This window comes from Halomonas korlensis, assembly GCF_900116705.1.
Classification (GTDB): domain Bacteria; phylum Pseudomonadota; class Gammaproteobacteria; order Pseudomonadales; family Halomonadaceae; genus Halomonas; species Halomonas korlensis.
On the sequence record NZ_FPBP01000002.1, the window covers coordinates 63385 to 178727 of the forward strand.

Consider the following 115343-nt stretch of genomic DNA (forward strand, 5'->3'; position numbering starts at 1 on the left):
CTCGAGCGTATCGAGCGCTTCAATAGCGCGGTCAACGCCTATACCTATGTCGATGCGGAGGGCGCCGAGGCGGCCGCCCGGGCATCAACCCGCCGTTGGCGCCAGGGCGCTCCCTTGAGCCCGATCGATGGCGTACCGGTATCGCTCAAGGATCTGACAGAGGTCGCCGGCATGCCGGCACGCGAAGGCTCGCGCATGAGCCCGGCGACCAAACGCCAACAGGACGCCCCACCGGCGCGAATGCTGCGGGAGGCCGGCGCCATCCTGCTCGGCAAGACCAATACGCCGGAGTTCGGCTGGAAGGCCGTCACCGACAATCTCGTCCATGGCACGACGTACAATCCCTGGGACACGCGCCTGACGCCGGGCGGTTCGTCAGGCGGGGCCGCGGTTGCCGCCGCCCTCAACATGGGCGTACTGCATCAGGGCGGCGACTCCGGCGGCTCAATCCGTATCCCCGCAGCCTTCACTGGCGTCTTCGGCTTCAAACCGTCCTTCGGCTGGACGCCGCAATGGCCGCCTTCAAAAGAGCCATCGCTTTCGCACATCGGCCCCTTGACGCGCAACGTGCGTGACGCGGCGCACATGCTGAACGTGATCGGGCGTTATGATTTTCGCGATCCCTATGCGATCCGCGGCCAACCCGACGACTGGGGCAGCAACCTCGCCAACCGCCTCGATGGCCTGCGCATCGCCTATTCGCCGGACCTGGGTTATGCCAGGGTCGATGAGCAAGTGACACGGCGCGTCCGCCAGGCCGCGGAAACGCTTCAATCCCTGGGTGCGGTGGTGGAGGAAGTCAATCCTGGCTTTGCCTCACCCGTCGAAACCTTCAAGACGATGTGGTTCACGGCATCACTGGAGCTGTGGTTGCAGTGCAGTGAACGCGAGCGCGAGCTCCTCGACCCCGGCCTGGTTGCCAATGCCAAGCGCGCGGAAGCGCTGAGCGCTGTGGACTACTTCCGTGCCCTGGCCGACCGCGCCCGGCTCACCGAACGACTGGAACACTTCAATCAGGATTACCATCTGCTGATGACGCCAACGGTGCCGATCGAACCCTTCGCGGCGCATCATGAAGTGCCGCCGGAAAGCGACATGCAGGATTGGGAAGAATGGGCGCCCTTCTCCTACCCTTTCAACCTCAGCCAGCAACCTGCCGCCTCGGTGCCTTGCGGCTTTACCGATACCGGCTTACCCGTTGGTTTCCAGCTGGCCGGCGGCAAGTTCGATGACGTTCGCATATTGCACGCTTCTCATGCTTATCTGGAGGTCTGTCCACCCCGCTTCCCATCCGAGCCCAATCCCGCCCAGGTTTCCTGAAACGACTCGCCCGGCAGATAACCGGGCGAATCGTCAGCGCAGGGTCGAGCATGTCGCGTCAGCCACTCTTGACCTTCGAGATTACCCACAACAGTAATACCGCCCCCGCAATGGCGGTGACCAGCGAGCCGACAAAGCCCCCCGCCTGCAGGCCCAGCAGGCTGAACAGCATGCCGCCGATCACTGCACCGACGATGCCCACGCCGATATTACCGAGGATGCCGAAACCACCGCCACGCATGATATGACCGGCAATCCAGCCCGCCAGACCGCCAATGATTAGCCAAGCAATCAGTCCCATGATCGTCTCTCCTTTTTACGTCAATTCAAGGCCGAGCCGTGATGGTGCCTCAGGTGGGCGGCCGAAGAAAGAGCGGTCTCGGAAAGAGGGCTCAGAATGAGGAGCCCGGCTCATCGAGAAAGGCCAGCTCCTCGGGACTGGACTCGCGCCCCAGGATGGCGTTGCGATGGGGATAGCGTCCGAAACGCTGGAGGATCTCGCGATGGCGATGCTCGACGCGAAGATTCTCCTCCAGGCCCGGCTGATCGAACAGGCGAAGTGCCTCTTCATGAATGGCGAGCGACTCGCTGTGCATGTACGGCATGTAGAGAAAGGGTCGCCACGCCACATCGAGATGACGGTCCGCCGCCTGGGCCACGGCTTCCTGGGCCAACGCCAGCGCCATCGTATCGTTGGCGAAGGCCTCGGGCGTATCGCGATACATGTGGCGTGAGAACTGATCCAGCACGACCACCTCAGCCAGCCGGCCGAGCGCCGAGCGCCGCCAGAGCCAGAGTTCCGCACGACTCGCCGAGGCCTGCAAGGTCCCGAAGCGCTCGACAATGGTGGCATCCAGTGTGGTGTCCTTGCGAAACCACTGGGCAGGCGTGAGCTCCTTGAACCAGAAATCGAGCACGACATCGGGACGCCCTTCTAGCATGGCAGGAACCTCTCTTGACGGTGTGTCGCCGTGACGGTGGGTCGGAATGATAGTCTTCCCAGATTAGCAGTCTTTACCGCCCCCCCTCCATCGACCGAAGAGCCACCATGACCGCTTATGACCTGCTACAGATGCTCACCTATGGGTTCCACCTGGTCGGCCTGCTGGTCTGTCTGGCCGGGCTGAGCCTGGCCCGGCGCCCCGAACGACGGCTGACGGGACGCGCCGTGGCAGTGTTCGGCTTTCTGATCGCGGTGGCGCCAGTACTGATGCAGCTTTTCGGTGTCATCGAGCCGGCGCCGATGCCGTCGCTGCCTCCCCGGTAAGTTCTTGGATGGCGGTGCCGTCGACCTGACGCCCTGGAAAGGCGCCATCCCCACCGGGATCGTGGTGATCGTTCTGGTGACCGCCATGAAGCCTCGCCACCGGCGGGTCTTTGTGGCGATCGCGTTTCGACCTTGCCAGCCGGTGATGACACCCGCACATTAAGGGCTGTGACTTATCGGGACGGATACCCCTTTCATGCGTCAACCGCTGGTTCGAGACATACACGACCTGCTGGAACGCGGCCGTGACCGCCAGCTTCGCCTGGCGGTCACCGGCCTGTCGCGTTCGGGCAAGACCGCTTTTCTCACTTCGCTGGTCAACCAGCTGCGCCACGCAGGGCTCGAGGCTCGGCTGGACTTGTTGCCCGCCGCCCGGGAGGGCCGCTTGCTCGGCGCGCGCCGGGTCAATCAACACGATCTTGGCGTGCCCCGCTTCCCCTACGACCAGGCCATGGCCTCGCTGGATGCCAACCCACCGCACTGGCCCGAGCCGACCCGGGGCATCAGCGAGCTGCGCCTGGTGATTCGCTATCGTCCGGGCAAGCGAGGGCTCCTGGGCAGCGAGATTCGCCAGTTGAGCCTGGATCTGTTCGATTATCCGGGCGAGTGGCTGCTCGACTTGCCGCTGCTGGGACACGACTACCCGAGCTGGAGCCTCGCTCAGCAACCGTCACGGGGCCAGGCTCGTGCCCGCCTGTTTGCCGATTGGCTCGACGCGGTGGCCGACCTGGACCCGGCCGCCGAGGCCGACGAAGCGAGACTCGCCGAGATCGCCGAATGCTATGCCATGGGGTTACGGGCAGCTCGAGAGGCCGGATTCGCCGACCTCCAGCCCGGACGCTTCCTGTTGCCCGGTGAGCTCGCCGGCGCTCCGGTGCTGCAGTTCTTTCCGCTCCCGGCCATCGAGACGCACGACACGGCCGAGCTGGCCCGACTGCCCTCGGAGAGCAACTACGCAACGCTCAACCGGCGCTTTCGCCATTATCAACAGCGGGTGGTCAAGCCCTTCTATCGTGAGCACTTTCGCCGCTTCGACCGCCAGATTGTGCTGGTGGACCTGCTGGGAGCCCTCAACGCCGGTCCGGAGCGCTTCGAGGACCTGTCCCGGGCGCTCGCCAACCTGATGCAGAGTTTTGACTACGGCCAGCGCAGCCTGCTCTCGCGCCTCTTCGCGCCGCGCATCGACCGCCTGGCGATTGCCGCGACCAAGAGCGATCATGTGACCCCCGACCAGCACCCACGCCTCGTCGCGCTGCTCGAGGCGCTGCTCGCCGAGCCGCTCAAGGACCTGCGCTTTGCTAACATTCCGGTCAAGGCGCTCTCGCTGGCGGCCATTCGCGCCACCGAGAGCCGCGAGGTGAGCCTGGAGGGGCATCGCTCGCCGGCCTTGCGCGGCAAGAGCCTGACGGGCGAAGAACTGTTGATGTACCCCGGCGAAGTGCCCGACAACCTGCCGGATCATGACTTCTGGACACGCCAGGGGTTCGATTTTCCGGCATTTCGCCCCATGCCCCGCGAAGGCGGCGCTCTTCCCCACATTCGCATGGATGCCACCCTGGATTGGCTCATCGGAGACAAGCTGCAATGAGCGATACCCGTCGACCTGACCCGCGTCCGCGGCAGGGCTTCGCGCTTGACGACCCCGAGCTCGCCCCGCCAATGGGCGACGACCCACGGCCGGGGGCGCGTTTCGCCGCCGACCTGCCCAGCCAACCCCTGGAAGAACCGCAGCCGGCTGAACAGGTATTGGAGACAAGCCTGGCCAAGCCCCGCAAGCGCCGCTGGGGACTGCTCGCGCTGCTCGGCGGCGCGCTGGGACTGGGCACGCTGGAAGCCGGCCAAACGCTTTATGCGGCGAGTCTCGGCGGCGACTGGCTGGCCGGTGCCTGGAGCCTGTTCGGGCTCTTGGCGCTGGGCCTGGGCGGCTCGGCGCTGCTCCGGGAACTGTTCCGGCTGCGGCGGCTGAAACGGCACGGCTCGCTTCGCGAAAGCCTCGACACGCTTCCCGAGGCGACCCCGAAACAGGCCCAGGCGCTGGCCGAACGCCTCAGGCGAGACCTGGGACTCGATGACGATCATCCGCACTGGCAGGGCTACCTCGCCGCCCGCGAGCCCCATCATGACGGGCGTGACATCCGGTTGCTGCTCTCGCATCACCTGCTCGCGCCCCGCGACCGGGAAGCTCGGCGGTTGATCTCGAGAATGTCGGGAGAGACCGCCGTCATGGTGGCCATCAGCCCCCTGACGCTGGTCGACATGCTGTTGGTGGCATGGCGCAACCTGGCGATGGTCGATCGCCTGTGCCGGCTGTACGGTCTGGAACTCGGTTATGCCAGTCGACTGCGCCTGATGAGAAGCGTGCTTTACAACATGGCCTTCGCCGGGGCCAGCGAGATGGCCAGCGACGCCGGCATGCAGATGCTGTCGCTGAATCTCGCCGGGCGCCTCTCGGCCCAGGCAGGCCAGGGTCTGGGCGTTGGCCTGCTCAGTGCGCGTCTTGGCCTGCGAACCCAGCGCCTCACGCGCCCGCTGGGCTTCGCCGACAATGAAGCGCCTCGGCTGAGCGACCTTCGCGGCGAGCTCTGGCAGCACCTGCGGCGTCTGGAGTCCGGCGAGGAGAAGGCGAAGGCGAAGGCGAAGGCGCGCCATCCTTGACTCCGATCATGACAGTGTCTGCCCGGATAGCTAGGCTCGATAGATAGCCATACCCTATCAACGAGAAGGATGCCCATCATGTTCTCTTCCATCCTGGTGCCCATCGACGGCTCCGAGCACGCCAAGAAAGCGCTGTCCGTGGCCTGCCAGCTGGCCCGGCAGGAGGGCGCCACCCTGCACTTGCTGCACATTCCAGAGGAACTCGCTCATGAGACCACCCTGGTCTGGGGCATCGGCGCCATCGCTGTCGAGGCCTCGCGGGAGGAACGCGAGGCGGCAAGCCGCCAAGTCGTGGACCGGGCCGCCAAGGCGGCTCGTGAGCTCGGCGCCACTAACATCGAGACGTTCATCACCGGGGGCGACCCGGCGCGGACTATCATCAGCGAGGCCCGACAGCGGGGTGTCGAGGCTATCGTCATGGGCAGCCGGGGCCTGAGCGACTTCAAGGGGCTGGTGGTCGGCAGCGTCTCCCACAAGGTCAGTCACGCCGCCGAGTGCACCGTGATCACCGTCCATTGAGGCGCCCCGCCACACCGTACAAACCACCACGCCACGGCGCTCCGACGGCGTGGTACGTTCAGCTCAGCTTGAAGCGCTCATGCAGCCACTTGGCCACGGCGCCGTTGGTGTGATGGCCGATGAGCCGTGCCTTCGGCACCCTACCGCGTAGCTCGGGATGCGCATTGGCCATGACATGCGCCTCGCCGGCCAGGGTAAGCATCTCGACATCGTTAAGGTTATCGCCGAACGCCAGGCACGCCTCGGCCTCCAATCCGAGCGCGTCGAGCAGTGAGGCCAGCGCCGTACCTTTATTGACCCCACCGGCCATGATCTCGAGCGAGGTTTCCATGGAGTACGTCAGATGCAGACGCTCGCCATGGCGGCGGCGGATCTCCGTTTCCAGCGCGGCCACATGCTGGGGCTCGCCGATGTAGAGCACCTTGCCGACACGCTCGCCATCGAGCTCGTCCGGTTCGGCTACCCGATACCCGAACCCGGTATGCGCATGCAGTGCCAGCAAGTGTGGCGCCTCGGCATCGATCAGCCATTCGTCGTCGTGATACAGGTTCAACCGCACTCCGGCCTGGCGAGGCAACGCGATCAGGTCGCGAACCAACTCGCGATCCACATGACGCGCGGCCACCAGGCCGTCGTCGTGATCGTGCAAGTAGGCGCCGTTGGTGCTGATGACGTGCACCGGCACGCCCAGGCGCTCGCGAAACACCAGCATGTCGCGAAAGTGGCGTCCCGAGGCAAAGGCGAGATGATGCCCTTGCTCGGAGAGCTTACGCAGGGTCGCGATGGTGTCCGCGGTCAGGTCATGGTCGGCATCGAGCAGCGTGCCGTCGAGGTCGGTAACGATCAATCGAGGGGTCATGGGCCTTCCAGGCAGCGAAGATGCGGCCAGGCTACCGAAGCGGCTGGCCGCTGTCTTCAATCACCCACCGGATATCCAGCGAAGGGGCTTTCGAGTACCGGAAAGCGCAAACGTAGCGCCTCGATTGCTCGTTGGGTTTGGCCCCGCGAAGGGGAATCCGTATAGTAGTTTGCTTCCCCGCCAACCGATCGTGACCATGCTGCAGAATAACTCGGCGCTTGCTCAGCTCAAGCAACAGATGCGCAACAATACGCCTCGCGTAGAAGGCGTGATCAAGGCCACCGACAGGGGCTTTGGCTTTCTCGAGACCGATGACGGCGAATCGTATTTTGTGCCACCGCCCGCCATGAAGCAGGTACTGCACGGCGACCGCGTCGGCGCCATCCTCCACGAGGAGGGCGACAAGCAGTCCGTGGAGCCGGACACCCTGATCGAGAGCGGCATGAACCGCTTCATCGCCCGCGTGCAGAAGCGCGAGGGTCGGCTGGCGGTGGTGCCCGATCATCCCTCGATGAAGAATGCCCTCAAGGCGCGCATCAAGCGCAGCCTCGACGAGGACAGCATCGGCGATGGCGACTGGGTGGTCGCGCGGCTGGTTCGCCATCCCCTCAAGCCCGATGACCGTGCCTTCTTCACGCAGATCGACGAGTTGGTGGCCAAGACCGACGACCCCGCCGTGCCGTGGCGGGTCACCCTGGCGCGTCATGCACTCGAGCAGGAGTGTCCGGATGCCGGCGACGACTGGCCGTTGCTCGATGAGGGCCTGACGCGTGAGGACCTGACCGGCGAGCCCTTCTTCACCATCGACGGTGAGAAGACCCGCGACATGGACGATGCCCTGCGCATCGAGGCCGACGAGGACGGCGGCTGGAAACTGACCGTGGCCATCGCCGACCCCACCGCCTATATCGCGGAAGGACACGCCGCCGACTTGGAGGCGCGCACCCGCGCCTTCACCGTTTACCTGCCGGGACAGAACGTCACCATGCTGCCCGAGCAGCTCGCCGACGACCTCTGCTCGCTGTGGGAAAACCAGGAGCGCCCGGTGCTGGCCTGTACGCTCAAGATCGCCGCCGACGGCAGCCTGGGCGACTATCGCTTCTTCGCCGCCACCGTGCGCTCTCAGGCCAAGCTGGCCTACGACTGGATCTCCGACTGGCTGGAAGACCAAGGTGAATGGCATCCGTCCGAGGCGATCGGTGAACAGCTCAAGGCCCTGGAAGCCATGACCCAGGCCCGCAGCACCTGGCGTGCCGAACATGCGCTGGTGTTCAAGGACCGCCCGGACTTCGTCTTCGACCTCGACGCGGCCGGCAACGTGCTGGCGATTCGCACCGAAGAGCGGCGCATCGCCAACCGCATGATCGAGGAATCGATGATCGCCGCCAACGCCTGCTGCGCTGACCTGCTGGCCAAGCATGTGGGCCACGGCATCTTCAACGTGCATCGTGCCTTCGAACCCGAAAAGGCCGAGGCCGCGCAGGAATTCCTGTCCGGCCAGGATATCCAGGTCGAGCGCGAGGCGCTGACCGAGCTGCCCCGCTACCGCGACCTCAAGCGGGTGCTCGAGGGGCGCGACGATGCCTGGCTGGATGCCCGTCTGCGCCGCTTCCAGGGCTTCACCAGCATGTCGGCCCAGCCCGGCCCGCACTTCGGCCTGGGGCTGGCCGCCTACGCCACGTGGACCTCACCGATCCGCAAGTATGGCGACATGGTCAACCATCGCTTGATCAAGCGGGTGCTCAAGGGCGAACAGGCCCCGGCCGAGGCCAGCCAGCAGCTCACCGAGCAGCTCACCGAGCGGCGTCGCCTCAATCGCATGGCCGAGCGCGACGTCAAAGACTGGCTCTATGTCCGCTACCTGACGCCGGCCGCCGAGGCGCAGGAGACCTTCGAGGCCGAGATCATCAACGTCAATCGCGGCGGCATGCGGGTACGCCTGACAGCCAATGGCGCCACTGCCTTCATTCCGGCGCCCCTGATGCACAGCGACCGCACCAAGGTGGTCATCGATGACAAGGAAGGCCGTATCCAGATCGAGGAGACGGAACGCTTCAAGCTTGGTGACGTGATCCGCGTCGTGCTGACCGAGGCGCGCGAGGAAACCCGCTCGCTGGTCGGCCGTCCGGTCGACTGAGGCCCTGCCCTGCCTTCGACACCTCACGGGGCCTTCGGCACCCTTATGGTGTCGAAGGCTCCACTTTCTGTAAGTAACCTCATGGCTTGAGCCGTGTGGAACGCTCACGCCTTACCGGCGGTTGAAGCGACGCTGCTTCTCCGCCGTCCAGTCGATTGCCGGGGGGCGCATGCCGTGACCGCCCCGGTAAGGTGCGTACCCGGGTGACTTCCAGCCCGTCAGCAGCGCCGGCGCAAGCCGAAACACCTCGACCCCGATGGGGTGACAAGTTTCCAGAGGGTCGCGGGCATCGGGGCCCCACAGGTCGACCGACAGGTCGCCTCCGGGGCAGCACGATAGGGCACACAACAGGTCGACTTCGGCGAACAACTCGATATAGTCGCCCTCTCGGGCCGGACAGGCCTTCATGAAGTACTGGTCATCATCGTTGAGTCCGGTGCACTGGAAGACGTTGAGCACGTCGTGCACATCGAACTCGGTGAGCCCGAAGGGGGCCACCGCACGCACCAGATTGGAGTGACAGTGATGGTCGAAGTCCTCGCCGGTCAGCAGCTTGTTGACGTAGGGGTCGCAGCGCGTACCCAGCAGGTCATGGACCCGGCCACCGTCAGGGTCCATGCCACTCCCGTTCACGCCATAGCCGGCCAGGGTATCGTCGATGATGGTCGCCATGGGCCGCAGATAGGGTAGCGTCGACCACAAGCGATCGAACGTCGACACATGAGCCCGCTGCAGTTGGCGAGTCCGCGAGGCCCAGAAGCGCTCCCGCGGATTGTGACGGTGCCAGAGGTTGAGATCGCCGACCTGGGGTCCATCCAGCGTCGAAAGGCGCAGCACATGGCCGGCCGGCACTTCCCAGGCCAGGCCCTCGCGAATCGGCACGACCCGCTGGTCGACAAGCTTTCTCGCCTCTAGCGCCGTCAGTCGGGCATAGAAATCGCGGTCCACGTCCAGAAGGGAGCCTTGCGTGGCGCGATAGGCGGCGGGCACCTTTGCCATTGTCTTGTCTCCTTGGATTTTGAGCGATACCCGACATGCTAGCGGATTGTCCCCTGACGCTCTCAACGCCCGCCACGTGACGCCTCAGCTCGCGCTGCGCTCGCCCTGCTGATGGTAATAGAAGAAGCGCAGCATTTCTTTCGCGGCGTCGGGACCCTTGGGATCGGTATAGCTTCCCTGCGCGCTGCCACCCGACCAGGCGTGACCCGCCCCCTGGACCCGCCACTGCTCCAGGCGTGGCTCGCCCTTCGCATTAAGATGCGTGGTACGCGTATAGGCATGGCCATTGGCCGCCTGCCCCTGTTCCACCGTGACCCTGGCGTTGCCCTTGCCGCGACTTGCCGTCTCGTCCTTGCTTCGCGTGACGGCGTACTGGGCGGCCACGCGCTCCGCATTGCTGGGGTGCACGGTGGTGTCGCGGTCGCCATGAAAGATGATGGCTGGCACCTCCGATGTCCACCTGGATTCTTGCGTGGAGGTACCGCCGCCCAAGGGCCCCGTGCCGCCCTGCATCGCCCCCAGGGCATCGGGGAGGCTCTGCGCCACCCCGTGGGGCAGCCCCGAATGCACGCCCACCGCCGCAAAGAGATCTGGATAGGTCATTGCCAATGTCGTTGCCATGGCCCCGCCAGCCGACAGCCCCGCGACATAGACCCGGCTCGCATCGAGCCCGTGCGTGTCGATGACCTGACGGGTCATGCCGGCAAGAATTGCCGGCTCACCGCCCTCGCGCTGCTGGTCTTCGGCCTTGAACCAGTTCCAGCACTTCGAGCTGTTGGCGGTCATCGGCTGGGCCGGATAGAGCACGCAGCACAGCTGCTCTTCGGCCAGTCGATTCATGTTGGTCCCGGCCGCAAAGTCATCGGGATTCTGCGTGCAGCCATGCAGCATGACCACCAACGGTAGTGCCTGCCCGTCATAGCCGCTGGGAATGTACAGCTTGTAGTCGCGCGTGCCGACATGGTTGGTAAAACGACCGGCCGTGAATGCGCCGGGCCGTGCCTCCTCGGTGGTACCTCCTGCCTGCTCGGGCTGCGCTCTCTCGGGCTGCGCTATGGCGCCGCGAAACTTGAGCCACTTGCCGCGCCATGCAGCTGGCACGCCAATGTCGTCACTAGGGTATGCCCCCGTTGTTGCCTGACTTGCACGACCAAACGCGGAAAAAGGTGCCTTTTGAGTGGCAGGTTCATCTGTCTGGTCCGACGCCGGCTCATCCGGCTCAGCAGACGCTGGCCTTGACGCCGCGACCGCCTCGTCGACGACCTGCCAGCTCCCCTCAAAGGTATTCCCCTCGAAGGTATTGCCTCGCCGATACGGTTCATTGGGCGTTTCGCCATCCTTCGCCCCGGGCATTGCGCCCTGGAGGATGGCCATGGCCTCGTGCAGTTTCCCGGCGCGCGTGAGCCGCGTCGCCTCTTCCATTCGCTTCGTCATCGTGGTGTCGATCATCGTTGAATTTCCTATTCAGTGAATTCGGTCTGCCAGGGCGGCCTTGACCGCCGCGCTGGCATGCAGGGCGCCCAGCACGACCACCGATTCGATGGTGGCGCGCGCAAGCTCCGGTGATACGTCGTCGGCAATGCGGGCCAGCCCCAGCACCTGGATCTGCAGCGCCTCTCCGGCGGCCTGAAGCGCCTCTAGATCACTGCGGCTGTAGTCTTGCAAGCCCAGCACGAAGGCCTTGCGGGTCACGGTTTCTCTGACCACCTCGGCATGGGCCGCCAACTGGTTACGGATGGCCGTGCGGATCAGGTCGGTGCGATTGGAATAGAACCCTTCCTGGACCAGCAGATCGATCTGCCCCAGGTCGACGACCCCCAGGTTGATGGTGATCTTCTCGCTGGCGTCGCCGGTCTTGCGGCGCAGTTCATGCACGCTCATGGGTTATGCCTCGTTGGTCGATAGTGGGACGCCCTCTCGGCGCCCAATTACATCTATACGGCATCCAGGTACCATCCATATGGATGGTATAATAGGCCAGTCGCGGCAATAGTCAAGTTGTGGGCATACGAAAAACGACCCACCGATAGGCGGGCCGTGAATAAGTGTGTGAAGCGGGGTAGCGGAAAATCAAACGCCACAAACAACAAGGGCACCCAGAGGGTGCCCTTGAATACGTCATGCCCGTGAGGCAGCGTTACTTATTACTTACCGGCCTTACCAGCCGGTTGCCTGCTTCAGTGCATCGCCGATCTCGGCCAAGGAACGCACGGTCTTCACGCCTGCGGCTTCCAGTGCGGCGAATTTCTCGTCCGCCGTGCCCTTGCCGCCGGCAATGATGGCGCCGGCGTGGCCCATGCGCTTGCCGGGAGGCGCGGTAACGCCGGCAATGTAGGACACCACCGGCTTGGAAACGTTGGCCTTGATGTAGGCCGCCGCCTCTTCCTCGGCTGTGCCGCCGATCTCGCCGATCATCACGATGGCCTCGGTGGCCGGGTCCTTCTCGAACAGCTCCAGGATGTCGATGAAGTTGGAGCCGGGAATCGGATCGCCGCCGATGCCCACACAGGTCGACTGGCCGAAGCCATGGTCGGTGGTCTGCTTGACCGCTTCATAGGTCAGGGTGCCGGAGCGCGAGACGATGCCGACACGACCCGGCTTGTGAATATGGCCCGGCATGATGCCGATCTTGGACTCGCCCGGCGTGATGACGCCCGGGCAGTTGGGACCGATCAAGCGCACACCCAGTTCGTCGCACTTCACCTTGACGTCGAGCATGTCCAGCGTCGGGATGCCCTCGGTGATGCAGACGATCAGCTTGATGCCGGCGTTGGCGGCTTCCAGGATCGAATCCTTGCAGAACGGCGCCGGCACGTAGATCACGCTGGCCTCGGCACCGGTCTCGGCCACGGCTTCCTTGACGGTATTGAACACCGGCAGACCCAGGTGCTTCTGGCCGCCCTTGCCCGGGGTCACCCCGCCGACCATCTGGGTGCCGTAGGCGATCGCCTGTTCGGAGTGAAAGGTCCCCTGCCCGCCAGTGAAGCCCTGGCAGATGACCTTGGTGTTCTTGTCGATCAGGATGCTCATTACTTGCCCTCCGCTGCCTTGACAACCTGCTGAGCCGCATCGGTCAGACTGGTAGCAGCGATGATGTTCAGACCGCTGGAGGCCAGTTTCTCGGCACCCAGCTCGGCGTTGTTGCCCTCCAGACGCACCACGACCGGCACGTTGACACCGACCTGCTCGACGGCACCAATGATGCCCTCGGCGATCATGTCACAACGCACGATGCCGCCGAAGATATTGACCAGCACGGCCTTCACGGAATCGTCGGAGAGGATGAGCTTGAAGGCCTCGGCCACGCGCTCCTTGGTGGCACCGCCGCCCACGTCCAGGAAGTTGGCGGGTTGGCCACCGTTGAGCTTGATGATGTCCATCGTGCCCATTGCCAGGCCGGCGCCGTTGACCATGCAGCCGATGTTGCCTTCCAGGGCCACGTAGTTCAGCTCCCAGGCCGCGGCTTCGGCTTCACGCTCGTCTTCCTGGGACGGATCGCGCATCGCCTGCAGGTCCGGATGGCGGTAGAGCGCATTGCCGTCCAGATTGATCTTGGCGTCGAGGCAGTGAAGATTGCCTTCGTCGGTGATCACCAGCGGATTGATCTCGAGCAAGGCCAGATCCTTGTCATGGAACAGCTTAGACAGGCCCAGGAAAATCTTGGTGAACTGCTTGATCTGGTCTCCCTTGAGCCCCAGGGCAAAGGCGAGCTCACGCGCCTGGTAGGGCTGTGCGCCGACCAGCGGATCGATCTCGGCCTTGAGAATCTTCTCAGGCGTTTCTTCTGCCACCTTCTCGATCTCGACACCACCCTCGGTGGAGGCCATGAAGACCACGCGACGCGTGCCACGATCGACCACGGCGCCGAGGTAGAGCTCGTTGGCGATATCGGTGCAGGTCTCGACCAGGATCTTGGCGACCGGCTGACCCTTCTCATCGGTCTGGAAGGTCACCAGATTCTTGCCCAGCCAGGACTCGGCGAAAGACTTGGCCTCCTCGGGGCTCTTGATCAGCTTGACGCCCCCGGCCTTGCCACGGCCACCGGCGTGGACCTGGGCCTTGACGACCCACTTGTCACCGCCGATCTTCTTGCAGGCCTCGAGGGCCTCTTCCGGGGTATCCACGGCGAAGCCCTTGGACACCGGCAGGCCATAATCGGCAAACAGCTGTTTGCCTTGGTATTCGTGAAGGTTCATCGATTCATGCCATTGGTTGCATGTGACTCGAACGATGACCGCAAGTAACGCTCGTCGGCATCACACTTGGGCCACCCCCGTCCGTTTCCGATACTTGGCCGGAAACGAGACGCCACCCGCAGGTGGCGCTTGTTGTCTTTACTTTTTCTTCTTGCGATTGGCCATGTGGATCGCATGACCTTCCACGGCGAGTGCCGCCTCGTGTACCGCTTCCGACATCGTCGGGTGGGCATAGCAGGTCAGGGCCAAGTCCTCGGCGCTGGAACCGAACTCCAGCGCGATGACGCCCTGGGCGATCATCTCGCCGGCATGCTGGCCAACGATATGCATGCCCAACACGCGATCGGTTTCGGCATCGGCGATGATCTTGGCCTGCCCGTCGGTGGCGTTGTTGGCCATCGCACGGCCGCTGGCGGCGAAGGGGAACGCACCCGTCTTGACCTTTATGCCGGCCGCCTTGGCCTCTTCCTCGTTCATCCCGACCCAGGCCACCTCGGGGAAGGTGTAGATGACGCTGGGGATGGCGTCGTAGTTCATTTCCGCCTTATGGCCGGCGATGATGTCGGCGACCATGATCCCTTCTTCGGACGCCTTGTGAGCCAGCATCTGGCCGCGCACGCAGTCGCCAATGGCATAGACACCCGGCACGCTGGTAAGGCAATGGTCGTCGACGTGGATGAAGCCGCGCTCGTCCAGGTTGACGCCCACGCCGTCATCTACCACCCCCTTGGTGTAGGGACGACGACCGACGCAGACGATCAGCTTGTCGAAGGTTTTCTCCTGGTCGCCCTTGCCGTCGGTGTACTTGACGACCACTTCCTCGCCCTTGACTTCGGAGCCGGTGACCCGCGCACCGAGTTGGATGTCCAGGCCCTGTTTCTTGAGCAGTTTCTGGGTCTCCTTGGCGATCGCACCGTCGACCATCGGCAGGAAGCTGTCCATGGCCTCGAGAACGGTGACTTCACTGCCCAGGCGGTTCCAGACGCTGCCGAGTTCCAGGCCGATAATGCCGGCCCCGATAACGCCCAGGCGCTTGGGGGTTTCCTGGAATTCCAGGGCGCCGGTGGAGTCTACGACCATCCCCTCGACCAGCGGGGTCGGGGGAATCTCCACCGGCACGGAACCCGCGGCGACCACGATGTTATCGGCCTCATAGGTCGTCGCCTTGCCGTCCTTGTCGGTTACCTCGACCTGCTTGCTGCCAATCACCTTGCCGGTGCCCTGGATCGGCGTCACGCCGTTGGCCTTGAACAAGCCAGCGATACCACCGGTCAAGTTACTGACGATCTTGTCCTTACGAGCCATCATCTTCTTGACGTCCATCGTCACGTCGCCGGCCTGAATACCCAGGTCGTCGAAGTCGTGCTTGGCCTCGACAAACTTGTGGGAGGCCTCGAGCAGCGCCTTGGACGGGATGCAACCCACATTCAAGCAGGTACCACCATAGACGGGTTTGCTGCCGTCCTTGCTGATCCACTTCTCGACGCAGGCGGTCTTCAGGCCCAGCTGGGCGGCGCGAATCGCACCGACGTAGCCGCCGGGGCCTGAACCGATAAAGATCACATCAAATTTGTCGGCCATGTGGTTTTCCTGTTGGTCGGTTCGCGTTGAATTCCGTGGGGTGAAGCGATTAGACGTCAAGCAGCAAACGCGCCGGGTCCTCGAGCAGTTCCTTGATGGTCACCAGGAACTGCACGGCGTCCTTGCCATCGATCATACGATGATCATATGACACGGCGAGGTACATCATCGGACGTATCTCGACCTTGCCGTTCACCGCCATGGGACGCTCCTGGATCTTGTGCATGCCCAGAATGGCAGTCTGCGGCGGATTAATGATCGGCGTGGACATCAGCGAGCCGAAGATACCGCCATTGGTGATGGTGAAGGTACCGCCCTGCATCTCGTCGATGCCGAGCTTGCCGTCACGGGCGCGCTTGCCGAAATCGACAATGCCCTTCTCGACGTCGGCGATCTTCATGCTGTCGGTGTCGCGCAACACCGGGACCACCAACCCGCGGTCGGTGGAGACCGCCACGCCGATATCCTGGTAGCCGTGATAGACGATGTCGGTGCCGTCGATGGAGGCGTTGACGTCGGGAAAGCGCTTGAGCGCCTCGGACGCCGCCTTGACGAAGAACCCCATGAAACCCAGCTTGGTGTCGTGGGCCTTGAGGAAGGTGTCCTTGTACTGCGCGCGCAGGTCCATCACCGCGCCCATGTCGACCTCGTTATACGTGGTCAGCATGGCGGCGGTCTGCTGGGCCTGTACCAGGCGCTTGGCGATGGTCTGGCGCAGGCGGCTCATCGGCACCCGCTTCTCGGGACGCTCACCTTCCACGGCCGGTGCTGCCGCCGCGGCCTGCTTGACCGCGCCGCCTGGCTTGCTCGGCTGGGACGTCTTCGTTGCCGTGCCCGCCTTGACGGCCTTCTGGACGTCTTCCTTGAGGATACGCCCGCCCTTGCCGGTGCCCTCGATCTTGCTCACGTCGAGATCGTTCTCGGCCACCATCTTGCGCGCCGCCGGCGCCAGAATCTTCTCGCCGACGGTCTCATCAGCGCTGTCATCGGTATCATCGCCACTCGCGGACGGTTCCGGCTGCGCGGCATCGCCACCGGCGCCTTCGGCGAACATCGCAAGAACCGCCTCGGATTCGACCTGACTGCCCTCTTCGGCCTTGATCTCGGTCAGCGCGCCATCGGCGGGCGCGACGACCTCCAGCACCACCTTGTCGGTTTCGATCTCGGCCAGTACCTCGTCGCGCTTGACCGCTTCGCCAACCTGCTTCTGCCAACTGGCCACGGTGCCTTCCTGGATCGACTCGGGAAAGCTGGGCGCCTTGACCTCGTGCTGCTTTCCGCCACCGGTGGAGCCTGAGGCCGGCTTTTCCTTGTCGGATTTGGCCTCGCCGGACTTGGTCTGGTCGGGCTTGGTCTGGTCGGTCTTTTCATCATTGTCGGACTTGGCGTCGGGCTTCTTGTCGTCCCCTCCCTGGGCGCCCGCTTCACCGAGCCGGCCCAGCACCTGCTCGGATTGCACGCTTTCGCCCTCCTCGGCAAGCACCTCGGCGAGAGTGCCGGCTTCCGGCGCCACCACCTCGAGCACCACCTTGTCGGTCTCGATCTCGACGATCAGCTCGTCTCGCTCGACGCTGTCGCCCGGCTTTTTATGCCAGGTGGCAACGGTGCCTTCGGCAACGGATTCCGGGAAGGAAGGTGCCTTGATGTCGGTAGCCATGTCGTTTCCTTGTGTATTCTCTCGTTCCGGTGAAGCGCCTCAGAGATTGAAAGCGTCTTCCACCAGCTGGCGCTGCTGTTCGGTATGCACGGACATGTAGCCCGCCGCGGGTGCCGCCGAAGCCGGGCGACCGGCAAACTTGAGGTCGCGCCCCAGGCCCTCGCGCAGCTCGTCGATGACCGCCCTCATATGATGCTGGCTGGAATACCAGGCGCCCTGGTTCTGCGGTTCTTCCTGGCACCACACCACAGTGTCGACGCTGCTGAAATCCTTGATGGCCTCAAAGAGCGTTTCCTTGGGGAATGGATAAAGCTGTTCGATACGCAGGATCGCCACATCGTCCCGGGCATTCTCCTCGCGCCAATTCGCCAGATCATAATAGACCTTGCCGGCACAGAGGATGATGCGTTCGACCTTGGCGGCATCTCGCTCACCCTGGTCGGGAAGCACCATGTCGAACTTGCCGTGAGCCAAGTCTTCCAGTGACGAGGTGGCGTCCTTGTGGCGCAGCAGGCTCTTGGGCGACATGACGATAAGGGGCTTGCGCAGCGGACGGATGACCTGACGGCGCAGCAGATGGAAGATCTGCGCGGGCGTGGTCGGCACGCAGACCTGCATGTTCTGTTCGGCGCACATTTGCAGGAAACGCTCGAGGCGCGCAGACGAATGCTCGGGGCCCTGCCCTTCGTAGCCATGGGGCAATAGCATGGTCAGCCCGCACAAGCGGCCCCACTTGGTCTCGCCGGACGAAATGAACTGATCGACCACGACCTGGGCCCCGTTGACGAAATCGCCGAACTGGGCCTCCCAGATGATCAGGGCACTGGGCATGGTGGTGGCATAGCCGTATTCAAAGGCCAGCACCGCCTCTTCCGACAGGAAGGAGTCGTGGATGGTGAAGCGCGGCTGTCCGTCGGCCATGTGCTGCAGCGGCACGTACACGTCGCCATTCTTCTGGTTATGCACCACCGCGTGGCGGTGGGAGAAGGTACCGCGGCCAACATCCTGGCCGGTGACACGAATCGGATGTCCTTGGTCGAGCAGCGTCGCGTAGGCCAAAGTCTCGGCGAAGCCCCAGTTGAGGGCCAGGCCACCAGCCTGCATCTTGCGACGATCCTCGTAGATCTTGGCGACTTGACGCTGGACCTCGACACCATCGGGCACCTCACACATCCTCGCCGCCAGCTGCTGCAGACGCTTCATGTCGAAGCTGGTGTCGACGTCGCCACTCCATTCATGACCCAGATAGGGGGTCCAGTCGACGAAAAGCGAGGTGTTGGGCTCCTGCACCAATGCATTGGCCACGTGGTTGCCAGCGGTGAGGTCGTGGCGGTAGGTCTCGACCAGGCCTTTGGCCGCTTCCTCGGAGAGTACCCCCTGCTCCACCAGACGCTGCGCATATAGCGAACGAGCCGACGGATGATCCTTGATCTTGCGATACATCATCGGCTGCGTGCCGGACGGCTCGTCGGCTTCGTTGTGCCCACGACGGCGGTAGCAAACCAGGTCGATGACCACATCACGCTTGAACTGGTGCCGGTAATCCAGCGCCACCTGGGTCGCGTGCAGCACCGCATCGGGGTCATCGCCGTTGACGTGAAAGATCGGCGCCTGAACCATCTTGGCAATATCGGTGCAGTACTCGGTCGAGCGCGTATCTTTTGGATGCGAGGTGGTGAAACCGACCTGGTTGTTGATGACGATGTGCACCGTGCCGCCCGTCTGATAGGCCCGGGTCTGCGACATCTGAAAGGTTTCCATTACCACGCCCTGGCCGGCGAATGCGGCGTCGCCATGGACGTTGACCGGTAATACCTTGTCACCCGTAAGATCGTCGCGCCGGTCCTGGCGGGCACGCACCGAGCCCTCCACCACCGGCGCCACGATCTCCAGATGCGAGGGGTTGAACGACATCGCCAGGTGGACTTCGCCACCCGGGGTCATGACGTTGGAGCTGAAGCCCTGGTGATACTTGACGTCGCCGGAACCACGCTCGATGACCTTCTTGCCATCGAATTCGTCGATCAACTCGGACGGGTTCTTGCCAAGGATATTGACCAACAGGTTGAGGCGGCCGCGGTGTGCCATACCGATGACGACTTCCTTGGTCCCATACCCGCCGCTACGCTGGATCAGCTCATCCATCATCGGAATGAAGCTCTCGCCGCCCTCGAGACCGAATCGCTTGGTGCCCGGATACTTGGACGCGAGATAGGTTTCCAGACCCTCGGCCGCGGACAGACGCTCCAGCACATGCTTGCGCACCTCGCTACTAAACTTAGGTGCCGAGCGTACCGACTCGAAACGCTGCTGCAGCCAGCGCTTCTCCTCGGTATCGACAATGTGCATGATCTCGCAGCCGATCGAGCGGCAATAGGTCTGCTCCAGTGCCTCGACAATCTCCTTCAACGGCGCCTTGTCCAGACCCATGAAGAAGGAGCCTGTCTGGAACTCACTATCCAGGTCGGCTTTCGACAATTGATGAAAGGAAAGATCGAGGTCGGGTACGGGGGTCGGGCTGCGCAGACCGAGCGGGTCGATGTCGGCCTTCTGATGCCCGCGGAAGCGATACGCGTTGATCAGCTGCAGGACCTTGACCTGCTTCTTGTTCTCGCCGCTGTCAACCGAAGCCGTGGTGGCTTGGGCGGTACGTCGCTGGCGTCCCAGCTGGTAGAACTCGTCGCGGATCGGGGCTAGCGGGACGTCGTGGGCGGGGCTGCCCTCCGGACGCGGCATCTGATCGAAATAGTGTCGCCATTCTTGGGGGACAGTATCGGGGTCTTCAAGATACTGCTCAAAAAGCGCTTCCACATAGTGAGCATTGCCACCGCTCATGTGTGAAGTACGCCACATCAACTCCATTATGCCTTGTTGCATGTCTCGGTCACCCTGCACTGATGGGGTGGTATCGGCGTCGCCGCCATTCGGCAGCGGCGATCTCAGTGATGCCCTACCGGCGGCGGACACCTTGAATCCTATGGTCGAAAGCCGGTGCCCTGGGCACCGGCTCACATTGTCGTTGACCAGATCACTCACTGTCGGCTCTCTGGCCTATCGACTACCGGTCCGGCTCACTGTTGCGACCCGTTGTCGCAGCGCGATGCCGACCACCATCATAACAAGCCACGCACCTCGATTTAAGTGGCATTGGCCAGCAGCATCTCGCGAATCTTGCCGATGGCGCGGGTCGGGTTGAGCCCCTTGGGACACACCGCCACACAGTTCATGATGCCGCGGCAGCGGAACACGGAGAACGGGTCCTCGAGTTCGGCCAGGCGTTCGGCGGTGGCGGTATCTCGTGAGTCCGCCAGGAAACGATATGCCTGAAGCAGCCCGGCCGGCCCCACGAACTTGTCCGGATTCCACCAGAACGACGGGCAGGACGTGGAACAGCAAGCGCACAGGATGCACTCGTAGAGTCCGTCGAGCTTGTCGCGATCTTCCGGTGACTGGAGGCGCTCAATGGCCGGCGCCGGGTTGCTGTTCTGCAGATAAGGCTGAATGCGCTCGTACTGCTTGTAGAACAGTCCCATGTCGACCACCAGATCGCGGATCACCGGCAAACCCGGCAACGGACGCAGCACCAGCTTGTTGCCCTTGACCACCTCGGAAAGTGGCGTAATACAACCCAGACCATTCTTGCCGTTCATGTTCATGCCATCGGAACCGCACACACCTTCGCGGCAGCTGCGACGAAATGCCAGTCCGCTATCCTGCTCCTTCATCAGATGCAGGACATCAAGCACCATGAGGTCACGCCCCTGAGTGTCGACCTGGAACTCCTGCATATAGGGCGCAGAGTCGGTTTCCGGATTGTAGCGGTAAATGGACACCTGAAGTGTGGACATCGTGACTCCTTCTCGTCTCTACGGCGTTAGTAGGTGCGGATTTTCGGCTCGAAAGTATCGACCGTCTTGGGCGTGAAGTTGACATCACGCTTGCCGACTCGCTTCTCGAGCGGAAAGTAGAGCGAGTGCTTGAGCCAGTTGACGTCGTCACGATCCGGGTAATCGTAGCGGGAGTGTGCGCCACGGCTCTCCTTGCGATCGAGTGCCGCGATGGCGGTGGCTTCCGCCACTTCCATCAGGTTATCGAGCTCCAGCGCCTCGACCCGTGCCGTGTTGAAAGCGTTGGACTTGTCCGGCAGGTAGGCATTGCCAATACGCGCCCGCAGTTCTTCCAACTGCTTCACGCCCTTCTGCATGTTCTCTTCCTCGCGGAAGACGCCGAAGGAGTTCTGCATGATGGCCTGCAGCTCGCGCTTGAGCGCGGGCACCGACTCGCCGTCGCCGGACTCGTTCCAACGACTGATGCGTTTCATGGCAGTGGCGATATCGGACTCGTTGGCGTCGAGGTAGTCGATGCCCTCGTTGAGCGCACCCTCGATGAACATGCCGGCGGCACGCCCGAAGACCACCAGATCGAGCAGCGAGTTACCGCCCAGACGGTTGGCGCCATGCACCGATACGCAGGCCGCCTCGCCGCAGGCAAAGAGACCATTGACGATCCGGTCCTTGCCATCGCCTTCCTGCATGATCGCCTGCCCATGCACGTTGGTGGGGATACCGCCCATCATGTAGTGACAGGTCGGCACCACCGGGATCGGCTCGTTGGCCGGGTCGACATGCGCGAAGGTCTTGGACAGCTCGACGATGCCCGGGAGGCGCTTGCCCAGCACGTCATCGCCCAGATGATCGAGCTTGAGGAAGACGTGATCGCCGTGTTCACCGCAGCCACGGCCCTCAAGGATCTCCATGACCATGGAGCGTGCCACCACGTCGCGGCCGGCGAGGTCCTTGGCATTGGGCGCATAACGCTCCATGAAGCGCTCGCCGTCCTTGTTGATCAGATAGCCGCCCTCACCGCGACAGCCTTCGGTCACCAGGGTGCCGGCACCGTAGATGCCGGTGGGGTGGAACTGCCACATCTCCATGTCCTGCATGGGGAAGCCGGCGCGCAACGCCATGCCGATACCATCGCCGGTATTGATCAGTGCGTTGGTGGTGGAGGCATAGATACGGCCGGCCCCGCCGGTCGCCAGCACCGTGGCCTTGGACTTCACATGCACCACTTCGCCGGTCTCGATGTCCATGGCGATGCAGCCGACTACATCCCCGTTGGCATTCTTCACCAGATCGACGGCGTACCACTCGTTGAGAAAGGTAGTGTTGTTCTTCAGGTTGTTCTGATAGAGCGTATGCAGCAGTGCGTGACCGGTCCGGTCCGCGGCCGCGCAGGTACGGGCCGCCTGGCCACCCTCGCCGAAGTTCTTGGACTGCCCACCGAAGGGGCGCTGGTAAATGCGGCCGTTGTCGAAACGCGAGAACGGCAGCCCCATGTGCTCGAGTTCGAAGACCGCTTTTGGACCCTCTGAACACATGTACTCGGCCGCATCCTGATCGGCGATATAGTCGCCACCCTTGACGGTGTCATACATGTGCCAGCGCCAATCATCGTCAGGGTCGGACGAGGCGATGGCGCAGGTGATGCCACCCTGAGCGGACACGGTATGCGAGCGGGTCGGGAACACCTTGGACAGCACGGCAGTCTTCTTGCCGGACTTGGCGAGTTCGAGAGCGGCACGCATGCCGGCGCCACCACCACCGATGATGATGGCATCGAAGGATAGGCTACGCAGATTGGACATGAATCAGGCTCCCCACAGAACTTGGATGCCCCAGACCAGGAACACGAAGATGGCCAGGATGATGAAGGTCTGGACGCCGACACGAATTGCCGTCGCCTTGAGATAGTCGGTGGTCACGGTCCACAGCCCGATCCAGGCGTGGGCCGCCAACGACACGAAGGCCAGCAGTGAGAAGATGCGCATCCACGTCTGGGCAAAGAGCCCGTGCCAGGTCGCATAATCGAGATCAGGGTTGAACAACAGATAAGCAACGATGAAGAGCGTATAGAGCGCCAGGATGATGGCCGAGGCGCGCTGGATAAGCCAGTCGGATAGGCCGCTGCGCCCAAAACTCGTGATATTGGTTACCATACCCAGACTCCCGCCAGAATGATCAGTACGGCACTCACGATCACGGTGATCTGTGCCTTCTGTACGCCGCCTTCAAGCGTCACCCCGATATCGGCATCCATCAACAGGTGCTTGACGCCGGCCACGAAATGAAACGCCAGGGCCGAGAGCAGCCCCCAAGCCACCAGCTTGGCGAGAATATTGTGAGCCAGCGCGTCACTCACCGCCTCGAAACCCATCGGCGATGACAGGGATTTGTCGAGTGCCCAGAAGGCAAAGATGAGACCGACGAAGAGGATGACACCGGTAATGCGGTGGGCAATCGACGTCAGGGCGGGAAGGGGAAACTGTATCGTGGAGAGATCGAGGTTTACGGGTCGTTTACTATTCACGGCTCTATACACACTCTCTTGACCCGCTCCGGGTCCGGTCGAAAATCGCCCGAGCGGGGGGGTGGTTTCGGGAAGGGGATCGGCCTATCGACTGCGGCAAGGCCGCCATTTCCTGCCAGTCACGCGGATAAAGATTATAAGGACATGGCTGTCTCCTGACAAATGAGCTGAAGGAAAACTAGACTTTAATGCTAGCAGTAAAGAGCGGCTTGGCGCATTTTCCCATCGACAGGTACAGTCAAAGTGCGGCACCATGGTGCAAAGCACCATTTCTTATCCCGAACCTTTACATAGGCTTGTCTGACGTACAATAGATAGCTCGCGATGGGCTAATTGACAATCGCTGGGACGCTTCTATAGTGGGCAAACCTTTTTTCCGGCTTGTGAAGTAATGAGACGATTCCTCGCCCCATCTTGAACTCGACAGGAGGCCACTCATGGCTGACAGGAAAGCGACGCTGACGGTAGACGGACTGGACACGCCGATTGAGCTGCCCATCTACTCAGGCACCCTGGGCCCCGACGTTATCGACGTTCGCAGCTTGGGGGCAGAGGGCCTCTTCACCTACGATCCTGGCTTCATGGCGACCTCCTCTTGCCAATCTGCCATCACCTATATCGATGGCGGCAAAGGCATACTCTTGCACCGCGGCTACCCTATCGACCAGCTCGCCAAGGAATCCAACTTCGTCGAGTTGTGTTACCTGCTGATGTTTGGCGAGCTGCCCGACGATGCGCAATATGCTGATTTCGAGAGTCGCATCAGCAACCACACCATGGTTCACGACCAGATCAACAACTTCTTCAAGGGCTTCCGCCGCGACGCCCATCCGATGTCGATCCTTTGTGGTGTGGTCGGCGGCCTGGCGGCTTTCTACCATGACCACCTGGATATTACCGTGCAGGAGGACCGCGAGATCAGCGCGATCCGCCTGATCGCCAAGATGCCCACCATCGCGGCGATGTCCTACAAGTACAACATCGGCCAACCGTTCAACTATCCTCGCAATAACTTGAGCTATGCCGAGAACTTCCTTTACATGATGTTCAGCAACCCCTGCGAGGAGTACAAGATCAACCCGGTCTACGCCAAGGCGATGGATCGCATCTTCATGCTTCACGCCGACCACGAGCAGAACGCCTCCACCTCCACGGTGCGGCTGGCGGGCTCTACCGGCGCCAATCCTTTCGCCTGCATCAGCGCCGGGATCGCGGCACTGTGGGGTCCGGCTCACGGCGGCGCCAACGAAGCCGTGCTGAACATGCTCGACGAGATCGGTGACGATTCCGAGGAGAACATCCAGCGCTTCGTCGACAAGGCCAAGGACAAGGACGATAACTTCAAGCTGATGGGCTTCGGCCATCGGGTCTACCGCAATTTCGACCCGCGCGCCAAGGTGATGAAAGAAACCTGCGACGAAGTATTGGCCGAACTGGGCATGGCCGACGACCCGCAGCTCAAGATTGCCAAGCGCCTGGAGCAGATCGCCCTTGAGGATGAATACTTCATCGAGCGCAAGCTCTACCCGAACGTGGATTTCTATTCCGGCATCATCCTCAAGGCCATGGGCATCCCGAAAAACATGTTCACGGTGATCTTTGCCGTATCTCGCACCATCGGCTGGATTTCCCACTGGCACGAGATGATCAGCGACAGCTACAAGATCGGTCGACCACGCCAGCTGTACATCGGGCACGATCAGCGCGACTATCCTACCCGATAAGCCGCCTGTGCATGCCAGGCCCGGCAGGGTCATTGTGAAAGGCCGCCCTCGGGCGGCCTTTCACGTTTCTGTCATGATGGTCAAGCAGCGGCATATCCCATCACCCTGTAACTCAGGAGCACCACGATGAGCCAATCGATCTCGACGGTGGCCTTTATCGGCCTTGGCGTCATGGGCTATCCCATGGCGGGTCATCTGGCCAGGCAAGGGCTGAATGTGCGCGTCTACAACCGCACGGTTGCCAAGGCCCAGGCATGGAGCCAGGAGCATGGAGGCAGCCACCACCCCACCCCCCGCGAGGCCTCCGAGGGTGCCGACCTGGCACTCATCTGCGTGGGCAATGACGATGATGTCCGGGAAGTCACCATCGGCCCGGAAGGAGCCCTGGCCGGCATGGCTGCTGGCAGCCTGCTGGTGGACCATACTACCGCCTCTGCCGGGCTTGCCGAGGCACTCGACGTAGCGTGTCGTGAACGAAACATCGGATTTGTCGATGCCCCCGTGTCCGGCGGCCAGCAGGGCGCCGAGAACGGAGCCCTGACTATCATGTGCGGTGGCAGCGACGCCGACTTCGCCCGCGTGAAGCCGCTACTCACTCATTACGGCAAGGCCGTGACATTGATGGGGGTTGCCGGCAGCGGCCAGCTGACCAAGATGGTCAACCAGATCTGCATCGCCGGGCTGGTGCAGGGATTGGCCGAAGGGCTGCATTTTGCCGAGCAGGCGGGCCTCGACCAACAGAGGGTAATTGAGGTGATTTCCAAGGGCGCGGCCGGCTCATGGCAAATGGAAAATCGCCACAAGACCATGATTGCCGACGAATACGAGCACGGTTTCGCCGTCGACTGGATGCGCAAGGATCTGGGCATCTGCCTGGATCAAGCCCGCCAACTGCAAGCCAGGCTGCCAGTGACGGCGCTGGTCGACCAGTTCTATGCCGATGTGCAGACCATGGGGGGCGGCCGTTGGGATACCTCCTCATTGCTACGCCGTTTACGCGCTGTCGGCAAGACGTGATGGACTCAAAGGCCGTCGCTTGCCGCGACAGCCTTGGGTGCAGCCCCTTGGCTCTTCACCCACTCTCCGGCTCATAATTGCGCATTATTCACAAGAACGAATTTAGACATCAAGCAGAAGGATATGGCTCATTACTAACGACATCAGGCGTTTTCCACACATTCTGTGGATAACCCTGTTCACAACCACTCGAAAAGGTCCTCGAATCGCCATGAACAGCGGGGGTCGCTTAGATTGGTCAAAATTTGACCTAGAATAACTTATTGATTTACAAAGTATTTTTACAAAACCCAGCAACCACGCGGAGTTGCGCGCGACATGTGCGTAGTGAACGAACCAGGCCGGGACAAGTGGACAAGTCTGGGAGATGTCAAGCCAAAATTGGCGAAAAACAGCCGGGAGATCCACATCGGCAGCCAGCAAATTAGGGCATCGGTAAAGCGCACAAACGCAGAAATCGCCTAGTCGGCGCCATCGTGCGTGATCGCGAAGAAAAGCGGGGCAGTGAAGTGAAAGTGGCGTCCCATAGGGGGTTCGAACCCCTGTTACCGCCGTGAAAGGGCGGTGTCCTGGACCACTAGACGAATGGGACGCAGTCGTAACGAAAGCGAGGCTTGGTGGAGCCTAGCGGGATCGAACCGCTGACCTCAACACTGCCAGTGTTGCGCTCTCCCAGCTGAGCTAAGGCCCCAAACATTTCATACGCTTCCTGAAGACGAGGCGTAGGTTACTGATAACCCCCGTCTTCGTCAACCTCTCTAGAGTTCCCGGTATTCTTTCTCGAAGCGCTTGGCCTGCTTCTTGGAGACACCACCCAGCACCTCGATGGCGTGTCGCAGACGCGCACGAGTCATGTCAGAACCCAGGATAGCCATGGCGTCCATGACCGAGGTGCTCGATGAAGCACCGGTAATCGCGACGAAGACCGGGGCCAGGAACGCCTTCATCTTGAGGTCGAAATGAGCCGCCAGCAGTTTGACTTCAGTCAGCAGTGTCTCCTTGTCCCAGGATGGCAGGATTTCGAAACGCCACACCAGAAACTGTAACAGCTTGAGCAATGTTTCAGGATCCAACTGGATATCTGAAAAGCTGTCTTTATCGATATCCGGCAGCCCGGCAAAGAAGTGGCCGGCCAGCGGCAACACGTCCGACAGAGTTTCGACTCGGGGACGCACCTCGGGAAGTATCCTGCTCACATACTCTTTATTGAATGCCCATTCCATCAGGGCCTTGAGCAAGTCATGATCGTCGAGATCCTCACGAATATACACACCGTTTAGCCAGGTAAGCTTTTCCAGATCGAATACTGGCCCACCAAGCGACACCCGCTGAATATCAAAATCAGCCATCATCTCATCGAGACTGAATTTCTCACGCTCATCGGGCATCGACCAGCCCATGCGCCCCAGGTAGTTGATCACCGCCTGGGGCAAGTAACCCATGCGCCGGTAATAATTGATGGAGGTCGGATTCTTGCGCTTTGAGAGCTTCGATTTATCGGGGTTGCGAAGCAGCGGCATATGGCAAAGCACCGGCATCTGCCAGCCGAAATAGTCGTAGAGCAACTGGTGCTTTGGCGCCGAGTTGATCCATTCCTCTCCACGCAGCACATGGGTAATACCCATGAGATGGTCATCGATTACGTTCGCCAGGTGATAGGTCGGCATGCCATCCGATTTGAGCAATATCTGGGCATCGACCTGGCCCCACTCCACCTCGATCGGGCCGCGCAACATGTCATCGATGACACAGGTCCCGTCGCTGGGCACCTTCATGCGTACTACAAAAGGCCAGCCCTGCTGTTCGCGGCGAGCGGCCTCGTCGGTGGGCAGCGCCAGGTCAGCAGGCTTGAGCGCCAGATGCATGCCGGCCGATTTGCGCGCTTCGCGCAGCTCATCGAGTTCTTCCGCGGTTCGATAACACTTGAAGGCATGCCCCGAGTCGATCAACTGCTGGGCATATTTTGCATAGATATCGCCCCGCTCGCTCTGACGATAAGGGCCATGAGGGCCGCCCACATCAGGCCCCTCATCCCATTCCAGGCCTAACCAGCGCAGCGAATCGAAAATCATCTGCTCGGACTCGGGTGTCGAACGCACCCGATCAGTATCCTCGATTCGCAGGATGAACTGACCGCCAAACTGGCGAGCGAAGCACAGATTGAACAAGGCGATATAGGCGGTCCCCACATGGGGGTCGCCGGTGGGTGACGGCGCGATACGCGTGCGTACTCTCATGTCGTTCTGATCCTGTCGGCAAGAAGGGTTTGGCAGCGATTATACGCACCTGGGAGGAACCAAGCAGCCGCACGGACAGGGAATCATTCGGCTGGTTCGTGGTCGATGCCTCGTGAAAGTTACTAATTTCTCCAAGGAATCTCATGCTGACCCGACTTCCCGATGGCTTTTCCGCCTTGGTTCTTGGTGCCTCCGGCGGTATCGGCCGAGCCGTGATTGATGCCTTGTTGGCAAGCGAGCGACCCGGCCGCGTCATGGTGTCAGCCGCCAGGAAACCTCACATCCCGATCCCCGCTTCGAATCGCTAGTGCTTGATATCAGCCAAACCGACGGGCTGACGACACTCCAGCAACACGTCCAAGATCGCCCTTTGCATTTTGTATTCAACGCTATCGGTATGCTCCACGATGCCGCGTCAGGCATTGCTCCCGAAAAAAAACTCACCGACCTCGACGCCGAGGCCATGACGCGCCTCTTCCACATCAACGCGATCACCCCTGCCCTGCTGCTCAAGTCGCTTGAAGGCAATTTCAAGGGCCGACATCAGGCCCTGTTCGCTAGCCTTTCCGCGCGAGTAGGGTCCATCGGCGATAACCGGCTCGGAGGCTGGTACGCCTACCGCGCCAGCAAGGCCGCTCATAACATGCTGATGAAGACCGCCGCTGTAGAACTGCGCCGCCTGAATCCCGAGATGGTGGTTGTCTGCTTGCATCCGGGCACTACGAATACTGCCCTTTCCCTGCCCTTCCAGGAACGAGTGCCCGAAGGAAAGCTGTTTACCCCAGCCTTCGTAGCGGAACGGCTATTGGCGGTGCTCGATGAGCTACCCCAGCGGGAGAGCGGGCTCTTTGTGGACTGGGCGGGAGAACCAGTGCCCTGGTGAAGAAACGCAACGGCCCTGGATGTTCAAGAGAAGGGAACCTGAGCTGGCCCCAAGGAAAAACAGCGTTTATGCGCGGTATTGCACAGTCATCGCTGATCGCTGATCATCATCACTCGCATTAAACATCGACAGGATGGAGAAATGGATTCTTTAGGCCCTCGTATCAAAGCGCTACGATTGGAGGCTAAGCTCAACAAGGCGGCTCTGGCACGCAGGGTTGGCGTATCCGATGTCACTATCTCCTATTGGGAATCGGGTGCCATCAGGCAAATCGGCCATGAGCGTCTGGTTGCACTGGCGCAGGCATTGGGATGCCCCTTGTCACGTCTGATAGAGGGCGATCAAAAGCATCTGGCGGCCCCGCTTTACTTGCGTCGGCGCCCGCCAGCACCCTGGCAGGACCCGGCTGCCAAGCCGATCGAGCTGCCCTTCGAGCTCGTACCCGCGCAGCGATGGGAGGGAAGTTGCTACCTGGTGACACCGGCGCCGGGCGAAAGCTTCGATTTTCTGCAAGAGGGTGATCTTGTCGCCGTCGCCCCCACGGAGGTGTTTCGGCAATCTGGTCTTTACCTCATCGAAATGGGCGGCAAGCATCTGGTTCGCCAGGTCAGAGAAGATAGCCGCGGGGAACTTGAGTTCGTGAGTGAGCACGAAGCCGAGGTCACGCCTTTTTCGCAGGACTGCCGCCTGCTGGGCAAGCTCGTGGCTCGCTGGCAAGCACGCCCGTTATGAAGGTTCGTCATTCCTCCATCTCTACCACATTCACCTGATCATGAGTGCGTCTCGGCTCATCGCCCACCATGAAGCGTTGCGCGTAGCTTGCCACCTTACCCAGACCATGCCGCGAGGTGCTGACCAGCGGTCCGCTCAAGTGTTCGCCCTGCTCGCCGATTCGTTCACGTACCGACCTGGGTTGTACGGCCGCTTCGCTTAGCTGCACGCTGATACGGTACTCCCCGTCGGCCAAGCCACTGCCCGGCCCAAAAGGCCCGGCAGAAAAGTTTCCCTCGCCCATGTCGGTACGAGAGCGCCAGCGTACTCCGCTGAGTTCGCGTTCTACGATGACCTCAAGCTGGGCGCTCGGGGGAAGGTTGCTCTCGCCTTCTACCATCAAGCGACGATCCTCGAGAAGCACCGCCGTGAAGTCGATTTCTACCGGCGACTGCATTGGCTCTAACTCTTCTGAATCAACTTCTGGGCTCTCGGCCATCGTCTCGCTGCTACGGGTGACTTGCGATGCCTCATCCGGCCCGGACGAGCGAGTCTCGCCATTATCTCCTCCACTGCAGGCGGTAACCAAGGTGGCCAGCAGCAGGATACCCATTCGTCGATACCATGCCGTCATACAGGCCCTCGCATTGGATAGATGAGGCATTAGCCTATCATCGCTTCGGGCGCGGCGTCCTGCACAGTCAACGGCTCAGCCTTCTGCACATTCCCGACAAAGCGTCGTATAGGGCAAGGCTTCCAGCCGTGCCGGGGCGATTGGCTCTTCGCATACCTCGCAGGTTTCGCCCTCCCCCGCATCGATGCGCTCAAGTGCATGCAGTACCTGGCGCAACTCGTCTTCCGCCTCTTTCTCCAGTGAATCAACCACATCATCATTCTGGATTTCGACGGCCTGCTCCTCCATATCCTTATCCAGTGGGCCACCCTTGCGTTGCTTATGCGCCCGATAACGATCAAGCCTTTCCATCAGGTCATATCGCATGTTTTCCAGTACCAACTTTCGATCCGCCATGACACCACCTCGTTGACATCCCATTATTGAAGGACCGGCATTGTCAGGCCAGCCTGTTAACACACCACAGCCGACGCGAAAACTTCTGCCCTCACGCTGGATTGATAAGCCCGGCGTCTTCATCGTTGCCTGGCCGATTGACCCGTATGCTCACTGGCCAACAGGTGATCAGCTTGGCATCCAGATGACGCACTATCTGGCGTAGCGCCTCGCGGTCGGTCAAGTGCGGATCGAGCCAGGGGCCAAGGCTCCCGGCGTCCAGCGCTAACGGCATGCGCGAGTGGATCTCCTTGGCCGCCCCGCGCGCAGGTTCGGTGATGATCGCGCAGCCTCGCGTACCATCCGCTCGCTCGGTCCATATACCCGCCAGCCAGACCGGTTCGCGATCCTCACGACACAAGAAATAAGGCTGTTTTTTCCCACCCACCGCCAGCCACTCATACCAGCCATCCGCCGGAATGAGGCAGCGATGATGGGCGAAGGCGCCACGGAAATAATTCGAGCTCGCCACTTTCTCGACCGTGGCGTTGATCGGCTGGGGCGCCTTCTCTCCCGCCCAGTAAGGCTTGAACCCCCACCACATCTCTTCCATGACCAACGAAGCATCACCCTCCGGTCGATGCACCACGGCAATGAAGGTGCCCGGCGCCACGTTGTAGCGCGGTTTCAACTGCCGCACCTGTAGCGGTAAGCCCAAGGCCTGAGAAAGCTGGGAGCCTGTACTAAAGAGGGCGAAACGACCGCACATGGCGCTGACCTCGAATGCATGAGATACAAGGCTCTCGATTCAGGAAGCGTGGTCGCTTTCGTCACCCGTGGCAAGGAACGCTGCCCATCGGCAACCTTCTCTCGTAGCCTTGTCTCACTACCGCCATCATGGGCACCGATAGCCGCCGGCTGCTAGAATACCGGCCTTTCACACAACCCCTGTGAGACTCATGCTCGTGCTCGACCGCACCTTTTCTGTAGCCCCCATGATGGACTGGACCACACGCGACTACCGCGCGCTCGCCAGGACCCTGACCCGGCGTGCGCTGCTGTATACCGAAATGGTAACGACGGGCGCCATCCTGCACGGGCGTCCTCGCGAGCGTTTTCTGGGATATAGCGACGTGGAACATCCCTTGGCATTGCAGTTGGGGGGGAGTGACCCCGGCGAACTCGCCGAGTGCGCGGCCATCGCCGAGACGTGGGGCTATGATGAGGTCAATCTCAACGTGGGCTGCCCTAGCGATCGGGTACAGAACAACCTGATCGGCGCCTGTCTGATGGCCCACCCGGACAAGGTCGCCGCTGCAGTGCGTGCCATGCGCGAGGCGGTCTCGATCCCGGTCACCGTGAAATGCCGTATCGGCATCGATGCCCAGGATGAGGATAAGGATCTCGAGCACTTCATTGCTACGGTGGCGGATGCCGGCTGCCAGGTCTTTATCTTGCATGCCCGCAAGGCCTGGCTCGAGGGGTTATCACCCAAGCAGAACCGCGACGTCCCCCCGCTCAACTATGGACGCGTGCACCGCTTGAAGGCGAACCGTCCCGAGTTGCATATCGGTATCAACGGCGGCATCACCACGCTGGAAACCTGTCGCGAACAACTCGATCATGTCGACAGTGTCATGGTCGGGCGAGAAGCCTACCAGAACCCATGGTTGCTGGCCGGCGTGGATGAGGCATTCTTCGGCGCACACGGTCCAGCAAGCAGTCGTCACGCCGCGGCGGTCGCCTTTCGGCCTTATATCGCGCGCCGCCTCGAGGAAGGCGCCAAGCTCAATCACGTCACCCGCCACCTGCTGGGTCTGTTTCAAGGCCAGCCCGGCGGGCGCCGCTTTCGCCGTCATCTTTCGGAGAATGCGCACCGAAGCGGGGCCGGACTTACGGTTTTCGACGATGCCCTGGCACTGGTCCCGCAGCGCGAGGCTGCGTTGGTCGATTGAATCGGATTCGCCGTCAGTAGAGCGAATCTGGCGGTGGCTCTAGGCTCGAGTGGAAGCTTTCCACCGCATTCTCCGCTTCCTCGATGGCATCGAAACGAGCGATATGAAACAACGCCTCGCCTTCATTAGCCAGTGGCAAGCGGCTCATGCCAATGACGATTCCATCGGCCATGGACCTGACTTCACCCTCGGCATTGCCGAAGGGATCGGCCACCCGGCCCAGCAGTTCATGCTTGGCGACACGCGCCCCGAGACGCACCTGAGGCCGCATGATGCCGTCGATGGGGGCGCGTGCCCAGCTTGAACCGTTGGCAATCTCCGCTGGTGACGGGGGCCGGCGACGCTGCTCCCCCGAGAGCATGCCGAGCCGGCGCATCACCCGCAGGACACCGCGCACGCCCGGCGCAATCGCCCATTCATCGAAGCGCAATGCCTCGCCCGCCTCGTAGGTGAGCACAGGAATGCCCCGGTTCTGGGCATAGTGGCGCAAGCTGCCCTCGCGGAGTTCGGCGTTGAGAATTACCGGCGCGCCGAAGGCATTGGCCATGCGCTCGGTTTCGCCACCGGGAGTCAGCTGGGCGCGTATCTGCGGCAGGTTGGTGCGGTGTATCGCCCCGGTATGCAGGTCGATAATATGGCTGGCCTGATCAACGATCTGCTCCCGGAACAGTGCCGCCACCCGACCACCCAGCGACCCCGACTCACTGCCGGGGAAGCAGCGATTGAGATCGCGCCTGTCAGGCAGGTAACGACTGTGCTGAACGAAGCCGAAAACATTGACGATCGGCGAAGCGATAAGCGTCCCGCGCAGGCCCTGTAGCTGGCGTGAGCGAAGCAGGCGGCGCACGATCTCGACGCTGTTGATTTCATCTCCGTGTATGCCACCGCAGACCAGCAGCAGCGGCCCGGCCTGACGGCCGTGTACCACTTCTACGGGGATATGGAGCGGGGCATGCGTATAAAGGCGCGCGACGGGCACATCGATCTGAATGCGACTACCGGGAGCCACCCGTACACCGGCGAGTTCAAACGACGATCGTGCCATGCAGGAGCATCCTGTAACGAAACGGTGTTTTCAGCTCATTTTATACGCGTTATGCCCCTGCATGACGACCCTGTTATCCATACATTCATGAATGTAAATTACCGACCAATGAGGTAGAATAGCCTGAATTCTTGACTGGAGACTGTGCCTTAATGGCCAGACGCACCAAGGCCGAGGCCGCCGCAACTCGCGAAGCCCTGCTGGACGCCGCCGAGGAAGTCTTTCTCGAGAAGGGCGTGGCCCGCACCTCCCTGGAACAGATCGCCCGCCACGCCGATATGACCCGCGGGGCCATTTACTGGCACTTCAAGAACAAGGCCGATCTCTTCCAGGCCATGCTTCAGCGCGTTCGTATGCCCTTTCAGGAGTTGGTCGAGGAGATTGGCGATCCAGGTCTTGCCGGGCGCCCCCTCGAGGCGATCCGCCTGGCTTGCCTGAAGGGCTTCGAACGCCTCGAGCAGCCCCGCTACCGGCGCGTACATGCCATTCTTATCCACCACTGCGAGGTCTTTGGCGACATCGACCCGCTGACTATGCAGAACGAAATGGCCGAGGAGGCGTGCGGAGCGCTGATTGACTATTGCGGCTGTGCGGCACGCCTGGGCCACCTGCGCCCGGGACTCGACCCCGGGGTGGCCGGCGAGCTGCTGCAGGCGATGCTCGGCGGGCTCTTCCACGACTGGCTGCGCAACCACGAGCGGTTCTCGATCCTCGAGCGTGGCACCCTGCTGCTGGACGCCCAGCTGGAACTGATGCGCGCCCCGGCGTCAGGATGAGGCCGCGGCGCCGCCCCGTCCCTGGCGCAAGCGCAGCCGGCTGAGGTGGACCCGCGCCTCGCGGTAGTCCCCCTCCGCCACGCTGCGGTAGGCATCCTCATCGGCCACATACTTGACCAATATTCGACGCTCGCCGGCATGCGGCAGATTGTCGGGTTTGCCATGCAGGCGTACCTGGCAGGCGGGGTCGCCGACCAGCATCGCCGTTGCCCAGCCATCAGTATCCGCTTCCGCCATCACCTTCACTTTCTCGCCGAGCAGACAGCGCCGCTGCTGCGGGGCATGGCGATGGAACCAGCCATGCAAGGCATGACATAGCGCCGCAGCCACGGGTGAGGCGACCACGAAGGCCACCCACAGTACCACCACCCCCACGGGGATACGGAACAGCCCCAGCGGCAGCCAACGCAGCACAGCGAGTTCCGCTATCAGGGTGATGGCCCCCGCCAGCACCAGCAGCACCGTCAGCGCGAAAGAGGCAGGCACCCCGGCGAAGCCCAGCGCCACCAGGGTGCTCGCCAGGTGATCGCCCTTGAGGCTGTCTTGCTCGAAGAGCTCCAGCGGTGCCAGACGCAACGCCACCAGCAACCAGTAGAGGGCAGCGAGAGAAAGCAGTGCACTGAACACCACGACGGGAAAACTCAGGGCGATCTGGCGGATGGTTTCCATGACGAGCACCTCCCGGCAATACTTAGCCGACGAATAAATATCCTTTTACAGCATAGACCATCAAGGCATCTGGTTGGGCGGCATATCGCTGACAGGGGCCATGACCGCGCCGCAACGTACCACAATGTGACAGGGACGCCCCCGAAGGAGGCGTCCCTGTCATCTAGCGCTCTGGCCAGCGCCTCACTTCATTTCTGCTCAACGCCTGCCGGCTGGTGCTGGTCGGTGTTACCGCCACGCAGCTTGTGTCGCAGCCAGTCGGAAATGGCCGCGATCATGGCGTAGAAGCTTGGTACGAAAAGGCTGCCCAGCACCGCCACCGTGGCCATGCCCACCGCCACGGTGGTACCGATGTGGTGGCTGCTGGTGTCGCTTGCCCCGGTGGCCAGCGCCAGCGGCAGGGTGCCGAAGATGAACGCCAGAGAGGTCATCACGATCGGTCGGAAGCGCAGCCGCGCCGCGGTAATCGCCGCCTCACGGATCGACTGGCCCTGCTCCTTGCGCTGCAGCTCGGCGAACTCGACGATCAGGATGGCATTCTTGGCCGCCAGCCCCACCACCACCAGCATGCCGATCTCCACGTAGACGCTGGTGTCGAGGCCTCGCAGCACGATGCCGCCGATGCCGCCGAGGAAGGCAAAGGGTGTGGCGGTGAGTACCGCCAGCGGCAGCGACCAGCTCTCGTACTGGGCGGCGAGTATCAGAAACACCATCAGCAGGCCGAAGACGATCGCCAGGGTCGCAGCACTGCCCATCTGGCTTTCCTGATAGGCGGTACCCGTCCAGCCCATGCCCCAGTCGTCGCCCAGGGTTTCCTGAACGATTTCCTCCATGGCTTGAATCGCCTGGCCGGAACTATACCCCGACGCCGGACCCCCCTGGAATTGAGCGCCCAGGTAGACGCCGAAGCGCGACACCACCGCCGGCTTGGCCTGGCGCTCCAGGGTCACGAACTCAGAAAGTGGGATCCGTTCGCCATTACCGCCCCGCACGTAGATATTGTTGATATCGTCCGGGGTCCTGCGGAACTCGTCCTCGTTCTGCAGGTAAACCTGGAAATTGCGGTTCTGGTAGCTGAAATAGTTGACGAAGCCGTTACCAAGAGTGTTGGACAGGGTGGCATTGAGATCCTGTAGTGCCACGCCGTAGCTGAGCGCCTTTTGCTGATCAATCTCGGCCCGGTAGCCCGGCACGTTGACATTGAAGGTGGTGAACACCTGCTCCAGGGCGGGATGCTCATTGGCCGCCTGCATCACCTGCACCGAGGCCTGGAAGAGCTCCTGGGGCGTGGCGCCCTCGAAAGACTGCAGGTAACCGGTAAAACCGCCGGTGGTGGAGAGGCCCATGATGGGCGGCACGTTGAAAGCCATTGCCGAGCCACCGGGGATCTGGGCACCCAGTTGCATGATCCTGCCGACCAGTTCGTCGGCGGTCAGTTCGCGCTCCTCCCAGGGATCCATGTTGATGAACATGATGCCGCGGGCGGTATTCACCGCGCTGGAGAGAATGTCGTAACCAGCCACTGCTGACGAATAACGCACCCCAGGAATCTCTCGCACCTGGCGGCTTAGCTCGTCCATGTAAGTCTCGGTGCGATCCAGCGATGCCGAGTCGGGCAGCTGCACGCTGGCCAGCACGATACCCTGGTCGGTCTCAGGCACCAGGGTCGAGGGCGTGATCTGGTAGAGCCACCAGGAGCCACCGATCACCAGCGCGGTGAGCAGCAGCGCCAGGCCCCAGAAGCGCACCAGCACCTTGACCACCCACATGTAGACGGCGGTGATGCCGGCAAAGAGACGATCGAAGAGGCGAAGCGGGGTATTGATGGCTCGCCGAAACTTCGTTTCGTTGCCGTTGACCGGCTTGTGCTTGATGAAGATCGCCGACAAGGCTGGCGTGAAGGTCAGCGCCATCAGCGCCGAGAACGCTACTGAAATCGCCACGGTCAAGGCGAACTGCTGGTAGATCTGACCGGTGAAACCGCCGAGGAAGGCGACCGGCACGAACACCGCGGCCATGATCAACGAGGTGGCGATAACTGGCCCGCCAACCTCCTTCATGGCGCGAATCGTCGCCTGGAACACCGTGATCTCCTCGTCCTCGCTGAGCACCCGCTCGACGTTCTCCACTACCAGGATGGCATCATCCACCACGATGCCGATGGAGAGCACCAAGGCAAATAGCGTTAAAAGATTGATCGAGAAGCCGAACATGAAGAAACCGGCGAAGGTGGCCAGCACCGAAACCGGCACCACCGACATGGCGATCACCGTGAAGCGCCAGTTCTGCAGGAAGATGAACAGGATCACGCCGACAATCAGGAAGGCCTCGATAAATACCTTGGTCACGGTGTTGACGGACGCATCGATGAACAGCGTGGTGTCGTAGGGCACGACATATTCCAGGCCAGGGGGGAAGCGTCCCTCAAGTTCCTCCATGGTGGCCTTGACCGCCTCGGCCGTCTCCAGGGCATTGGCACCGGGCTGCTGGTTGATGATGATCGGCGTCATGGTGGCGCCGTTGAGCTTGGCATTGACCCCATAGAAGGAGGCCCCCAGCTCGATGCGCGCCACGTCATCCAGGCGCAGCGAGGAACCGTCCGGATTGGTACGCAGGAAGATCTCGCGGAAGTCCTCGACGTCGTTGAGCCGTCCGCCGGCGGTAATCGTGTAGGTGAACGCACGCGGCTCGCTCTGCGGCGTGGCCGCCAGGCTACCCGCTGGCACTTCGGTGTTCTGGGCCCGGATGGCGTTGGCCACCTCGGTGGGGGTCAGGTCGTACTGGGCCAGCTTGTCCGGGTCCATCCAGATGCGCATGGCAAACTCGCCACCGCCCAGCACTTCGGCCTCGCCGACGCCCGGGACCTGGCGCAGCTCATCGAGGATGTTGAGGGTGGCGTAGTTCTGCATGAAGACGTTGTTATAGTCGCCATCCGGGGAGATCAATGCCACCAGCATCAGGATCGAGCTGGAGCGCAGCTCCACTTGCACACCCTGAGCCTGCACCGCCTCGGGCAACTGCGACAGCGCCCCTTGCACTCGGTTGTTGACATTGATGGTATTGATATCGCCATCAGTACCGATGTTGAAAGCCACATTAAGGCTCATGGAGCCGTTATCACCACTGGTCGAGGTCATGTAGAGCATATCCTCGACGCCGTTGATGGCCTCGGCCAGGGGGGCGGCGACTGTCTGGGCCACCGTCTCGGCATCGGCGCCGGGGAACTGGGCGCTTACTGAAACGGTGGGTGGCACCACGCTGGGGTACTGCTCGATGGGCAGCACGCGCATACTCATCACCCCGACCAGTGTCAGGATGATCGCCAGCACCGTGGCGAAGATGGGCCGCTTGATGAAAAAGTTGGAGAAGCTCATGAGGCGTCGTCCTCACCGCTCTCAGCGGGGGCGGCACTCCCGGCCTCGGCGGCTTCCTCCATGGCCGCTTGCTCGGTTTCCTGCTCATCCTGCTCGACCTCCTCGACAAGCGTCTCGGCGTCGCCCTCGAAGGGCAGCGGCTCGATGGACGTGCCGGGCTCGATACCGGAAGGATCACCCACGACCACCCGCTCGCCGGGTTCGACCCCACCACGCAAGATCTGCCAGGGACCGGCCACCTCGCCCAGCTCCACCGTGCGGGCACGGGCCGTCCCCTCCTCATCGAGCACGAATACCTGAGGTCCCATGAGACCCTGGCCGATGGCGATCTCGGGCACCGCCAGCACGTCGAAGCGCTTCAGCCCTTCCAGGCTGACCCGCACGAACTGGCCGGGCAGCACGCGAGCGTCGGGATTGGCGAAGGTCGCGCTGGCCTGGACGGTACTGGTGGCCTCGTCTACCCGAGAGCCGAGGAAATCGAGATGGCCTTCGAGGGTCGGGCCTTCGCCACCATCCGCCCCGGGCACCTGCAGCACCGCGGTGATCGCCTCGACGGACTGCTCTCCCATCTGGCGGCGCAGTTCGAAAGCATCACGCTGGGGAAGTTGAAAACGCACTTCCAGCGGATCCAGCGGCGTGATGGTGGCAAGCTCAGTGCCTGAGTTCACCAGATTTCCGACATTGATCTGGCTAAGCCCGATCATTCCCGAGACCGGGGCCTTGACCTCGGCATAGCCCAGGTCGATATTGGCGCTCTCCAGCGCTGCCTCGGCTTGAGCGACACGGGCCTGGGCGACACGCAGCTCGGCCTGCGCCTCGTCGACCTGCTGCTGGCTCACCGAGTTCTGGCTCAGCAGCCGCTGAAAACGCTGGGCATCGCGCTGCGCGCGGGCCATCTCGGCGCGAGCACTCTGCAAGTCCGCCTCACGCTGGTTGACCAGCGCCTGGTAGAGATCCGGCTCGATGTTGTAGAGGGTTTGTCCCTCTTCCACCAACTCGCCGGGCTCGAAGTGACGACCTTCTAGGAAACCCGTGACCCGCGCGACCAAGGTGACTTCATCATCACTGCGCAGCAATGACGGATATGATTTATCCAACGGGACGTCCTGGCGAGTCATCTCGGCCACTTCCACCGGCTGGGGGGGCCGTTCTTGCTCGCCTTGACTCTGCTGTGCCGCCTGCTCCTGCTGGCCGCAAGCGGACAACAGGAAACCCGCAGCAAGCGCCAGCAAGGCCGCTCGGCCGGATCGGATCTGGATTCTCATGACTTTTTGCAATCCCGTTGAATAGGTCGAAAAGTGGAGCGATTTTACATTCATCCATGTATGAATGTAAATGATAGCTGGCTAACCATTACTGCAGGCTGGGCGGCTCGCCGATCTCCATGGCCTCGTCATATCCTGCTGCGTCAGGCAATGTGAAGGTGACACTCTCGCCCTCAAGCAGCTCATTGACTTCCTCGATGGCGGGCACGTTCAGGGTCCCCGCCTGCTGTCGCAACGACAACAGGTTGACGACATAGTCGTAGCGGGCCTCGGCGTGGTCGGCAATCGCCGAGAAGAGGTTCTGCTCGGCATTGAGCACATCGACGATATTGCGCGTCCCCACCTCGTAGCCGGCCCGCGTCGCATCCAGCGCGCTCTGGTTGGAGACGATGGCCTGGGCGCGCGCTTCTACCGTGGAGACGTCATTGCTGACCTGAGTGAACAGCGAGCGCACCTGCTGGACGGTATCGCGGCGTTGAGCCTCGAATTCGTATTGACTCGACTCGAGCTGAAAGGTGCTTTGCCGTATCCCGGCCCTGGTACGCCCACCGGTATAGAGAGGCAAGCTGACGCCCAGGCCAACCTGGCTGGCGGATTCGTTGCCCGTCAGGCCATCAACGTCGGTATCGCTGTATTGGTAGTTGGCGAACGCCTCGAGCGTCGGCAGTCGGTCGGCCTGGGCGATATTCACTCCGCTACGCGACACTTCGACCCCGGCCTGCTGCGCCAGCACCTGGGGATTGTTCTGCATGGCCATCGCCACCCACTCATCGCGACTGTTTGGGGTGGGTGGCTCGACGGGCAGCTCTTCCTGTAACGACTCAATATTCTGATAACGTTGCCCGGTCAGCCGCTCCAGCGCCTCGAAATTGACCTGCAGGCTGCTTTCGGCGGCGATGCGCTCGGCACGTGACTGGTCGAAGCTGGCCTGGGCCTCCTCGACCTCGGTGATGGCAATCAGCCCGACTTCGAACTGTTCACGCGCTTGCTCGAGCTGTCGGCCGATGGCACGCTCCTGGGCGCGCCGTGCCTCCAGGATTTCGTAAGCACGCAGGATCTCGAAATAGGCCTCGGACACATCGATCAACACCTGCTGTTCGGTTGCGGCCAGGCGATACGTTTCCTGGTCGATCTCTCGCTCCGCTCGCTCCACTTCACGCCGGTTTCGAGCATCGAACAAGGCCTGCGACGCCTCAAGCGTCAAGCCAGCACTGTTGTAGCGATCGTCTATGGGGCCGGGCCCTCCGCTTGCGAAGTCTCCCCCTCCGTTCGACTGAGATTCGTACTGGCGGTTGTGCGTCACGTTGCCCGAAGCCCCGATCTGCGGCAGCAGGTCAGCCTGCTGGATCTCACGGCCCGCCCGCACAACGCCGAATGTCGAACGCGCCGCCGCCAATTCGGCATTGTTCTGCAATGCATCGCGGGCGATGGTGAGCAGATCGGCTGCCTGCAGCGGCATCGCAAAAGCCGACGTCACCAAGGCCGGCAGCAGCGCCCGATGGGCAAGGCGACGAACGGTTGGCTTGGTTCGGGAAGAGAGCATCGGGAAATCCTCGATTACAGGGTCTGGTTATTTACATACATTGTCGCATGTCCAGACGCTGAAGCCACCGTCTGGCTTATACATTCATGGGTTCTTCACGATCGATTGCCAACTGAGCTATGCTGCCATGCAGCACAGTGGCATCTTCACCAAAAGGACCGCGATCATGGATGAACTGGAAATGGTCAGATTTCGTGAGCTGGAAATCGCCGTGCGCATCTGGCATCCACAGGCCCCCCGCACCGTGATCGCCTGGCATGGCTTGGCGCGTCATGGTGGCGACTTCGCCGACTTCGCTCACACGCTGGGGCCGGAATGGCGAGTACTCGCACCGGATACCCCGGGGCGCGGCCTGTCGAGCTGGTCGCTGCATCCGGCTCATGACTATCTTTATGAGCATTACATGCAAGTGGCCGTGGCGGTCATGGATCACTTCAAGCTAGCGCAAGTGCCCTGGGTCGGCACCTCCATGGGCGGATTGCTCGGCATGCTGCTGGCCGCCGAACCGACCACCGCCAAGCGCGTCGAGCGGCTGGTACTCAACGACGTGGGCCCTGAGCTGGATCCCGAAGGCCTCACCGAGCTGGCCACTTACTTTGGCGTGCCGCACCGCTTCTGGCATTTCAGTGATCTACAAGCCGAGCTGCGCCGCCATTATGTCGGCTTTGGCATCGACGACGAGGCGGCTTGGCGGCGTCTGGCAGAAAGCAGCGCCAGGCGCTTGCCCGATGGCAGCTGGACCTACCATTTCGATCCTCGCATTGGTGAGCAATTCGTTCATGACACGCCGCGCGATACCTGGGCCGACTGGTCGGCGATCCGCTGCCCGCTGATGGTGGTGCGGGGAGCGCATTCCCCCTTGCTCAAGGCCGCGAGCGTCGAACGCATGGCCGAGGCCCACCAGCATCTGGTGACGCTCGAGGTGCCGGAGTGTGGTCATGCGCCAATGCTCGATCGGGCCAGCCAGGTCGATCCCATCGCCGAGTTCCTTGCCTGCCCGCGAGAGCGGCTGATACCCAGCGAGGCCGTCACGAAGCCACGCTGGTGGCAACGCACCTTGAACTGGATCACCCGCACAGATACTGCCTGAGGAATACCGAGCATCGACACATGCCCTCTGAGGCCTACTAGCCATAACAACACAACGTTCGCCCACCCGCGAAACAGGGCTAGAACCATAGCGAAAGCGAAAGCGAGCCGAATTGGTCGTGGCGCGCTTGCTCCTTGAACTCATCGGTGCGCCATGCATAGGTATAGGTAAGCTGCCACTGGTTCCAGGTGAACGCGGCTCCCACCAAGGCATCACCGACCCACTCCCGACGATTCACCGAATGGCTGTCCTCAAAGGTATTGCCGTCAAGCAGCAGGTTATGCGCCATATAACGACCTTCTACCGCGGCGAAGGCGTACCAGCCAACGCCTTGCCCGGGCAAGAAGGTGGAGCGTCCTCCCTGGCTCGGCGCAATGGACGGAATACCAAAGCTACGCTCGAGGTTCTCCCCGAAACGCACCCCCAGCCCCGTGGCGGCATAGGTATAAAGATTGCCCAGCGCGAATCCGGCGCTGGGACCGAGTTCGACCTCGTAACCGTTCAGCTCCCGTTGCGCTATCCAGGCGCTCCTGTACGCCAGGTTGAGTAGCGGTTCGTTGTCGAGCTGGTAGTCCCAACCCTCGGGTTTGTCTGAGCCGATCCACCGATGAAACTCGCGCTGCAGGAAATCGGCACCGGATGCCGGCCCCACGATGCCGGCGTCCAACGTCAGGCTGCGGGCCTTACGCCAACCCGTATGCCGCTCGCTGTCGAAGAGCGAGATACCGCCCATCAGCACGCCCGCATAGGGTCGGTCATTCTCGATAAGTCGTGCCACCTCGATATTATCCGGGGTGTACATCTGGTGAGTGAAGCGGTAGGCCACACCATCGAGCCCATTGGCAGACCAGCCGGGGGCCGTGTCCGCCAGGTCGCGCAACCAGTGCTGGTCAGGGGGGATAAAGGCCCAGCTTACCTCGACACCATTGGTGTAATGACCATCATCGCCCGCCGAATAGTTATCGTTCTCGGATTTGAAGGTCAAGAGCCCTTCCGCCGAGGCCGGCATGGACATACTGGCTACCCACATTGCCGCAAAAGCGGACGCAAAAGCACCACGAACGACAAAGCTGAACGCTTTCATGTAGACGTATCCGTGTCCTGATTTTTAACATACATACCTGCCTGTATGTATTAGGCCAAAAGCCTAGCATTCCCTAACGTAGGCGTCAATTGACGCCCCGTGAGCCTGCTTCGCTCAGGCCTGATAGGTCTCCAGCCTGGCGACCGTGCGCTCGACCCCGCTGCGATAGGCGCCACCGAACAGCAGCAAGTGGTTGAGCAGCGGATACAGCTGGAACAACGCTTCGCGCCTCGGCCAGTCGACCGGGGGGTTACCGTTCCAGTAGGCTTCGAAGAAAGCCGCCCCCGGTGCGCCGAAAAGCGTCAGCATAGCCAGGTCGACGTCTGGATAATGGCGATAGACCGCCGGGTCGATGATCGCCGGCCCCCGGCGAGTGAACAGCACATTGCCCGACCAGAGGTCGCCATGCACGAGGCTTGCGCGAGTACTAGGCAGCCATTCTTCCAGCGACCATGCGATGGCCTCGATGCGCCCGCAAAGCGCCTCGTCCAGGCGCCCTTGCTGCTGGCAGGCCGCAGCGAGTGGTAACAGACGCCGCTCACGTTGGAACGCCCGCCCATCATTGAGCGGCGCATTGGGCTGAGGCGTGAGGCCACAGGCGTTGTCTCTCGGCCAGCCGTGCGCGTCGTCGAAAGCGCCATGCACTTCACGCAGCCCCTCCCCCAGGCAGGCTTCTCCCATGGCGGTGCGCGGCGCTGCCTCCAGCGCTTCCATCACCAACCAGGTGTCGCGCTGCCCGATGACTTCGGGCACGATCAGCCGCGAGCCCACTTCGCGAAGCGTGCGCAACCCTTCGGCTTCACCTTCCAGACGCTCGGTATCGTCATGCTTGATGATGACCGCTCCCTGGCGGGTTTCCAAACGATAGACGACAGCAATATCTCCGCCGCTCAGCGGCTTGAGCGCCCCGTTCGGTATCAGGCCGAGCTCTTGCAGAAGGTGGTTGAGTTCATCATTCATCCTCGTTCCTCCTGCGCTTGCAGCGTTAAGCGCTTTCTCCAGCTTGCCAAGGCTTTTGGCTACAGTATGGCGCAAAAAAACCGTCCGGTAGGGACGGCAAAACGGGGTACTACAGCAACACCGACAACCAGAAGCTAGACTCCATTTAAAGATGGGGGACGCATCCACAGCGGAGAGGATGCATTTTACATGTACATGTAAGCACAACTGTACATGTATTGGTTAACTATTTTCCGCTCAAGTTTCCTACGTTTTACACTGATCGCCGCTTATTAAGGAGCCCCATGTACAAGCTTGCCTTCTTTGTTCCCAGCGAGGATGCCGAACGCGTCAAGGAAGCCGTTTTCGCCAGCGGTGCCGGTCGCATCGGTGACTACGAGGCCTGCTGCTTCCAGACGCTGGGCACCGGCCAGTTCCGCCCCCTGGCCGGCGCCGATCCGCATATCGGCCAAGTCGGAGAACTGGAAACCGTCGAGGAGCTCAAAGTAGAACTGGTATGCGAGGATGACCTGATCCATCAGGCAGTGGCTGCGCTTAAACTCGCGCATCCCTACGAGGAGCCGGCCTTTGATGCCTGGAAGCTGGAGCGCTTCTGAGCCGAGGCATCATCTCGTTTTCAGCTCGGGCGCTATGCAGACCCGAAATAGCGTTCGCGATCCTTGGCCGTAATGTCGCTGATGTGCAGCGGAAACTGTGCATTGCCGCGATCGGCGAAGAAATGGCGCAAGGTCCGCTCGATGGTAGGAAAGGCCAGCTCATCCCAGGGAATCTCGTGCTCCTCGAACAGGGCCACTTCCAGGCTTTCCGGGCCGGCAGCGTAACCGCCGGTAAGATCGGCGCGAAAGATCATATAGACCTGATTGATATGCGGCAGGCTGATCATGGTGTAGAGCCCATGGATCTCGACCTCGGCGCGCGCCTCCTCGCGGGTTTCACGGGCCGCCGCCTCCAGGGTGGTCTCGGCATTTTCCATATAGCCCGCCGGCAGGGTCCAGAACCCGTGACGTGGTGGAATGGCGCGGCGACACAGCAACACCCGGCTGCCCCTGACCGGCAGCGTTCCGGCAACGATACGTGGATTCTGGTAATGGATGGTGCCGCACTCATTGCAGAGATAACGTGGGCGGTCGTCACCCGACGGAATCTCGAAGCGAACGGTATGGCCACAGTGGCTGCAGAAATTCATGGGGCTCCCTGGCATGGATCGCGGTTGACCATCGCCAGACGCTTGACGCCGGGGACGACGGCCGGGTAGAAGAGATCAAACCCGACGGATGCCCCATGTTAGAGAAACTTCGTGAACGCCTGCAAGCACACCGGCCCCGCCGCAACACGCTTCGCCTGCGCGAAGCCGCGGTGCTGTTGCCCGTGGTCGACCGTCCCAACCCGACCCTGCTGTTTACCCGCCGCGCCAGTCATCTCAACACGCATCAGGGCCAAGTTGCCTTTCCCGGCGGCAAACGCGAACCCGAGGATGCCGATTTACTGGCCACCGCGCTGCGCGAATCGCGCGAGGAAATCAATCTGGCGCCAGACGAGGTGGAGCTGCTGGGACAATTGTCCGACGTGATATCGCTGCATGGTCTGCGGGTCACGCCTTATGTCGGCCTGATCCCCCCGGACCTGCCACTGACGCCCGACCTCAGCGAGCTCGACACCATCTTCGAGGTGCCGTTGTCGCACTTCCTCGACGACCAGCGTACCCATACCGACGTGATCCACGTCGACGGCCGCGACTACTATGTGCCCAGCTACCAATTCCCCGATACTCACGGCGAGGAACACATCATCTGGGGGCTCTCGGCGATGATGCTGGTGGAGCTGCTGGCCGAGGGTTTCGCCATGCCGATCAGCCTCTACGAGCGCCCCGCCGGCAAGCTCCTCTACCGCCCCGAACGTCGAATACCCACCTCATGACGCCAATCTCGCCGCTGTCGACAAGCGGGCTGCCACCGGCGCGCCTGACCGAACTGATCGACGCCTTGGTGGAACAGGGCTGGTTTGTCGGCGAGGACTTCATCGATATGGACTTGTGCGCCGAGCTTCACAGGGAACTGGCCGTCATGGCGGCGCGGGATGAGCTGGACGCCGCCGGCATCGGGCGTGGTCAGGCGCACACGCTGCGACGCGACATCCGGGGCGATGCCATCCGCTGGCTGGACCGCCAAAGCCAGGCGCAGCGGCGTTATCTCGACGTCATGCAGGGGTTACAGAAGGCGCTCAACCAGGCGCTGTTTCTGGGCTTGTTCGAATACGAGGCTCACTTTGCCCGCTATCCGCCCCAGGCCTTCTACCAGCGGCACCTGGACAGCTTCCGCGGTCGCTCTAACCGGGTGATTTCCACCGTCAGCTATCTCAACCCCGACTGGCCGAGCGATGCCGGCGGCGAGATGGTGATCTTCGCAGCGGACGACCCCGAGCGCGAAATGGCCCGCGTTCGCCCCACCGCCGGCACCTTTGCCTGCTTTCTCTCCGAGACCATTCCTCACGAGGTGCTGCCGACCCGCCTGCCGCGGGCCAGCATTGCCGGCTGGTTTCGCCGCAACGCCTCGCTGGGCGGCCTGGTCGACCCGGCTCACTGAGGCGACATCTCGCGCTGCCGCCCGCGGCTCAGGCGTCGACACCCTCCAGGAAACCATCCTTCAAGCCGATCATGTCATAGAGTCCCCGGTCTTCTTCGACCCGCTCGGGCTCTGGCTCAGGCGCTGGCTGAATCGCCACGACCCACCCTTGCGGTGACTCGATGACCTCGCGCAACTGCGCGTAGTTAAGCGAATGGTTGAGCGAGGCAGGTGCTTCGGCGCCGGACTGACCCAACAGCGTCAACGCCTCCAACAGCACCGCCATTCCCTCCTCCTGTTCCTCCAGAGAGGTATAGGCCTGAACGTAAGGCGTGCCATCCTGCCAACCGGCCTTGATCGGCTGGTTGATGATATTGACGCGTGTCCCATCCGGTACACGGTCGAAAACCGAGGCGATGTCCTCGGGAAACATGCGAATGCACCCACGGCTGGCACGCATGCCGATGCCATCGGGCTGGTTGGTGCCATGGATCAGGTAACCCGGGATATCGAGCAGGATCGCATGCTCACCCAGCGGGTTTTCCGGTCCGGGCGGCACGACCTCGGGAGGGGGATCGCCACGTTCGGCGGCCTCTCGGCGGATCGACTCGGGCGGATACCAGGCAGGATCCTTCAAGCGCATGGTGGTCTCGGTCACCCCGAGCGGCGTATTGTAGCCTTCGCGACCGATACCGATCGGGTAGGTTTCCACCCGTGGCGTTTCATTGGCTGCCACGGCGGGATAATAGTAGAGACGCAACTCGGCAATATTGATGACGATGCCTTCGCGCGCTACCGGCGGCAGGATGCGCTGGGCGGGAATTACCACCTCGGTCCCTTCGCCGGGCACCCAGAGGCTGACGTCGGGATTGGCTCGCCGGATCTCCTCGTAGCCCACATTATGTCGGCGTGCGACATCCAGCAGCGTCTCCTTGCCTTGCGTCTCGACGGTATAGACCTCGCCGATCACATCGCCTTCGGGCAAGGGATAGTGTCCCTTGGGCCACTCCGTCGCCTCCTCGGCCGACACCGACAAGGTCAGTGAGGTCATCGCGACAATCATCAAGCATTGCAGTCTGAATCGGAAAGAAACGGGCATGAGGATGGGTATCGTTGCGTGAAGAAGGGAGTCTATGAAGGCAAGCAGTGTTTCATGACCTCAGGGGACCTGCAAGCAGCTGACATCGCTCCCACTCCTGTGCTGCACCTGGCTTGCCGAACCGGCGCTGGGTTGATACAAGTCAAAGCCTATCCCGACGATGAAGTCCATGATTTCCTCAATCGGGGTTCCTTTACCAGATTTGATCGGCCACTCAAGGCTTGATCGACCATGGGAGGAACCGCAATGCTTGATGCTGACGTCTGGAAGTTGCGGCCTTTAACCATGACTTGCCACTTACCACTCGAACACTTTCTTCAAGGAGCAGCCTCTTGAACCGTCCTGTTACTTCGTTGTTATTAAGTGGTGCGCTGTTGTTCGGCGCTGCCACTGCCCACGCGGCACTGCCTGACGAAGCCATTCTCTACAAGAACCCCCAGTGTGGTTGCTGTGATGAATACGCTCGCCACCTGGAAGACATGGGAATTTCCGTCACCATTATCGATGATGCCAACATGGGAGAGGTCAAGGCCGATGCTGGCCTGCCGTTCGGTCTGGGGTCATGTCACACCATCGAGATGGGCGGCTATGTGATCGAAGGTCATGTGCCGCTCGCCGCGGTCGAGGCGTTGTTCGAGCAACGGCCGGATATCGACGGTATCGGCCTGGCCGGCATGCCCATCGGTACGCCTGGCATGCCCGGCCCCCAAAGCGAGCCCTATGAGGTCTATCAGTTCACCGCAGGGGAAGACGCTCCCTTCATGACCCTTTAACGGCATGATGCTCCCGGCCCATCATCCTGGGGCCGGGAGCATAGTCATTCGGCCTTGTCCGGAAATAGCCGATTCGGTACCAGCCACAGGAAGATAAGCATGCCGAACAGCTCGACCAAGGACTGAAAGACCACCACCATGACCGCCACTTCAAGGCCCGCGGGTAACGCCAACGCTAACGGCAGCACGACGAAGGAGTTGCGCGAGCCGAAGCTGAAGGCCAGCACCCGGCCTTGAACGACGCTGAGTCGAAAGCCCCATGCCATCAACCACGACAGCAATACCGCGGCCACCAGGAAGGCCACGAAAACGGGCAGCAGCCAGACGAGCAGCCCCAGCGAACCGGCCACTTCATTCACCTGACCTGCCGCGACCACGAACAGCACCAGCGCCAGCAACGGGATGGGCAAGTCGCCCAGCCGAGCGATCAGGGCGTTCCGGCGCGGCGCTCGACGGACCCAGATACCGGTAATGAGCGCGGCGGTGAGCGGCAGCAGGATCAGCCCGCCGAACGCCAGCAGCAATTCGCGCCGGAATAGACCGACCAGCGCCTCATGGCCCAGAAACGTCACGAGATAGGCTGGCAGCAACACGATCTGCAACAGCAGGCTGAGGGGCGTGAAAGCAACCGCCAAGGCTGCATCCCCCCGACCGAGATGCGTGAACGAAATGAACCAGTCGGTGCAAGGCAGCAGCAGCACCATCATGACGCCCAGGCGCAGCCCAGGATTGTCCGGCAGGGTCTGCACCAGGCCCCAGACGATCAACGGGATGATGACGAAGTTGCCCAGCACCGCTGCGACAAGAAAGCGTGGACTCACGAGTCGGGCGCGCAGCCTGGTCAGGGGAAGCTGGGTAAACGTCACATACAGCAAGACACCCAGCAGCGGCCATAACCAAGGCGCCAGCCTCTCGGCGATACCGGGGAGATACGCCCCTGCCATCAAACCGGCAAAAATCACGGTGAGATAGCACACGCCCTGATACTGCTCGAGCCGGTCACGCATCAACGAATCTCGTGGTGATGCGTTACCTTCAGGCCCGGGTCACGTAACGCAGGATCTCGACGACCTGTTCGGTGCTGGTAGTCCACGCCATCGCAGCCGCATCGACTTCCTTGAGCGGGTGGACGATGTCTTCGTCATGCAGCGTGACGTAGGGCTTGCTCAGAGCGGCGCAGTAACCGGCATCGAAGGCCGCGTTCCATTGCTTGTATTTGTCACCGAAGCGCACCACCACCAGATCGCTTTGCTCGATCAGCGAGCGCGTCCGGATCGCATTCACCTTGGACGACTTGTGATCGCGCCAGAATTGGCGGCTCTCTTCACCCAGATGATCACCCGCCGCATCGCTGGCGTCGTGGTCGGTAACCGCCGACGTGAACACGACATCAAGGCCGTGAGCCTCGGCACCCTGCTGGATTTCATCGCGCCAATCGGTGTGGATCTCGCCGGACAGGTAGACGTAAAAACTCATAAAAACACCAGAAAATGAAAGGAAGGCCGCATGATAGCCCAACAGTTAGCCACAATAAAAAGGCGGGAGACGCCAAGCGCATTATCTCCTCCCGCCCCTCCGCGGTCCCTACCGGACCTAGACCGACGCGGCAGTTTCGGGCATCAAGGCATCTCCGACGCGCAGCACCCCACCCTCGCCGGCCAGTAGTGTCGCATTCAGACCAAAAAAGCCGCCTTGCAGGTCGCTGCGCGTGTTCATCTCCACCAAGGTACGCAGCGGCTCGCCTGGCACGTGGATCTCGCCAGTCTGCTGGTCGATGGTTGTGATCTTGCAGCGCTTGCAGGGTTTGCGCAGCCCTAGCCGTATCGTCTCATCCAGGGAGGCCAGCGTCGCCCAGCCGTCTTCGGCGAAAGCAGCGGCGCCATCGACCACGATACTGGGTCGAAAGCGGCTCATCGGCACGGCGTCCAGTGCCTTCCCCGCCAGCATCCGGTTCAGCTCTGCCAACGAAGTCTCCGAGGCCACCAGGAAGGGGTAGCCATCGGCAAAGGCCGTATGGGCGGATTCACCATGCAGGAAATCCGGTTCGACGTCGCGACGTTCCGTCGACGGAAAGCGCACCAGTCGATACGCACCACCCAATACACGGGACAGCCAACGGGCGGCATCCTGGCCCTCATCCAGGGCCTGGCAGCGATCCTGCCAGACGGTTACCTCGAGCAGGGGCCGGTCTCGACCCTCAAGACTCACCGACAAGGGGTCGACAGAGGGATGCTCCAGCACCAGCGAATCGGCATCCAGGCCGACGGTAATGCGAGCCATTTCGACGATCTGGCGCTGGGTCACGAAACGATTGACGGCATCAATGACCATCCAATGGCGGTCGAGCGCGAGGCCGCGCGTTTGCAGCGTCGCTTGTTCGAGCGTGATACCTCGCAGCGACTTGACCGGATAGATAGCGAGTTGTGTGATCTTCAAGAGGTAACCCCAGCGTACCGAAAGGCCTCCTACCTTACAGGCGCTGGGTATCGATCAGGTAACCGATAATAGGATAACCCGCCTTCTTGGCCGCCTTCTCGGCTTCCATTCGCGCTTCGAGCCTGGAAATGCTGGCCGAGACGTACTCGAACACCGTGTCCATCTCAAGTTGCTTGGTCCGTACCGCCAGTTTCACGAGGTGGCCCGTCTTGTAGGCAGCGGAAGAGTCGGGCTTTGCGGTTGGCTTTATCTCGCGCGTCGGCTTTTCAGTCGCCTTGGCGGGTTTCATGAAGGCATCGAGTTCACGTCGCATGTTTTTCTCGAAATCGCTAAGTTCTGTTTCCATTTTTACTCCGTGGTGGAATGCCATGCCGAAGCATACCAATGCCTAACAGTGGCGTTAAAGGGTCTGAACGCTCATCGGCGCATAAGGACGGGTGTGTAATCTCAGCCCGCTTGTAAGGGTAAGCGCCAAGGTGTCGTAATACCGTTTTTACAATGTTTTAACGTCTTTGAGCTGGCGGGCATCAGACAATAACACTAATTAAGCTTAACAAGCACTCTGACTTGTGCGGGTTGACCTGGCAAAATGAAGTAACGAAATGTCCTGCGACTCTCTCCTCGCCACGTCAAGCGAAAAGGCCAACCAGTCTCTGGAGTCGCTCCTCGAAGCGACTGCGCCAGATGATTATACAATAAGGTGAATCGTTAGTTGGCATTCTTGTGGTCTTTTACCAAGGTTTTATCTTCGCCACTTATTTGTGCTGAGCCTCGAAAATGCGATCGGCAAGCTCACTGAGGCGACGAGCAGAAAAACGCCTGCTGCGCCTACCCCTCAAGCGGTCTGAATGGCCACCTTGAGTACCCCGTCACGCTGATGGGAGAAAAGCTCATAGGCCTGGACGATATCATCCAGAGCATAGCGATGGGTAACCATCGGCCCGAGGTCGAGTCGCCCCGCGGCAATGATCTGCATCAATCGGCGCATGCGCTCCTTTCCGCCGGGGCAGAGCGATGTGATGATCTTATGATCGCCCAGGCCGGCCGAGAAGGCATCCAGGGGAATCGTAAGATTCTCGGAATAGACGCCCAGGCTCGACAGGGTTCCCCCGGGCTTGAGCACCCGCAGCGCCGACTCGAAGGTCGACTGAAGGCCCAACGCCTCGATCGACGCATCGACACCACGCCCCCCGGTGAGCTTGAGAATTTCCGATACCACATCGACCTTGCGAAAATCCAAGGTCACGTCGGCACCGAGCGTCTTCGCCATGGCCAGGCGCTCATCGACCCCATCGACGGCGATGATCATGCCCGCGCCCCGCAGCCGAGCACCGGCCGTGGCACACAGGCCGATGGGGCCCTGAGCAAACACCGCCACGATATCGCCGATCTTGATTTGCGCCGACTCAGCACCGGCGAACCCGGTCGACATGATATCGGGACACATCAACACCTGTTCGTCGGTCAGACCATCGGGCACCGGCGACAGGTTGGCCTGGGCATCAGGTACCAGCAGGTATTCGGCCTGAGCACCGTCAATGGTGTTTCCGAACCGCCAGCCGCCCATCGGCTTGTAGCCGTGGCGATGATGTCCTCCATCCTGAGCCGAACAACCATCCTGACAGGCATAGGAGGTAAAACTCGGACAGATCGCCCCGGCGATGACGCGTTGGCCTTCCTGGTAGCCCTGTACGTTGGCGCCCAGCTTCTCGATCACCCCTACGGGTTCGTGACCAATGGTCAGCCCCTGGGCGACCGGGTATTCACCCTTGAGAATATGAACATCGGTACCACAGATGGTGGTCGTGGTGACGCGAATCAAGGCATCGTTAGGACCGATGTCGGGAATCGGCTTGTCATCGATCTCGATACGGCCAGGCTCAACGAAGATTGCGGCTTTCATCATGGCAGGCATGCTCAGCTCCTCAAGCGAATACAAGAATGGCGGTATACCATCAGATCACAGCCCTCTCGGGCAGCGCTTGCGCTAGGTCAAGAACCTCAAGAGAAGAGGAGATGGTAACCTTCCGCCTTTGCCTTACCGACAAGGACGTTGCATGTCACCGACCGACACCCTTCGCTTGATCTTGCTGTCCTCGTTGTGGGGCATGTCGTTCATCTTCATGCGCGTCGCCGTGCCCGAGTTCGGCCCAGTGCCGCTGGTATTGGTCAGAATGGGGGTGGGCGCGCTGCTGCTGTTGCCCTTGCTGCTGCAGTTGCGCTACCTGCGGCTGATGTGGGAGAACAAGGGCAAGTTATTGATGCTGGGACTGATCAATCACGTGCTGCCCTTCTCGTTACTGGCGCTGGCCACCACACGCCTGGAAGCCGGTTTCACCTCGTTGATCAACGCCACTACGCCGATATTCACCGCCCTGCTGGGCGCCCTGTTCTTCGCCACACCGGTGCAGCGACAGCAATATCTGGGGCTTGCCATGGCCTTCTTCGGCGTTTATGTGTTGTCGGCGAACCGCCTGGACTTTTCGCTGGGCGGCGATGGCTGGTTCATACTCGCCGTGCTGGGCGCCACCTTCTGCTATGGCGTGGCCAGCAACTACGCCAGGGTGCATCTCTCGCACCTGCCGGTGCGGGTGCTGGCCGCGGGCAGCTCCGCCATGTCGGCGCTGATCCTGATGATCCCGGGGTTGCTGCTGTGGCCCACGGAGCCGATCAGCAGCCTGGCCTGGGCCAACGGCCTGGCGTTGGCGGCGCTAAGCACCACGGTGGCTTTCCTGCTCTACTTCGGGCTGATCGCCAGCGCGGGAGCCACCGCCACCTCCACGGTCACTTTCCTGGTACCGGTCAGCGCCCTGCTGTGGGGCTATCTCCTGTTGGACGAGGTGCTCAGCCTGCAGATACTGATCGGCATGATCATCACGCTGGCCGGCACCGCCATCGCCACGCGGATGATCCGGTTACGCCGTGGCAAGGTAGCCTAGACTGACTGATGAAATGCCCTTGCGCGGGACACGCCATGGCCGATGCCAACGTCCGTTTCCATGACCGTTTGAATGACTTCCTACCCCCGGCACAGCACGGCAGAAACATCGTCCACGACGTATCGCGCCGCGCCGCCATCAAGGATGTCATCGAGTCGCTGGGGGTACCCCACACCGAAGTGGATGTCATCCTGGTCGACGGCACCTCGGCAGGATTCGAGCACATCCTCGCCGGCGGTGAGCGGGTGGAGGTCTACCCCTGGACAGTGGCCCCGCCGGCGGCACGGCACCTGCGTCCCCGCCCGCCGGCCAAACCAAGTTTCTTGCTGGATGCCCAACTGGGCCGACTCGCCCGCTATCTGCGCCTGCTCGGCTTCGACTGCCATTACCTCAATGACATTGGCGACGCCGAACTAGCCGCGCAAGCCGAGGCGGAGAAGCGCGTGGTACTGACCCGCGACCGCCAACTGCTCAAGCGCAAGCGTATCCGGCTCGCCCACTTCGTTCGCCACGAGGACCCCTGGCAGCAGGTCGAGGAAGTGTGCAGGGAGTTCGACCTGGTTCCGGCTTTCGCCCCTTTCACCCGCTGCACGCGTTGTAATGGTCGCCTCGTCGCAGTGGCCAAGGAGGATGTGATCGACCGGCTCGAGCCCCTGACGCAGCAACATGTAGAGCATTTCCTGCAGTGCGAGGCCTGTGGTCAGGTCTATTGGCACGGGAGCCATGTTTCACGCATGGAGGCATTGGTTGAAAGGCTGCGGCAAGGCTAGCGGGACGGACAGTGACGTCGCCGTCACTGCCGTTCAAGGTCCGAGCGATCTGCTAGATATTCGTATCAGAAGTTCGGCTTGCGCTTCTCGACGAAGGCGCTCATTCCCTCGGTCTGCTCCTCTCCGGCAAAGCAGAAGGCGAAAAGCGCGGTTTCCAGCGCCAGAGCGCTGTCGAGGTCCTGATCCAGGCCATCGTGCACCGCCTGCTTGGCACCTCGCACCGCCTCGGGGCCATTGCCGGAAAGCTGCTTGGTGAGTTCCTCGGCGTAGGCCTCGAGTTCGGCCTGTGGCATCACGCGATTGACCAGACCGATACGCAAGGCTTCGGCCGCATCGATCTTGCGACCGGTGGTCACCAGATCGATGGCCATGGCGGGACCGACACGACGCGGCAGTCGCTGGGTGCCGCCGAAGCCGGGAATTACCCCGAGCCCCACCTCCGGCTGGCCGAAAATAGCGTTATCGCTGGCCACGGCCCAGTCGCAGGCCAGCGCAAGCTCGCAGCCACCGCCGAGGCAGAAGCCGTTGACCAGCGCCACCACCGGCACGGGTAAGGTTTCCAGGCGCTTGAGGGTACGCAGCGCTTGTCCGGCGAAGGCGCGCGCCTGTTCCGGTGACTTGCCGCGCATCTCGGCGATATCGGCCCCGGCGACGAAGGACTTCTCGCCGTCCCCGGTGATCAGCACCGCCCGCAGATCATTGCGGCTCTCCAGATCGTCAAGCACTGTATCCAACTCGGCGATTACTGCACTGTTGAGGGCATTCAGCGCCTTGGGGCGGGTAATGGTCAACCGGACGACACCGGCGTTGTCGACCACATCTATCAGCTTGTCGCTCATGGAGGCTCCTGGCAATGGGTGTAAGAGAGGGGCGAACTACTGCTTTACCCTAGATAACGCCGGCCAGGCCGGCAATCCCCTCTTTTGTCGCGAACGGCTGGGTATGACGAAGCGGGCCGAGCCGTACGTTGCACAATGCGCTAGGCATAACTAGGCATAGTGATGAAAGCCGCGACCGCTTTTTCTTCCCAGGTACCCGGCGGCCACCATGCGCTTGAGCAGCGGGCACGGGCGGTATTTCGGGTCGCCGAAGCCCTCCTGCAGCACCTCCATGATCGCCAGGCACACGTCCAGACCGATCAGGTCTCCCAGCGCCAGCGGCCCCATGGGATGGGCGGCACCAAGCTTCATGGCCTCATCGACCGCCTCCGGCGTGGCCGCCCCTTCCTGAACCAGAAAAGCGGCCTCGTTGATCATGGGTACCAGCAGACGATTGACGGCGAATCCAGGAGAGTCTCCCACCGGCACGGCGGTCTTGCCGAGATCCTTCGCCAGCGCCTCGATACGCGCCACGGTGGCGTCACTGGTCTGCTCGGCACGAATCACTTCGACCAGCTTGAGTACCGGCACCGGATTGAAGAAGTGCATGCCCACCACTCGCTCGGGATGGTCGCACACCGCGGCGAGCCGCGTCAGCGACAGCGACGAGGTATTGGAAGCCAGTACCGTTTCCGAGCCCAGCGCCGAAAGATCCCGAAACAGTTTCTCCTTGAGCTCGGGCTTTTCGGGTGCAGCTTCGATGATCACCTCGCAGCCTTTCAGATCATCTAGCGCCGCGCTGGTGGCAAGCCGTGCCAGTGCCGACTCCTTGTCGGCATCGGAGAGTTTTTCCTTGGCCACCAGCTTGCCCAGCCCTTTTTCGATAGCGCCTTGGGCACGCATCAGCTGCGCCTCGGCCACATCGAAAAGCTTCACATTGAAGCCGCTGGTGACCAAGACCTGGGCGATGCCCTGACCCATGGTGCCGGCGCCGACCACGCCGATCGGTTGTTGGCTCATTGCATCTCTCCTGAAAATGAAACGTTATCCTAATGCTTCCTGGCTTCTTCGCGCAGCACGAACTTCTGGATCTTGCCGGTGGAAGTCTTGGGCAGTTCGCTGAAGATCACTGTCTTGGGTACCTTGAAACTGGCCAGGTGCTTGCGACAGTACTCGATGATGTCAGCCTCGGTGACTTCCCCATAGCCAACCTTGAGCTTGACGAAGGCACAGGGCGTCTCACCCCACTTCTCGTCGGGCTTGGCGACCACCGCGGTCTCTTCCACCGCCGGATGGGCGTAGATGGCATTTTCCACCTCGATGGTAGAGATGTTCTCGCCGCCGGAGATGATGATGTCCTTGGAGCGGTCCTTGATCTCGATGTAGCCGTCGGCATGCCAGACGGCGAGATCGCCGGTATGGTACCAGCCGCCCGCGAGGGCCTGCTCGGTGGCGGCCTCGTTCTTGAGATAGCCTTTCATCACGTTATTGCCGCGCATCAGTATCTCGCCGATGGTCTCGCCATCCTTGGGCACCGGCTCCAGGGTATCGGGGTCAGCGATGCACAACGCCTCAAGCATATGGTAGCGCACCCCCTGGCGCGCCTTGATCTTCGCCCGCTCCTCGATCGACAGCGCGTCCCATGCCTCGCGCCAGGCACACACCGTCACCGGCCCGTAGACCTCGGTCAAGCCATAGACGTGGGTCACCTCGATGCCCAACTGCTCAACCCCGGCGATCACCGAGGCGGGGGGTGCGGCGCCTGCAGTGGTGACCTTCACCGGATGATCGAATTCGCGCTTCTCCTCGGCGGGCAGGTTGACCAAGCCGTTGAGCACGATGGGCGCACCGCTGAAATGGGTCACCTTCTCATCGACAATCAGGGACATGATCTTGCGGGGGTCGACCTTGCGCAGGCAGACGCTGGTGCCGGCGTTGGCGGCAATGGTCCAGGGGAAACACCAGCCGTTACAGTGGAACATCGGCAAGGTCCACAGGTAGACCGGGTGGTGCGGCATGGCCCACTCAAGAATGTTGCTGACTGAATTGAGGTAGGCACCGCGATGGTGATAGACCACGCCCTTGGGCTTGCCGGTGGTGCCGGAGGTGTAATTGAGGGAGATTGCCTGCCACTCGTCCTCGGGCAGCCGGTAGGGGTAGTCCGGGTCGCCCTCGGCCAGCAGATCCTCGTATTCCAGTTCGCCGATGCGGCGAGCATCGCCCTCGAAGAGGGCATCATGCACGTCGATCAATACCGGCTTATGATCGAGTCTCGCTACCGCCTCTTCGATAACCTCGGCGAACTCGGGGTCGACCAGCACCGCCTTGGCCTCTCCATGCTCGAGCATGTAGGCAATCGCCTCGGCATCCAGACGGATGTTCAGGGTATTGAGCACGCAACCGGCCAGTGGCACACCGAAGTGAGCCTCGAACATGGCCGGCACGTTGGGCAGCATGACGGCCACGGTCTGACCCGGTTTCACGCCGTGTTTTCCCAGCGCCGAGGCAAGCCGACGGCAACGCTGCCAGGTCTCGGCCCAGTCGCGGCGAGTCTCGCCGTACACTACCGCCGGGTGGTCCGGGTAGATCGCGGCACTGCGCTCGATAAAGGTCAGCGGCGACAGCGCCACGAAGTTGGCCGGCGTCTGGGGCAGGCCCTGCGCGAAGATGCTCTGGGTCATGGTGGGCTCCACGGATATCCTGGAAGAGTCGCTGCCGACACGGGCCGGCAGCAGAAGATCATTACGCGCTGGGCTGGAAAGCGGCGAGACTCGCCGTACCCGACTCGATCACTGCCCGCTGGGCGCGGCCCACTGGCAGCCACTGGCGAATAGCATAGTCGGCGCTCTGCCGCTTGGCCGCATAGAAGGGGTCACTGCTGCCGGCCTGCTGGGCGGCGGTGGCCGCCAGCGCCGCGCGTCCCATCTGCCAGGCGCAGAGCACGTGACCGGCGAGGCTCAGAAAGGGCGTGGCGTAGGCCTGGACGGCATCAACCCCACGTTCCGGGTCGCTGCCCTGCTCCAGCAGGATGGCCAGGGCAGCGGTGAGATCGGCTGCACCGGCGGCGAGCCCTTCGCCGAGGGGCGCCAGCTCAGTGGTCGCCAAGAGCGCTCTTGCGGTTCCCTCCACCTCGTCGATCAGCGTGGCCAGGGCTGCCCCACCGTCTCTTTGCAGCTTGCGGCCAGCCAGGTCCAAGGCCTGGATACCGTTGGTGCCTTCGTAGATAGGGGCGATGCGGGCATCGCGCAGCAGCTGGGCGGCGCCAGTTTCCTCGATGTAGCCCATGCCGCCATGCACCTGAATGCCCAACGAAGCAATCTCCACGGCCTGGTCGGTAGAAAAGGCCTTGACCACCGGGATCAGCACATCGACCTTCGCCTGTGCCGTCTTGCGGTCGTCCTCGCTGGTCCCATGTCGGGCCACATCCAGTTGGGCAGCGCAATAAAGTGCCAGGGCACGCATAGCGTCGGTACGAGCGCGCATGGAAAGCAGCATGCGTCGCACGTCCAGGTGGTCGCTGATGGTGCAGTCGCTGCGGCCGGAGCGTGGGCTGCGGCCCTGTACCCGGTCCAAGGCGTAGGCGAAGGCATGCTGGCAGGCCCGCTCGGCCACGCCGATACCCTGGATTCCAACCTTGTGACGCGCCTCGTTCATCATGGTGAACATGTGATTGAGGCCACGACCCTCCTCGCCCACCAGGTAACCGATGGCGCCCTCACCTTCGCCGAAGCTCAAGGTACAGGTAGGCGAGCCGTGGATGCCGAGCTTATGCTCGAGGGAAGCGCAGATGACGTCGTTGCGCTCGCCCAGCGAGCCATCGGCGTTGACCAGGGGCTCATTCACTAAATACTTCGGCACCAGAAACAGCGAGATCCCCTTGTTGCCCTCGGGAGCATCGGGTGTTCGCGCCAATACCAGGTGGATAATGTTCTCGGCGGCGTCGTGCTCGCCCCAGGTGATGTAGATCTTCTGGCCGAAGAGCCGGTAAGTGCCGTCCTCGCCGGGCACGGCGCGGGTACGCACCTTGGAAAGGTCGGAGCCAGCCTGAGGCTCGGTGAGGTTCATGGTGCCCGTCCAGGTGCCCTCCACCAGCTTGGGCAGGTAGAGGGTCTTTTGCTCGTCACTCCCGTGGTGGGCCAGGGCCTCGATGGCACTGGCCGTCAACATCGGACACAGGCCCAGCGCCATGTTGGCACCATGCAGCATCTCCTGCACCGCGCTGGCCACCACCTCGGGCAGTCCCTGGCCGCCCAGCGCCTCGGAGACGCCGATGCCGTTCCAGCCGCCTTGGGCGTAGGCGCGGTAGGCCTCGACAAAGCCATCAGGGACCCGAACCTGCCCATCCTTCAGCTGGCAGCCCTGGCGGTCGCCGCTGGCGTTGAGCGGCGCCCACACCTCGCCAGCCAGCCTGGCGGCCTCCTCAAGCACGGCCTCAACCAGGTCGGGGCTGGTCTCCTCGAAACCAGGAAGGGCAAACGAGCCGTACTCGAGCATCTCCTCCAGCACGAAGCGGACGTCGCGGACGGGGGCGGCATAAGGGGACATGGAACACCTCAGGAGCAATGATAATAATCACTGTAAATTCATTGGTTTTTATTAACCATTAGTCCTAAGTAGACGCTCGAGAGCCTTCCTCATTCTCCTCTGGCACATCATGAAAGTAGCTGACATGTGACTCGTCTGCCGTGGGTGGCCCCACCAGCGGTTCGGCGACGGCCACTTCGGGCACGGCTGCGGAAAGATCCTCCATGTGCTCGTGTTCGCTTGCCCCTTGGATCAATGCTTCGGTGACAACCAACTCGGCACCCACCGACGACATCGGCGTGGACGGCGAGAAAGGCGCCACCGGGATCGGCGCCGGGCGCACGCTGCGGCGCCAGCTGAAGAAGACAAGGAGCGCAAACCCCAGCACACCAAATGCCCAGAGCAATCCGGTATCGCCGATGGCCGCCATCACCGGCGAGATCAGCGGTGGGCTCACCGTGGAACCGACGGCGTTGATCAGCAGCAGGCCTTGGCTCATCCGCACCAGCGCGCCCGCCGGGGCGCGGTCCGCTGCATGGCCGACAGCCACCGGGTAAAGCGAAAACACCCCGCCACCGAGCATGAACAGCAGCCCCGCGAGCCACCAGGGATTAAGCGGCAATGCCAGCAGGGCAACGGCAATCACCACACAGAAAGCACTGATGGCGATCAGTACCAGTTGCCGATCATGGCGATCAGACCAGCGGCCCACTGGATACTGCAACAGCATGGCACCGAGCACCACCACCGCCATCATCTGGCCGATCTGGCTGACGCTCAGGCCGATGCGCTGCAGATACAGGGGCAGCAGGGAATAGATAGCGGCGACCAGAAGCCCTGAACCGAAGCTACCCATGACCCCGGTCGGCGTGAGGATGATCAGACGCAGCGGTGAGAGCGGCTCGGCTTTCTCGATCAGCGGCGACACCCGGGGGATCATCGCCATCGGCAACACCGAGAGCGAGGCCAGCATGCCGATTACCATGAATGAGGCAGCGCCGCCCATGGCCTCGGTAACGCCCAGCAACAGCTGACCGAGCACGCCAGCGGCATACAGCGAAATCATGTAGAGCGCCAGTAACCGGCCTCGGGCCTTGGCCTCACCGGCAGTGAGTAGCCAGCTTTCGATGACCAGATAGACCCCCACCGTGGCCCAGCCGCCGATCAGGCGCAGCAGGAACCAGGCCCAGGGCTCCGACACCAGCCCCTGCAGTAGCACGGTGACTGCTACCAGCGATGCGAAGCTGCCATAGGCACGAATATGGCCGATGCGCAGTAGCAGCCGGTCGTTGAGCATCGCACCAAGCGCCAGGCCGATGAAATAGGCCGACGAGACCCAGCCGATGACTACCGGCGATTCGCCGGCGGCGTCCAGCCGCAGAGTGATGACGGTGGCCAGGAAGCCATTGCCGATGCCGAGAATGAAAAGCCCCAGCAAGGGAGCCAGGGCCATGGCGAGCAGTTGCCGCGACATGAGACGCCTCGAAACAGGAAGGTAAAAACCAAGGGTGGCAGAACAGGCACGATCCCGCCTGACTCGTCGGCCCGGCGCTGGAATTGCGCCAGAATCATACGCTTGGCAAGCGTCGCGTCAATCTGTTTGTGTACCGCGGAACGCGGACTTGTGCAACAGCGCCACGTCGGCGGCGGGCAGCGTCAGCGACAACTGCAGATGTTGCGCCAGCCAGACGAAGCTAGCCTCGCTGAAGAAGCTCACATGTGTCGGGTCGCGGATATAGTGCCAGCGAGCGAAAGCGTCCTTCGATGTCACCCGCTTGGTCATCAGTGCCAGCCAGCCGTCGGGATGGAGCATGCCGGCCAATCGCTCGAGTTCCCGGCCGGGTTCAAAGAGATGCTCTACCACTTCGCTTGCGGTAATGAAGTCGTAGCGACGCGTCAGCGCAAATGTTGCTGGCGCATAAAAGGGGTCATAGATCGCCATCGGATGGCCTACCTCTTCAAACATCACCGAGAGAGTCGGCCCGGGACCCGCGCCGAAGTCCAGACCGCGCGCGCCGGGGGCGAGACGCTGATGGAGCGGGTCGAACAGGCGGGAAAGAAAGCGGCGATACCCTGCATCGCCGGGCGTATTGTCATGTCGGTCGTAGATCGCCTTCTCGGCCTCGCGGGACAACCGTTGGGCAGGGGGCACGAACACCAGGTCACAACGCAGACACTGGCGATAATCACGTCGGGCATCCTGATGATAGAAAGCGGTATGACGAGATGTGCATAGCGGGCAGACCCTCATCATCGTATCCTTTCAACAGACTCATCGTTACAGGAGGTGTGAATGCTGTCAGGTCTGGACCATCTGGTCATTACCGTGACCGACATTTCCCGCGCCGTGGATTTCTACTCCCGGGTACTGGGGCTGGATGTACGTTACCGCGACCGTGAACGCGTCGACCTGATGCTCGGCGACATGGCGCTGCGCCTGCACTGGACCGATTCCGACGTATCGCCCACGGCGGCAACGCCAACGCCCGGCAGCCTGGACATCTGTCTGCGCAGTCAGCTTCCGCTAAGCGAGATACAGCGGCACCTGGAGGCGCTGGAGGTCGAGCTGGAACTCGGCCCGGTGACTCGCCAGGGCGCCATCGGTGAGATCGAGTCACTCTATCTGCGTGACCCCGATGGCAACCTGCTCGAGATCAGCCGGCCACTGAAACACGACGCCACCTCTGACCCATAATGCCCCGAACGGCATGGGCTCAAGCCTTCATCGCCCATGCCTCATGGCTGGCATTGTAATTACCGACAGGTATCATTGGCGCCATACAGTGACGTTGCCATTCATTTCCCTAACAGGATACGCCGTGAACGATTCCTCCAAGCACGACGCACTCAAGCATGGCGATGACGCCTCGGTCGTTCGCCAGGACGCCGCGCCCGACACTACCATGGCGATCGTGGTGTATGCCCTGCATCTGGCCGGCATCGTGACCGGCGGCGTGACGTCGCTGGTCGGCGTGGTGATCGCCTATGTCTATCGTGGCAAGGGGCCCGCCTGGCTCGATGAGCATTACCGCTACCAGATTCGCACCTTCTGGATGGCCTTGGTCTATTTCGCCGTCTCGGGGCTGCTCACGCTGATATTGATCGGCTTTCTCACCTGGCTGTTGGCCATCATCTGGCTGGTGATCCGCTGCGTCAAAGGCCTCAGGGCGCTCCACGAAAAGCGCGCCCCCAATAACGTGGACACTTGGCTGGTCTGATATATGCCACGTTCGGAGCCCAGTTTCAGCTCGCTCCAGGCCCGCGCCATTATCCTGATGTGGCGTATCCTCGCCGGTCGCAGCATGGCGACCCTCTGGCGCATGGCACGCCTTGGCGGTCCGCTGGTGCACCGGTTCAGCCGGCGGGAGCGCGAGGTTACCGACATCAATCTCGCCCAGGTGCACCCTCACCATAGTCGCGCCAAACGCCGCCATCTCGCGCGACAGAGCCTGACCCACTCGACCGCCACCATGCTGGAGCTGGGCTTTGCCTGGATGGCCGACCTCGACCGGGTCCATGCCGCTATTCTCGAGGTCCACGGCCGCGAATTACTCGACGAAGCCCGGGCCGATGGTCGCGGGGTGATCGTGCTGGCGCCCCACTTCGGCAACTGGGAACTGCTCAACATCTGGTTGACGGGGCACTTCCCCATGACCGTCATGTACGAACCCCCCAAGCTCGTTGAGCTGGACCCGGTGATCCAGTATGGGCGCGAGCGTACGGGGGCCAGCCTGGTACCGACCAATCCACGCGGGGTGGCGGCACTGCTGAAGGCACTTCGGCAACGTGAGGTGGTCGGTATCCTGCCCGACCAGGAACCCAGTTGGGGCAGCGGCGTCTTCGCCCCCTTCTTTGGCCGTCCAGCCTATACCGGCACGCTATTGCCCAAGCTGGTGGCTCGCACCCAAGCCCGTGTCGTTACCGGCGTGGCACGGCGCCTGCCCGGTCGTGGCTTTGCCATCCATTTCTTGGCGGCTGACGAGCGTGTCTATGCCAGCGATGAGGCCACGTCTGCCACCGGGGTCAATGCCTGTGTGGAAGCTGCCATCGCCCTGGACCCGACCCAGTATCAGTGGGAATACAAGCGTTACCGCAAGGTCATCCAGGAACAGGAAGGTCATCCGCAGCATCGCTCGTTTCGACTCTACTGACAGCGTCCAGCCTCGCCGAGGTGGGGTCGGCCTGTCGCTCGGCATCACTCTCGCCCATAGCGGTCGTCCAGGCGCACGATATCGTCTTCGCCCAGATAGCTGCCGGACTGCACTTCGATCAGGGCGAGCGGGATCAGCCCGGGGTTTTCCAGGCAATGCACCCGCCCGACAGGAATGAAGGTGGATTCATTCTCGCCGACCAGAAACTGCCTATCGTCGAGCGTGACACGCGCCGTGCCGCTGACCACTACCCAATGCTCCGCGCGGTGATGGTGAAGTTGACGCGACAGACGGGCCCCGGGTTCGACGATGATCCGCTTGACCTGATGACGCGGCCCGGCATCGACACTCTGATAATGGCCCCAGGGCCGGAACACGGTCGCATGCTCGACGACCTCGGGACGCCCAACCGACTCGAGATGCTCGACCAACTGCCGGACGTCCTGGGCCCGGCGACGGTCGGCGACCAGCACCGCATCCGCCGTCTCGACGACCACAAGATTCTCGACGCCAAGCGTGGCGACCAGGCGCGACTCGGCGTGAACCAGCATTCCCTCGCTTGCCTCGCAGCACACGTCGCCGTGCAGCGCGTTGCCGCGTTCGTCATGGGGCAGCACTTCCCAGAGCGCCTGCCAGGAGCCAATATCGCTCCAGCCGGCCGCCAGCGTCACCATCGCCGCATCGTCGGTGCGCTCCATCACCGCCACGTCAATGGAGCCACTCGGGCTCGCCCGGAAGGCGTCGGCCTGCGGGCGCAGGAAATCCAGATCGCTCGCCGCGCCTTCCATGGCCCGGCGGCAGGCCTCGAGCATGGCCGGCTCGAAGGTGCCCAGTGCCGCCAGATAATCCTCAGGCGGCAGGACGAACATACCGCTGTTCCAGTAATGTTCACCGCTGGCCTGAAACGCCTCGGCGGTCATGGCGTCGGGCTTTTCCACGAAGCGCGCCACGGCGTAGCCGTTATCGCCGAGGCGCTCACCGGCCTGCAGGTAGCCGTAACCGGTCTCGGCGCGCGTCGGCACGACCCCGAAGGTGACCAGCCGCCCCTGCCCCGCGAGCCGCAAGGCATGCAGGAGTGCCTGGCGAAATGCCGTCTCGTCGGCCAGATGATGATCCGAGGGCAACACCAGCAAGGGGCCGTCGCGGCCCTGCGTTTCGGCGACCCATGCCGCCAGGGCGATTGCCGGCGCGGTGCCACGCCCTTCGGGCTCGAGTAGCAGAATCGCGTCCTCGACCCCAGCCTGGCGCAGCTGCTCGGCCGCCAGGAAGCGGTGGTCCTCCTGGCAGATCACGATCGGCGACCCGGCGCCCAGCCCGTCGAGCCGGGCAAGCGTGCTGGCCAGCAGGCTCCGGTCATCGAGCAGCGATAGAAACTGCTTGGGCCGCTTGCGCCGCGACAACGGCCAGAGTCGCGACCCGCTGCCGCCAGCCAGAATCACGGGAGTGAACATTTCAACGTCTCCTTTCGCTGTCGACGGGATGCGCGAAGTCCTCATGCAACCAACGGCGCAATTGATCCATGCCCGGGGGAGACGCCTCTTTCACCGGCACGGTACCGGGGACGAAACCCCGCGCCAGAAAGGGGGCAACCAACGCGGCATCACCGCTGATCACATGAACCGGCACCCCGGCGCTGGCGTCTTCCCCGGTGATCAGTGGTGCCGACTGGTGGTCGCCCAGCAAAATCAGCAGGGTCTGCTCATCGACATAGCGCTCCGCCCAGCTGGCGCTGGTATGTAAAGCGTAGTCCAGCGCCAGCGCATACTGGTCTCGCACCCTTTCGACATCCTGCCAGAGCACCTCGGGCGCCTCGCCGGCGTTTTCCCAGCGCTGGAACACACTCCCATCGCCGACATCCTCCCAGGCGAGAACGGGAATCACCGGCGTCCAGGGCGCGTGGCTGCTCACCAGCGCCGCCTGGGCGAAGATCGGTGACTCGGCCGGTTCGAGGATGCGTTGCTGAAGAAAGTGCAGGGTGTACTGATCGGGCATGGTGACCCAGTTGAGCGCCGGCCCGGCATAGTCGAAGTCATCTGCCGCATGGATGTCTTCGAAGCCGTAGGCTTCGCCTTCCGGCCAGGCCAGCGTGATCGCGGGCATGACGGCATGGGTGCGATGCCCACTGGCGCGGAAGTCATCCACCAGGGTCGCACGCTCGCTGGCAAGCATCAGCCGATACCACAGCGAGTTATCGATCCACTGCCCGCTGAGCGCGGTGGCGTGAGCCAGCCACGACTGGCCGCCCCGAACCGGCGAGTCGAGCGTCCCCGAGGCCACCGACAGACCCGCCTGCTCGAAACGCTCGGCCATGGCGTCCAGTCGCGGCCGCACGACCCCCGCATAGCGCTCGTCGAACAGTGCCGACACCCCATAGGATTCGACGAAAACCAGCAACACGTTCTTGCCCACCAGGCCCGGCATTTCGCGCGCCGGTGCCGGCACACGCTCCATGCGCGCCGCGAACTCGCGGTGGGCACGACGCGTCTCGAGCCATTGATCCACCTGGAAATACCACGTATTGAGCAGCGGCGTGCGTGCCATCGTGAGCAGTCGCGAGTGAGTGAACTCGGCCACGGCGAGGCCACTGCCGACGATCAGCAGCACCGCGCCTAGGGCGACCGACACTCGGTTGCGCTCCATGCCCTGCAGGGTTCGCAGTGCCCAGGCCAGAAACCCGACCAGCAGGCCGATGACCACTACCCCTCCGAGGACCGCCAGCAGCGCCGGCAGTAATCCTAGATTGCCGGTCAGCAAGTCGAGCACCGAGCGCAGCAGCGGCGTATCCAGATAGAGATTCAACGAACGCCCAAAGGTCAGCTGCGTCGCGGCGTTCCCCAGGCCGAGCAGCAACCCCAACATAACGATGACGATTATCAGCCACCGCAGCCAGACGATACGGGCTACAGTCGGCAGCACGATCATGAGCCCCGCCAATACGAGTGCCTCCAGGGCGAGCCAATGGGCTGTGGGCTCACCGAAGCGTACCCACAGCGGCACCAGCAACACCAGGTTGAGGATCGCGAGGGCCATCAAGGCGCGGGCAAGATAACGAAAAGTCATGGAAGGATCTCGAGAAAATAGACGCCGAAAAGAATATTGTATAAGATTTGTATCAAAATATCCTGGCAACTTGACGAGCATTTTGCTGTCAACTCCATGGGAGAAAATGCTCAGGGAGGACAACCGCATGCATCCGGCACGAAAGCTGGCAGCTAGCCTGTCACTGATATGGCTAGCCTCTTCGGCGTGGGCTGAACCCGAGACGTCTCAGCCCAGCATATTCGATGAGGCCACCGAGCGGGCGCGTGCCTTGGCCGAAGCCCCTTACGAAGAACGCAATGGGGCATTACCCGAGGTCTTGCGAGATATCGATTATGATGTCTATCGCTCGATTCGCTTTCGCTCGGAACAGGCGCTTTGGGAAGACGAAGCACTTTTTTCGATCCAGCTTTTTCATGCCGGCTTTCTGTTCGGGCAGCCCGTCAAGATCAACCTCATCGAGGATGGCGAGATCCGCTCCCTCCCCTTCGATGCTGCCTTCTTTCGCTACGATGGCGATGCTGCCTCGCTCGCCAACCAAGACCTGAGTGGCAGCGGTTATTCGGGGTTTCGCCTGCATTATCCGCTGAACCGCGAGGATTACCGTGACGAGTTTCTGGTGTTCCAGGGAGCCAGCTACTTCCGGATGGTAGGCCGCGACCAGGGCTATGGACTCTCGGCGCGTGGCTTGGCCATCGATACCGCCTCATCCAGCGGGGAAGAGTTTCCCGCCTTCCGTGAATTCTGGCTGTTCCAGCCAGAACCCGACGCCACCAGCATCGAGATCGTGGCACTGCTCGACAGTCCTTCGCTTGCCGGCGCCTACCATTTCATCGTCCATACTGGCGCCGACATCAAGGTGGATATCGAGGCACGACTCTTTGCCCGTCATGATGTGAACAAGCTGGGACTCGCACCGCTGACCAGCATGTTTATGTTCGGCGATGTCAGCCCTTACCCGGAAGACGACTTCCGACCCCAGGTCCACGACTCCCAGGGGCTGTTAATGCACACCCATGCCGGCGAGTGGATTTGGCGGCCCTTGAGCAACCCGCAGGAGCTTCGTATCAGCCGGCTTCACGACGAGAATCCGCAAGGGTTCGGTCTCGTGCAGCGCGAACGCGACTTCGACGACTACCTGGACCTGGAATCGCGCTACGAGCGTCGTCCCAGCCACTGGATCACTCCACTCGACGACTGGGGGCCGGGCGACCTGGAACTGGTCGAAATCCCCAGTGACTCCGAAACCAACGACAATATCGTCAGTTATTGGGTTCCCAAGGAGCCGCTGCGCGCCGATGAAGAACGCACCTTCCGCTACCGGATCGCCACTTTCGACGCGAACCGGCCGGAAGAGCCCTTGGCGAGCGTCGTGCGCACCCGCCAAGGCTGGGGGGCCATTCCTGGCCAGAGCGACCCGCCGCCCCGCAGTCGGCGACAGTTCGTAATCGACTTTCGCGGCGAGGAATTGTCCACCCTGCACGACACACATCCCGTAGCGGCTACACTCGAGGTATCGAGCGGCCAGTCTCACGAGCTACAAGTGCATCGACTTCCCGACGGTGAAACCTGGCGGGCGACGTTCCGCCTTCAGCCCGATGGCGATAGCCCTACCGACATGCGCCTCAAGTTGACGCTTCGCGACCGTCCCCTGACCGAAACATGGAATTATGTCTGGAACCCCAATGAACTCCGCTAGCCTTCCGACGCGGGCCCCCTGGCTCGCCGCGAGACGCTGGATATTCGCGCTGCTGGTGCTCGCCAGTACGGCATTCGGTGGCTGGGCAATGTTCGAGATCCTGCGCGTCAACGGCATTACTCCCTTGCAGGCGGTGGTGCTGGGCCTGTTCGTGATCACCTTCGGCTGGATCACGATTGCCTTCTGGACGGCGATCATCGGGTTCGTGCTGCGACTGACACATCGTGATCCCTTGACCTTGTCGCGTGTCGCTCCCCCCGCCACGGCGCGGCACTTGGGGGAACACCGTACCGCGCTGGTGATGCCTATCTACAACGAGGACCCCATTCGAGTCGCCACCGGCCTGGAAAGCACCTGCCGTTCGCTGCTCGAGCAGCCCGGCGTGGAAGGCTTCGAGGCATTCGTACTCAGCGATACCCAGGACGCCACGATCGCCCGCCAGGAAGAAGCCGCCATCGCCGCTCTTCAGCAACGTCTCGCGCCGCACTTCACCGTTCACTATCGTCGACGCGAGAACAACCAGGGGCGCAAGGCCGGCAACCTGGCGGACTTCTGCCGCCACTGGGGCCGGCATTACGATTACATGATCGTGCTGGATGCCGACAGCATCATGGGGGGACAGACGCTGGTTTCGCTGGTCGCCTCCATGCAGGCGAATGCCAGGATCGGGCTGATACAGACCATCCCGATTCCCATCCGCTCGGACAGCGTGTTCGGTCGCTTCACGCAGTTCGCGGCGGCTCTGCACAGCCCGCTACTGGCGACCGGTCAGTGTTTCTGGCAGGGCGAGACCGTCAACTTCTGGGGGCATAACGCCATTATTCGTGTCCGGGCCTTCATGGAAAGCTGCGGGCTGCCCGAGCTTCCGGGCCGCCCCCCGCTGGGGGGCGAAATCCTCAGCCATGATTTCGTCGAGGCGGCACTGCTGCGTCGCACCGGCTGGGAAGTGCACCTGGATGTGCACGTCGGCGAAAGTTACGAAGAGGTGCCCAGCAACATTCTCGATTTTGCCAAGCGTGATCGGCGCTGGATCCAGGGCAACATGCAGCATCTTCGACTGCTCGGGGTTCCCGGCCTTCACCCCATGAGCCGTTTCCACTTCCTGTTCGGGGCCATGGCTTACCTGACCTCGCTGCTGTGGGGGTTGATGCTGGTGGTAAGCACGGTGGACGCCATCGGTCGCGCCCAGGGACGACACGATTTTTTCAGCGCCGGCTATCAACTCTTTCCCGACTGGCCAATCTCCACGCCCGGCCTGATCATCCCACTGATCGTCAGCACGGTGGTACTGCTGCTGCTGCCAAAGATGCTGGGGTTCCTGCTGTCCTTCATCCAGCAGCCCGAAGCCTATGGCGGAAGGTTCAAGCTTCTGTTGAGCACGCTGCTGGAGATCACCATTGCTATTCTGATCGCCCCGCTCATGATGGCCTTTCACAGCCTGTTCATCCTGAGCGTGCTGAGCGGCCATAAAGTCAGCTGGGATGCCCAGGTGCGCGAGGGACGCTCGGTCCCCTGGAAGGACGCCATTCGCCACACCTGGGTCGCGACCCTACTCGGGGCAGGTTGGGCTTACGTCACCTATGCCTTTGCGCCGGTGTTCTTCTGGTGGCTGTCGCCGGTATGGATCGGCCTGATGCTGTCGGCGCCGCTGGTCAAGCTCACCAGCAGCCTCACCCATGGCAAGCGGCTGCGGCGCCTCGGCCTGCTGTGCGTACCCACGGAAGTCATGCCATCGACGCTGGTGCAGAATGCCCAGTCGGCAGCCCCTGACGATCATGGTGCCCAACTCAGGTCGCCGCCCACGCCCCTGCCAGGCGACATGCCGTTGCAATCCTTTCATGCCAGGCCAAAGGCGTCGCCGCAGGTGGCTCGGCAAAGCGAGCCGAGCACGCCCACTTCAAGCAAGCCGGTGCGCAAGGTCGATGCCTCCAACGACCATCATCTCAACTGAGTTTTCCACTGAGCGGCCCACCCAAGCTCCATGAACCTCGATCCAGGAAGGCCATGACCCGTCTTTTCCCCTCGCTGCACCACCGACTCAGCCGTGGCCTGGGCGTGGCCCGTTCATTGGCTATCTACTGGCGCCCGGGGCGTCAACGCGGTCTGAAACGACTCTATGCCGAGTTCACCGGACCGGGCGACCTGGCCTTTGACGTGGGCGCCCACCTGGGAGACCGCACCGCGGCCTTTGCCGCCCTTGGTGCCCGCGTCGTAGCGCTGGAACCCCAACCGCACCTGTATCGCTGGCTGACCCGCCTGCTGGGCCGCCACCCGCAGGTCGCCCTGCTGCCCTGTGCCGCTGGCGCCCAGGTCGGCGAGGCGACCCTGGCGATGAGTCGCGCCACACCGACCGTCTCGACACTGGCAGTACGGTGGCGTGAGTCCATCGGCCAGCACAACCAGGGCTTTCGGACCGTGCGCTGGGAAGACGAGATTCGCGTACCGGTCACCTCACTGGATGCCCTGATCGCCGAGCATGGACTGCCGCGCTTCTGCAAGATCGATGTGGAAGGTTTCGAGGATGAAGTGCTGGCCGGGCTCAGCCAGCCGGTGGAAGCCGTCTCGGTGGAATTCGTGGCCGGCAGCCTCGAGGTAGCCAAGCGTTGCATCGTCCGCCTGTCGGCGCTGGGCGATTATCGCTTCAACGCCATTGCCGGCGAACAGCGTCGCTTCCTCTGGTCCGACTGGAAATCCGCCGAAAGCGCATCCCGCTGGCTATCCGAAGGAGCGAGCGATCTCGCCTCCGGCGATCTCTATGCACGCCTGGCCAGTACTTCTCCTCCTACCCCTTACTCCCAGGAGCCGACCCGATGAGCAGCGCTTCGACGCCTCCTAGGTTCCCGCGCTGGCAGGATCTCACCAGCCGGGAACTCTCGGCGCTGCCAAGCGAGAGCGTGGCGGTCATGGTACTCGGCGCCATCGAGCAACACGGCGCCCACCTGCCGCTCGCAACCGACCTGGTGATTGGCGAGGGACTGCTCGACGCGGCTCAAGGGCATCTGCCCGCAGACTTTCCGCTCGTCGTCCTGCCGGCCATGGCCATCGGCGCGAGCGACGAGCATCTGAGCTTTCCGGGCACCTTGAGCCTGTCGCCGGAGCTTGCCATCGCGACCCTGGAAGCCTATGGCGAGGCGGTGGCACGAGCCGGGTTCAAGCGCCTGCTGTGGATCAACAGTCACGGCGGCAACAAGGCGGTGATGGATCTGGCCGCACTGCGGCTTCGTCGTCGCCATGGCCTGCTGGTGGTCAAGCTGCACTACACGCGCCTGTCGTTGCCCGACACCCTGGCCCCCGACGCGCCTCCCGCCGAGGGGCTTCCGATCGAAGAGCTTCGCCATGGCTTGCATGGCGGCGCGGTGGAAACCGCCATGATGCGTTACCTCGCACCGACCCAGGTTCGGCTCGACCACCTGGCCGACGTGCCTTCGCGCGGTCGGACCATGGCCGCACAAGGCAAGCGGCTGGGGCCAGAGGGAGAAGCGAGCTTCGCCTGGCTGGCCGAGGACCTTAACCCGCTCGGGGTGGTGGGCAATGCGCAGCTGGGCACCCGCGAGTTGGGTGTGCAGTTGGTAGCACACTATGGCGAGCGGATCGCACGCCTGGTTGTCGAGACCGCCGAGACATCCCTCGACGACCCCGTTCGCTGACATTGTCTGTTGTTGAGAGGGTCTGTTGCCGGAGAGGACCGTCATCGGCCCCCATCGGCTGGGCTGTCGAGTACCCCATCCAGCAGGTGGCCAGCGCGCTCCGCCTTGGCATTGAGGTAACGCCGATTGTGGTCGTTGAGGCTGCCATAGAGCGCCTGACGTTCGACCACCTCGATTCCCCCTTCGGCGAGTGCCGCGATCTTGCCGGGATTGTTGGTCATCAGTTGAACGCGATGGATCCCGAGCGCACTCAGCATGTCGACTGCGACGCTATAGCGCCTTTCGTCATCGCCGAAGCCGAGCACCTGGTCGGCATCCACCGTGTCCAGCCCCGCGTCCTGCAGGGTGTAGGCGCGCAGCTTGTTGGCAAGCCCGATGCCGCGTCCCTCCTGAGCCAGATAGAGAAGCACCCCGCCGCCCAGGGCCTCGATCTCGGCCACCGCGTTGCGCAGCTGGTCGCCGCAATCGCAGCGCAGGCTGCCGAACAGATCGCCGGTCAGGCAGGCCGAATGCAGCCGTAGCGGCACCGCAGCCGCGGTCTTTCTCGGATCGCCGATGACCACCGCCACGTGCTCACGCATGCCGTCCGGCTCCCGAAACAGGATGAAGCGGCAGTCGAATGCCTCGACCAGGGGAATCTTCGCCTCGCTCACACGCTTGAGCATGCCGGTGGTGCCGTCCAGGCAACGCTCGGCCTGTTCGGCCGGCACCATGAGCAGCGAACCGGCGGCCACCTCGGCATCGATCGCGTCACGATGAGCATCCTCGACCTTGGCCACCAGTGCCGAGGGGATCAGCAGGGCCCGACGCATCAGCACCAGGGCGGCCCGGTCGGCCTGGCTTGCCGGTGTCAGCCGCGCCCGCCAGTCTGCCAGCGATTCGCGCCCCAGGCTCGCCTCGGGTGTGGCACCAAAAGCCAGAGCCATCATGCGCCGGCATTCCAGCCCCGCCGGCAGCGGCAGCCGTGCCGGCGCCTTGGTCTCGGTCACACCGAGAACGCTCAATCGATGCCGGCTCAACACCAGCGCCGGCTTGCCACCGGCCCGCTCGGCAAGCCGTGCCGCCACCGCTTCCGGGGCGCCCTCGACGGCCTGGACCAGCACGCGCGTCTCGCCGGCACCGATCACCACCGGTAGGCCGCGGCGCAGGTCGAAAATGGCTCGTTCCACCTGGTGCATCGTCTTCTCCCTGTCGTTGCGAGCGGTGCTCGACTTGTCCTTGTGAACCGAACTACGCATGATGTGGCCTCCTTCCCGGCCCGGAGCCCCTATGGCCGCCAATGATGTTCCCGCTGCCCTCGACGCGGCGTGGCAGACCCTGCTGCAGGCCGCGGCGAACCGCGCTGACGCAGCGCCGACGACCCGCACTATCGATCCTGGTTCGGCGGGCATCGGCGAAGCGGCCCGCGAGTTGCTCGACTGCCTTGCCCCGCTGGTCGACCGGCCGGGACGCATGGCCGTGGCCCAGCTCGGCCAGAGCCTCGACGGGCGCATCGCTACCGAAAGCGGCCATTCGCATTACATCAATGGGCTGGAAAGCCGCATCCATCTTCACCGGCTGCGCGCCTTGATGCAGGCGGTCGTGGTGGGCGCCGGCACCGCCTGCGAGGACGACCCGCAGCTCACCGTGCGCCACGTGACCGGCCCCCAGCCGGTGCGCGTCATCCTCGACCCGCGCGGACGGGTGCCGGGCAACCTCCAACTGCTTCAGGACGCTGCGGCGCCGACCCTGCATCTGCATGGCGAAGGCGTCGAGCCCGCCGGGCCAGTCGGTGGGCATGTCAGCCGTCAGGCCCTGCCCATGCGCGAGGGCGGCTTTTCCCCCGCCGCCGTGCTCGGCGCCCTCGCGCAGCGCGGCCTCGAGCGGGTGCTGATCGAAGGCGGCGGCATCACCGTGTCGCGCTTTCTCGAGGCCGGCGTGCTCGACCGCCTGCACCTGCTGGTCGCGCCGCTGCTGATCGGCTCCGGACGCCCCGGCCTGGTCATGACACCCATCACGACGCTCAACGAGGCGCTGCGCCCCGTAGCGCGCACGTTCCGTTGCGGCGACGACACCCTCTTCGATCTGGATCTCGCCCGTCCCCGCGGTCCCTGAGCTCTCGCCCCCGACAGGCCTGCTCCACTTCGCTTGCAGCAGGCACATCGCCCCCGGTAATGCAGCAATCAGCACCAGCAGGCCATAGGCCATCGAAACCGCTACGCCTTGGGCCGGTGGTAATCCGGCAAGCCCCCAGAAAAATGCCGCCGCCCCCTCGCGCACTCCCCAACCGGCCACCGAGACCGGAATCAGCATCGCCAGGAGTACCGGTGGCACCAGCGACAGCAGCGTGGTCGCCGGCAACGGTACGCCGATGGCACGCGCCGCACAGACGAACACCAGGGCGTAGCTGATCACCACCAGCAGCGAACCGAGCAGATGCTTCGGCCATACCGAGCTTGCCAGCAGGCTGCGATGCAGGTCCGCCCCCAGCCCTTCGAGAAAGGCCGGCGGTCGACGCACCAGGCGTCGCATGACCACGCCGAGGGCCAACGCCAGCGCTATCCCGCCGACGAACCAACTCGGGGAGAAGAGACGCGACAGCGCCTCGCCGAGCACGCCGTGCCAGAGCGGCGAGAGCCCCACCACCAGCAGCGTCAGCAACACCATCGCCAGCTGACCGGAGGCTCGCTCGATGATCACCGCACGCCAGGCGCTGCCCTGGCGACCGCTCGCCTTCGAATGGCGCCAGGCCCGGGCGGCGTCTCCGGCCACGCCGCCGGGCAGCAGCTGGTTGAGAAACAGCGCCAGGTAATACTCGCGAACCGCGCGGCGCCAGCCCAGCGACAGGTCGAGAAGCCGCGCCGTCAGCCGCCAGCGCCAGGCGCTCAGCAGCAACGGCGGCAGCGTCAACGCCAGCGCGAGCAGCGCCCAGCCCGTCGACAGCGACTGCACCTCGGCGAGAATGTCGGCGGGCTCCAGCCACCACCAGAGCGTAGCCAGCAACAACAGGCCCGTCACCGGACGCAGGCGGCGCCATCGCGAGCCGCCGTTGCTCATGGCCCCGCCCCGGTCAGCGGCGGCAACGCCAACAGATCGAGATGGCCGACGGTAATGCCCAGCTCGCCACGTTCCAGGCCGGCTAGACGACGCTCGCGCCAGTGCTGCAGCCGTTCTTCCTCGCCGGGCGCCTGATCGCGAGCGGCTGCAAACCAGCCGTCGACCAGCGCCCTGGCCAGCGGCAACATCTCCTCGTCACCGGCCGCCAGGTACCAGGGCGTAGCCGCGCATTCCACTCGATAGCCGGCCTCCCTCGCCAGCGTGGTGAGTATCGCGGGGGCTTCACCGCCCAGCGCCTGCCCCAGCCCCTTGTCACGTACCTGATGCGTCTGGAAGAGGGTGCGCACGGCGATGTCTTCGCCATCGTCGAGACGCTCGCCGGCGGCATTCAGGAAGCCCCAGTCGCCGTCCACGCTCAGGGTGAACAGCATCGCCTGGCGGCGTTCGCCGCAGGTGTTGACCAGAATCTCGGCCCAGGCGCGCGACACCAGGTCGAAGAGCGCCGAGGCCGTCACCAGGTCCACCTCGTCCAGCAGGGCGTGATCCACCGGCGCCAGGTCGCGGCAACAGGTAGCCACCGACAACCGCTCACCGCCGACGTCACGCAGCCGGGCCGCCTGATGACGCGCCAGCGCCAGCAAGCCGGAGTCGTGATCGACGAGCCGCCATTGCTGGGGACCGGGCAAGCGAGGGGCCAGGAAGCGCAGATTGCTGCCGGTGCCGCACCCCAGGTCGAGAATCCGCTGCGGACCGGCACGAGCGGCCAGCCAGTCGGCGGCCAACCCGGTCAGGGTGTGGCTTCGCGCACGAGCATCGAGTGCTTCCCGGCGTTCCAGCCAGTCGGGACTGAACACCGCCTGGGGCGTCAGGCCCAGCGCCTGGGTAGCGTCGAGCGCGAAGGGAGAATCGGGTTCTTGGCTGCTCATCGATGGGCCTCCTTGTACTCGACGTCGCGCGCGGCCTTCGCCCGCGACGCGTCGATATCATCAAGCGCGGCAATGAAACGCTCGCCGGCCTGTCGCCAGTCGGCCAACGCCTCGCGAGCCTGGCGGGCGCCTCGACGTAGCCGGCGTCGCAGCGCGGCATCATCAAGCCAGGCGGCCAGCGCCTCGCGCAGCGCCTGGGTGTCGCCGGGCGGCACCGCGATACCCGCGTGGGGCGGCAAGGTGTCTCCCAGCGCGCCTCCTGTAGTAGTGAGCACCGGTAGCCCGCGCGCCAGCGCTTCGGTGACTACCATGCCGTAGCCTTCGTAGTGAGACGGCAGAACGAAGAGCTCCGCACGGTGGTAGGCCTGCGCCAGACCCTTGGCGTCGCACTCGCCAAGCCAGGCCAGGCGTTCGTCCAGGCCCAGCCGCTGCGTCTGGGCAAGCAGCTTCGCGGCATGGGCGGGGTCACGGTCGAGACTGCCGACCATTGCGCCGGTCCAGTCGCGATCGACGAGCCCGGCCAATGCCTCGACCAGCAGGTCGAGACCCTTGCGTGGCGTCAGGGTGGCCACGCACAGCAGCCGCCGGGGGCCAGGCACTTCGAGATCCATGGCGCTGGCAGCGAGTGGTGCCGGGTCGACGCCGGGCTCGACGACGCGAATGCGCTCGCTGGGCACCCGATAGCGCGCCAGCCCACGCGCGGTATAGGGGCTGGTAACGATCACCCGACGGGCCAGGGCCAGCGCGTGCGACTCGCTTTCGAAGAGCTGCGCCTTGGCTGACGGCGCAAGGCCCGTCTCATCGGCGAGCGGGTGATGTACCAGTGCCACGATCACCAGCCGGTCGGCGTGAGGGGCAATGACGTCCGGCATGCCACCCATCGCCAGCCCGTCGATCACCACCCGGGCGCCGTCGGGCAAGGCCGCAAGGACCCGGCTCATGGCGTTGCGGGACACGCTATCGGGCTCGGGAAAGCGACCTTCCAGGCCCTGCACCGCCACCTGCCACCCCCGATTACGCAGCGCCGCGACGATTCGGGCGTCATACACGTAGCCACCGGTCAGCTGGTCGGGATCGCCGGCCACCAGCAGGGTCAGGTCGCATCGCTGTCGTCGGGGCATCACAGCGCTCCTTCGTAACTGGCCCAGGCGATATGGGACTCGTGCAGCGTCACGCACAGGGCTTCCAGCCCATTGGCCCCCTCGCCCAGCCGACCCAGCTGGATGGCGGTCGCCAGGCGCTCGAAGATGACCCGAGCCATGCATTCCGTCGTGGTGTTGCGGCCCTGGAACTCCTCCAGCTCGTCGAGATTCTGGAAATTGAACTCACCCAGCACGGACTTCACGGTGTCGCTCGCCAAGCCGATATCCACGACCAGGCCATCCTCGTCGAGCTCACGACGCTGGAAGGTGACATCGACGACATAGGTGGCACCATGGGTGCGCTGGGCGGGGCCAAAGATCTCGCCAACGAAGCTGTGGGCGATCATGAAGTGATCGCGAACGGTCAGGCGGTACATGGGGAAACGTCCTCGGGTCATGGGGTGGTCGGATACCGCAGGCGATGGCAGAGCACTTCGCCGGCGCCCTCGGCCAGCTGCGGCATCAGGTCGGGCAAGTCGGCGAAACGGCTCTCGCCGCTGATCAACACATCGAGCCGCGGGTCACGCAGGAGTTCCAGGGCGAGCGCCAAGCGACGACGGTAATCCCATCGGGGGGTACGCTCGGCGGGCAGGCGTCCCACCTGGCTCGCGCGAAGGGTCAGGCGGCGCGAATGGAAGGCCTCGCCCAGCGGCAGGCTCACCTCCCTCGTCCCGAACCAGCTCATTTCGATCACCCGCGCTTCAATGCCCGCCAGGGCCAGGGCCAGTCGCAACCCCTCGGGGTTACCGCTGGCATGAATCACGATGTCCCGCTCGTCGCGCAGGTCGTCGGCATCGGGGGTCGCGAAATCGAGGCCCAGCGAGGCCGCGAGCCCGGCGCGCTCAGCCGCCACGTCGACCAGTTGCACGCAGGTGCCGGGGATCGCCGCACACAGCCAGGCCACCAGGGAGCCCACCACGCCGGCGCCGATCACCGTGATGCGATCGCCAATCCCCGGCGCGGCGTCCCAGACCCCGTTGATGGCGGTTTCCATATTGGCGCCTAACACCGCCCGCGCCGCAGGAAGCCCCTCGGGAAGTAGGGTGACCGCCTCGGCCGGCACCACGTAGCGATCCTGATGGGGGTAGAGGCAAAACACCTCGTGGCCCCGCAAGTCGGGGGCGCCCGCCTCCACGACCCCCACGCTGACATAGCCGTACTTGACCGGCGTCGGAAACTCGCCGTCCTGGAACGGCGCGCGCATGCGTTGCCATTCGCTCTGCGGCACGCGCCCCTGGAACACCAGGGCTTCCGTACCACGACTGATACCGCTGTAGAGCGTCTTGACACGCACCTCCTCCGAGGTCGGTTCGGCCAGCCGCTCCGGCTGCAAGGCGCCCCGACCGGGCGCGAGCGTCCAGAAGGCGGTAGCGGTGTGATTCGACATGTCGACATCCCTGCTGACTGTGCGACGCCATGGCCTCGAATTGCCATGACATTCACCACTGAAAGACAATCACTGAAAGACGATGACTGCAAAATAGCTACCCATCAGGATGGCATACTTCTACAATAATGGTACAAGAATTAATATCTGCACAATACAAGACGCTTCTCGATAGCGCTAGGCTACTCATGAAATCATGAAACCACCTGGCTCTGACCACCCACCACAGGACGCTGGATCGATGGCCTCACGTTTGGCGGGACGCTACAACCCGGTGCTGCTGGAACTGATGACCGGCTTCATTGCGCTGACGATCGCCAGCCTGACGTTGTGGTTTTGGCTCGAAGCGAGCCCAGTGGTTCCCTTGGCAGCGATTGTGGCCTTCATGGTGCTGGCCGGACTGGTTCTCTACTACATACCGGATCGCTCGCGCTGGCTGGGCTGGGCCAACCGCATCACGCTTGCGCGCGGCATCCTGATCGCCATGCTCGCCGGCGCCCTCGCCGACCCGCGTCTCCTGGACTCCCACTCCCTTCCTCTCGTGAGCCTGGCGACCCTCGCGCTGCTGCTCGACGGGGTGGACGGCTGGATTGCGCGGCGCACCCGGACCGACAGCCTGTTCGGAGCGTATTTCGACATGGAACTGGACGCCTTTTTTATTCTGGTGCTGTGCCTGGCATTGATGGTGCTCGGCAAGGTAGGTCCCTGGGTCGTGTTGATCGGCGCCATGCGTTATGTCTTCGTCATGGTCGGCCTGCGCCTCACATGGTTACAACAGCCACTGCCGCCAAGCCAACGACGCAAGGCGGTATGTGTCTGGCAGGTCACGGCACTGATGCTCGCCCTGTTGCCGATGATCGACGCCACCACCGCGGCCTGGCTGGCGGCAACGGCGCTGGCTGGGCTCGCCGGGTCCTTCGGTCGGGATGTCGGCTGGCTATACCGCCATGCCAGGGCTTGCCCCTTCGACTAGGCTTAGCGTATTGGCAGCAGGAGGAGAGTAATGTCATGCCCTCACTCAGCCCCCAAGCACTCGCCGTCGTCGACGAACTCGCCGAACGTCACGCCTTCAGTCGTGAGGCCGTTGCGCACATGATGTCGGCCGTGGCCGACGGCAATGGTCAAATGGCGATGTTTTCGCACCCCGAGTTCGGCGGCCCCGGCCAATGGATGCAGGGCGGCTTGCTGATGCTGAGCGACCCCGTCAACCATCTCTTGAAAGCTCGGGTGGATGCGCTATGCCATGAGATCGGTGAGATACTTGCCCACCAGCCGGGTCGGCTCGTCACACACGAAACTACCGCGTGGTGGCCGGCGGAGCTCGGCACGCCCAACGCAACCGGCGAACAGAACGGTCTGCGCTACGCCTACTTCGCGCAGGCACGCCGCCTCGTGGTGCAGACAGAAGATACCCTGCAGGTCTATGACACCCTTGATCATCGCATCAGTAGTCTTGCTCAACAGCAAGGCGGCCGCAGTCGATTTACGCTGACCAGCCAGCATGGAGAGATTGACCTTGCGAGCCTGCCGGTCATTTCCACCGGCAGGCTGTCGCCGGGCTAGACCACGAAAGGGTCTACCGGTGTGCAGGGGCCGAAGGCGGCCTCGATGGTTTCGGCCGCCTCCAGTACCAGGTCGTCGCGAAAGCGGTCGGCATACAGCTGAACGGTCATCGGGGCGTTGTTGATCGGCTGGGTCGGCACCACCGCGGCGGGAATGCCGAGCAGGTTGCCCGGGGTCACGAACCACTGCATGCTCAGCATCAGGTCACCGCCGACGGGCGTTGCGACATCGGCGTCATGCGCGAACGGCGCCGACGGCCAGACGGGACCCAGAACGATCGGATAATGAGCAAAGAACGCCGACCAGGCACGTCCGAGGCGCGAGCGCTCCTGATGCAGCAGCGCATGCGTCACCGTCGGGTCGATCTTGGTGATCAACGCATCCATGAGCATGGCCGCCTCTGCGCTGAGCATGGGGCGCATCGACTCGGCAGTAACGCTCAGGTCGGACATCTGGAATTGCGTCCAGAGGTGGTTGATCAACTCGATTTCCGGCGGTATCGCCTCCTCCACCTGGTAACCGGCGGCAGCGAGCGCGTCGCCTGCTGCTCGCACACTAGCGACAATGGCAGGGTCAACGACACTGCCAGGCAGCGATGTGACCATGGCAACACGACGGGCCACCGGCGGGCCTTCCAACGCTACCGTGACGGAGCGTGGATCGCGCACATGCTGCCCGTTAACCTGTTCCAGAACGAGCCTGAGATCGTCTACGCTACGGGCGATGGGGCCATCCGTCAGCATCACCTGGGCACTCAGGTAGCCGTCGCCGCTACTGCCGAAGGGAACGCGCCCCTGGGTAGGCTTCAACGCGGCGACACCGCAGCAGAACGCAGGATTTCTCAGAGACCCGCCGATGTCATTGCCAATACCGAGCGGCGACATGCCGGACGCCACGGCCGAGCCTTCACCACCACTGCTGCCCCCCGCGGTCAGTTGTGCGTTCCACGGATTGCGCGTCAGCCCTCTGTACGGGTTGCTGGTGGAAACCCGCAGGCCCATTTCCGGCATGTTCGTGCGCCCGATGGGGATGGCCCCGGCGGCGCGCATCCGCTCGACCACCGGCGCATCCTGCTCCGGTAATGCATTGGCGTTCGCGGCCAGGCCGAAAGTCGTTGGAGTGCCGACACAATCGATGTTCTCCTTCACGGTGATCGGCACCCCGTGCAGGGGCGGTAGATCACGCTTGCCCGTCTTCTTGCGATGAGCATCCGCCGCGTCCGCCGCCTCACGGGCCGAGGTGCGCAACATGACAGTCACGGCATTAAGCGTCGGATTAACCGCCTCGATCCGCGCCAGATGCGCATCGACCACCTCGCGGCTCGACACTTCCCCCGATCGGATGAGGGCCGCCAATGTCGTAGCAGACTGCCGCCAGAGGTCCTGCGAACGGCTCGGGGCCCTGGATGAAGCGCGCTTTTTCATGTGTTCCCTTCCTTTTTTGGCCTGTGACTCCCGCCAAGTTGGCGGCACGGTGATGCGATCCTGCATCGTCAAGGCATATTGCCGCTGCAATGAAGTTTCTGTAGACGCTAAACAACACTAGCGCCATCATTTCGATGGCATCGAAAACAAGTGACCGGAAGTTTTCTCATCGACTCAGTATTAACGATAAGGCCATAACGACCTGATATTTTTTCTATGGCAGGCCAATTTAAAGAATAGCAAAGGCACCTGAAGCGAGTTTCTTCATGGGACGCTAAACCATCTTATATAAGTAATAGTTAACTTAGAAAATATCGAAACGCGCCTGCTCTGCTTAAACTCTACATAAAAAAGCCCCGTTACCATCACGCAACGGGGCTTGGGGTCACCTTTATATACGGGCTCAGAAACGGAATTTCAGGCCCACGCTGGTAGCATCGAACGTGTAATCTGACTTGTCGAGGTAGCGCATGTAGTCGGCGCCCAGCGCCAGGTTGGGCGTCAGATCGAATTCCGCGCCACCCCCATAGGAGACGTCGCTTTCACTGCCGCCACGCGACACATCGACCTCGGTCGCCCCGAGCAGACCATAGAGCCGAAACTCACGAGACACTGGCAGAATGCCCTTGGCATAGGCGCCCGCCAGGGAGTCAAGATCGGCCGATCCATCAGAGCCACCGGCACCCAGATGGCCTTCCACAGCGAAATAATCGTTGAACTGAACGCCGCCGTTCAGTCGCAGCCCGACACTGTCGCGCTTGCCTCCTTGATCGTCGTCAAGCTCCCAGAAGAGCGCATCGCCACCGACATAGGGTTCGAGTATCACCGCCTGTTGCGCCTGAGCCGTTGAGGCCATTACCCCAGTCACAAACAAGGCGGAAACGGTTGAAATCATCAGGGTTTTCATTGCAACCTCCATTAAGAAACAGCGTTTCCTTACAATCTTCAGTCTGGTACAACTTCGACCAAAGTTCAAGCCAGGCAGGCCTGGCCACTCTTTTTGGCTTAGGCCTGGGGCCCACGGCGGCCCCTGCCATGCGACAACCCTGTACCAACAATGGGTTGTGCTGGCTCCCAACGGTGAATGGGAATATCCTCGAAGCACAATGATCCTTCGACGACGAAGGCCCGAAATCTGTACGGAGAATGAAATGGCCGGCTTGCTCCCCGATGTCGACCCCGATGGACTGCTTGAGTATTCCGTCGTCTATACCGACCGTTCACTGAATCATATGTCGGCACGCTTTCAGGAAGTGATGCGCGATATCTCTGCTAACCTCAAGCACGTCTACCATGCCCACAGCGCAGTGATCGTGCCGGGCAGTGGCACCTTCGGCATGGAAGCTGTGGCGCGTCAGTTCGCCACCGACCGCACTTGCCTGGTAATCCGCAATGGCTGGTTCAGTTATCGCTGGAGCCAGATCCTCGACATGGGCGGAATACCCGCCGAGACCAGCGTACTCAAGGCTCGCCGTATCGACGAAGACGACGCCACCGCGCCCTTCGCCCCTCCGCCGATCGAAGATGTCATCGAGTCAATCCACAGCGTCAAACCCGACGTGGTGTTCGCGCCGCATGTGGAAACGTCTACCGGGATGCTGCTGCCGGATGACTACCTGCGCCAGGTCGCCGATGCCATCCACGAGGAAGGTGGCCTGTTCGTACTCGACTGCATCGCCTCGGGGGCGTTATGGATCGACATGCAGGACCTGGGCATCGACGTCCTGGTCAGCGCTCCACAGAAGGGCTGGAGTGCCAGCCCCTGTTGCGCCATGGTCATGCTGTCGCGGATAGCGCGCGAGATTATCGACGAAACCACCAGCAGCAGCTTCGCCTGTGACCTTCGCAAGTGGCTATCGATCATGGAGGCCTACGAGAACGGCGGCCATGCCTATCACGCCACCATGCCCACGGACGGCCTGGTCAAGCTGCGCGATGTCATGAACGAGACCCAGGCCTATGGCCTGGAGAAGGTGCGCGACGAGCAGTGGGCTCTGGGTGAGGGGGTGCGCGCCATGCTCGCCGCACACGGATTGAAGAGTGTGGCCGCCCCCGGCTTCGAGGCGCCAGGCGTGGTCGTGAGCTACACCGACGATGACGGCATCGTCGGCAAGTTCAAGGCTGCAGGTGTGCAGGTCGCCGGCGGTGTGGCGCTGATGTGCGACGAGGGAGACGACTTTCAGACGTTTCGCATCGGTCTGTTCGGCCTGGACAAGCTACATAACCGGGAGCAGAGCCTGGCACATCTCGAAGCGGCGCTACGCCAGATCGGCCGGGTCGAGGCCCAGCCGCCAGGCTAGGGCGGTCGGTATCATGAACGACGCAGGGCGGCCCGATGGCCGCCCTGCTGGTATGTGAAGTCCCGCTGGCGTGACGCCTCAGAAGCTCGACATCCCCCGCGGCAAGTAGCCTAGGTTGTTTTCCACGGATTTGACGCCGGGCGTATTTTCGGCGGCGACCTGGGCGGCAAGCTTTTCCTCCTTCGTCTCCACCAGCCCCCAGAGCTGGACCTTGCCATCGGCCACGATCACATTGATGTGTTCGACCACCACGCCGGTATTCTCATCGATTTCCCGGCGAATCGCGTCACGGATCTCTCGATCATCGACGTTGGGGGCGAGGTCGGGTGCCGTCGCGGAAAACCCGCGCAACAGGTTGGCCCGGCTGACGATGCCCACCAGCTTGCCGTCACGCACCACCGGGACTCGCTTGATACGATGCTTCTCAAGCAGCTTGGCGATACGATACAGCGGCTCGTGTTCATCGATACAAATCGGATTGGCGGTCATGATGTCGCGGGCTCGACGGCCATGTGACTTGACGTAATCACTGGCGCTATTGGCAGAAAATATCCTGAGCCACCACGACTTGTGATGCTCATCCTCGTTGTCGACCCGGCGCATCAGATCGCCCTCGCTGACGATGCCGAGCACCTTGTTCTCGGCATCCACCACGGGCACTGCGCTGATACCGTGTTCCAGCAGCAAGGTTGCAATCTCCAATACCTCGCTGTCCGGGTTAACGGTAATGACATTCGGGGTCATGACGTCTGCTGCTTGCATGGGTGCCTCCTGATGCTGAAACCGGATGCCATTACCGCAGCGGGCCATTCCGCCGGGCATGGTCATTCTTGAGCATAGCAAGCCCACAAGAACTCGCCTTGATTCAAAACAAGCCGACGGCAGTGTTACGGCATGGCGGCTGCCGTAACGCTCGCAGGTCCCGCGTTCGGTTCAGCCACCGAAGCGCTGGCGTAGCCAGGCGATGATATCCCGCGATTCGTAGAGCCACTGATCGGGGCCGTCCGGATCGACAATCAGCAGACAGGGAACCTGCACCTTGCCCCCGCCTTCCCTGAGCGCTTGACGATGCTCGGGGTCGAGCTGGGCATCTCGCACCTCGATATTGAGATTGAGACGGGTGATTTCGCGTCGCACCGTAATGCTGAAAGGGCAGGAGCGAAACTGGTAGAGCGCAAGGTTCTGGCAGGCCTGATCTACCCGCGCCTGTTCTTCGGGGCTACGCTCGATTTCTGCTGAGGTGCCCAGCTTGCCGGCCACCCACTCCAGCGGGGCGAACACTTTCTTGAGCAATGAAGACATGATGTTCCTCAAGGTTGCCGAACTGCTGTGACAACGTTCCCGGCCATTCGGCTCATGGACCAGGAAACGAGACTCCCGGCGAACGGCTGGCTCGTGGGGATACCTCGGTTCCTGCCCCCGACTCATGGTCGGGCCCTTCGGTGTGGACGCGCTCCACATCAACGATCCTCGAGCGGCTCATCACAATCTTCCAGCGCTGCAGGGTCGGCCCGCGGTCACCTTGTACCTCGCGGATCACCAGGTTGAGCAGGTGGCGCTTTTCCACCTCCTCACGTATCACTTGATCCCCTTCCACCAGGCGATAGACCCGGTGGCTACCCTTGTCCATCAGTCGCGCGATCAACGAGAGATCAAGCGACAATGTCTCGCGTGTGTGGTCGTACCCGCTGAGAAAGCGGGTAGGCAACATTCGCGAGCGCGAGCGGTAGTGCAGTACCACCTCTTCGCGCTGCGCGACGTTGCGCTTGCGCACCCGCTGAATTTCCCCGTCCAGCCTGGCGTAACGCTTGTAGTCAAACCACTCCAGCTGTCGGCCCACCACCTGGTTGCGGGTCGGATCCAGATACTGACGGCGCCACTTGGGACGTCCCTTGCGCAACAGCCGCCACAAGGTGTTGCGAAGGTCATCCTTGAACACCTCGCGCAGGGCGTAGATGCCTGCCATGGCCAGCACAAACAGTGCGGTTATGTCGGCCAGCGTATCGCGCACCTGCAGCAGGCCCAGCGAGACGAACACCATCACCACCGCAGTGGCCAGCGCCTTGACGGCCTTTTGTTCGACGTTGCCCAGCTCCTGGGAGTTCTGCTTGAGGGTCACCGGGTATTCGATCAGCCGGCGCAGCAGGCGCATCTTGTTGGACATCCGAGTGGAGTCCAACGTGACGCGCTCGGAGTTGTATTCGCGTTCGCGGCGGTAATCATCCTCGGCACGGCAGATCGTCAGCAGGCGCGCACGTACCTCGCGGAAGCGCGCGCCCCTCGGCAGCCCGGCGAGCAGCGCCAGTAGACGCTGCTCGGTAAACCAGGACAGGTAGTTGTCGATGGTGGCGAAGTAACGGTGCAGGCTTTCCTCGCCAGGCTCGTGCCGGCGCAGCCGTTGAAGGATGCTCACCGCCAGGTCGGCGTGCTCGGCCAGGCGCTGCTGCAGACTCGGCGTTTCTTCTCCAGCCTCTTTCTTCGCGGGCTCGGCGTGCGCCTCGCCTGACTTGCCACCGAGGGTTTTCTCGGCCTTGCGAACCCGTCGAGCATCATCCAACAGCGGCTGAGTGGAGCGCTCCATGGCCACCACGTACTGGTAGGCATAAAGGCTCAGGCTGAGGCGATAGTGCTCGGCATCGAGCTTGCCGCGCTCGGCCAGGCGGCTGAGCACCAGCGGCAGTCGGTAGCGGTCACTGAAATAAGTACGCTTGACCTGAATCGCCGCGTGGTAGAAGTCCTCTTCGGCGATTACCTGGCCGGTCAGCCCAAGCTCCCCCGGCACGAAGAGGTAGAGATCGAGCCGATGTGAGGTCTCCTCCTGCAGCACGCGGGAAACCTTGAGATGCAAGCTGTCCTGGCGCTCGACATGGATCACGGGCGACTCACGCTATGGGTTCATGCTGCTGGCTCATACTACTGGGCCGGGTCGGGCGAGCCGCCGCTGGCGCTGGTCTGGCGGTGAGGGTCGGCGGCACCGACACGCCCCGGCGCCCGGCCGGCGGCATCCCGCTTGCTCGTCTGTTCGTCATATTCACTACTACCATCGTTTTCGCTACTACCATCCAAGCGATCGCCGCCCATTCCTTCCATGCTGACACTGAGACGCGGGACACCCAGGTCCAGTGCCTGGGCCTCCATACGCTGCTTGAGCAGCAGGTTGTAGGCGCGCGCCACGTCCCACTGCATTTCCGGCGCCGTGCGAAAGCGCATGCGCAGGATCGGACAGCCCTCCTCGAAGCTGTCGATTCCCTGCATCTCCAGGGGGGACCAGATGTGATGGCGCATCATCGGATCCTGACGCAGCTCCAGCGCGATGTCGTGCATGAGAGTGATCGCATCGTCGATCTTCATGGTGTAGGGAATGCGGATCTTCATCAGCGCAATGCCGAACTGGCGCGACATATTATGGATGGACTCGATGCGGCTGAAGGTGATGATATGCACGATGGCATCCAGGTCGCGCAGACGCACGGTACGCAGCGTCAGCCCCTCGACGGTACCGATGTGTCCATTGATCCTGACGAAGTCGTCCACCGCCAGGGAATCCTCGATGAGGATGAAGATGCCGGTGATCAAATCCTGTACCAGGGTCTGGGCGCCGAAGCCGATTGCCAGGCCGATCACACCGGCACCCGCCAGCAGCGGCGTGACATTGACGCCCAGATTGGCCAGGCCAACGATCGCGGCGATAATGATGATGGTGACGAAGACCACGTTGCGCAGCATCGGCGTAATCGTCTGGGCGCGGGCCAGATTGATGCGACGCCCCCGCGAACGCGCCGGTTTGGTCAACGCACGATTGATGGCGGTATCGGCGAAGATCCATGCCAACCAGGCCAACAACACCGTGAAGCCGATCGCCAGCAGTGCCTGCCCGATGCGCGCGCTGGCCACGCCCTGTTGACCGACCCCCAGTATCGAGCCACCCCACACCTGAAGCGACAGCTCGATGAAGACTACCCAGGTCGCCACATGCGACAGCGCATAGCCGAAGCGTTCAAGGCGCTTGCGATAGTCGCTGAGTCGGCGACGCTTGACTCGACGCTCGGACTGGCGACGTATCAATCCCGTGACGACCAGGGCGAGGACCAGTAATGACGCGGAAATGATCGAGCGCGCCAGTGCCGTGCCGACATCGCCCGCCGAGATGAAGATCGCCACCAACGACCCCCCGACCAGCAGCAGCGAAGGCACATGCCAGAGCCCTCCCAGAACGCGGATCATCTCCTGTGAACCGCCCTTGTCGCGGCGATACCGATAGGGCCGGTTACGGATCAGATGCTTGATTGGGCGCTTGAACCGCACGATGAAGCGACCGCTGAGCAGGGCCGCCAGCATATTGGCCAGCACCGACATCAGGCCGGCCAGCTCACTGCCCATCGTCTCCACGAGCCGGGCCGATTGGAACGCATCCCCGAGAGCGACAAGTGCGCCGATGACGAACAGCGGGCGCAGCGCCTGTTGTTGCAGGATCTTCACGGCGATGTAGCGGTGGCCGCGGGTGAAGACCGAGACGAAGGTTTCGACCACCACCGACAGCGTTCGACCGCAGAGCGCGATATACGCCACGACCATGGCCATCAGGCGACCGGGACTGTCCGGTATCAGCGGAGAGATGCCCAGCACCAGGCCGAACGCCAGGGCCCACGGCAGCAATCGGCGCAGGAAATGCACGGCCAGCAGCCAGGCACGCGGCTCACGCGGCAGGTCCAACGGCCAGTGGTAGCGGCGCGCCAGCAGGCGCCCCAGCGCCACCAGAATCACCACCAGGCCTACCCAGATGCCCAGCAGCACGGCGCCTTCGATGACGAAGCGCAACAGCTCGGTATTCCCGGTACGGGTCACCAATGCACTGAGATCCGACCAGCCCTGATTCAGTTGGCGGCGCCAGTCGTCGATCGGCGACTGGCCAGCCTCCGCCTGGTCGCCTATCTCGGTCAAGGTTTCGGCCAGTGCGCCCAGCAGCCCCTGACGTGGCATCGCGCCATCCTGCTCGGCGACTTCTCCCTGGACACGCTGCAGCTCGCGCAGGCTTTCCAGCAAGGCGTCGCGTCTCTCGGCATTCTCCAGTGTCGCGATCACTTCCTGAAGAGAATTCTGGAAGGCTTCGGGATCGTGGTCCTGGCTTTCATTGCCTCCATTGGACAGGCCCGCCATTCCCAGTGGCGATACCTGAGCATGGGCCGGAAAGCTCAGGCAAAGCATTAGCAATCCCCACCACAGACAAGGCATCAGCGCCTGTACCCATGAGCCTCGCAGTGGGGCCTTCCGGCCCGACTGGCATGCAGTGGACAACATCTCTTCTCCGTCTCGTTAGGGCCGATCCGCCGGCGACGATGGCAGGCATTATGATAGGCTGCGATATAATTTCTACTCCCGCATAACGTGCACAGGATGCCGCCATGACGCCCTTGTCGCCACCCGAACCCCGCAATTCGTCAGGTGAGATCCGACGCGTCGGGGTCGAGATCGAGTTTGCCGGCTTGCCCCCACGGGATACCACGGCGCTGGTACAGGAGCTGTTTGGCGGCGAGTTGATAACGGTGAGTGCCCACCGCCTGAAGGTCAAGGACACCCGCTGGGGCGATTTCGTTATCGAACTCGATACCCAGTACGCGCATCCCGACGATGCCGTCATCAACGCCGGCCCCAAGGATGACAGCGACCTGGAGCGTCATCGTCATCAAGTGCGTGTCGATTTCCATACCCGCACCCGCGAGCTGATCGGTGATGTCGTCACTGGCCTGGTGCCCACTGAAATCGTCTGCCCGCCGGTCCGCTGGGATGAGCTTCATGAACTCGATGCGCTCTTCGGCGCCCTGCGCGGCCATGGCGCCAAGGGCACCAATGATAGCCTGCTGTATGGCTTCGGCCTGCACCTCAATCCTGAGGTGCCAAGCCTGGAAGTGGCGAGCATTCTGGATCATCTGCGCGCCTACCTGCTCAGCGCCCAGTGGCTTCGCGAACAGATCGATATCGATATCACACGCGAGGTGCTGCCCCACGCCAACCCCTTTCCCAAGCCTTACGCCCTGAAGATTCTCGACCCCAGCTATGCTCCTGACGTGGATACCTTGATCGGCGATTATCTGGAGCATAACCCGTCGCGTAATCGTGAACTGGACATGTTCCCGCTCTTTGCCTATCTGCGACCCGACTACCCCCATCCGCTGTTCCACCACAAGCTGGTCAAGCCACGGCCGACCTTCCACTATCGGCTGCCCGATGCGCGCCTTTCGGAACCAGGCTGGGGCTCGGCCGTGGAATGGAACCGCTGGGTCGAAGTCGAGCGTCTGGCAGCCGACAAGGTAGCGCTTACCGAGCGTTCGGCCGCTTACCTGGCTCGACACACGCGCTCGCCGGTGACCCGCTGGATGGAAAAACTGCGCGACTGGATGGGGGGCTCGTGAGTCAAGACATCCGTCCCCTGATCGGTATTACTACCTCCGACACCAAGAGCCAGATTGCCTGGCTCTTCGACTGGTTCGCGGTATGGCGACACGGAGGCCGACCGGTGCGCCTGTCGCCTTCACGCCCTATCCCGGAGCATCTTGACGGCCTGATCATCGGCGGTGGCGATGACATCCAGGCGCATCTGTATGGGGGTGAGGTCCAACTGGATGTTCGTCTCGATCCTCAGCGCGACGAACTGGAGCTGACCCTACTGGAGCGTTTCATTCCCCAGGGCGCGCCGGTACTGGGTATCTGCCGCGGTGCGCAGCTGATCAATGTACACCTTGGCGGCACCCTCGACCCGGATATCTACACCACCCACGAAGGCCTCAAGCAGCGGCGCACCGTGCTGCCACGCAAGACCGTGGACATCGTCGGCGACAGCCAGCTTCACCGCATCCTCCGCGTCACCTGGTGTCGCATCAACAGTCTGCACCATCAGGCCGTTCAGCAAGCCGGGCGCGGCATCGAGATCGTCGCCCGCGATCGCAACGGCCTGGTGCAGGGCATCGAGTCGCGCGACCATACCTTTCTGATCGGCGTGCAATGGCACCCCGAATGGCTGATCTTCAACCGGCCCCAGCAGCGCTTGATCCGCGCCTTGATCGAGGCCGCCGACCGGCCCTGAATATCGTCAAGCGCATAATTTTTAATATGCACCGAGAAAACGGCCACCCGAAGGTGGCCGTTACGATCATTCAGGTGGGCCTCGTATCAATTATCGAGGGTGGCATCTAGCGTGATCTTGGCATTCAAGAGCTTGGATACCGGGCAGCCCGCCTTGGCTTTCTCGGCGGCCTCCTCGAAGGCGGTCTGGTCGGCGCCAGGCATGCGTACCCGGGTCTCGAGATGAATGGCCGGAATGCTGAAGCCATCGTCATCCTGCTCGAGGGTCACCGTGGCCTTGGTGTCGATGCTTTCGGCCTCCATATCGGCTTCACCCAATATCAGCGACAGTGCCATCGAGAAACAGCTGGCATGGGCGGCGCCGATCAGCTCCTCGGGGTTGGAGCCTGCCTGACCTTCGAAGCGCTGCTTGAACCCGTACGGCACTTCTTTCAGCACGCCGCTTTCGGTAGATATCGTTCCCTTGCCGTTCTTCAAACCGCCCTGCCAGCGAGCGGAGGCTGTCTTGGTGATGCTCATGAAACGTCTCCCGATAAATGATGGATGGCATCAAGCCATTCCCTGATATGGATGCACAAGGCCGGGTAATCAACCCGGCGGGCGATCAGCGATGAACATTCGCTCGACTCATAGGTCAGCTCAGTGCGCTCAATAGGTCAGCTCAGTGCGCTCAGCGCCGCGTCGTAGTCCGGCTGCTCCTTGATCTCCTCGACCAACTGACTATGGATCACCCGATCCTGTTCGTCGAGCACCACCACCGCCCGCGCGCACAGGCCCGACATCGGGCCGCTGCAAAGGGCCACGCCCCAATCCTTGTGGAAGGCGGGATGGCGAAAGGTCGAGAGCGTCTCGACCTCATCCAGCCCTTCGGCACCACAGAAGCGCTTGGCGGCGAAGGGCAGGTCCGCCGATACCACCAGTACCACCGTATTCGCCAAGCGGGACGCCAACTCGTTGAAGCGACGCGTGGACATCGCGCAGGTCGGCGTATCGACGCTCGGGAGGATATTGAGTACCTTACGTTTGCCGGCCCAGTTCACCAGTGTGACGTCGGTGAGGTCGGTATTGGTCAGCGTGAGCGGTGGCGCCGCCTGCCCAACAGCGGGGAAACTGCCCTCGACATCCACGGGCGTGCCGGCACGGGTGACCTGTTGCATGCGAGTTCCTTATCAAATAATTGACTAATTGAATTGTTGAAATGCTGGCCTGGCTCAGGCCTCGTCGGCATTCTGCGCTTGCAGATCCGCCAGACGGCGCGACAGCTGAGCGTGCCCGACTCGGCGCATCTCGGCAATATTACGCTCGGGAATCGCCTCGGCATCGGCATGGTGGGCCACTGCCTGCTCCACGCTCGCCTCGCGCAACAGGTGCAGCATCGGCCAGGGCGAACGATTGGTGAAATTGGCAGGATCCTCGGGCTCGGCGTCCTCGAAACAATAATCGGGATGAAAGCTTGCCAGCTGATACACCCCCTCGTAGCCCTGCTCGACCATCAACGCCTCGGCAATGGCCAGCAGATCGAGGTAGTCGTCGAAATCCTCCACGCCGCTCGTGAGCACCAACAGGGTGGTCTCGATGCCCGGCTCGTCGTCGAGCCGTTGGCACTCCTGTATCAACCGAAGCAACACGGCCTCCCAGTCGCCGGCCGGGGCCTCGACGTAGCGGATCGTGTCCCGCGCCACTTCACGGCCGGCGAAGGGGCAGATGTCGTGAGCGACCACGAAGGTCTCGATCCAGGCACGGGTCGACGCGAGGGGGGCGGAGGTAGTCATGGTCAGGCTCGGCAGGCAAGGGAAGATGCCATATGGTCCGCCGGCTGCGCGCCGATTGCAAAGCCGCCTCTGGTGTCCCAGCCTGAAGGCCTGCCTTTCATCCAACAGATCGTCCATCGACAGACCGTCACTCAGGAGACGCCTCATGACGTCACGTTCCCCGCACGTCAGCCTTGCGGCCACCGCCCACGAACCCTCCATCGAACTGCCCGCCATCGGCCAGGGCACCTGGTACATGGGCGAGGGGCTAGCGCCGCGCCGCGATGAGGTGCGCGCGCTGCAACAGGGTCTCGAGCTTGGCCTGACGCTAATCGACACCGCCGAGATGTACGGCGACGGCGGCGCTGAGGAGGTCGTGGGCGAGGCAATTGCCGGCCGCCGCGACGAGGCCTTCGTGGTGTCCAAGGTCTATCCCTGGAACGCCGGGCGCGACAGTGCCATCGCCGCCTGTGAGCGCAGCCTCTCGCGGCTCAAAACCGACCATCTGGATCTCTACCTGCTGCACTGGCCCGGCGATATCCCTCTAGAGGAAACGCTGGACGCCTTCGAGCGGCTGCGCGAGAGCGGCAAGATCCGCCGCTTCGGCGTCTCCAACTTCGATGTCGATGAGATGGAAACCCTCGAGGCTACTCCTGGCGGCGACCAGTGCGCGGTCAATCAGGTGCTCTATCACCTGGGCTCGCGAGGCATCGAACACTCTTTGCTGCCCTGGCAGCGTGAGCGCGCCATGCCCACCATGGCCTATTGCCCGCTGGCCCAGGCTGGCGCCCTGCGCCGCGAACTGCTCACCCACCCCACGGTGCGCGGAGTCGCCAATGACCTGGGCATTACTCCCCCTCAGCTCTTGCTGGCCTGGGCGATTCGGCCGATCGATGACCGGCATGGCGACGCCCGTCGTGACGTGATCGCCATCCCCAAGGCGGTGCAGAGCGCGCACGTGACACAGAATGCCGAAGCGCTCGGCATCAAACTCGATGATGACGCCCTGAAGCGTCTCGACGCGGCCTTTCCCGCACCCACCCGCAAGACCTCACTGGATATCATCTAACCCCAGCGATGATGTCTCCGGCATCGTGCCGCGCCGGGAGGCCAGCCGATCGGCCAACCTAGTCGGCTCCGGCAACTTGGTCCGCCCGAGGCAAGCCACCACCCAGCCCAGCGCCGTGTCGAGACACAGCCGGTGGCCCGGCGAAATGAACAAGGGTTTGACGCCGACCCGCGAGCGCAGCACCGCCCCGATGGTCTCGCCGCGATCGAGCAAGGGCGTCCAGTCGCCGCGCGCTTCGCCCAGTTCGCCGTAACGGCCGCAGAGGCGCGATTTCGCCACGCCGATCGTCGGTAGGTCGAGCCACAGCCCGAGGTGTGCCGCGACTCCCAGGCGACGCGGATGGGCGATACCATGGCCATCGACCATCACCAGTTCGGGGCGGACGGCGAGCCTGTCGAAGGCGGCCAGTGCTGCAGGTATCTCGCGAAACGACAGCAGCCCCGGCACGTAGGGCATGCGGGTCGGCTCGCGATGGACCACCTGCTCGACCAGCGTCAGCTCTGGCCAGGTCAGCACGACCACGGCCGCGCGGGTGATGTCCCCGCCCTCCTCGAAGCCGATATCCACCCCGGCGATCCGGGCAACCGGATCGAGACGATCTTCGCGTTCGAGCCTGACGGCGAGTTGTTTCTGGAGGGCAATGGCCTCCGCCGGTGCAAGATTCCATTCGTGCAAGGGGGTAATCGACATCATGGCTCCCTGATTCGTCGGCATCGCTCGGGTTAGACTACGATTTTTCGCGTGACGGTACACCGGGGAACTAATGCTGAGATTGATCCACACCGCCGACTGGCACCTGGGCCAGAGTTTCCACGGCCAGGAACGTCACACCGAACACCGCGCCTTTCTCGCCTGGCTGCTCGACACCCTGGAGCAGCGCCGGGCCGATGCGCTGCTGGTGGCCGGCGACGTCTTCGACGTGGTCAATCCCTCGCTGCAAGCGCAGGCGCTGCTCTACGACTTCATCGTCAGCGCCCATGAGCGCCTGCCCCGGCTCGATATCGTGATGATCGCCGGCAACCACGACAGCGGCAACCGCATCGAGCTTCCGGCACCGCTGATGCGCCGCCTGCGCACCCACGCCCTGGGCCGGGTAAGCTGGCTGGACGATGGCCGGCTCGACGCCGAGCGTCTGCTGGTGCCGCTCACCGCCAGTGACGGCGAGACCCGCGCCTGGTGTCTCGCGCTGCCCTTCCTGCGACCCGCCGAGGTCACCGGCAACGCCGTCGCGGCCCCCTTCGGAGAGGCAGGTAGCGACTACGTTAATGGCATCAGCCGCGTCCATGAGCAGCTCATCGACGCTGCCCGCGCCCGGCGCCGGCCCGGCCAGGCGCTGGTGGCCATGAGCCACGCCCATCTGCACGGCGCCACCGTCTCCGAGGCCAGCGAGCGCCCCATTGTGATCGGCGGCGAGGAATCGATCTCTGCCGCCCTCTTCCCGTCCGAGATCGCCTACGTGGCGATGGGTCATCTGCATCGTGCCCAGCAGGTCGGCGAGGCGCGCATTCGCTACAGCGGCAGCCCCTTGCCGCTGGACTTCAGCGAGGTGGCCTATCCCCATCAGGTGCTGGACGTCACGCTCGATGGCGACGTGCTGGCCACGGTGGACACGATCCCCGTGCCGCGTCCGGTGGCCATGCACCGCATCGGCCCCGCTTCGCTGGAAAAGGTGCTTACCGAACTCGAAGCTCTGGAGAGCGATCCTGAGTTACCCCAAGCTCGGGGGCGGGAGCTTTCAAAAGCTCGGGGGCGGGAGCTTCCAAGAGAGCGTTGGCCGTGGCTTGAGGTCTGTGTCGCGCTCGAGGCCCCGATCCCCGATCTGCGCGCCCGGGTGGACGCGGCACTCAAGGGCAAGGCGCTGCGCCTGCTACGCCTGGAGCGTCGCCTGCCCCGGGCCGAGGGCGAGGAAGCCCCAACGCGGGTCGAGCTGGAGACGCTGGGCCCGCGCCGGCTGTTCGAGCTTACCTGGCAGCAGCGCTGGAACGAGCCCGCCGACGCGGCGGTGCTGGCTGACTTCGACCGGCTACGCCAGGACGTGCTGGATGACCAAGACACCGACACCGGTGAGGCCCGCCCATGAGGATTCTCGCCCTGCGCCTGGAGAATCTGGCCTCGCTGCCCGGCCCGCTCGAGCTCGACTTCACCGCCGCGCCGCTGTGCGACGCCGGGCTGTTCGCCATCACCGGCCCCACCGGTGCCGGCAAGAGTACTCTGCTCGATGCGCTGTGCCTGGCGCTCTACGGCAATACGCCGCGGCTGCGCCAGGCGCCGGCCCGCGACAGTCAGGTCGACGACACGCCGGACTCTACGCTGACCACCAGCGACCCGCGCACCCTGCTGCGCCGCGGCACCGCCACGGGCCACGCCGAAGTGGATTTCCTGGGCCGCGATGGGCGCCGCTACCGTGCTCGCTGGGCCGTGCGCCGCGCTCGCCACAAGGCCAACGGCCGCCTGCAGGCCGCGGAGCAATCGCTGCGCGACCTTGACGATGACCGCCTGCTGACCACTCAGAAACGCGAGTTCGATCGCCTGCTGACAAAGCGCCTGGGACTCACCTTCGACCAGTTCACCCGCGCCGTCCTGCTGGCCCAGAGTGAGTTCGCCGCCTTCCTGCAGGCCGACGACAACGAGCGCAGCGACCTGCTGGAGCGCCTCACCGGCACCGCCGAATACTCGCAGATTTCCATGGCCGCCTACCGCCGTGCCAGCGAGGCCAGGAAAACGGTCGACAGGCTCGAGGGCCGACTTGCCGACGACCTGCCCGCCGAGCCCGAGGTCCGCGTCGAACTGGAACGCACCGCCGAGGCTGCCGAGCGTGACCTCAAGGCCGTCCAGCAACAGGCCACGCGACTGGAAACGCAGCAGCGCTGGCACGACACCAACGCAAAGCTTCGGCGCAACCATGCCGAGGGGTGTCGACAGCAGCGGGAAGCAGAGATGCGTTGGCAGGCCCTGGCGCCCGACCGCGCCGACCGCGAGTGGCGTCGCCTGTTCGCCCCCCAGCGACACCGCCTGACCCGCCAGGCCGAACTACCCGGCGAGCTCGCCAACCTCGAGACTACCCACGGCCAGACGCAAGAAGCGCTGAAGGCCGCCGAAGGCCAGCACCGGCTAGCCCATCAGAATCATTCGCGAGCCGAGCAGACGCTGATCGAGGCCGAGACGGCCCGTCGCCAGGCCGAGCCCGCCCTGCGCGAGGCACGGAACGAAGCCCAGGTGCTCGCCACCCTGGAAAAGCAGTTGGCGGAGCGCGAGACCACGCAGCAAGAATGCCGGCAGCAGGCGAGTCAACTCGCCAGAGAGCGCCGCCAAGTCGACGACGAACAGCAACGGTATAGCAAGCAGCGCGAGGCGTGGTACATCACCCTCCGCCGGCTGATGGGCGATCACGAACGGCTGGACGACGCCCGCCAGGCGGCGCAGTTCCAGCATGATCGGGCTGCCCGGCATAGCCTAGCGCTGAGTGAGCTGAAGAACCGCTGGCGGGAAGTCTGCCGCGTTGAGGAGACCCACCGGACGCTGGCCAAGCGCCTGAAGAATGACGAACGACGCAAGGCGCAGCTATACGAGCAGGGCAAAGCCGTCCGGCAGCGATTGGACGACCGGGAGCGCCATTATCGCTGCGTGCATGACGTCATCCAACGCCAGCGCGCCGTGCGCAGCGAGAGCGTGGCAACGCTGCGGGAAGGCCTGATAGACGGCGAGACCTGCCCCGTGTGCGGCGGCCTCGACCATCCCTGGCGCCACCGACCGCCGGCCACCCCCGAGGCCACCCAGCTCGCTGCCCAACAGGCCGAGGAGACGCGCCAACTGGCCGAGGCGGAGAGCGAGCGGGACCAGGCCCAGCGCCAACGCGACGAACTACTGGGCGACTATCGCGCCGTCGAGGCAGCCTTGAAACAGCACCACCGCGACCTGCAGAACGTCGAGGGGCAACTGGCCGCAGCTCGCCAGTCGCTGGCCGACCATCCACTCCATGCCGAATTCGCCCCCATCGATGCCGCAGAACGCGACGCCTGGCTGACGACTCAACAGCGAGAGAGCGACACGGCGCGCCAGCATTCCCAAAGCATGCTGGACGAACTGGCCAGGGCCGAGGCGGAACTGGCCCCGCTGGAAAAGGCGCTGCAGGACGGCAGGCTGGCGCTCACTCGGCTCGAGACCCGGCGCGACGAGCTCGACAAGGCGCTCGCCGGTCTCGATGAGCGGCTTCCGCTCCTGCGCGAGCAGCGTGGCGAACGCGCCCGCGGGCTCGCCGCCCTGCTCGGTGAGCACGCCTCGCCGGACGCCTGGCAGCGCCATCTCGACGTTCGTCAGGCCAACGCCCGCCAGGCCTGCGACGCGGCATTGGCCGGGTTCCATGAGTCCCAGAAGGAACAGCAACGACTCGCCCAGCAAGCGCAGTACGTGAGCGAACGGCTCATCGTACTCGGTAAGGAACGCGCCACTCTGGACCGCGAACTGGCCGACTGGCGACGTGCCCACCCCGAATTGGATGACGCCACCCTCAAGCGGTTATTGGCCCAGCCCGAGAACGAGGCCCGACGCCAGGAGCAGGCGGTGAGTGAGGCCGAGCGGGTACGCCAGCAGGCCGACGCCACCCTCGCCGAGCGCTGCCAGGCGCTGCTCGCGCACCGTCGGGGCCAGGAACTGGTCGAGGACGAGGTGAGTGACGAAACGCTGCTGGGCGATGCCGTGGAGAGCGAGATCCAGCGGCGCCGAGACGCCTTGGTAAGCGAACGCGAGGCGCTCACACCGCAGCTCGACGCGGCCCAGCGACACCGTGACGAGGCGCTGCATGCCCTGCACGACGACGACCGTCGGCGCACGCGCCAGCAGGAGGGCCAGGCCGAGTTGGAAGCCGCCCGCACCGAGCACCGCCGCTGGGGCCAGATCAGCGAGCTGATCGGCTCCGCCGACGGCAAGACGTTCCGGCGCATCGCCCAAGCCTATAATCTGGAACAACTGCTGGAACACGCCAATGCCCATCTCGCCGGCCTCAGCCGTCGCTACCGGTTGGCGCGCGGCGGCAGCCCCCTGGGGCTGCTGGTGGTGGATCACGACATGGGCGACGAGTGCCGCTCGGTACACTCCCTCTCCGGCGGCGAGACCTTCCTGGTTTCGCTCGCCCTCGCCTTGGGGCTGGCGTCGATGGCATCGGGCGAACTGGTGATCGAGTCGCTGTTTATCGACGAGGGCTTCGGCAGCCTCGACCCCCAGTCGCTGGCGCTGGCCATGGAAGCTCTGGACGGCCTGCAGGCCCTTGGTCGTCGCGTGGGGGTAATCTCTCACGTGCAGGAGATGCACGAGCGCATCCCGGTGCAGATCCAGGTCGAGCCGCTAGGCAACGGGACGAGCCGAGCGAGGTTGGTCAGCGTTTGAGAATCCTGGTCCTTTCGAGCAACTGGACGCCGAGACCGGCTTTCACGCGGCATCTCTCCTGCCCAACGCGAGAGGGTCATTGTCGGATATACTGCGTATCACCCGGCAGGGGTTGCCGGCAGCGAACACGGCCTCGGGGATATCCCTCGTCACGACGCTCCCAGCACCGATCACGGCGCGCGAGCCAATTCGTACTCCAGGTCAAACCTGCACCAATCTAAACTTGACGCATAGGGCGTGTCTTTCCCCCTCTCTACCCCTGCCTATCCCCGATGCGGCTGTAGCCACTGCCGAAGCTGGGGCCCCGACATCAGGCCCGCCTGGCGCGCCACTTCCTGGCCGCCCCGGAACACGACCAAGGTGGGAATGCTGCGAATTGCGAAGCGACCGGCCAGCGCCTGTTCGGCTTCGGTATCCAGCTTGGCGAAACGCAAGCGCGGTTCCAGCGCTTGAGCCGCCTCGGCGAAGATCGGCGCCATCGCCTTACAGGGCCCGCACCAACTCGCCCAGAAATCCACCACCACCGGCAGGGTGCTGCGCTCCACCAAGGCCGGGTAGTTGGCCGCGGTCAGTGCCAGCGGCTCACCGGTGAACAGGGGTTTACGGCACTTGCCGCAACGTGGCATGTCGTCCAGCCGCGCTTGACTGACGCGATTGATCGTCAGGCAGTGTGGGCAGCCGAGGGTATAGGTATCGCTCATGATCGCTTCCGCAGACCTCTTGAAAGTCAGGGAACCTCGTGGCCATGGCAGCCTTTATCGTGAAACACGCTGTCACGCCATCGAGGCCGCCGGAACGTTCTGTGCAAAGCAGGCAGTTTTCTCAACGCTGTTTATAAACCAAAGGTTTCCTTTACCTTCGCTTCGAACGACTTGTCATCCATGCGCTTGCGCATTGGCACGAACTGCTCTGCCTCCTTGCCAACCTCAACAGCAATATCACTATCGTCATTCTCGATGATATTCTTCACGGCCTGCGCTATCGGCAGAGGGTCAGGCCCCTCATTGATGGCCTTGGCAACAATCGGCATAAAATGAGACACCAATTCCTTGTAGGGGGAGCTTTCACCGGTTGTCGTGCTGTTGGCAACAAGCCCTTTTTTCACAAAGTTGGTCCCAAACAAGCCGGCAAGAACTGAGTGCACCCTTATGCCGAAAGGAGCAACCTCAAACCTCAAGGAATCGGTAATACCCTCGACAGCATATTTGCTGGCATTGTAATGCGACAGCAAGGGAAGCCCCATCTTCCCCAGGAAGGAAGAAATATTGATAACAACGCCACTTCCCGCCTCACGCATGTGCGGAAGAACTTCTCTGGTCATCTTTATAAGGCCAAAGACATTCACATCGAACTGCTTGAATATCTCCTCATCGGTTCCTTCTTCCAATGTCGCAAGAAGTCCGAAGCCCGCATTATTCACCAAGACATCAATCTTTCCTTCCTTTGTCATGATGTGCTGAACGGCCTTCCGGATAGAGGCGGTGTCCTGTACATCAAGAGCTACTGTATTAAGGCTGAGGCCGTGCTTTTCAGCCTCATCAATCAGCTCCTGACGACCATTCCTGACGCCGGCATATACGGTATACCCATGTTCCGCCAGTAGCAGCGCTGTAGCCTTTCCCATGCCGGATGTAGCGCCAGTGATCAAGACGGTCTTATTCACGATAGAATCCTTGTATAGCCAAGAAGGGACGGTTTCCTGCTGTCCTGAACAACGCAGAATGGAACCAACATAGCAGAAAGAGAGCAGTCTCCGGTCACCGATCTGTAACCGACCGGGCCTCATTTACGGCTTTCAGCCTCCATGATGAGGCTTATCAGGTTGTTCGTTCCAATTGGGCCACTTCAATTCTCGAGCCTCTTCTCCAAGACTTTTTCATATCGGCTCACGAGAACCGGGACCTTAGGCTTCTCCAGGCGTTGCCAGCATGTTCATGATCAGCCGAACCATGGTTTCTTTATTGGCCGGGTCGGACTCGGCGATCAACAATGTCAAGGCGGCGAGCCCCACGTCGTTGACCACCACCTCGCCATGCGCATTGAGCAGACGATCGTTGCGGTAGAGAAAATCGACGAAGAGATACGCCGCGCTGCGCTTGTTGCCGTCGGCGAAGGGATGGTTCTTGACTACGAAGTAGAGCAGGTGTGCCGCCTTGGCCTCCACCGAGGGATAGGCCGGCTCGCCGAAGACCGTCTGGTCGAGGTTGCCGAGCAGCGAATCGAGGCCGTCGCCGCGCTCCCGGGCGAACAGATCGGTCGCTTCACCTCGCGCCGTCAGCTCGGCCTTGAGCGAGGCGAGCGCCGTGCGAGCCTCTCTCAAAGTGGGCAACCGGCCACCGGCCTGGGCGCGGGGCTCAGTCAACAGGCCCTCGTCGTAACGCTGCAACAACAGGAAGGTCTGGGCGTAGCGGGTGACGATATCGATGTGTCCCCGGCCGCTGGCGGCATCCAGCGCCGGGCTGCCGGCTGTCTTGCGCACCAGGGCCATGGCAGCTTCCAGCTCGCGGGCATTCTCCTCGAAGCGCTGGCGGTTCAGGGTCCAGCCCTGCGTCAGATGCTCGCGCAGAGTGCGCGTAGCCCATATCCTGAAGCGGGTTGCCCGTGTGGAGCTGACTCGGTATCCGACCGAGATCACCGCGTCCAAGCTGTAGTGCTTGCGCTTGCGTTCAACTTCTCGCTGCCCTTCCTGCTGAACTTGTAAGAAATCCTTACAAGTTGCCTCCTCCACCAGCTCGCCGTCCTCGTAGACATTCTTCAGATGCATGGTGATGTTCTGAGGCTTGACGTCGAACAGTTCGGCCATTTGTGACTGGGTCAGCCAAACCGTCTCCTGTTCGGCATCCAGCCGCACCTCGACCGCCTGGTCGGCGTCTTGGTAGATCACGATGGGTGCCTGGTTGTTGTCGCTCATGCCGTCGCCTCCTCCACTGCCGCTTCGGCTTGCCTAGCCGTCAGCTCGCCGGTCTTGATCGAAAAGTTCTGCAGGACCGCCTTACGCGACTTGCCGCCGAAGGTCGGATTGGCAACAATCACAGCGATGTTCTTGAAGGCCTGCTCGAACATGCGATTCGTGGGTCCGTGGCATGCAGGCGGCCGCCGGGCATAGCGCCGGCGGCCGCACGAGAATCGTGAGGCTAATGCTACGCCGCGACAGCAGAGGTCGCCAATCGGCACATGTCGACACCATCGACATATCTAGAGAGCGTATCGAAAAAAACCGCCTCTTTTGAACATGTTCTAGCGTCATGCCGATGGTTGATTAGAGCTCTCAGAAGCCATCTTAACCTTGGGGACAAAGCCGTGTTTAAGGGCCTGGACCACCGAATGCGGTGCCAGCACTTCGACGGCTTGGTTGGTCACGAGGGGATCGGCTTTCTGGTAACCCTCAAATGACCACCGCCAATAGCCCCCTCCCCAAACGAGATAGGCCTGGCCCTCATGCTCGAAGAAGGCGCCATCGGGCAAGGCTGCCACCGGACTCAGCCAGGTGACCTTTTCCCGTCGGCTGATCCGTTCCCGATGTAGTTGTCGATCCATCTCAGGCACACGCACTCCACCAGTGCCATCCGGTCGATTGGCCTGCGTCCAGTACTTCTTGAACTCGAGCCCCCTCTCACGCTGGCACTCCATACAGGGGCGGTGACCTGCCGCCAAGGCAGTGGCTTCATCGGGAAAGAAGAGCTCCGTGTAGCGACCCGGGGCCATGAGCGAGCGACGGTTCCCCTTGAATTGAAGGACGCAGACCACCCAGTTCTGATGGGCATGGGTCTTCTTCACCTGCCTGTCATCGTCATGAAGGATGCCGCGGTTGCCCATCAACGTGCCACGCGCGGGAGATTCGAGTATACGGCCCCAGGGGTCGACTCGGTTCTGTAGTGGCATAGTATTTCCTGTTTATCGGTGAGGTGGCTAAAGACCAATAGCTTTCTTTAAAGCATCGTAAGCTATCTTTGGCCCTACACGCTTAGCCAGTTCCATGACCTTGAATAAGGCCGGCATGTTCAGCTCAGAGTTGGGCAAATAAATATTCGATCCTGTCTTAAAACAATAATGCTGAGCCAAGTCAAGCAACATATCATTAACATACTCAACACCTTTACCCACGCCATGAAAGTTCACATAATCTACCACAGCAATACTCGCAAACTCGTAAGCCCGAACTTCAGACTTTCGGGATGAATCGCCTTGCCACAACACATGGATCCAGTCCTCATCCAAGCTTTCATCAAGCTCATAGATCGGAAGAATCAAAGTACCATTTTTCAATGAGCGAGCACACCTGAAGCCATCGACCTCATCATGCTGATAAATCGGCATGAGATTAGCTAGAAAATCCACATGCTTCTGACTAGAATTATTTCCCATTCCATCACACCCAATTATTCACAAACAGGAGAACCAAAGTTATTCGGTGAATCTAAAGTCTAAATAGTTATAACCAAAAAGGGCAATGCAGAGATGCCTCTTTCTTGGCTATGCAATCATCAGTCTAGGTTCAAAATATCCTTCACTTCGTTCAGATCACGGTGCGCACGCAGGTAAATCACCGCTGCCCGAGAAAGCTTTTCCGTATCACGAACCATCCTTTTCAATTCTTTTTTTGCAGTTTTCACATCATCACCTCGCCTAATTTTTTCTATGTTCCTCTCTACATCTAACCTAATTTTATTCCTTTCTCTAACTATGCGAGATTCATTCAGATGAAAAATTTCAACAGAATTTTTCACTTTGCGCTCTTCATCTTCATTTGCCTCAGGCCTGGGAATAGGAATACCATCCCCATCAAACCAAAGAAGTTTTTCATCATCCGGTTCAAACGGATCAAGAAGGTCGGGAATCTCATTCCTTAACAACAATTTATCTTCAGGGCAACAAGCCCTGCTTTCCGGATTCACAAGGGGAAACCTACACCCCTTCCCTCCTTGAGTCTCATCAAAATTTCTTCGACTATTGCAGAATGTGCAAGCGCAACGATAATTTTCCCAATCAAAGGCCAGCCACCAGTATCCTTCGTGCTCACTATCCTCTTCAACCTTATTTTTGGGCCGAAAATGATCAACTGGCATATCCGAACGTATTTCTCCAGCCTCACAGTACCAGCACTTCTTTTTAAGGCTTTCTGGAAGAAGTTGATAGAATTCTCGCCAAACGTCAGAAGAGGCCTTTCTATTTAAAACCTTCTTCTTATCACCCAAACTATGTAGAGCAAATAACTTTTGCTTTTCCCGATCCGCCTTATCACGCCACTCTTGCGGCAAGCATTCTGCAATATCGTCTTTGCAGATCCATCTCATCAAAACTCCTCCTTGGTTTGAAGATGATATCTTTCACGAAGAAAGTCCATATAATCAGGATCATCCGAGGCCAAATTAAACCCTAGCTCAGCTAGCTCTTTGTTTAGGCGTGACAAAAACTCTTCTTCACTTTCGGGAAGCTCACCCTCCTCTCTTACAATCTTTTCAGTGGACAGCTCGTCTTTAGCAGCAAGCTTATTTCTTTCGGTTAGCTTTCTTTGTGTATCGTCATCCAAAGTTGTTTTTAAACCGAACATATCGCTACGGAGAATAAGATTTATCCCCATTCCACGCGGGCTTTCTTCAGGCTCTTTCGCGTGCACTTGATGTTCATTATCTCGCCACATCACCTGAACTTGTTGCTTATGCAACTCAGCTATAGCTAATGGGTGATGAGTCACCATTAACAGATGACTGGTTTCTGTTTCGTGATCAGGCACAAAATCTCGCAAAAACTTCAAATACTTGGCTGCCCATGATGGGTTTAAGTGAGTATCGGGCTCATCCAATAAAAAAAGCGAGTCTTTCCCGCCAGTAAACTTCAACAAACCCAATACTGTTAGAAGCTGTTGCTCTCCTTCACTTAGCTCACGAAATGTTAGCGGGCTGTCACTACTGACAACCTTCACTCGAATACTGACCTCGGAAATAATTTCGGAAAGCAGGGTACTTTCAAGCATCTTGAACAGCTCATCTGGGCTCAAATCTTTAGCAAAAGCACGCAAGGCTTCAACACTAGGTAAAAAAAGATGGAAGAACTCATTTCGGATATTACTCCCAGTGAGAGAGGTGTCTTCTTGTCTAATCACCTTGACCGGTGCCAAAGCGTGTTGAATAAGCTCATCTAAAAAACGACGTACAACCCCGCGCGCTCCCCAAAAAAGCTCCCCTTTTTGCTTGGCCCAACCAGGTTGGCGCATCACGAAATGGATGCTGTCTAAGCCCTCAATGCCTAAGTGCTCACGCAAAAAGTCTTTCTCCACACTCTCTTGATCTGAGAGAAAAAAAGCCAGCAGTACAAATTGGCTATGATGTGGCTTTGCATAAAATAAAGGACGGATATCTCCCTTTAGACTTAGCTCATCTTTCAACAACCTTCGATAGAAATTGGTGCGATGCTTACGAAAATATCTTTCCAACCTATCGCTTGGTCCAGAATAATAAGAAAAAACATACTTAGGAAGGTATGACGCAACTCCGAATTTGTCCCGCTTGAACTTTGAAAAAGGAATCTTTTTCCTTTTCGCAGCTTCATTAGAAGCGTTCGCTACAAGATCATTCAGATCTCTAATCGTTATCTCATACTGTTTGGCCAATGTGCCCCGCCTTGGATCAGCATCAACGCTTACTTCCTGCCAGCGCTCGCCCCCCTGCTGTCCAAGACGATAGGTTAATTGATAAGAAAACGGCGGCTCTTCACCCAAGTCTATATTGCGAAAAACTGCAACCAAAGCTTCCAGGACATTAGACTTACCGGATCCGTTACGCCCTACAATCACGGTCATCAAATTATCTTCATCAAAATCGACTAAGACATTTTCAAGGTTTTTGAACCGTGAGCGAATATGTAGCTTATCAACCTTCATTTTCTACCCCTTTCGCTATTCTGTTAGCGAAAACCAATCTTGCCCTTTCTCATCACGCCTTGTCATCACGATTTCTTGTGCAGACAGTGACTCACGAATATCCAGGAAGAATTGTTCGAGTTTCTCGGCACTAGCATCGCTGGGGTAACCCGCAGCAGCAAGCAAATCCTGCCCACTTAAAGGTTTTCCAGCCTCTCTTAAGGCCTCCACCACCTTAATGGTTTTATTACTCATAGATCTATCTTCCTTACATGATTTTGACACATTTCTATTTTTTGACTGCTTAACTAGAACTTCCCTCCCTTCTTTAATTCTCTTTAATAGAGATTCAGCGCTACTGCTACCGCTTACTTGTTGTGGATTAGCGCTGCGCCACTCGGCGGTCAGCTCGCCGCGGAAGGCCTTGGCGAGGATGGACTGCGTCAGCTTGTCGATGCGGACCTGGGCGTTAGCGACCTGCTGCTCGATCTGGTCGGCGAAGGCAAAAAGCTGATCGACGCGGTTGATGATTTCGGCTTGTTCACTTTTTGGCGGCACATTAATGCTTATAGCTCGCACTTTATTGAGATTGAGATTTGGCTGTGCTCCGCCAGCTGCAGATTTTCGCGTTTCCTCGTAATTCTCAAGAAGCCTTAACTTAATATATCCACGTAATATTTTCGCATCATCTGCAATAACTGCCGCACAGGCTTGGTTGCAAGTAGCTGACAGCCTCAGCTCTGTAACCTGACCACGAGTTTTACCCTCTCCATACATTGCCAAAAGCAATGTGCCAGGTTCAAAAACCTTTAGCGAGCAGTCATCGACTGCAAATTGAGTCACGAACTGTTCAGGCGCATCAGTATAAATCACCCCCGTACTCGCACTAGTAAGCCATGGGACATCACCATCTTTCCAATATTTTGGTTCTTTTCTACTCGGAGTCTTTCCTGTTGCAACGGTGGACACATCTCCAATTGTGAGGAGTTCCCAATTACCAAGGCAGCTTCCATGCTCATCTCGCCACTCCTCTGTCAGCCTTCCACTGACAGCGGCGGCCAGCACAGACTGCCGAAAACGCTTGAGAATAGCCGGAATGGCATCCAGGCGGGCTTTCAGGTTATTGACCTGAGCCAGCAACTCATCCAGCTTATCGGCGATGAGTCTTTGCTCTTCGTATGGCGGAAGAACAAACGGCAATGACTTAATTTTAGCACCTGACACTTCTTTAAAAGTCGTTCCCGTGCCCAAGCTTTCAGCCAGGCCACGAATAGACCTTAGATAGTAGTACGCAAAACTCGAATCTACGCGCACTCTAAAAACGAAGCTCTTAAACCCTTGGTTGGTACATATTTCATTTTCAGCAACTGCGACATAGCCAATTGGAGCGCGACTGCTAAACAAAACAGAACCGGCTGGCATTAATTTTGCCGAACAGCTAGCGTAACCTTTCTCCGACAGGTCTCTGGCCCCATGCGCAATCCCCTTTTTTCCATACCCTGATAAATCAGCAGGCGTAAGCCATGGGACACCTTTCCCTGCCTCCTTAAAGTTGTCCGGCTCACCAGCTTTCGGCGTACCCCCAGACACGACCTCGGCAATCTCACCAACTGAGACTTCAACCCACTCCTCGGGTAATACCCGCTCGCTCATGCCTTCACCTCATCGCTACCAGCGTCATCCGCAAGCCCCAGCGCTTCGGCCAGCAGCCTCTTCTGGGCGGCGGCTTCGTCCTGGCTGCCCAGGGCGGCCATCAGGCCGTCGAGTTCGCGCAGGGCCTCGGTGAGCTCGCTCATGGCTTCGGCAGCGAGCACATCGGGCTCGGGCAGGTTCTCGGCGGCGAGGCTGTCGGCGTCCTTGAGCCAGGTGATGTCCAGGGAGTCACCCTTGGTATCGCGGATCCACTCGCGGCTGAACTTTCGCCAACGGGACGTCTGCAGCTTGTCATCGACGCCGGCGTTGGCGTCATCGGCCGCAGCGGCGCGGTCGGTTTCGATCTGCTCGGCGCCGAAGCTCCAGTCGCCCTCCTTCCGGGCGGCCAACTGCTCGCCCAGGGCGTCGCTGCCCGTGGGGTTGTAGCACTGCTCGAAGGGCTTGAGATGGGCCTCGGTGAAGGGGGTACGCTTGCCGAAGCTGGGCATGTTGGTACGCAAGTCGTAGACCCAGACGCTGTCGGTGCAGCCCTCGTCCCGGTTCGGGTTCTCGGCGGTGCCGCGGGTGAAGAAGAGCACGTTGGTCTTCACCCCCTGGGCGTAGAAGATGCCGGTAGGCAGTCGCAGCAGGGTGTGCAGGTGGCACTTCTCCATCAGGTCGCGGCGGACCTCGGTGCCCACGCCGGCCTCGAACAGCACGTTGTCGGGCAGCACCACGGCGGCCCGGCCGCCGGGCTTGAGCCCGCGGTAGATGTGCTGCAGGAAGGCGAGCTGTTTGTTGCTGGTGCGGTAGGTGAGGTCGTCGCGGGTGATGCTGGCCTCGCCGCCCTTGGCGGTGCCGAAGGGCGGATTGGCGAGCACCACGTCGGCGCGGAGCAGCGACTTGCCTGCCTCGCCGAGGGCGTTACCCAGGTGCACCACCCCCTCGTCGTCGCCTTCCATGCCGTGCAGCAGGCAGTTCATCAGCGCGAGGCGGCGTGTGCCGGGTACCAGCTCGATGCCGGTAAAGGCTCTGAGCTTCTGGAAGGCCTGGGCCCGGGCGTCAAGGTCGAAGAGGTCGTCGCTGTGCTGCTTGATGTAGGCGTCGGCGGCGATCAGGAAGCCCGCGGTGCCGGCGGCGGGGTCTTGAATGCGTTCGTTGGGTTGGGGACGCAGGCAGCGCACCATGGCGTTGATCAGCGCGCGGGGCGTGAAGTACTGGCCGGCGCCGGATTTGGTCTCGTTGGCGTTCTTTTCCAGCAGGCCCTCGTAGAGATCGCCGAGGCCATCCTTGCGGGCGCTGAACCAGTCGATGCGGTCCAGGTCGCGAATCAACTGCTCCAGGTGGCGCGGCTCGCGAAGGCGAGTCTGGGCGTCGGCGTAGATGGCGGCGATCAATCGGTCGTCGCTCTTCGAAAGGTCGAGCAGCATCTGCTTGTAGTAGTTGAGCAGCTCCAGTCCCGAGCGGCCGGTGAGATCCGGCCAGCGCGCGCCCTCGGGCAGGGCATGGGCGTTGAGCAGCCCGGCCTGGGTGTTCTCGTACTCCATCTTGATGAACAGCAGCAGCACCAGCTCGGTGACGTAGTCCGAGTAGTTGATGCCGTCGTCGCGCAGCACGTCGCAGAGGTTCCACAGCTTCTGGACGATGTCGTTCTGGGTCATGGAGTGTCCTGATTGAGAATGTCGATATAGGCCCGGTAGGCGTAGATCCGGTTGCGCTTCTGCCCCGTGACTTCGTGGACAATGCCGAGCGTCTCATCGAGGGCCGTCAGCAACCGCCCGACGGTAGCCGGCGTCAGCCCCGTGCGTTCACAGAGGTGAGCGATGTTGGCGATGGGCTGCTGGAAGAGGGCATCCAGCAGCAGGCCCGCCGAGCCGGCCTGGCGGCCCAGATCAACGAGGCGCGCCTTGTCCTGCTCGCGCAGCTGGTTGAGCCGCCGGGCCGTGCTGACCGCCTGATTGGCGGTGTCGGCCACGGCGTCCACGAAGAACAGCAGCCAGGCCTCCCAGTCGCCGGTCACCCGCACCTGCTGCAGGCGTTCGTAGTACACCTGGCGATGCTTCTTGAAGAAGACCGACAGGTACAGCAGGGGCTCGTGGAGGATACCCGCCTCGACCAGGAACAGCGGTATCAGCAGACGCCCCAGGCGCCCGTTGCCATCCATGAAGGGATGGATAGTCTCGAACTGCACATGGCACAAGGCGGCCTTGATCAGCGGGTCGGTGGCCTCCGGAACGTCATTGAGGAAGCGCTCCAGCGCCGACCAGCAGTCAGCGAGGCATTGGGGCGGGGGCGGCACGAAGACCGCCTCGTCGGGGCGGTGCCCACCCAGCCACACCTGGATACTGCGAAATTCGCCCGGCCCGCGGTTGATGCCACGCCCGGAGGTCATCAGTGCCGTGTGCATCTCCATCGCCAGGCGATGGCTGATGGGCAGGCCCTCTCGAATGCGCTGCACGCCCAGCGTCAACGCATTCACGTAGCAGGAGACCTCCTGCACGTCGTCCATGGGGACTCCCGGCATGCCTTCCATCTCATAGAGCATCAGGTCGCTGAGCGATGACTGGGTGCCCTCGATCTGCGACGACATGACGGCTTCCTTGCGCACATAGCTGTAGAGGAAGAGCGAAGCATCGGGCAGCAGGGTACTGATGGCGTCGAGGCGGCCCAGTGCCAACATCGCCTGATTGATACGGCCCTGCAGCTTGCCGTCCAGCACCAACGCCGGCCTTGGCGGCAGCGGGTCGGGGATGAACACCTGGCAACGCACGCCGCCGGCGATGCTGTCCACATAGTGGCCTGTGTGTCCGCGTTCCATGGGAGCTCCACCTCACCGCTCGAAAGCGGGCCTGGATAAAATAACGTCGCGCCTTATTTTAATTTAGGGTTGAAATTAAAATAAGGCCTGCCGCTATTTTAACTTCACGCCACTCCACAGTGGCTGTCATGTCGATGCCATCGACATGTCCTCGGGATGTGTCGAAAAATTCGCGTTTCTTGAACATGTGGCCGCGACCTGTCGATGGCGCGCTCCTGTTCGGGCGCCTGCGGCGCCAGTCGCGCGCAAGCAGCGCCGGGCTCAGCTCGCCTCCCAGAGAGCGTCGTTGAAGGCCTCGAGCACTTCGTCGAGGTGGTGGTCGAGCACGATGTCCAGGCGCTTGAAGCCTCCATGGGTGGAGAAGCTGCGATTGATCAGGTCCCGGTCGAGCACCACCTCATGGGTGAGCTGCTTGGCCAGGCGGTCGAGCCACTTGCGCTGGGCCGGGGTCCAGACATGCAGGGCGTAGATACGTTGCATGGCGTCGCGCACGCGCTGCTCGAAGGGTACCAACGCCTCGCCGAGGGCAGCACGGCGAATATGGCCGACGATGCTGGCGGCAATCTCCTGGTTGGTGGCGTTGCGCCATGCGCTCTCCAGCCGGGCCTCGCTGTAGCCAGCGCCATCGAGCAGCAGGCGCACCTCCTTGAGGGTCTCGCGGTTCAGGTCGCGAGGGCGATTGACCACCACCCCCAGCGCTACCGAGTCGTTGAGCCGGTCGCGAATGAAGGCCTCGAAGCTCTCCAGATAGTCGGCGGGCTTATCGTGCACCCCGTAGCTCTGGGTGCGCTCGCGTAGCTCATCTTGCCCCTCGTATATCAGCGGCATGCGCTCGCTGCCAAGCATCACCTTGACTTCAGCAACTTGTCGGAGCAGGCCGGCGTGACGTTGCAGGAAGCCCGCGGCGGCCTGGGGGCCGAGCTCACGCAGGTGCTGGTGGAGCTTGTCAGGCGCCACGCCCCAGCTGTGTTCCAGCTCGCCCAGTTGCTGACGCAGGTCGTCGTGCCCCTCGGCGCGTCGAGTGGCCTTGCGCATCACGCGCATCAGCATCTGGCTGCACTGGTCGAGCACGTCGTCAGCATGGCTCTGCCCTGCTACCTGGCCGGGCGCCTCCAGGGCACGGGCCAACTGGTCGGGCTCGGCCAGTTCCTCGTGCAACTGCTCCAGGGTGACGTTAGGGTTCTTCACCAGCGGCTGCATGGAGTTGACCTCGGCCAGGGCGGCATAGAGGTCCACCGGGTCGTAGATAGTGAACACCGTCTTGCCGATCTCGTCGCAGCGGCGGGTGGCGCGGCCGATCATCTGCTCGTAGAGGATGCGCGACTTCACTCGACGCAGGAATACCAGATGGCAGATGGGCGGCACGTCGATACCGGTGGTGAGCAGGTCGACGGTGATGGCGATGCTGGGGTATTTGTCATTCTTGTAGCGGCGGATCAGGTCATCGACCTTGTCGGCCTTGCCGGTGATCTTGGCTACCGCCGCCTGCCGGTAGTCCTCGCCGTAGAGGGCGTGGAAGGCTGAATCGAGCAACCGCTTGACCATGTCGGCGTGCAGGTCGGTGGCACAGAAGATCAGCGTCTTCTCCTCACCGAACGGATCGAGCTCACGGGCAAGCTGCTCGCAGATCACACGGTTGAACTCCGGCGCAATCACCCGTCGGTTGAAGGCCTCGACCTCGAAGTCCAGCTCGTCCTCAAGCTCGGCGCTCTCCAGCTCGCCGGTGCGTGAGTCGATGACGCTTACCGCCGCGCCCTTCTCGAAATGGATCCCCTGCTGGCTGAGCAGGGTCTCGTAGCGAATCGGCGGCTCGTGGTCGATCAGCCAGTCGTCGGCCACCGCCTCGCGATAGGAGTAGGTATACACCGGCCGGCCGAAAATCTCGCTGGTATGCTTGGCCGGGGTAGCGGTGAGCCCGATATGCACGGCGTCGAAGTGCTCGAGCACCCGGCGGTAGCGGGAGAGGTACTGACTGGTGTCGCGGGTGGCAAGCTCCCCCTCGGTCATTTCCTGGTCCAGGGTGTAACCGCGGTGGGCCTCGTCGACGATGATGCAATCGTAGGTGTCCACCGGCGGCGGATCATCGGCCATGAATAGCCGCCGCGCCATGGCCTGCACCGTGGCCACCTGCACGCGGGTCTCGGCCTCGGCGGCCATATCACCCAGGGTGGCCACATTGTAGATCTGCGACAGCCTGTGGTTCTGCTCCAGCGGTGCCTCGTCGAAAGCATCCAGCGCCTGCTTGCCCAGGGCGTTGCGGTCGACCAGAAAGAGCACGCGATGGAATCGCTCGGTCTTCAGGAGGCGGTAGATCAGGCCGATAATGGTGCGGGTCTTGCCTGTCCCGGTGGCCATGGCCAATAGTGCGCGCTGCGACCCCGCTTCCAGGGCAGCTTCCACGGCGCGGATGGCGTTTTCCTGATAGTCGCGCAGCCGCAGGTAGCCGAACCCCTCCTCCCGCAGTCGCTGCTCGGCTGCTGTGCGGCTGCGCTTGAGCCGGTCGAGCAGGCCATCGGGGCTGTGAAAGTGCGGCAGCGCCCGGGCCAGGTTGCCGGGCTCGCGCACGTCACGAAACCAGATGCCGGACTTCTCGGCCAGTTGCGGCAGGTAGGGCCGGCCGTTGCATGAGAACACGAAAGGCACGTGAAAGTGGCCTTCGGCGGCGTCGGGCCAGGCGATGGTGCGCCTCTCCACCTCCCAGGCCGGCGTGATGCCGTCGTTAAAGACGTGGCCATGGAACCCTTGCGAATAGCGTTCGGCCTGCCTCAGCTTGCCGGCCACGTCGATATTCTGTCGCTTGGCTTCGACCACGCCGATGGGGGTGAGGCCGTGGAACAGCACGTAGTCGGCACGCTGACCGTTAGGCAACTCCCATTCCGCAATAGCACGACACTTGCCGGCCTCCGGGCGTACCCCCTGCTGCCAGGCGAGGGCCTGAGTGTCGGCCTCCCAGCCGGCTTCCTGCAGTTGTTGGTCGATCAACAGACGCGTGAGTTCCTCATCCAGGCCAAGCTGGGCGTTGAGCGCCTGATCGGCCTGCCCCACCCGCTGGCGAATTACCCTGGGCGGCTCACTCGCGTTTTGCGAACCGGCGAGCTCGGCAAGGCGCGCTTGAAACTCCCGCTCGCGCATTTCCAGCTCCGCCTGATGGGCCTTCGACGCCTCGGCAAGGCTTCGAGCCTCCTCATCCATCGCCTCGGCGAGTTCTGCGTATTCTTCCTTCTCGCGGGCTTCGAGCTCGGCTAACTTGCGCTGGTTGTCGGCCTGCTCGGTGGCACTGGCCAGCTCGCCGCGCAGGCGCTCCATCTCCGCCTGAAGATCGCGCAGCTCGCGGCTGGGGTCCTCTGGTGGATGAAAAGCTCCGGGCTTGAAATCGGGGTCGGCAAAAGAACGGTGGAACCACACCGCCAAGCTGCGGGCGACCTTGAGCCCTCGGGTGGCCTCGCGATGCTGAGTGCGGAACTGATGAGTGGCCTTGTTGCCTTCGATGCGCAGGGTATGGAAGAGTTCTCGCACCGTGGGGTCGAGTCCCAAAGCGCTGTCGATGCGATAGAGTAAGTCACGCTGACTGGCACGCTCATCCAGCTCGATGCCTATGCGAGCGGCGATATCCTGAG

General features: G+C 62.2%; 103 protein-coding genes, 2 tRNA genes and 1 pseudogene (2 of these 106 only partly in view). 35 read left to right on the forward strand and 71 right to left on the reverse strand.

Annotated elements, in window-relative coordinates:
* Positions 1-1320 carry the 3' portion of an amidase gene (locus BM341_RS03040; RefSeq protein WP_089792813.1) on the forward strand. It extends 96 nt beyond the left edge of the window, so 1320 of the gene's 1416 nt are visible here — the last part of the coding sequence; the start codon falls outside the window, past its left edge; it ends in the stop codon at positions 1318-1320.
* A 58-nt stretch (positions 1321-1378) separates the two neighbouring features.
* Here the strand turns inward: BM341_RS03040 and BM341_RS03045 are convergent, their stop codons facing one another.
* Positions 1379-1621 (reverse strand): GlsB/YeaQ/YmgE family stress response membrane protein, encoded by a 243-nt coding sequence (locus tag BM341_RS03045; RefSeq protein WP_089792815.1) that lies wholly within the window; start codon positions 1619-1621, stop codon positions 1379-1381.
* Between the two features lie 91 nt (positions 1622-1712).
* The gene (locus tag BM341_RS03050) at positions 1713-2261 is read right to left on the reverse strand and encodes a DUF924 family protein (RefSeq protein ID WP_089792817.1); all 549 of its coding nucleotides are present in this window, start codon (positions 2259-2261) and stop codon (positions 1713-1715) included.
* Positions 2262-2368: 107 nt separating this feature from the next.
* On the opposite strand from BM341_RS03050, the gene BM341_RS03055 reads away from it, so the two are divergent.
* From BM341_RS03055 to BM341_RS03070, 4 genes are all read left to right on the forward strand, one after another.
* The gene (locus BM341_RS03055; protein ID WP_089792819.1) at positions 2369-2587 is read left to right on the forward strand and encodes a hypothetical protein; all 219 of its coding nucleotides are present in this window, start codon (positions 2369-2371) and stop codon (positions 2585-2587) included.
* Positions 2588-2783: 196 nt separating this feature from the next.
* Positions 2784-4175: a YcjX family GTP-binding protein gene (locus BM341_RS03060; protein WP_089792821.1), complete on the forward strand. Its 1392-nt coding sequence runs from the start codon at positions 2784-2786 to the stop codon at positions 4173-4175.
* On the forward strand, positions 4172-5242 hold the full coding sequence (locus BM341_RS03065) for a TIGR01620 family protein (RefSeq protein ID WP_089792823.1): 1071 nt from the start codon (positions 4172-4174) through the stop codon (positions 5240-5242). Before BM341_RS03060 ends, BM341_RS03065 begins: the two co-directional genes overlap by 4 nt.
* 78 nt (positions 5243-5320) lie before the next feature.
* Positions 5321-5761 carry a universal stress protein gene (locus BM341_RS03070; protein ID WP_089792825.1) on the forward strand — a complete coding sequence of 147 codons (441 nt, stop codon included), beginning with the start codon at positions 5321-5323 and terminating at the stop codon, positions 5759-5761.
* Positions 5762-5819: 58 nt separating this feature from the next.
* Here BM341_RS03070 and BM341_RS03075 read toward each other — a convergent pair whose 3' ends face one another.
* A complete protein-coding gene (locus tag BM341_RS03075) occupies positions 5820-6620 on the reverse strand; it encodes an HAD family hydrolase (protein ID WP_089792827.1) in 801 nt (266 codons plus the stop codon).
* Between the two features lie 196 nt (positions 6621-6816).
* Between BM341_RS03075 and BM341_RS03080 the strand changes: the two genes are divergently transcribed.
* Positions 6817-8757 (forward strand): exoribonuclease II, encoded by a 1941-nt coding sequence (locus BM341_RS03080; RefSeq protein WP_089792829.1) that lies wholly within the window; start codon positions 6817-6819, stop codon positions 8755-8757.
* Positions 8758-8868: 111 nt separating this feature from the next.
* On the opposite strand, the gene BM341_RS03085 is transcribed toward BM341_RS03080, so the two are convergent.
* From BM341_RS03085 to sdhC, 12 genes are all read right to left on the reverse strand, one after another.
* Positions 8869-9756, reverse strand: a complete 888-nt coding sequence (locus BM341_RS03085) for an urea carboxylase-associated family protein (RefSeq protein WP_089792831.1) — start codon at positions 9754-9756, stop codon at positions 8869-8871.
* A gap of 84 nt (positions 9757-9840) precedes the next feature.
* Positions 9841-11205, reverse strand: a complete 1365-nt coding sequence (locus BM341_RS03090) for an extracellular catalytic domain type 1 short-chain-length polyhydroxyalkanoate depolymerase (protein WP_089792833.1) — start codon at positions 11203-11205, stop codon at positions 9841-9843.
* Positions 11206-11220: 15 nt separating this feature from the next.
* Complete coding sequence (locus BM341_RS03095; protein WP_089792835.1) at positions 11221-11637, reverse strand: CopG family transcriptional regulator; 417 nt, start codon at positions 11635-11637, stop codon at positions 11221-11223.
* 276 nt (positions 11638-11913) lie between these two features.
* Positions 11914-12786: a succinate--CoA ligase subunit alpha gene (gene sucD / locus BM341_RS03100; RefSeq protein WP_089792837.1), complete on the reverse strand. Its 873-nt coding sequence runs from the start codon at positions 12784-12786 to the stop codon at positions 11914-11916.
* Positions 12786-13952, reverse strand: a complete 1167-nt coding sequence (gene sucC, locus BM341_RS03105) for an ADP-forming succinate--CoA ligase subunit beta (RefSeq protein WP_089792839.1) — start codon at positions 13950-13952, stop codon at positions 12786-12788. Before sucC ends, sucD begins: the two co-directional genes overlap by 1 nt.
* 138 nt (positions 13953-14090) lie before the next feature.
* Positions 14091-15533: a dihydrolipoyl dehydrogenase gene (gene lpdA, locus BM341_RS03110; protein ID WP_089792841.1), complete on the reverse strand. Its 1443-nt coding sequence runs from the start codon at positions 15531-15533 to the stop codon at positions 14091-14093.
* A gap of 49 nt (positions 15534-15582) precedes the next feature.
* On the reverse strand, positions 15583-17190 hold the full coding sequence (gene odhB / locus BM341_RS03115; protein ID WP_089792843.1) for a 2-oxoglutarate dehydrogenase complex dihydrolipoyllysine-residue succinyltransferase: 1608 nt from the start codon (positions 17188-17190) through the stop codon (positions 15583-15585).
* A 39-nt stretch (positions 17191-17229) separates the two neighbouring features.
* On the reverse strand, positions 17230-20067 hold the full coding sequence (locus tag BM341_RS03120) for a 2-oxoglutarate dehydrogenase E1 component (RefSeq protein WP_089792845.1): 2838 nt from the start codon (positions 20065-20067) through the stop codon (positions 17230-17232).
* A gap of 260 nt (positions 20068-20327) precedes the next feature.
* A complete protein-coding gene (locus BM341_RS03125; protein WP_089792846.1) occupies positions 20328-21038 on the reverse strand; it encodes a succinate dehydrogenase iron-sulfur subunit in 711 nt (236 codons plus the stop codon).
* Between the two features lie 26 nt (positions 21039-21064).
* Positions 21065-22837, reverse strand: a complete 1773-nt coding sequence (gene sdhA, locus BM341_RS03130) for a succinate dehydrogenase flavoprotein subunit (protein ID WP_089792848.1) — start codon at positions 22835-22837, stop codon at positions 21065-21067.
* Positions 22838-22840: 3 nt separating this feature from the next.
* Positions 22841-23188 carry a succinate dehydrogenase, hydrophobic membrane anchor protein gene (gene sdhD / locus BM341_RS03135; protein ID WP_089792850.1) on the reverse strand — a complete coding sequence of 116 codons (348 nt, stop codon included), beginning with the start codon at positions 23186-23188 and terminating at the stop codon, positions 22841-22843.
* Entirely contained in the window at positions 23182-23559 is a 378-nt protein-coding gene (gene sdhC / locus BM341_RS03140) for a succinate dehydrogenase, cytochrome b556 subunit (protein WP_217646166.1), read from the reverse strand. The genes sdhD and sdhC overlap by 7 nt, the downstream gene beginning before the upstream one ends.
* 437 nt (positions 23560-23996) lie before the next feature.
* On the opposite strand from sdhC, the gene gltA reads away from it, so the two are divergent.
* Positions 23997-25283 (forward strand): citrate synthase, encoded by a 1287-nt coding sequence (gene gltA / locus BM341_RS03145; protein ID WP_089792854.1) that lies wholly within the window; start codon positions 23997-23999, stop codon positions 25281-25283.
* Between the two features lie 126 nt (positions 25284-25409).
* On the forward strand, positions 25410-26300 hold the full coding sequence (locus tag BM341_RS03150; protein WP_089792857.1) for an NAD(P)-dependent oxidoreductase: 891 nt from the start codon (positions 25410-25412) through the stop codon (positions 26298-26300).
* Between the two features lie 516 nt (positions 26301-26816).
* On the opposite strand, the gene BM341_RS03155 is transcribed toward BM341_RS03150, so the two are convergent.
* The 3 genes from BM341_RS03155 to gltX form a co-directional block, all read right to left on the reverse strand.
* Positions 26817-26892: transfer RNA gene (locus BM341_RS03155), tRNA-Glu, on the reverse strand.
* 23 nt (positions 26893-26915) lie between these two features.
* Positions 26916-26991, reverse strand: a tRNA-Ala gene (locus BM341_RS03160).
* 67 nt (positions 26992-27058) lie between these two features.
* Positions 27059-28537: a glutamate--tRNA ligase gene (gene gltX, locus BM341_RS03165; protein WP_089792858.1), complete on the reverse strand. Its 1479-nt coding sequence runs from the start codon at positions 28535-28537 to the stop codon at positions 27059-27061.
* Positions 28538-28844: 307 nt separating this feature from the next.
* Here gltX and BM341_RS03170 point away from each other — a divergent pair, with 307 nt between their 5' ends.
* Both BM341_RS03170 and BM341_RS03175 read left to right on the forward strand, forming a co-directional pair.
* Complete coding sequence (locus BM341_RS03170; protein WP_342713859.1) at positions 28845-29420, forward strand: SDR family NAD(P)-dependent oxidoreductase; 576 nt, start codon at positions 28845-28847, stop codon at positions 29418-29420.
* A gap of 141 nt (positions 29421-29561) precedes the next feature.
* Positions 29562-30152, forward strand: a complete 591-nt coding sequence (locus BM341_RS03175; RefSeq protein ID WP_089792860.1) for a helix-turn-helix domain-containing protein — start codon at positions 29562-29564, stop codon at positions 30150-30152.
* Positions 30153-30159: 7 nt separating this feature from the next.
* Here the strand turns inward: BM341_RS03175 and BM341_RS03180 are convergent, their stop codons facing one another.
* The 3 genes from BM341_RS03180 to BM341_RS03190 form a co-directional block, all read right to left on the reverse strand.
* A complete protein-coding gene (locus BM341_RS03180) occupies positions 30160-30765 on the reverse strand; it encodes a hypothetical protein (protein WP_089792862.1) in 606 nt (201 codons plus the stop codon).
* Positions 30766-30840: 75 nt separating this feature from the next.
* Positions 30841-31161, reverse strand: a complete 321-nt coding sequence (locus BM341_RS03185; protein WP_089792864.1) for a TraR/DksA family transcriptional regulator — start codon at positions 31159-31161, stop codon at positions 30841-30843.
* Positions 31162-31252: 91 nt separating this feature from the next.
* Complete coding sequence (locus BM341_RS03190) at positions 31253-31909, reverse strand: SOS response-associated peptidase (RefSeq protein WP_089792867.1); 657 nt, start codon at positions 31907-31909, stop codon at positions 31253-31255.
* 190 nt (positions 31910-32099) lie between these two features.
* On the opposite strand from BM341_RS03190, the gene dusA reads away from it, so the two are divergent.
* Positions 32100-33095 carry a tRNA dihydrouridine(20/20a) synthase DusA gene (dusA, locus tag BM341_RS03195; protein ID WP_089792869.1) on the forward strand — a complete coding sequence of 332 codons (996 nt, stop codon included), beginning with the start codon at positions 32100-32102 and terminating at the stop codon, positions 33093-33095.
* A 13-nt stretch (positions 33096-33108) separates the two neighbouring features.
* Here the strand turns inward: dusA and BM341_RS03200 are convergent, their stop codons facing one another.
* Positions 33109-34140 carry a succinylglutamate desuccinylase/aspartoacylase family protein gene (locus BM341_RS03200; protein ID WP_089792871.1) on the reverse strand — a complete coding sequence of 344 codons (1032 nt, stop codon included), beginning with the start codon at positions 34138-34140 and terminating at the stop codon, positions 33109-33111.
* A gap of 152 nt (positions 34141-34292) precedes the next feature.
* Between BM341_RS03200 and BM341_RS03205 the strand changes: the two genes are divergently transcribed.
* On the forward strand, positions 34293-34916 hold the full coding sequence (locus tag BM341_RS03205; RefSeq protein WP_089792873.1) for a TetR family transcriptional regulator: 624 nt from the start codon (positions 34293-34295) through the stop codon (positions 34914-34916).
* Here the strand turns inward: BM341_RS03205 and BM341_RS03210 are convergent.
* From BM341_RS03210 to BM341_RS03225, 4 genes are all read right to left on the reverse strand, one after another.
* Positions 34908-35585: a hypothetical protein gene (locus BM341_RS03210; RefSeq protein WP_089792875.1), complete on the reverse strand. Its 678-nt coding sequence runs from the start codon at positions 35583-35585 to the stop codon at positions 34908-34910. The two genes, BM341_RS03205 and BM341_RS03210, sit on opposite strands and share 9 nt — an antisense overlap.
* A 188-nt stretch (positions 35586-35773) precedes the next feature.
* Positions 35774-38959: an efflux RND transporter permease subunit gene (locus BM341_RS03215; protein WP_089792877.1), complete on the reverse strand. Its 3186-nt coding sequence runs from the start codon at positions 38957-38959 to the stop codon at positions 35774-35776.
* Positions 38956-40224 (reverse strand): efflux RND transporter periplasmic adaptor subunit, encoded by a 1269-nt coding sequence (locus BM341_RS03220; RefSeq protein ID WP_089792879.1) that lies wholly within the window; start codon positions 40222-40224, stop codon positions 38956-38958. Before BM341_RS03220 ends, BM341_RS03215 begins: the two co-directional genes overlap by 4 nt.
* Before the next feature lie 88 nt (positions 40225-40312).
* Entirely contained in the window at positions 40313-41767 is a 1455-nt protein-coding gene (locus BM341_RS03225; RefSeq protein ID WP_089792881.1) for a TolC family outer membrane protein, read from the reverse strand.
* Positions 41768-41933: 166 nt separating this feature from the next.
* Between BM341_RS03225 and BM341_RS03230 the strand changes: the two genes are divergently transcribed.
* Positions 41934-42857 (forward strand): alpha/beta fold hydrolase, encoded by a 924-nt coding sequence (locus tag BM341_RS03230; protein WP_089793410.1) that lies wholly within the window; start codon positions 41934-41936, stop codon positions 42855-42857.
* A gap of 79 nt (positions 42858-42936) precedes the next feature.
* Here BM341_RS03230 and BM341_RS03235 read toward each other — a convergent pair whose 3' ends face one another.
* Positions 42937-43941 (reverse strand): lipid A deacylase LpxR family protein, encoded by a 1005-nt coding sequence (locus BM341_RS03235; protein ID WP_217646167.1) that lies wholly within the window; start codon positions 43939-43941, stop codon positions 42937-42939.
* 114 nt (positions 43942-44055) lie between these two features.
* Positions 44056-44901 (reverse strand): fructosamine kinase family protein, encoded by an 846-nt coding sequence (locus BM341_RS03240; protein WP_089792882.1) that lies wholly within the window; start codon positions 44899-44901, stop codon positions 44056-44058.
* Between the two features lie 284 nt (positions 44902-45185).
* Between BM341_RS03240 and BM341_RS03245 the strand changes: the two genes are divergently transcribed.
* Complete coding sequence (locus tag BM341_RS03245; RefSeq protein ID WP_089792884.1) at positions 45186-45497, forward strand: YqfO family protein; 312 nt, start codon at positions 45186-45188, stop codon at positions 45495-45497.
* A 32-nt stretch (positions 45498-45529) separates the two neighbouring features.
* On the opposite strand, the gene BM341_RS03250 is transcribed toward BM341_RS03245, so the two are convergent.
* A complete protein-coding gene (locus BM341_RS03250; protein WP_089792886.1) occupies positions 45530-46087 on the reverse strand; it encodes an NUDIX hydrolase in 558 nt (185 codons plus the stop codon).
* Positions 46088-46182: 95 nt separating this feature from the next.
* Between BM341_RS03250 and BM341_RS03255 the strand changes: the two genes are divergently transcribed.
* The gene (locus tag BM341_RS03255; protein ID WP_089792888.1) at positions 46183-46818 is read left to right on the forward strand and encodes a CoA pyrophosphatase; all 636 of its coding nucleotides are present in this window, start codon (positions 46183-46185) and stop codon (positions 46816-46818) included.
* Positions 46815-47483, forward strand: coding sequence for a 2OG-Fe(II) oxygenase (locus BM341_RS03260; RefSeq protein ID WP_089792890.1), 669 nt, complete (start codon positions 46815-46817; stop codon positions 47481-47483). Before BM341_RS03255 ends, BM341_RS03260 begins: the two co-directional genes overlap by 4 nt.
* 28 nt (positions 47484-47511) lie before the next feature.
* On the opposite strand, the gene BM341_RS03265 is transcribed toward BM341_RS03260, so the two are convergent.
* Positions 47512-48513 carry a L,D-transpeptidase family protein gene (locus tag BM341_RS03265; RefSeq protein WP_342713860.1) on the reverse strand — a complete coding sequence of 334 codons (1002 nt, stop codon included), beginning with the start codon at positions 48511-48513 and terminating at the stop codon, positions 47512-47514.
* Positions 48514-48893: 380 nt separating this feature from the next.
* On the opposite strand from BM341_RS03265, the gene BM341_RS03270 reads away from it, so the two are divergent.
* Positions 48894-49334: a DUF411 domain-containing protein gene (locus tag BM341_RS03270; RefSeq protein WP_089792894.1), complete on the forward strand. Its 441-nt coding sequence runs from the start codon at positions 48894-48896 to the stop codon at positions 49332-49334.
* Between the two features lie 44 nt (positions 49335-49378).
* On the opposite strand, the gene BM341_RS03275 is transcribed toward BM341_RS03270, so the two are convergent.
* From BM341_RS03275 to BM341_RS03295, 5 genes are all read right to left on the reverse strand, one after another.
* Positions 49379-50341 carry an arsenic resistance protein gene (locus BM341_RS03275; protein WP_089792896.1) on the reverse strand — a complete coding sequence of 321 codons (963 nt, stop codon included), beginning with the start codon at positions 50339-50341 and terminating at the stop codon, positions 49379-49381.
* Between the two features lie 28 nt (positions 50342-50369).
* Positions 50370-50810: a YtoQ family protein gene (locus tag BM341_RS03280; RefSeq protein WP_089792897.1), complete on the reverse strand. Its 441-nt coding sequence runs from the start codon at positions 50808-50810 to the stop codon at positions 50370-50372.
* 117 nt (positions 50811-50927) lie between these two features.
* Positions 50928-51770 (reverse strand): MOSC domain-containing protein, encoded by an 843-nt coding sequence (locus tag BM341_RS03285; RefSeq protein WP_089792899.1) that lies wholly within the window; start codon positions 51768-51770, stop codon positions 50928-50930.
* Between the two features lie 34 nt (positions 51771-51804).
* Positions 51805-52140, reverse strand: a complete 336-nt coding sequence (locus BM341_RS03290) for a hypothetical protein (protein WP_139232965.1) — start codon at positions 52138-52140, stop codon at positions 51805-51807.
* 465 nt (positions 52141-52605) lie between these two features.
* Positions 52606-53685 carry an NAD(P)-dependent alcohol dehydrogenase gene (locus tag BM341_RS03295; RefSeq protein ID WP_089792903.1) on the reverse strand — a complete coding sequence of 360 codons (1080 nt, stop codon included), beginning with the start codon at positions 53683-53685 and terminating at the stop codon, positions 52606-52608.
* A 142-nt stretch (positions 53686-53827) separates the two neighbouring features.
* Here BM341_RS03295 and BM341_RS03300 point away from each other — a divergent pair, with 142 nt between their 5' ends.
* A complete protein-coding gene (locus BM341_RS03300; RefSeq protein WP_089792905.1) occupies positions 53828-54709 on the forward strand; it encodes a DMT family transporter in 882 nt (293 codons plus the stop codon).
* Positions 54710-54744: 35 nt separating this feature from the next.
* Entirely contained in the window at positions 54745-55479 is a 735-nt protein-coding gene (locus BM341_RS03305; protein ID WP_089792906.1) for a Mut7-C RNAse domain-containing protein, read from the forward strand.
* A 65-nt stretch (positions 55480-55544) separates the two neighbouring features.
* Here BM341_RS03305 and BM341_RS03310 read toward each other — a convergent pair whose 3' ends face one another.
* The 6 genes from BM341_RS03310 to BM341_RS03335 all read right to left on the reverse strand — a co-directional run bounded on the left by BM341_RS03310 (position 55545) and on the right by BM341_RS03335 (position 63075).
* Positions 55545-56318 (reverse strand): enoyl-CoA hydratase-related protein, encoded by a 774-nt coding sequence (locus BM341_RS03310; RefSeq protein ID WP_089792907.1) that lies wholly within the window; start codon positions 56316-56318, stop codon positions 55545-55547.
* Between the two features lie 150 nt (positions 56319-56468).
* Positions 56469-57317, reverse strand: coding sequence for a 3-hydroxyacyl-CoA dehydrogenase NAD-binding domain-containing protein (locus BM341_RS03315; RefSeq protein ID WP_089792908.1), 849 nt, complete (start codon positions 57315-57317; stop codon positions 56469-56471).
* A 29-nt stretch (positions 57318-57346) separates the two neighbouring features.
* Positions 57347-58978, reverse strand: a complete 1632-nt coding sequence (locus BM341_RS03320; RefSeq protein ID WP_089792909.1) for an acyl-CoA synthetase — start codon at positions 58976-58978, stop codon at positions 57347-57349.
* Between the two features lie 61 nt (positions 58979-59039).
* Positions 59040-60842 (reverse strand): acyl-CoA dehydrogenase, encoded by a 1803-nt coding sequence (locus tag BM341_RS03325; protein ID WP_089792910.1) that lies wholly within the window; start codon positions 60840-60842, stop codon positions 59040-59042.
* 64 nt (positions 60843-60906) lie between these two features.
* Entirely contained in the window at positions 60907-62295 is a 1389-nt protein-coding gene (locus tag BM341_RS03330) for an MFS transporter (protein ID WP_089792912.1), read from the reverse strand.
* Between the two features lie 117 nt (positions 62296-62412).
* Positions 62413-63075, reverse strand: coding sequence for a class I SAM-dependent methyltransferase (locus tag BM341_RS03335; RefSeq protein ID WP_089792913.1), 663 nt, complete (start codon positions 63073-63075; stop codon positions 62413-62415).
* A gap of 39 nt (positions 63076-63114) precedes the next feature.
* Here BM341_RS03335 and BM341_RS03340 point away from each other — a divergent pair, with 39 nt between their 5' ends.
* The 3 genes from BM341_RS03340 (at position 63115) to BM341_RS03350 (ending at position 64972) form a co-directional block, all read left to right on the forward strand.
* Positions 63115-63516, forward strand: a complete 402-nt coding sequence (locus BM341_RS03340; protein WP_089792915.1) for a VOC family protein — start codon at positions 63115-63117, stop codon at positions 63514-63516.
* A 124-nt stretch (positions 63517-63640) separates the two neighbouring features.
* Entirely contained in the window at positions 63641-64039 is a 399-nt protein-coding gene (locus tag BM341_RS03345; protein ID WP_089792917.1) for a DUF4870 family protein, read from the forward strand.
* A gap of 3 nt (positions 64040-64042) precedes the next feature.
* A complete protein-coding gene (locus BM341_RS03350) occupies positions 64043-64972 on the forward strand; it encodes a lysophospholipid acyltransferase family protein (RefSeq protein WP_089792919.1) in 930 nt (309 codons plus the stop codon).
* 44 nt (positions 64973-65016) lie between these two features.
* On the opposite strand, the gene BM341_RS03355 is transcribed toward BM341_RS03350, so the two are convergent.
* The gene (locus tag BM341_RS03355) at positions 65017-66423 is read right to left on the reverse strand and encodes a mannose-1-phosphate guanylyltransferase/mannose-6-phosphate isomerase (RefSeq protein WP_089792921.1); all 1407 of its coding nucleotides are present in this window, start codon (positions 66421-66423) and stop codon (positions 65017-65019) included.
* A 1-nt stretch (position 66424) separates the two neighbouring features.
* Entirely contained in the window at positions 66425-68032 is a 1608-nt protein-coding gene (locus BM341_RS03360; protein ID WP_089792923.1) for an LTA synthase family protein, read from the reverse strand.
* 127 nt (positions 68033-68159) lie between these two features.
* Between BM341_RS03360 and BM341_RS03365 the strand changes: the two genes are divergently transcribed.
* The 4 genes from BM341_RS03365 to BM341_RS03380 are packed head-to-tail and all read left to right on the forward strand — an operon-like array spanning position 68160 to position 73357.
* Complete coding sequence (locus BM341_RS03365) at positions 68160-69710, forward strand: OpgD/OpgG family glucan biosynthesis protein (protein ID WP_089792925.1); 1551 nt, start codon at positions 68160-68162, stop codon at positions 69708-69710.
* Positions 69697-71661, forward strand: a complete 1965-nt coding sequence (gene mdoH / locus BM341_RS03370) for a glucans biosynthesis glucosyltransferase MdoH (RefSeq protein ID WP_245784143.1) — start codon at positions 69697-69699, stop codon at positions 71659-71661. The genes BM341_RS03365 and mdoH overlap by 14 nt, the downstream gene beginning before the upstream one ends.
* Before the next feature lie 53 nt (positions 71662-71714).
* Positions 71715-72524, forward strand: coding sequence for an FkbM family methyltransferase (locus BM341_RS03375; RefSeq protein ID WP_089792929.1), 810 nt, complete (start codon positions 71715-71717; stop codon positions 72522-72524).
* Entirely contained in the window at positions 72521-73357 is an 837-nt protein-coding gene (locus BM341_RS03380; protein ID WP_089792931.1) for a creatininase family protein, read from the forward strand. Before BM341_RS03375 ends, BM341_RS03380 begins: the two co-directional genes overlap by 4 nt.
* Before the next feature lie 41 nt (positions 73358-73398).
* Here BM341_RS03380 and BM341_RS03385 read toward each other — a convergent pair whose 3' ends face one another.
* Entirely contained in the window at positions 73399-74535 is a 1137-nt protein-coding gene (locus BM341_RS03385) for a GTP cyclohydrolase II (RefSeq protein WP_089793414.1), read from the reverse strand.
* Positions 74536-74809: 274 nt separating this feature from the next.
* On the opposite strand from BM341_RS03385, the gene BM341_RS03390 reads away from it, so the two are divergent.
* Positions 74810-75451, forward strand: coding sequence for a RibD family protein (locus BM341_RS03390; RefSeq protein ID WP_245784168.1), 642 nt, complete (start codon positions 74810-74812; stop codon positions 75449-75451).
* Positions 75452-75529: 78 nt separating this feature from the next.
* On the opposite strand, the pseudogene BM341_RS19455 reads toward BM341_RS03390, so the two are convergent.
* From BM341_RS19455 to BM341_RS03415, 5 genes and pseudogenes are all read right to left on the reverse strand, one after another.
* Positions 75530-76393: pseudogene (locus tag BM341_RS19455) on the reverse strand (lysylphosphatidylglycerol synthase transmembrane domain-containing protein); the annotation flags it as partial.
* Positions 76390-77319, reverse strand: coding sequence for a methyltransferase domain-containing protein (locus tag BM341_RS03400; protein WP_089792933.1), 930 nt, complete (start codon positions 77317-77319; stop codon positions 76390-76392). The pseudogene BM341_RS19455 and the gene BM341_RS03400, both read right to left, overlap by 4 nt.
* Positions 77316-78440, reverse strand: coding sequence for a glycosyltransferase family 4 protein (locus BM341_RS03405; RefSeq protein ID WP_089792935.1), 1125 nt, complete (start codon positions 78438-78440; stop codon positions 77316-77318). Before BM341_RS03405 ends, BM341_RS03400 begins: the two co-directional genes overlap by 4 nt.
* Positions 78440-78838: a 6-pyruvoyl trahydropterin synthase family protein gene (locus BM341_RS03410; RefSeq protein WP_089792937.1), complete on the reverse strand. Its 399-nt coding sequence runs from the start codon at positions 78836-78838 to the stop codon at positions 78440-78442. Before BM341_RS03410 ends, BM341_RS03405 begins: the two co-directional genes overlap by 1 nt.
* A 17-nt stretch (positions 78839-78855) precedes the next feature.
* The gene (locus tag BM341_RS03415; RefSeq protein WP_089792939.1) at positions 78856-79848 is read right to left on the reverse strand and encodes a zinc-dependent alcohol dehydrogenase; all 993 of its coding nucleotides are present in this window, start codon (positions 79846-79848) and stop codon (positions 78856-78858) included.
* 241 nt (positions 79849-80089) lie between these two features.
* On the opposite strand from BM341_RS03415, the gene BM341_RS03420 reads away from it, so the two are divergent.
* Together BM341_RS03420 and BM341_RS03425 are read left to right on the forward strand one after the other, a co-directional pair.
* Positions 80090-80821 carry a CDP-alcohol phosphatidyltransferase family protein gene (locus BM341_RS03420; protein ID WP_089792940.1) on the forward strand — a complete coding sequence of 244 codons (732 nt, stop codon included), beginning with the start codon at positions 80090-80092 and terminating at the stop codon, positions 80819-80821.
* 35 nt (positions 80822-80856) lie between these two features.
* Positions 80857-81411, forward strand: a complete 555-nt coding sequence (locus tag BM341_RS03425) for a hypothetical protein (RefSeq protein WP_089792942.1) — start codon at positions 80857-80859, stop codon at positions 81409-81411.
* Here BM341_RS03425 and BM341_RS03430 read toward each other — a convergent pair.
* Positions 81408-82901, reverse strand: coding sequence for an amidase (locus tag BM341_RS03430; protein WP_342713864.1), 1494 nt, complete (start codon positions 82899-82901; stop codon positions 81408-81410). The genes BM341_RS03425 and BM341_RS03430 overlap by 4 nt on opposite strands.
* A gap of 337 nt (positions 82902-83238) precedes the next feature.
* Positions 83239-83742, reverse strand: a complete 504-nt coding sequence (locus tag BM341_RS03435) for a porin family protein (RefSeq protein WP_089792946.1) — start codon at positions 83740-83742, stop codon at positions 83239-83241.
* A gap of 244 nt (positions 83743-83986) precedes the next feature.
* Here BM341_RS03435 and BM341_RS03440 point away from each other — a divergent pair, with 244 nt between their 5' ends.
* Positions 83987-85135: an aminotransferase class V-fold PLP-dependent enzyme gene (locus BM341_RS03440; RefSeq protein ID WP_089792948.1), complete on the forward strand. Its 1149-nt coding sequence runs from the start codon at positions 83987-83989 to the stop codon at positions 85133-85135.
* Positions 85136-85213: 78 nt separating this feature from the next.
* Here the strand turns inward: BM341_RS03440 and BM341_RS03445 are convergent, their stop codons facing one another.
* The 4 genes from BM341_RS03445 to BM341_RS03460 form a co-directional block, all read right to left on the reverse strand.
* Complete coding sequence (locus BM341_RS03445) at positions 85214-85897, reverse strand: CBS domain-containing protein (RefSeq protein WP_089792950.1); 684 nt, start codon at positions 85895-85897, stop codon at positions 85214-85216.
* A 171-nt stretch (positions 85898-86068) separates the two neighbouring features.
* Positions 86069-86437, reverse strand: a complete 369-nt coding sequence (locus tag BM341_RS03450; RefSeq protein WP_089792952.1) for a glutathione S-transferase N-terminal domain-containing protein — start codon at positions 86435-86437, stop codon at positions 86069-86071.
* Positions 86438-86489: 52 nt separating this feature from the next.
* A complete protein-coding gene (locus tag BM341_RS03455; protein WP_245784145.1) occupies positions 86490-88010 on the reverse strand; it encodes a hypothetical protein in 1521 nt (506 codons plus the stop codon).
* Between the two features lie 38 nt (positions 88011-88048).
* Positions 88049-90340: a mechanosensitive ion channel domain-containing protein gene (locus BM341_RS03460; protein ID WP_425431970.1), complete on the reverse strand. Its 2292-nt coding sequence runs from the start codon at positions 90338-90340 to the stop codon at positions 88049-88051.
* Positions 90341-90537: 197 nt separating this feature from the next.
* On the opposite strand from BM341_RS03460, the gene BM341_RS03465 reads away from it, so the two are divergent.
* Both BM341_RS03465 and BM341_RS03470 read left to right on the forward strand, forming a co-directional pair.
* Positions 90538-91545: an amidoligase family protein gene (locus BM341_RS03465; protein WP_089792954.1), complete on the forward strand. Its 1008-nt coding sequence runs from the start codon at positions 90538-90540 to the stop codon at positions 91543-91545.
* A complete protein-coding gene (locus BM341_RS03470; RefSeq protein ID WP_089792957.1) occupies positions 91542-92216 on the forward strand; it encodes a gamma-glutamyl-gamma-aminobutyrate hydrolase family protein in 675 nt (224 codons plus the stop codon). Before BM341_RS03465 ends, BM341_RS03470 begins: the two co-directional genes overlap by 4 nt.
* An 86-nt stretch (positions 92217-92302) precedes the next feature.
* Here the strand turns inward: BM341_RS03470 and BM341_RS03475 are convergent, their stop codons facing one another.
* The 3 genes from BM341_RS03475 to BM341_RS03485 all read right to left on the reverse strand — a co-directional run bounded on the left by BM341_RS03475 (position 92303) and on the right by BM341_RS03485 (position 93987).
* Positions 92303-92734, reverse strand: a complete 432-nt coding sequence (locus BM341_RS03475) for an OsmC family protein (protein WP_089792959.1) — start codon at positions 92732-92734, stop codon at positions 92303-92305.
* 137 nt (positions 92735-92871) lie between these two features.
* Positions 92872-93372 carry a thiol peroxidase gene (tpx, locus tag BM341_RS03480; protein ID WP_089792960.1) on the reverse strand — a complete coding sequence of 167 codons (501 nt, stop codon included), beginning with the start codon at positions 93370-93372 and terminating at the stop codon, positions 92872-92874.
* A 54-nt stretch (positions 93373-93426) separates the two neighbouring features.
* Entirely contained in the window at positions 93427-93987 is a 561-nt protein-coding gene (locus BM341_RS03485; protein WP_089793420.1) for a DUF1415 domain-containing protein, read from the reverse strand.
* Between the two features lie 145 nt (positions 93988-94132).
* Here BM341_RS03485 and BM341_RS03490 point away from each other — a divergent pair, with 145 nt between their 5' ends.
* A complete protein-coding gene (locus tag BM341_RS03490) occupies positions 94133-95035 on the forward strand; it encodes an aldo/keto reductase (RefSeq protein ID WP_089792962.1) in 903 nt (300 codons plus the stop codon).
* Here the strand turns inward: BM341_RS03490 and nfi are convergent.
* Positions 95018-95728: a deoxyribonuclease V gene (gene nfi, locus BM341_RS03495; RefSeq protein ID WP_425431971.1), complete on the reverse strand. Its 711-nt coding sequence runs from the start codon at positions 95726-95728 to the stop codon at positions 95018-95020. The two genes, BM341_RS03490 and nfi, sit on opposite strands and share 18 nt — an antisense overlap.
* A gap of 70 nt (positions 95729-95798) precedes the next feature.
* Between nfi and BM341_RS03500 the strand changes: the two genes are divergently transcribed.
* Together BM341_RS03500 and BM341_RS03505 are read left to right on the forward strand one after the other, a co-directional pair.
* Positions 95799-97115, forward strand: coding sequence for an exonuclease SbcCD subunit D (locus BM341_RS03500; protein WP_217646168.1), 1317 nt, complete (start codon positions 95799-95801; stop codon positions 97113-97115).
* Positions 97112-100417 (forward strand): AAA family ATPase, encoded by a 3306-nt coding sequence (locus tag BM341_RS03505; RefSeq protein ID WP_089792966.1) that lies wholly within the window; start codon positions 97112-97114, stop codon positions 100415-100417. Before BM341_RS03500 ends, BM341_RS03505 begins: the two co-directional genes overlap by 4 nt.
* A gap of 263 nt (positions 100418-100680) precedes the next feature.
* On the opposite strand, the gene trxC is transcribed toward BM341_RS03505, so the two are convergent.
* The 12 genes from trxC to hsdR form a co-directional block, all read right to left on the reverse strand.
* The gene (trxC, locus tag BM341_RS03515; RefSeq protein ID WP_089792968.1) at positions 100681-101118 is read right to left on the reverse strand and encodes a thioredoxin TrxC; all 438 of its coding nucleotides are present in this window, start codon (positions 101116-101118) and stop codon (positions 100681-100683) included.
* A 131-nt stretch (positions 101119-101249) separates the two neighbouring features.
* Positions 101250-102080 (reverse strand): SDR family oxidoreductase, encoded by an 831-nt coding sequence (locus BM341_RS03520; protein ID WP_089792970.1) that lies wholly within the window; start codon positions 102078-102080, stop codon positions 101250-101252.
* Positions 102081-102320: 240 nt separating this feature from the next.
* On the reverse strand, positions 102321-103328 hold the full coding sequence (locus tag BM341_RS03525) for a virulence RhuM family protein/type II toxin-antitoxin system death-on-curing family toxin (protein ID WP_089792972.1): 1008 nt from the start codon (positions 103326-103328) through the stop codon (positions 102321-102323).
* Positions 103325-103480, reverse strand: a complete 156-nt coding sequence (locus tag BM341_RS19170) for a hypothetical protein (RefSeq protein WP_175507784.1) — start codon at positions 103478-103480, stop codon at positions 103325-103327. Before BM341_RS19170 ends, BM341_RS03525 begins: the two co-directional genes overlap by 4 nt.
* Before the next feature lie 180 nt (positions 103481-103660).
* On the reverse strand, positions 103661-104299 hold the full coding sequence (locus BM341_RS03530; RefSeq protein WP_089792974.1) for a hypothetical protein: 639 nt from the start codon (positions 104297-104299) through the stop codon (positions 103661-103663).
* 27 nt (positions 104300-104326) lie between these two features.
* On the reverse strand, positions 104327-104782 hold the full coding sequence (locus tag BM341_RS03535; RefSeq protein WP_139232966.1) for a hypothetical protein: 456 nt from the start codon (positions 104780-104782) through the stop codon (positions 104327-104329).
* Positions 104783-104901: 119 nt separating this feature from the next.
* The gene (locus tag BM341_RS03540; protein ID WP_089792978.1) at positions 104902-105711 is read right to left on the reverse strand and encodes an HNH endonuclease family protein; all 810 of its coding nucleotides are present in this window, start codon (positions 105709-105711) and stop codon (positions 104902-104904) included.
* Positions 105711-107297, reverse strand: a complete 1587-nt coding sequence (locus BM341_RS03545) for an ATP-binding protein (RefSeq protein WP_089792980.1) — start codon at positions 107295-107297, stop codon at positions 105711-105713. Before BM341_RS03545 ends, BM341_RS03540 begins: the two co-directional genes overlap by 1 nt.
* A 15-nt stretch (positions 107298-107312) precedes the next feature.
* A complete protein-coding gene (locus BM341_RS03550; RefSeq protein ID WP_089792982.1) occupies positions 107313-108929 on the reverse strand; it encodes a restriction endonuclease subunit S in 1617 nt (538 codons plus the stop codon).
* The gene (locus BM341_RS03555; protein WP_089792984.1) at positions 108926-110569 is read right to left on the reverse strand and encodes a class I SAM-dependent DNA methyltransferase; all 1644 of its coding nucleotides are present in this window, start codon (positions 110567-110569) and stop codon (positions 108926-108928) included. The genes BM341_RS03550 and BM341_RS03555 overlap by 4 nt, the downstream gene beginning before the upstream one ends.
* A complete protein-coding gene (locus BM341_RS03560; RefSeq protein WP_089792986.1) occupies positions 110566-111726 on the reverse strand; it encodes a Fic family protein in 1161 nt (386 codons plus the stop codon). The genes BM341_RS03555 and BM341_RS03560 overlap by 4 nt, the downstream gene beginning before the upstream one ends.
* 261 nt (positions 111727-111987) lie before the next feature.
* Positions 111988-115343, reverse strand: the 3' portion of a protein-coding gene (hsdR, locus tag BM341_RS03565) for a type I restriction-modification system endonuclease (RefSeq protein WP_089792988.1). The gene runs 160 nt beyond the window's last position; only the last 3356 of its 3516 coding nucleotides appear in the window; its start codon lies off the right edge, out of view; its stop codon occupies positions 111988-111990.

Coding starts and splice junctions, on each gene's coding strand:
- BM341_RS03325 (WP_089792910.1), bottom strand. CDS start 60,842: ATGTCCCCTTATGCCGCCCCCGTCCGCGACGTCCGCTTCGTGCTGGAG.
- BM341_RS03545 (WP_089792980.1), bottom strand. CDS start 107,297: ATGAAGGTTGATAAGCTACATATTCGCTCACGGTTCAAAAACCTTGAA.
- BM341_RS03505 (WP_089792966.1), top strand. CDS start 97,112: ATGAGGATTCTCGCCCTGCGCCTGGAGAATCTGGCCTCGCTGCCCGGC.
- sdhA (WP_089792848.1), bottom strand. CDS start 22,837: ATGTCCAATCTGCGTAGCCTATCCTTCGATGCCATCATCATCGGTGGT.
- BM341_RS03125 (WP_089792846.1), bottom strand. CDS start 21,038: ATGTCCACACTTCAGGTGTCCATTTACCGCTACAATCCGGAAACCGAC.
- BM341_RS03475 (WP_089792959.1), bottom strand. CDS start 92,734: ATGAGCATCACCAAGACAGCCTCCGCTCGCTGGCAGGGCGGTTTGAAG.
- BM341_RS03200 (WP_089792871.1), bottom strand. CDS start 34,140: ATGGCACGATCGTCGTTTGAACTCGCCGGTGTACGGGTGGCTCCCGGT.
- BM341_RS03450 (WP_089792952.1), bottom strand. CDS start 86,437: ATGTCTTCATTGCTCAAGAAAGTGTTCGCCCCGCTGGAGTGGGTGGCC.
- BM341_RS03180 (WP_089792862.1), bottom strand. CDS start 30,765: ATGACGGCATGGTATCGACGAATGGGTATCCTGCTGCTGGCCACCTTG.
- BM341_RS03350 (WP_089792919.1), top strand. CDS start 64,043: ATGCCACGTTCGGAGCCCAGTTTCAGCTCGCTCCAGGCCCGCGCCATT.
- BM341_RS03045 (WP_089792815.1), bottom strand. CDS start 1,621: ATGGGACTGATTGCTTGGCTAATCATTGGCGGTCTGGCGGGCTGGATT.
- BM341_RS03465 (WP_089792954.1), top strand. CDS start 90,538: ATGACGCCCTTGTCGCCACCCGAACCCCGCAATTCGTCAGGTGAGATC.
- BM341_RS03090 (WP_089792833.1), bottom strand. CDS start 11,205: ATGATCGACACCACGATGACGAAGCGAATGGAAGAGGCGACGCGGCTC.
- BM341_RS03530 (WP_089792974.1), bottom strand. CDS start 104,299: ATGCCACTACAGAACCGAGTCGACCCCTGGGGCCGTATACTCGAATCT.
- BM341_RS03535 (WP_139232966.1), bottom strand. CDS start 104,782: ATGGGAAATAATTCTAGTCAGAAGCATGTGGATTTTCTAGCTAATCTC.
- BM341_RS03440 (WP_089792948.1), top strand. CDS start 83,987: ATGGCCGGCTTGCTCCCCGATGTCGACCCCGATGGACTGCTTGAGTAT.
- BM341_RS03360 (WP_089792923.1), bottom strand. CDS start 68,032: ATGACTTTTCGTTATCTTGCCCGCGCCTTGATGGCCCTCGCGATCCTC.
- BM341_RS03290 (WP_139232965.1), bottom strand. CDS start 52,140: ATGGCATTCCACCACGGAGTAAAAATGGAAACAGAACTTAGCGATTTC.
- sucD (WP_089792837.1), bottom strand. CDS start 12,786: ATGAGCATCCTGATCGACAAGAACACCAAGGTCATCTGCCAGGGCTTC.
- BM341_RS03320 (WP_089792909.1), bottom strand. CDS start 58,978: ATGACCCAGAGCATCTTCGCGCAGGGCCTGCCCCAGACGCCGGCCAAC.
- BM341_RS03425 (WP_089792942.1), top strand. CDS start 80,857: ATGCCCTCACTCAGCCCCCAAGCACTCGCCGTCGTCGACGAACTCGCC.
- BM341_RS03295 (WP_089792903.1), bottom strand. CDS start 53,685: ATGCCTGCCATGATGAAAGCCGCAATCTTCGTTGAGCCTGGCCGTATC.
- sdhD (WP_089792850.1), bottom strand. CDS start 23,188: ATGGTAACCAATATCACGAGTTTTGGGCGCAGCGGCCTATCCGACTGG.
- gltA (WP_089792854.1), top strand. CDS start 23,997: ATGGCTGACAGGAAAGCGACGCTGACGGTAGACGGACTGGACACGCCG.
- BM341_RS03500 (WP_217646168.1), top strand. CDS start 95,799: ATGCTGAGATTGATCCACACCGCCGACTGGCACCTGGGCCAGAGTTTC.
- BM341_RS03335 (WP_089792913.1), bottom strand. CDS start 63,075: ATGATGAGGGTCTGCCCGCTATGCACATCTCGTCATACCGCTTTCTAT.
- BM341_RS03550 (WP_089792982.1), bottom strand. CDS start 108,929: ATGAGCGAGCGGGTATTACCCGAGGAGTGGGTTGAAGTCTCAGTTGGT.
- BM341_RS03560 (WP_089792986.1), bottom strand. CDS start 111,726: ATGGAACGCGGACACACAGGCCACTATGTGGACAGCATCGCCGGCGGC.
- BM341_RS03485 (WP_089793420.1), bottom strand. CDS start 93,987: ATGACTACCTCCGCCCCCCTCGCGTCGACCCGTGCCTGGATCGAGACC.
- BM341_RS03185 (WP_089792864.1), bottom strand. CDS start 31,161: ATGGCGGATCGAAAGTTGGTACTGGAAAACATGCGATATGACCTGATG.
- BM341_RS03085 (WP_089792831.1), bottom strand. CDS start 9,756: ATGGCAAAGGTGCCCGCCGCCTATCGCGCCACGCAAGGCTCCCTTCTG.
- BM341_RS03420 (WP_089792940.1), top strand. CDS start 80,090: ATGGCCTCACGTTTGGCGGGACGCTACAACCCGGTGCTGCTGGAACTG.
- lpdA (WP_089792841.1), bottom strand. CDS start 15,533: ATGGCCGACAAATTTGATGTGATCTTTATCGGTTCAGGCCCCGGCGGC.
- BM341_RS03435 (WP_089792946.1), bottom strand. CDS start 83,742: ATGAAAACCCTGATGATTTCAACCGTTTCCGCCTTGTTTGTGACTGGG.
- BM341_RS03260 (WP_089792890.1), top strand. CDS start 46,815: ATGACGCCAATCTCGCCGCTGTCGACAAGCGGGCTGCCACCGGCGCGC.
- BM341_RS03375 (WP_089792929.1), top strand. CDS start 71,715: ATGACCCGTCTTTTCCCCTCGCTGCACCACCGACTCAGCCGTGGCCTG.
- odhB (WP_089792843.1), bottom strand. CDS start 17,190: ATGGCTACCGACATCAAGGCACCTTCCTTCCCGGAATCCGTTGCCGAA.
- BM341_RS03050 (WP_089792817.1), bottom strand. CDS start 2,261: ATGCTAGAAGGGCGTCCCGATGTCGTGCTCGATTTCTGGTTCAAGGAG.
- BM341_RS03555 (WP_089792984.1), bottom strand. CDS start 110,569: ATGACCCAGAACGACATCGTCCAGAAGCTGTGGAACCTCTGCGACGTG.
- BM341_RS03445 (WP_089792950.1), bottom strand. CDS start 85,897: ATGCAAGCAGCAGACGTCATGACCCCGAATGTCATTACCGTTAACCCG.
- BM341_RS03385 (WP_089793414.1), bottom strand. CDS start 74,535: ATGCACCAGGTGGAACGAGCCATTTTCGACCTGCGCCGCGGCCTACCG.
- BM341_RS03120 (WP_089792845.1), bottom strand. CDS start 20,067: ATGCAACAAGGCATAATGGAGTTGATGTGGCGTACTTCACACATGAGC.
- tpx (WP_089792960.1), bottom strand. CDS start 93,372: ATGCAACAGGTCACCCGTGCCGGCACGCCCGTGGATGTCGAGGGCAGT.
- BM341_RS03070 (WP_089792825.1), top strand. CDS start 5,321: ATGTTCTCTTCCATCCTGGTGCCCATCGACGGCTCCGAGCACGCCAAG.
- BM341_RS03225 (WP_089792881.1), bottom strand. CDS start 41,767: ATGCTCTCTTCCCGAACCAAGCCAACCGTTCGTCGCCTTGCCCATCGG.
- BM341_RS03250 (WP_089792886.1), bottom strand. CDS start 46,087: ATGAATTTCTGCAGCCACTGTGGCCATACCGTTCGCTTCGAGATTCCG.
- BM341_RS03310 (WP_089792907.1), bottom strand. CDS start 56,318: ATGAGCGACAAGCTGATAGATGTGGTCGACAACGCCGGTGTCGTCCGG.
- BM341_RS03280 (WP_089792897.1), bottom strand. CDS start 50,810: ATGAGTTTTTACGTCTACCTGTCCGGCGAGATCCACACCGATTGGCGC.
- BM341_RS03235 (WP_217646167.1), bottom strand. CDS start 43,941: ATGAAAGCGTTCAGCTTTGTCGTTCGTGGTGCTTTTGCGTCCGCTTTT.
- BM341_RS03305 (WP_089792906.1), top strand. CDS start 54,745: ATGGCCGATGCCAACGTCCGTTTCCATGACCGTTTGAATGACTTCCTA.
- BM341_RS03410 (WP_089792937.1), bottom strand. CDS start 78,838: ATGTACCGCCTGACCGTTCGCGATCACTTCATGATCGCCCACAGCTTC.
- BM341_RS03400 (WP_089792933.1), bottom strand. CDS start 77,319: ATGAGCAGCCAAGAACCCGATTCTCCCTTCGCGCTCGACGCTACCCAG.
- BM341_RS03215 (WP_089792877.1), bottom strand. CDS start 38,959: ATGAGCTTCTCCAACTTTTTCATCAAGCGGCCCATCTTCGCCACGGTG.
- BM341_RS03365 (WP_089792925.1), top strand. CDS start 68,160: ATGCATCCGGCACGAAAGCTGGCAGCTAGCCTGTCACTGATATGGCTA.
- BM341_RS03430 (WP_342713864.1), bottom strand. CDS start 82,901: ATGCAGGATCGCATCACCGTGCCGCCAACTTGGCGGGAGTCACAGGCC.
- BM341_RS03330 (WP_089792912.1), bottom strand. CDS start 62,295: ATGTCGCGGCAACTGCTCGCCATGGCCCTGGCTCCCTTGCTGGGGCTT.
- gltX (WP_089792858.1), bottom strand. CDS start 28,537: ATGAGAGTACGCACGCGTATCGCGCCGTCACCCACCGGCGACCCCCAT.
- BM341_RS03210 (WP_089792875.1), bottom strand. CDS start 35,585: ATGGAAACCATCCGCCAGATCGCCCTGAGTTTTCCCGTCGTGGTGTTC.
- BM341_RS03540 (WP_089792978.1), bottom strand. CDS start 105,711: ATGAGATGGATCTGCAAAGACGATATTGCAGAATGCTTGCCGCAAGAG.
- BM341_RS03490 (WP_089792962.1), top strand. CDS start 94,133: ATGACGTCACGTTCCCCGCACGTCAGCCTTGCGGCCACCGCCCACGAA.
- sucC (WP_089792839.1), bottom strand. CDS start 13,952: ATGAACCTTCACGAATACCAAGGCAAACAGCTGTTTGCCGATTATGGC.
- BM341_RS03205 (WP_089792873.1), top strand. CDS start 34,293: ATGGCCAGACGCACCAAGGCCGAGGCCGCCGCAACTCGCGAAGCCCTG.
- BM341_RS03275 (WP_089792896.1), bottom strand. CDS start 50,341: ATGCGTGACCGGCTCGAGCAGTATCAGGGCGTGTGCTATCTCACCGTG.
- dusA (WP_089792869.1), top strand. CDS start 32,100: ATGCTCGTGCTCGACCGCACCTTTTCTGTAGCCCCCATGATGGACTGG.
- BM341_RS03415 (WP_089792939.1), bottom strand. CDS start 79,848: ATGTCGAATCACACCGCTACCGCCTTCTGGACGCTCGCGCCCGGTCGG.
- BM341_RS03240 (WP_089792882.1), bottom strand. CDS start 44,901: ATGAATGATGAACTCAACCACCTTCTGCAAGAGCTCGGCCTGATACCG.
- trxC (WP_089792968.1), bottom strand. CDS start 101,118: ATGAGCGATACCTATACCCTCGGCTGCCCACACTGCCTGACGATCAAT.
- BM341_RS03065 (WP_089792823.1), top strand. CDS start 4,172: ATGAGCGATACCCGTCGACCTGACCCGCGTCCGCGGCAGGGCTTCGCG.
- nfi (WP_425431971.1), bottom strand. CDS start 95,728: ATGATGTCGATTACCCCCTTGCACGAATGGAATCTTGCACCGGCGGAG.
- BM341_RS03080 (WP_089792829.1), top strand. CDS start 6,817: ATGCTGCAGAATAACTCGGCGCTTGCTCAGCTCAAGCAACAGATGCGC.
- BM341_RS03255 (WP_089792888.1), top strand. CDS start 46,183: ATGTTAGAGAAACTTCGTGAACGCCTGCAAGCACACCGGCCCCGCCGC.
- BM341_RS03230 (WP_089793410.1), top strand. CDS start 41,934: ATGGATGAACTGGAAATGGTCAGATTTCGTGAGCTGGAAATCGCCGTG.
- BM341_RS19170 (WP_175507784.1), bottom strand. CDS start 103,480: ATGTTCGAGCAGGCCTTCAAGAACATCGCTGTGATTGTTGCCAATCCG.
- BM341_RS03190 (WP_089792867.1), bottom strand. CDS start 31,909: ATGTGCGGTCGTTTCGCCCTCTTTAGTACAGGCTCCCAGCTTTCTCAG.
- BM341_RS03245 (WP_089792884.1), top strand. CDS start 45,186: ATGTACAAGCTTGCCTTCTTTGTTCCCAGCGAGGATGCCGAACGCGTC.
- BM341_RS03380 (WP_089792931.1), top strand. CDS start 72,521: ATGAGCAGCGCTTCGACGCCTCCTAGGTTCCCGCGCTGGCAGGATCTC.
- BM341_RS03095 (WP_089792835.1), bottom strand. CDS start 11,637: ATGAGCGTGCATGAACTGCGCCGCAAGACCGGCGACGCCAGCGAGAAG.
- BM341_RS03150 (WP_089792857.1), top strand. CDS start 25,410: ATGAGCCAATCGATCTCGACGGTGGCCTTTATCGGCCTTGGCGTCATG.
- BM341_RS03055 (WP_089792819.1), top strand. CDS start 2,369: ATGACCGCTTATGACCTGCTACAGATGCTCACCTATGGGTTCCACCTG.
- BM341_RS03390 (WP_245784168.1), top strand. CDS start 74,810: ATGGCCGTGGCCCAGCTCGGCCAGAGCCTCGACGGGCGCATCGCTACC.
- mdoH (WP_245784143.1), top strand. CDS start 69,697: ATGAACTCCGCTAGCCTTCCGACGCGGGCCCCCTGGCTCGCCGCGAGA.
- BM341_RS03060 (WP_089792821.1), top strand. CDS start 2,784: ATGCGTCAACCGCTGGTTCGAGACATACACGACCTGCTGGAACGCGGC.
- BM341_RS03300 (WP_089792905.1), top strand. CDS start 53,828: ATGTCACCGACCGACACCCTTCGCTTGATCTTGCTGTCCTCGTTGTGG.
- BM341_RS03315 (WP_089792908.1), bottom strand. CDS start 57,317: ATGAGCCAACAACCGATCGGCGTGGTCGGCGCCGGCACCATGGGTCAG.
- BM341_RS03075 (WP_089792827.1), bottom strand. CDS start 6,620: ATGACCCCTCGATTGATCGTTACCGACCTCGACGGCACGCTGCTCGAT.
- BM341_RS03220 (WP_089792879.1), bottom strand. CDS start 40,224: ATGAGAATCCAGATCCGATCCGGCCGAGCGGCCTTGCTGGCGCTTGCT.
- BM341_RS03265 (WP_342713860.1), bottom strand. CDS start 48,513: ATGACCTCACTGACCTTGTCGGTGTCGGCCGAGGAGGCGACGGAGTGG.
- BM341_RS03525 (WP_089792972.1), bottom strand. CDS start 103,328: ATGAGCGACAACAACCAGGCACCCATCGTGATCTACCAAGACGCCGAC.
- BM341_RS03175 (WP_089792860.1), top strand. CDS start 29,562: ATGGATTCTTTAGGCCCTCGTATCAAAGCGCTACGATTGGAGGCTAAG.
- BM341_RS03460 (WP_425431970.1), bottom strand. CDS start 90,340: ATGCTTTGCCTGAGCTTTCCGGCCCATGCTCAGGTATCGCCACTGGGA.
- BM341_RS03405 (WP_089792935.1), bottom strand. CDS start 78,440: ATGCCCCGACGACAGCGATGCGACCTGACCCTGCTGGTGGCCGGCGAT.
- BM341_RS03355 (WP_089792921.1), bottom strand. CDS start 66,423: ATGTTCACTCCCGTGATTCTGGCTGGCGGCAGCGGGTCGCGACTCTGG.
- BM341_RS03340 (WP_089792915.1), top strand. CDS start 63,115: ATGCTGTCAGGTCTGGACCATCTGGTCATTACCGTGACCGACATTTCC.